The following is a 115,343-nucleotide window of genomic DNA, read 5'->3' on the forward strand; positions in this document are numbered from 1 at the left end:
TCAACTCCTGAACATTCTCCGAGAACGTGTTGTTATCGATGCCGTCGAGAATAAAGTTGTTTTGCAGGGAGTGGACGCCGTTCACGTTGAAGTCGCCTGTGCGTCCAGGAGCACTGCTCCCCGCCTGTTCTGTGTAACGGCTGATCTGCACTCCTGGAACTGCGCGCAACAGATCGTCCCAGTTCCGGAGATAAAGAGGTGTATTGGCGATGACATCCTGATCGACCAGAGTGCTGATGGACGCATCATCCGGGGATAGACTGCTGTTGTCTTCGCGAACCTCGATCACCTGGTTAACGGTTTGCAGCCGCAGCGTGAAGTCTCGTCTGGACTTCCCCCCTACATTCAACTCGACGCTATCAATAGCAGTGGCAAATCCGTTTTCTTCGACTGTGACGGTATAGCTGCCAATTGGCATATTCAGAAACGTGTAGTAGCCAGAGCGATCCGTGCTCATCTCCCGGAGATAGCCGGTAGCACGGTTCAACGTCTTCACGTGGATGTCCGCCATCGCCGCGCCCGACGTATCCGCAACATGACCACTCAATCCAGCGGTATTAACTTGAGCGAAGAGAATACTGAAGCTGCAACAGGAGAGTAGTATTCCAGGCAAAAGCAGATTGAGGGCGCGTCTCATACATTTCCTCATGGTGCTGCCTCTGTGTGAACAGAGGATGAGGAGATCGGGAATGAAGTTTCGCCGATGTCTTCCTTCGGCTACAGATGACCTCTCCGAAAGACTGAGCCTGAATGTAGTTTATTCAATCGAGCAGCGCAAAACACCTGAAAACATCAACACCATATAAATTTAGCCCTATAGAAAGCGCTAGCCCGAGGGACCTCGAGCTAGCGCTTTATTCTGAGACTTCCGAGTTCCAGGGCAATGTTTACTGCTTCATCCAGCCATGGCGGGTCATCCACGTTGCCAGCAGGCTGGGCCATGCATCAGGGCCAGGAAGGTTCTGCGCGAGGACAACTCCGTGCGGGCCGTGCTCGAACAGATGCATCTCCGCGGAGACATGGTGGTCGATGCAGGCCTGGTAGAAGGCGACGCTATTTTGTACGGCGACAACGCCGTCGTCCGTGGTAGAGAAGAGGAATGCGGGTGGGGTGTCGGCGGTAACGTGCAGTTCGTTCGAGAGCAAGGTCTCTAAATCAGGCGTGGCGTCTGGGCCGAGGAGGCTCTCGTGCGAGCCGTGATGCGTGACGCCGGGGCGCATCGAGATCACAGGATAAGCGAGGATGCCGAAGTCCGGGCGGGCGCTGATGCTGTCGATCGCGTCCTGTGGAGGAAGGAGCGTCCGCTGGGACTGCGTCATGACGTAGGAGGCGAGATGGCCACCGGCGGAGAAGCCCCAGACACCGATCTTTGTGTCTGCGATGCCGAACTCCTTCGCTTTGGATCGCACCAGGCGAACGGCGCGCAGGCCATCTAGCATCTCAGCGGGGTAGCGATAGGGGTCCACGCGATAGTGTAGAACGAAGGCGGCGATGCCGTGCGATTGAAGCCAGAGCGCGACGGGCTTGCCTTCAGGCGCAGCGAGGTAGTGATAGCCGCCGCCCGGGATGACGAGAACTCCCGTGGCGGTGGGATTGTCGGAGGGGAGATAGACGTCGATCGAAGGCTGATCTTCGGCAGTAGCTCCGTGCGAGAGAGGCGCGGATGTGGGCCACAGTGGGATGGTGCTTTGCTGAGCAGCAGCTGACGAGCCATGGAGAATACTCCATGAGAGCGCAAGGAGGAGGATTTTTGGGACGCGTGGACGTGCTGCCGACATCGATGTTTTCACCGCAACTGCCTTTCGCAAGGATTGCCTGGGGATGGACCGCTCGTTGACCATGTTGAGGCGTCAGCGAGTAACCAGAAGCAGCACGACACCGTGCTTCGGGATGATGGGGTTGATGATATCGCTGAACGGCAGATCGGCGTTGGCCCAGACATTGCGGATGTGTGCGCCGGGCGATATACCGAGCTCGCGCAGATTGACGCGCATCGTGTGAGCAAGCTCGCCGCGATTGAAGAGCGCAATGGCCGTGCGGCCGTGGGACATGGGCTTCGTCCAGAGCTCATAGGGGCCGAGCGCGGACACACGATCCCCCTGTTTGCCAAGGCTGTCCTGGTCGATTGCGATGGCGTCTTTGTTCTCAAGGATAGCGAGATGCTCGGGCTTCATGTGGCGAAGGTCGTTGCCGGCGAGCAGCGGAGCGGCAAGGATAGCCCAGAGGCTCATGTGGGTTCTGTACTCGTCAAGCGTCATTCCGCCGTTGCCGACCTCAAGCATGTCGGGATCGTTCCAGTGTCCGGGGCCTGCGTAGCGGGAGAGACCGGCCTGCGAGAAGCCGATGAGAGCCATGCGATCGTACTTATCGGAGATGTCGCCAGTCGTGCGCCAGAGGTTGCCGCCGACCTCCGGGCCCCACTCCCAGACGTTGCTCATGCCGTACTGGCAAAGGCTGAAGACGATGGGACGGCCAGCCGCAACCAGGGCATCATGCATCTTGCGGTACGCCTCCTGCTGCGCGGCAAAGGCAGCAGGCGCGGCCTGGTCACCGTTACCGGCCACGGTGAGCTTATCGCCAAAGCTGCAGAGGTCGTACTTGAGATAGTCGATGCCCCAGGCGGCGTATGTTTTCGCATCCTGCATCTCGTGGCCGTAACTGCCTTCGAACTTCGCACAGGTCTTGAGTCCTGGTGAGGAGTAGATGCCAAGCTTCAGGCCACGTGTGTGGACGTAGTCGGCGAGAGTCTTCATGTCGGGAAAGCGATCGTTGCTCTGGATAGTGCCATCGGGGCGGCGAGTTCCCTGCCAGCCGTCATCGATGTTGACGTAGACATAGCCGGCATCGCGCATGCCATTGGCAACCATAGCGTCAGCCGCGGCGCGCACATCGGCGTCTGTCACATGCTGAAAGAAATGATTCCAGCTGTTCCATCCCATCGGTGGCGTGGGCACGAGGCTGGACTGTGCGATGCCGACGTGAGCGCAGAGAAGCACGGATGCGAGAATGGCGAGACGTTTCACAAACAGACGAGGCATGGATTCATCTCCTGGGGCTAGAGCGATACGATGGCTTCGGCAGAGGCTCCGTCCGAAAAGACCGAGGGCGTGCGTACTCGGGAAAGATCGTTGGCCGATAGAACGATGTGACGCGAGGACGCGCCGGAGACATGGAGCATGGAGGCCGCCTGCTGAGTGACACGGGCTCCCTGGATGAAGGCGTCGGACGTGTTGCGCAACTCGATGGCGGCTTCTGTTGAGGATGGGGCGGACATGGTAAGTCCACAAAGTTCGAGATCGTGCACCTCATCACAGACGATGGCGGGACGCTCCTCTGGCAAGTCAGTTCTGAACTCAGTGTTCTTGATGCGGATCTCGCGTGCATGGCGTACGTAGACTCCGGAGGCGGGGAGCCGTCCGAACATGCGGGCTTCGGGGTAGCGTTCGGCGTATTCAGGAATCTCGGCGTGTGTCCAGGCAGCGCTGCCGTGTTCGGACATGCGGAAGCTGGAGTTCGCAATGACCACATCTTCGACAGGCATGTCGGGCAGGCCTGTGATGGAACTGGTGAGCAGCGCACCAGTTGCGTGGATCTGCTCAAAGCGAATGCCCCGAAGAAAGGATCCTTGCGCGGGCTTGCGGCGTCCGAGGCGCACGAATAGAGGCGTACGGGCGTTCTCCATCTGGATGTTGGAGATGAGGACACCACTCATGCTTCCGCCGTCAACGACCTCAAGCGCGATGCCCGACGTGGCACGTTCATTGAGCGGAGTAGTGGATTCGTTGTAGATCACCGAGTTGCTGAAGACGATGTTCTCGACGCGGCCGTGGGTTGAGGTACCAACCTTGAAGCCGTTGCAGCAAGTGGAGAGCACGCAGTTAGTAACGGTGATGTTCTTTGTCGGAAGCAGCTCGCCATAGGGGTTCTCGCTCTTGATGCAGATGGCGTCGTCCCCAGTAGCGATGTCGCAGTCGGAGACGAAGACGTTGCGACAGGCAGTGATATCCATGCCGTCGGTGTTAGGCGCGTAGATGGGGTTTCGGACGCGGATGCCGCGGATAAGAACGGTCTCACAGGCGACGGGGCGAAGGGTCCAGCCGGGAGCGTTCGTCAGGGTCACACCTTCGATGCGAACATTGCGGCAACGGGCCAACTCGATCATCGGCGACGGGCGGCGTGGCGTGGCGGGCTCGTAGTCCCAGGCGATGACGTCGCCCCAGAGATCTTCAGGGCGCGGAGTGGAACGGCCTTTGCGATGCCAGAAGGCGGAGCCACCTCCGTCGATGGTTCCGTGGCCGGTGATGGCGATGTCTTCAGCGTCAAGAGCGAAAAGAAGATGGTGGCCATTGGAATCACCTTCGACGGGAGGACCGGGTCTGTACTCGTAATCTTCCACGCGTGGGCTGCCACGGAGAATGGCTCCGGCCTCAAGGTGAAGAGTCACGTGGCTGCGAAGGACGAGGCCACCAGAGAGGAAGTCGCCGGGGGGAATCACGACCACACCTCCTCCAGCGGCAGCAGCCTGATCGACCGCTTTCTGCAGGGCGTTGGTGTTGAGGGTATGACCGTCACCACGGGCTCCGGTGTCGCGAGGATCGACGAACTTCTGAGCAAGTCCGGAGTACGCGAAGGCGCCAGCAGAGAGCTGGAGGAAATCGCGGCGTGGGATGGGGTTATTGAGTCGCATGAGATTGCCTTAGCCTCGAAATTCAATACCGTATCTGGTTTCCCTCACACCATTTCCGGTGCTGCGGATCGCAGCGTCAGCACGAGTTGGCGTGTGCCGAGGCGAGGGTGCTTTGCCTTGAGAACGACGGTGCCGGGACGCTGTTGCGCTCGGATCCAGACAGCTCCTGTGCCACCGACCAGCGAGAAGGGATTATCACCGATCAGATTGGCGGGCCCGTTGAGTTCGAACTGGATAGCATCGTTGGCGATGGGACGGATGCGGCCATACTCGTCGGTGACGCGCAGGACAACGCGTGTGCAGTCAGCACCGTCGGCGATAAGTTCCTGATCGTCACCAAGAAGCTCGAAGCGGCGATCGACGCCGCGTCCGGAGCATCTCTTCGAGATAACCTGTTTGCCCTGAATGAAACCGTCGATACGGAGATCGCCCCAATCGCGGATCGCCTTCTTATCGAGCAACACCGAGAAGGGCGCATAGCGCAGATGCGGGAACTGATCGCGGTCCGGGTTGGCTTCTGCCAACTGCTGGAAGCCTTTGCCGCTATCGAGGAAGAGCTTCACGTGATCGCAGTTGGAGCAGATGAGCGCTACGGTGAATCCCGTGTCCTCGTCGTTGCGTGCCCAATGGAATGCAGGCTCGAGCACGATCTCCTCTTCGGGGTCGCACTGGGACTTATAGAACCCCGCAGCGGGCTTGGGGAGACGGAAGATGTCGGAGACACCGTGATAGCAGATGCGATCTCCGCTGCCGAAGTTGAAGTGCGTGTTGTAGTCGAAGGCGCACCAGCCGATGCCTCCGGAGAATTTGGGATCGGACGCGATCTGGTCGTGAATTCTCGCATGCCGCAGGGTGTGCTCGCGCTGGCGCGCGGAGTTGTCGGTCGAACGAGTGGGAAAGGTGTGGCCGACAAACTCGGTGTTGAGATAGAGCGGCGCAACGGGCGCGTGCAGCGGATAACCGAAGTCGTTGTTCGTGTAGACGTCTTCGAGAAGCTCAGACTTCAGGTTGGAACGGATGCCGCCAGTCTGACGCGTTTTATCGAGAGCGCGTGCAGCAGCGTTGGTGCGCACGTAAAAGTCATGATCATCCTTCGACTCGTTAATACGTACTCCCCAGAGAATAATCGACGGATGGTTCCAGTCGCGGCGAATCATGCGAGGGACGTTGTCGACGGCTATATCCTGCCAGGCCTTGTCGCCGATGTGCTGCCAGCCGGTGATCTCCTCAAGCACCATGAGGCCGAGCTCATCGCAGGCATCGAGGAAGTGGCGGGATTGCGGGTAGTGCGAGGTCCGCACGATGTTGCACTTCAATTCATGGCGGAGGATATAAGCATCGCGCCGCTGCACTCGTGCGGGCATCGCCTGTCCGACAAAGGGAAACGTCTGGTGCCTATCAAGGCCTCGCAGCTTCACGATGTGGCCGTTCAGAGAAAAGCCTTCGGGTGTGAATCGCGCCTCGCGGAATCCGATTCGCCTCGTGTCCTCATCGAGGACGCTGCCGTCGTGAAGCAGACGCACGTGCACCTCGTAGAGCTTCGGTTTGCGTAGATCCCAGAGCTCGATTCCTGTGAGGTGTTCTAGGCGCAGAATCTGCGACGGTATCTTGGATTCGCGGACGCGTAGGGACAGAGGTGCGGACTGCTTGGCGAGGACCTTATCTCCATCACGAAGCTCTGTCTCGATCAGGAGACCGGACGATTCCTTCGTAGGCCTCTCAAAGAAGCACTCGACCTCGAGACTCGGTGAGGCGGAGAGTGGATCGATGGCACGGGCGACGAGGTTTTCGAGAAAGACATCGGGGACGATGCGTAGATTGACCTCACGATAGATGCCGCCGAAGGTCATGTAATCGACCTCGTAGCCGAAGGGAGGGATGTCCTTGCGTTCGGTGGAGTCAAGATGCACAGCGAGAACGTTGCCCGCGTCCCAGCGCAGATGAGGCGTGAGCTCGAAGGAGAAGGGTGTGTAGCCTCCCTTATATTCTCCGAGCGGATGGCCGTTGATCCAGACGGTGCTGGCGGTCATCGCACCCTCGAAGTCGACGAAGACGCGATGACCGCGCGCGCCAGCAGGCAGGCGGAAGTGGCGCCTGTAGGTTGAGATGAACTCGTACTCGGCATCGTCGAAGCTATGCCAGGGGAGCATCTTGTTGGTGTGGGGCAGAACGACGGTGGTGAACGCTTTGTCGTTGAAGCCAATCTCGGTATCGCCTGGAGCTGTCGCAGGATGGAAGAGCCAGCCGCGGTTCATGGGGATGTGGCGACGCGACGCGGCGTGGAGGCCGATCTGTGCGTGTGTTGCGGGACCGATCAGTGCTGCTCCAGCGGCGAGACCGGAGGACTTGAGGAAGTTTCTGCGATTCATCTTTGCTCCTGCATCGTGCGATCGAGCAAGCCCATCTCGAACGTCAGCGTGGCCCCGCGAAGGATATCGCGATGGCTGAAGCTCCAGCCCGTTTGCGCGTGGCCGTCGAGGTCGACCGACTTGACGTAGATACGGTCGGCTGAGTTGTTGTGGGCTGCGATCGTAAAGCGCTTTCCGTTTTCGAGATGGATCACAACGCGCGAAAAGAGAGGCGAGCCGATGCTGTAGCTCGGCGTCCCGGGGCACACCGGATAAAAGCCCATCGCACTGAGGACGTACCAGGCTGACATCTGGCCTGCGTCATCATTGCCCGGGAGGCCGTCCGGGCCGGAGCCGAACTGCGTATTCAGAAGCTCGCGAACGCGCTGCTGGGTCTTCCCGGGCGCGCCGGCGAAGTTGTAGAGATAGGCGATGGCATGGCCTGGTTCATTTCCCTGGTCGTACAGCTTCGCTGTGAAGAGGCCATCGAGCTTGGAGATAAAAGTCTCGCGGTCGCCCATTGCATGAATCAAACCATCAACATCCTGAGGCACAAAGAAGGTGTATTGCCAGGGGTTCGCTTCAGTGACGTACGTCGCAGGCTTGCCCGGATCGAATGGGGTGATCCAGGAGCCGTTTGCGTAACGCCCTCGTACGAACCTGGTTTCGAGATCGAAGACATTCTTCCAACTGTTCGAACGCTTCAGCAGGAGTGTGGCATCGTCGGTATGTCCGAGAGCGGTGGCGAACTGACCGGCCACATAATCGTCGTAGGCATATTCAAGGGTGCGGGATACCTGTTCGCGCTGATGGAATGCGTCGAGAACCTCGTCTTCGAGCGGGATGTAACCGTACCGCTGATACGAAGTCAGTGCGCGACGGCCCATTCCTTCGACGTACTGTTCGCGGGGTGGAGTGATGAACGCGTTCTGGCGGACAAGACGATAAGCTTCCGGAACGTCGAAGTTGCGAATGCCCTTTACGTAGGCGTCGTAGATCACCGCGACCGTGTGATCGCCAATCATCTCGGAGGTGTAGCTGTTCCAGGTGGGGAAGATGGGAAGAAAACCACCCTGCTGCCCCTTGTCGACGAGGCTCTGGACCATCTGTCCGTCACGCTGGGGATCGAGAATCGTGAGCAAGGGATGGAGCGCGCGGAAGGTGTCCCACAACGAGAAGTCGTCGTAATAATCGGTGCCCGCAGGCGCGTGATGCAGGCGGCCTTCACCGGCGAAGCCGTTGTAGGTTCCATCAGCGTCACTGACGATGCGGGGGGCCAGAGAAGCGTGAAATAGCGCGGTATAGAAGATCGTTCGTTGTGCTTCTGTTCCTCCCTCGACCTCGATGCGGCTGAGATACTGGCGCCAGGTTGCTTCTGCGCTGTTGCGGACGGCATCGAAGTTCGAGTCGGGCTCCTCAGCAGAGAGATTTCGCTCGGCCTCGGCAATACTTGTAAACGAGGTGCCGATGCGAACGATGACGCTCTGGGGCGTATTGTTCGCGAGGGTGACGTAGGCCCCGAGACGATTGCAGCCGGAGCTTTGCTGTTGCGCATGCTTCGTTACTGCCTCGCCGCACCAGGTGCCGAAGTCCTGGATCGGTTCCTGAAGCTTGATGACGAAGTAGCCACTAAAGCCCGCCGGCTTTCCGGCCCCCTGATAGATGCGAACGACAGGGTTGTATCCAACGATCTCGCCGGTTTTAGGGCGTACTTCGACGAAGCCCTGTCCGGGACGGACGTTGGGTTCGATGAGAATATTGCGGCGGCCTGTGCTGGGGAAGGTAATGCGCATCATGCCGGCGCGTGTGGTCCCGGCGAGTTCTACCTGCAGGTTGTAGTCATCCAGATGCACGGAGTAGTAGGCGGGCGACATCACTTCAGACGTGTGCTGGAAGCGTGAGGCGCGCTGCTCGGGGCTGACCTTCAGTTCGCCCACCGTAGGCATCACGGTTACGCTGCCGTAGTCCTGGGTGCAGCTTCCGCTCAACCAATGGCTGCCGCGAAATCCGGTGATCTTCGTGTCGTTGTAGTAGTAAGGGGCAACGCATTTTGCCTCGTTACTGCGCGTCTCGGGAGTCCAACCGGTCATGCCAAAAGGCACTCCGACGACCGGGTAGGTCTGTCCGTCATGGCTCGTCCCAATGCGGGGATCGACCATCTTGAACGGATCGGACGCATGCTCTGACGCCACACATGGAATAGCCGTGCCCGCAATCAGGCAGGCGACACCAGCGATGACTCTGAGCCCTCTACCGGCTACACCCTGGAATCTTCTTTTAACCTGCTTCATCAACCGGTACTCTATCCTCACTGTGCGCTCTGGCCTCCACTCCCATTCTTACGATAGAGGGCCAACCATTGCAGAGATCTTGCTGCCGCTACTGCGGAGACTCATAAAGCATATGACGGATGAGTATGGAGTCGATCCACACTCACCCGTCACTCGTTTAGAAGTTGAACTCGGCCCCAACCTGGATAACGCGAGATATACCAGCGGTTTGTGACTGATTGAACTGGCCGAAGCTCGCGGTATTGACAGGTGTAACGGTGCCGGTCACATTTGAGACCGTATTCGAGCTCAGCAACGAGTGATTCACGCCAAAGTACACGGGGTGATTGAATACGTTCGAAAAAGTACCGTTGATCTTGAGGTCATAGCGTGCTCCAAGCTTGAACCCCTTGGTAAACCGCATGTCGAATAAGGCCTCACGGGGGGAGCGTGCGTTCGAAAGCAGGCGCGGTGCGTTGCCCAGTTGTGGATTGTTGATTGAGCCCGGCACCGAAAACGCAGCGGGGTTGAGGTAAGGGGTGAAGTTAGAGTTGAGGGCGTTCTTCTTCCAGTTTTTGTTGAGAAGCGGAACCCCAGGGACGATGTTGGGCCGCAGTGTGTATCCGGTGGGCAACGCATTCGCAGTGCAGTACTTGTTTGTGCCGCTTGTCGTGCAACCGTTGACGCCGGAGGGCGTCACGGAGACGAAGTAGCCTACTGTGCCAAGAGCGATCGCGTTCGGCAGACCATCTGCGTAGGTTGCGATGCCCGCGGTGGAGATGTTGCCGATGAGATTATCCAGTAGATGATTGTGCAGGCTGAGCGTATGGCCTGCACCGATCGGCAGATCGTAGGTATAGCCGGCCTTGAGACGGCTTGCCTGATCAAAGCTCGCAACAGACCACTCTGCGTAGGGGTTGAGGGGGTTCTGTGGGAGGACGTAACCGAAACCGCCGCCATCAGCACCGGTATTGGTGTCGGGGATATTATCGAGCGTCTTGGACCAGGTGTAGTTGGCGAGCAAAGAGAGTCCCGCACCAAAGCGCTGATTCACACTCAGGTAGAGACCGTTGTACTCCATCGTTCCGCCTCTCGGATAGATCTCTGTGATCGACTGGTTGAAGAAGTTTTGATAAGGGTTGAGCAACTGCAGCCCCGACTCGGAGACCGCTGCCCCGTTCTGAGTAATCCCCCAGGGATTCGGGAACGTTGCGCCCAGGTTCTGATGGGTTTGAATGGCATTCACAACGGTGGACAGATTAGGAACGTTCAATGCATTTGCACTACCTGCGCTGCCGAACGCACCGATCAGATGGGTGCCTTTACCCCCGTTATACGAAGCCTGAAGAACAGTGCGAGAAGTGGGCTGGTACTGTACCGTAAGGTTCCAGGACTGCGTGTAGGGGACCTTGTTGCTCTGGTCGACATAGACCGGAGCCAAACCATTGGAGTAAAGGATAGGTCCACGGTTGCCGCCGAGCGCCGTGTAGGACGAGGTAAGCGGGCCGACCGGATTGGTGATGTAGTTGACGGTCGAGTTTGCTGTAATCCCGCCGCTCTGATTGCCGACGGACTGCGAGGCAACGTTGAAGTTGGGATCGGGCGTATTTTCGTAGCCGGTCAGGGGTAGACGTTGGAGTGTATACGCGGCACGAATAGAGGTTTTGGCAGTGGGAGAGTAGGCCAGGCCTATGCGAGGCTCGAAGCCTGTGTAGTTGATCGGCCACAATGTTTTTGGATTGCCGCAGGCTCCAGAGAAGCAGAACGCACTGGTCGTTACCAATCCATTCAGGTTGCCGGGAATATTCAGTCCGACGTAGGCCTGATTGTTGTACTTCTCCATTCGCGGTGTCTCGAGTTCGTAGCGCAGTCCAGCGTTGATTGTGAGGTTGGGGAGGACCCTCCAGTCGTCCTGGAAGTAGCCTGCGTAGTAGCGCCAGCGATAGTAGCCGGGAACCTCAAGGGGCGTGTTGGTGAAGCCGGAGATCGTCCCGAGAATGAATGTAGCGAGCGGAGCTCCACCCGTGGAACCGTTGTTGGTCTGGCCCGCCGAGAAGGCATAGCGGCCGCCGGTGGCGCCACCAAGATCGTACTGATCGGACTGCATCCAGCGGACCTCTCCTCCGAACTGGAACAGATGCAGTCCATGCGTCCAAGTCACGTCGTTACCAGCGATAAAGTTCTGGTCGACCTGAATGGCTGCATTCGAGAGGCCCATCTGCATCGTGTAGGACACGCCATTAGCGTTGAGATTGCCGAGGCTGGGAAAGCCATAGCCGAAGGATGCAGGAGTCAGACCGTAGGCCGCGGCGTAGTCCTTGGAGCGCGTGCTGGGAGGCGAGAGCCGCTGTTGATTGACCCGCATGAAGGAGTAGTGGAAGCTGTTGACGATATTGCTCGACAAGGTGTGCGTGTAGCCCAGGGCGACGTCATGTGTGGCCGCCGAGTCTGTGGGCACAATGGTCAGCGGATTGGATGGATCGACGGCGAAATACCGGGCTGCGCTGACCGGGATCACGGTGTAGCGAACAAAGAGTTGATCCGAGTTATTGAAATGCTGGTCGATGCGGATCGAATAGCGATTGTCCTTGTTCAAAACGCCGCGCTGGTAGGTTGCGTTGGTCCCATCGTTCTGGGGCGTCGCCTGGGAGTTATCGAACTTAACGTAGGGTCCGGGACTGTTGGGCGTCGGGAACTGGGAGAGTACGAACTGCGCGAATGGATTTTGCGCCAGTTGCGCCGAAACGTCATCGTTGGCGATGGCGCGGATCTGTGAGGGCTCGGACGGTCCGTTCGGGAAGCCATTCGCGTCTACCGTGGACTGATAGTTGATAGAGCCGATGCGAGGAGCCGCAAGCGCAGCGTTGTAGCCGGAGCTCTTCAGAATGCTCTGATTGAGAAGCGTCAGGGAGTTGTGAAGATGGCCTGCAAGCTCATCGGGAGTGGGAAAGATTCCGCGGAAGCCAAAGGCATTCTGCAGCCGGGCAGGCTCAACACCAACGTAGAAGAAGGTTTTGTCCTTGTGCGGATAGATTTTGGGAATCCAGACAGGACCGCCGACGTAAAAACCGTAGAAGTTTTCGTGCAGCGCGCTTCGAACCGTATTGCCGTCAGGGAAGGCGTTGAAGTAAGGATCAGTGTGGCTATAAGTAATCCCGCCATGATATTCGCTTGTTCCGGGCGTGCTGCTCTGAACGATGACACCGCCGCCCGTTCTGCCATATTTAGCTGAGAGTCCGGTGACGATCACCGTGGTCTCCTGCACCTCGCGGCCGGAGAGGTTCACGCCGGTACGCGCAAGACTGGGCTGCGTGACATCGGAACCGTCGACGACGATGGAACTGGTCCCCGGAGGGGCTGCACCGATCGTGATACCTGCTCCTGGGGTGACATAGCTGGTGTAGGCACCTGGGTTTTCGGTCGAGATGCCGCCAGGCTGCAAGGGGTCGCCAACGACGCCGGGAACCAGCAGCGAGGCCTCGAGCGAGCTGCGTTCGGGATAAGGAAGATTTTGAACGATCGCGTGATCTACCGTCGTGGTGACGTTCGATTCGGTCTTGGTAAGGAGATCGGCATCGGCGTTTACGGTGACAGTCTGGCTGACGGTGCCGTTGGGCAGTTTGATGTCGAGCGGTGTCGTGCCAACACCGGATACGCTCACCGATTGTGTGGTCACACGCTCAAAGCCGTCCTTCTGGACGGCAACGGTATAGAGCCCGGGATTCAGGGACTGAATCTGAAACAGACCGTCGTGGTTGCTGGTTGTCGTCTGCTTGACGCCAGTCGCCTCACTGACAACATCGATCTCGGCTCCGGAGACTACAGCTCCGGACTTGTCGTGTACAGAGCCGCCGATTGCCCCCTGTCCAGTCTGTGCCACGGCGCCAATCGCGGATGCCAGAACAGCGATTGCTGTAATGCGAAAAACCCAAGGGCAAGAGAACGCCAGCTCTGCGGCGGAACGGACACAAAGTCTCCGCAATGAATTCCGTTGTCCGCTCTCGTATTGTTTACTGAATTGCATGAAGCCTCCCCGGAAATAAACTCAGGTACTACAGCCGCCATGCTGAAGGGAAAACTCTATGATCGCTGGCTGACTGAATCGAAGAGCTTTTTATTTCTTTACAGAAAGGCATGTCAACGACATTGACGAGCTAAAGCCGAATCGTCTTTGCGTATCAACATGCGATACGGGTTTCTGCAAACGGGTTGTTCATTTCATAGGTGTATTCCGCATTTCTCTCCTATAAACAGGCATTATGAATTTTGGAGGACGCCACAGAAGGCCACTGCATAACTGCTCGATACATCTCACAAAGCGAGACGAAATGTGGCCCCCACGAGGGGCTGCGTCGTGCACTCAAATACGCTCCGGGGAGGATTTCATCCACGTATCATTGGGATACACCTTGTCGACGTTCTGCGGAGTGAGAAGCTCGTGCTGAACGAAGATAGCAGGCGCAACAGGCTTGTGTTTGAGCACGTCGAGCGCGAGCCGAACGATCCTCTCCCCGTAGGTTTCCGGGAAATAAGCGACCGAACAGATCAGACGGCTTGAGGATCGTCTCATCTCATCGCGCGCCGCTAAGCTGCCGTCCTGCCCTGCGATCGCACAGGAGCGCTCGAGGCCAGCCTCACGGAAGGCCTGAAGCGCTGCCAGCGCTGTGGAGTCATTGACTGCTCCGATGAGAGCGCGCTCCGGCTTTTTGCGGCGGATGTGGCGACGCACAATATCGAGCGTGGCCTCGAACTGGCCGCCCTTTGTGTCGTAGTGGTGCGTGGGGGTGTTGTGCCCGAAGCTGCTGACCTCGTTAATTCCATCGATGACACCAGTCAATCGCGCGTTGAGCAGAGGTCCGGCGGCGTCAACGCCAAGAAGGATGATCTGCTCCGGGCCGCTCTTCCAGTTCTTCGTCGCCCATTTCGCAAGGTGCCGGCCAGCCATGCGACCTGCCTTGTAGTTGTCTGCGCCGAAGTAGATTGCACCCGGATGCGGAATATCCAATGCGATAAAGGGAATACGCGCCTCGGAGAACTTCACGGCGATCTGTGCCGCGACACCGATGTTGATCTGGGAGTCGATCACGAGATCGACCTTTTCGGTTACGAAGGTGTCCGCGTTCTGTAGCGCGACGCGAGGACTGAGGCCATTGCTCAGCACCAGGAGATCGATGTTTGCGGCATTGGCAGCCACAACCAGACTGTCACTGACCGTCGCAGTGAAGGGGAGCAGGCTGCTCTGCGAGCCGTAACCGATGCGATAGCGCTTGGTGCGGGCAGGCTGGACACAGCACCGGTAGCCCTGCTTCCCTGCTCTCTCGAGCAGATGCGTTTCCACCAGCGTTTCGAGCAGGCGGAAGGTGGTCGCCTTATGGAGCCCGACCCTTGCGGCCACGACACGCAGATCCAACACCTCAGAGGTGGATTGAAAGGCATTGATGATGCTGACGGCCCGCACCACGGCCTGAATCGTGTATCCGCGTTTGACGCCGGTAACTTTGCGAGCGGTCTTCAATAGATCCTCCTTAGCAGTAACCTCTGCGTTTCACAATGCAAGACAGTTCCCTGCTGATTCAACTGCTGTTTCTTGCGATGCTTTTTGCGCTTTAGCATCGTGAAGCTGGTGGGACGGTCTGTTCGAGCTCTCGATGCGCGCACAGGAAAGCTACCGCAAAGTATGCATGATACGCAAAGAGCAGGCACGTCGGTGTACATGGCGATAAGCGCTCTTTTGGAAAGGCAAGAATGTTACTGGAGCAGACCTGGCGTTGGTTCGGCCCAGAGGACCGTGTCACATTGCGAGACGCGCGCGAGGCCGGCGCCGTCGGCATCGTCACAGCTTTGCATGAGATACCTGCAGGCGAGACATGGCCAGTCGAGGCGATCCAGAAGCGTCAAAATGTGGTTCGTGCGGCGGGACTCGAGTGGACGGTCGTCGAAAGCCTCGAGGTGACCGAACGGATCAAGATGCGCGCGCCGGGGTGGGAGCGGGACGTGGAGAGCTTTGCACAGTCGATTCGCAATCTTGCCACCTGCGGCATTCGGACGGTCGCTTACAACTGGATGCCCCTCTTCAGCTGGATGAGAACGCATCTGCATGAACCGGCACCGAAGGGTGGCTACACGACACGGTTTGATGCAGTGGCCTTTGCGGCCTTCGATCTCTGCATGTTGAAACGCGAGGGCGCGGAGGCGGAGTGGGGCGAGGTTGCGAGCCGCGCGGCCCACGACTACTTCAAGCGGCTCTCGTCAGCAGAGGCGGACACGTTATGCGAGACGATTCTGCATGGATTACCGGGCGGACATCGGCGGCTGACGATCGAGGAGACGGCGGAGATGCTGAAGGCCTATGCGGGTATCTCCGGAGAAGAACTTCGCGGTTCACTAGGGGAGTTTCTTGTGAGAGTGTGCCCGGTGGCGGAAGAATGCGGTGTGAGGCTGTGCATTCATCCGGATGATCCTCCGCGCCCGTTGCTGGGATTGCCGAGGATTGTAAGCACCGCGGGGGATCTGCGCTGGATTCTGAACCAGTATTCAGGAGACGCGAACTCACTTACCTTTTGCACAGGAGCGCTCGGCATTCGGGCCGACAACGATCTGCGCGCAATGGTGAGGGAGTTTGCTTCGAGGATCGAGTTTCTGCATCTTCGCTCCACCGAGCGGGAGCAGAACGCGGGAATGAAGATGGAGTCGTTCTTTGAGGCCGCACATCTTGAGGGTGACACCGACCTGATCGGCATCATGATCGAGGTGATCGGCGAGAAGCGGCGGCGCGAGTTGTCAGGCGATGCTCGCAGTCTGCCGTTTCGTGCCGATCATGGGCAGGAGTTGCTGAACGACTGTGAGCGTGGCGCGGCGCCGGGGTATCCGGCGGTGGGACGTTTGCGTGGCCTGGCGGAGTTGCGCGGGGCTTTTACGATGGCCGAACGATGGATGACGAAAGTTGAGCAGCATGCAGAATTCCCCCAATAAAAATGCGCTGATCTTCGGCGGAGCCTCGGGCATCGGAGGGGCTACGGCCCGAATCATGATCGAACAAGGGGCAAGGGTCACCATTGCGGATGTGCGGAGACCCTCCGGCTGGGCCGATGAAGCGGCGCAGTATGTCGACTGCGATGTGCGCGACCCGGAACAGGTAGGCAACGCGGTGAGGTGCGCTGCCGCGCAGGCACCGCTGGATTGGCTGGTCTACAGCACGGGGATTCAGCACTATGGATCGGTCGTGAGTACACCGGTCGAAGAGTACGACCTCGTGCAATCGATCAATTCACGCGGGGCTTTTCTGGCGTGCCGCGCGGCGATTCCGGAGATGCGCAACGGCGGAGCGATCGTGCTGGTCTCATCGGTGCAGGCATTGGCAACTCAGAAGGGGGTTGCAGCGTATGCGGCGAGCAAAGGGACGCTCGAGGCACTGATGCGGGCCATGGCGGTCGATCATGCGAAGGACAATATTCGCGTGAACTCTGTGCTGCCGGGAACAGTTGATACACCGATGGTGCGCTCGTCGGCAGCGCGATTTGGCGGAACAGACGGGCTCGAGCAGACTCTGCAGCAGTGGGGAGACAGTCATCCACTGGGGCGCGTGGCGCATGCCGAGGAGATTGCGAACCTGATTGCGTTTCTCCTGAGCGATAAGGCTTCGTTTATTACGGGGGCATCGTATCGAGTCGATGGCGGATTGCTGGCGCAGTTGGCTGTGCGGCTATAGGCGCAGTGGCGTGCTGAGCAAACCGCGCACGGATGTCTGCAGTGCGTAGAGAGAACCTTCTGTCTGGTTCGGTTGCGTTGCGTCTGCGGCGGAGGTAAACAGCAGCGTGCTGACATCGGTCGAAGCGAAGGCGCAGGTGGTGGGGTTGTTCAGCGGCGTTTCGAGGATGTCAGCGATCGAGCCGTCGGGGGCGATGCGGACGATGCAGGAACCACCATAACGGCAGTTCCAGAGATGACCTTCGGCGTCCATCGTGGAGCCGTCGGGAAGTCCGCGCGGAAAGCCGGCGAAGAAGACTTCGCGGCCCTCCAGATGACTGCTCACAGGATCAAAGGAGCCGCGATAGAGGCAGTTCGCGAGGGTATCGCCGAAGTACATCGTCTCACCGTTCGGCGACCAGGCCAGCGTGTTAGTGATGCCAAAGCCTGAGTGCCATTGCCTTGGCTCCGCACCGGGGATGAGCGAGTAGAGCGCACCACGCCACTCGGTTACGTCAGAGGTCGTACCGTCGTCCTGCACGTTGTTCTGCATCGTGCCGAACCAGAGCACGCCGGCAGGATCGACGCGGGCGTCGTTGCAGCGCACAGCGGGCCATTCAGGCAGACGAAAGAGAACGTCGATGATTCGGTGCGTGCGGGTGTGCCACACAACGATTGCTCCGCCGAGGATCAGGACGAGGACAGCATCGTAGGTGGTAAGCACGACAGCAGTAACGGGTTGGTCGAAGTGCCAGGTCTCGACTTCGCCAGTGCCAAGCGAGTAACAGTGAAGCAGGCCGCGATTAATGTCGGTCCAGAAGATAGCGTTCTGTTGTGGATGCCAGACGCAGCCCTCGCCGCAGACGTCCTGGGTAGAGGCGAGACAGCGAATGCCTGCAACGGTCATCGGGAACTCTCCATCAAAGATCAAAAGTTGAATAAGCCCCACTGGCTTGGGTTCAGGCGTGCTTCGCTGGGAACGTCGGCGGTCATGGCGTCAGTCTTATTGTGCCAATAGACGCGGGCCTCAGCACGCGTACCATCGCTGAGTACAAGGCCCACGTCGCCCCGATACTGCTTGCCATGAGAGGAATCAAGGCCGAGCAGAGACAACGGCACGGTGATTTGGTAGAAGCCACCGTTTGCAGTGAGCGCGACGCGATCGCTGACGTCCTCGACATCATCGAAGACGACTTCCCCGATGGGCGAAGCGAAGGAGACGTGGTTACCGGGCTTGTCCGTCTTCTGCCAATAGAGGACAGCGAGCAACTTGCCGTTACGCCGCGTGACGAAGAGACGCGCGTCCCCGCTGACAACCTGGCGACCGTCACTTGCGCCCTGGGCACGCATCATCAGGTCGAGGCCACCTCCCTGCGTGAAGGCAAAGGGAAACTCCGTTGCAGAGTTGCGAAGGAGATCGGGCTGATTGGTGCGGTAGGCGACGATCAGATTCTTACTATCGGTGCCGAGTTGAAAGGAGGAGTTCTTATCGATAACGGCCCAGTCTTTGGCAGGCCAGCGATCGGCTGAGGCTGTACTTGCCGGATCGATGTGATGAACGTCAACCGCGGCTTTCAGGGTTTCACGAGCGCGGGATTCCGACCGAAGCGGCTCGGTGCGGGAGAGGTCTTCTTGAGTTGCAATGATGTATCCGAGGTCGACACGCTTGATGGAGTCGAGGCCGTCGAGGCGCACGGTCGAGGTGTGCCACTTGCCGATGGAGAGGTAGACATTGCCATCGTCCTCACCAAACATGAAGGGCCAGAACTGCTCGGCGTCGAAGCTGAGGCCGGTGATCTCCATGCCGGGCTTTTGTTTGGGATAGGGCCAGAAGGGAGTGAGGCGCGTGTCGCCACCGAGCGTAGTGACCAGCAGGCCGTCGACGGTGTAGATATAGATCTCGCCCATGTAGGAGTAGCGCGCAACCATGTAGCCTGCCTGCCCTGCAGCAGGTCGCACGGGATAGCCGAGCATCCGCTTGGGATCCTCGAGATCGCCGGGACCGGCAGGCGGAACCGAAGAGGAACCGGTGGGCAGCGTCCAGCGCAGTTGACCGTCCTTATACCCGCTCATGCCGGCGAGAAACCAGCCGTCGGGGCTGAGTGCGACATCCCCCGTGGCAGGTGTATGTGAGAGGAGCTTCAAGCTGCTGAGGTCGTAGGAAGGGACACCTGCGGCGTCGGGCGAGGCTGCGGGCAGACGGTAAGGACCACCGCTGATGACGGAAAGATCAGGCTGGAAGACGACGCCGGGGGAGCCGGGAACGGTGGGGCGAAGGAACTGGATCTCGTCGGGCTGAACAGCGTGATCGTGATTGCGGTCGGTCCAGACGAAGAAGACGCCGCTGGGATCGCCTGGCGGAATCCGGCGATGAATCTCAGGCTGGTCGAGCGTCTCCCAGTGATGAGCGCCGGAACTAACCCAGCCTGCGCTGGCGATAGGGCGGCAGATACCGTCTTCGAGTATCCAGAGCGTAGTAACGGGACTCTGGTTGTACCAGTAGGTGTTGTAGGAGTCGGTAAAGTACTGGTGGCCGTCGCGATAGAAGGTCTGGGCAGGAGTGATGCCGCCGTGCGAACCGACCGGGATCATATCGTGCGGGAAGAAGATGGGCTTGGTCGTATAGCCGCCATAACTGATGATGTCGTTTAGCGGATCGGGGAAACGGTAGCGTACGGCAGTGAGGCGCGAGCTGCCAGTCGTGGGATCGACGCGGAATTCGAGCAGGCCCATGCTGCCGGGGTTGCCGATGGAAGGATAGTAGGCGCGATAGAGATCGTGCGGGTCCGCGAACCCACCGCCGCCATACTGCGTAGGGCCGTACCAGGCGTTGAGGAAGCGACCGGTTTTGGCATCCCATCGGCTGATGCGTTTGGGAAGGTAGTCCTCTTCAGCAACCCAGAGTGAGCCTCTAGAGTCGATGGTCATACCAAGGGGATGCGCCATGCGCTGCTCGTCGTAAGAGCCGAGTTGTGGACCGCCGGGATGGCCGATGATGCGCAGCGGCTTACCGGTGGTGGCCGAGAAAACCTTGACCTGGTGGCTCGAGCCCCAGTCCGTAACGTAGATCTCACCATCGGCCTCGATGATCTGTTTAGGCGACTCCAGCTGCGAGGCAGAGACGATGACCTGCGGGTTGGCGAGAGAAAGCGTGTGCCAATCATTGTGGAGGGTGAGTCGCGTGATGACACCTTCGGTTGCGACCAGCAGGTGGCCGTCGGGTTCGAAGGCAAGGGCTCCTAGGTGAGCGAGCTTGATCTTCGCGAAAGAGGCTTGTGCCTTGTGGCGAACATCAAAGGCGACGATCTCGCCAGCGGCAGGGTTCGAGAGCAGCAGCAGGCCATTGCAGGCGGCAAGACCCACAAGCTCGCGGAAGCCATCGTGGGTCTGGACACCGCCGACGACCTTCTCGAGCGGGGTGAGGCCGTCCTTCGTAATGATGAAAACCTGCAGCCCTCCGGGATCAGTCTTGCCGAAGTCGCGACTGGGATTGACAACGTAGACCGTATAGGCGATCTGGTCAGGGTTGCGGTCACCGCCGATGTCGCGAGCAAGAGCAATTCCACCGTTCCAGCCGCGGATCTTGATGCCGTCAAGCTTGCGTCCGTTCAGGTCCGTCCACATCAGAGCGTGACCGGCCTCGGCGGCCTCCGCTCCGAACAAGATCTCGGGCTCGGTGGAATGGGTGGGCCAGGGGCTGCCCTCGGGAAGAAAGAGCGCGGAGGCTGGAGGAGTGTGGTCGGCGAGCCACGCGCCGGTGCCGTCCGCGGTGGGCCAGGGAGGATTGCCGGGCGAATAGACGGAGTACTGGAGATGCGGAACGATGCGCTGATGGAAGAGGCCGCGAACGTGATATCGACCGGGGTGGGCAACTCCATCAAGTGAGCTTCCGTCCCAGGGGATTGTGTTGCGGCCCTGGTGAACGGGATAGTCGGCGACAAGATTTTTGATGCGATTGCCGTGCTCGTCCTCAACTACCAGAGTGAGAAGACCGTCCTGGCTGGCCTCGTAGGGAATGGTGATAGCGGCGGGAACCGACGGCTGCATCTGAGCTCGGAGAGCAGGCGTGAAAGACAGAAGGCTGATGCTTGCAAGAATTGCCAGGGTACGGTGCATACATCTCCAACGGGTTTTAAGACGGTTTGCTGTTGACAGCACACGTCGCAACAGCCGAAGGGAAACTATAGCCGGTGGAGAGGCGATGGCGAAATTCGCATCGCTGCGTTCGATTTCCGTTTCACGTTTGCCGCAGCGGAGATCGCCGGCATATGCGTTATGAGCGCTTGAACGCTCATCGATTCGCTTTGATCGAGTACAGAGATGGAGCTTACGTCTGGTGTAGTCGTCTCGTGCTGCGAGACGCAGGACTGCGCAGAGCGGCCTCCAGATCTACGAGCGTGAGCTTCCCTTTTGGGGTGAAGGATAAAACGGGAACGAGGTGGCCGCGCCACCTCGTTGGTTCCTTCATCCCACCTCCTGCGGCTAGAAGTTAATGCGTCCTCCGAACTGGAGTTCGCGGTTATCCGCAGAGGTACTAGTGATCTGACCGATGGTCGCCGTATTGCTGATGTTTGCCGCCGGCCCGCCAAAGTTCGCTCGATTCAGAACATCGAAAGCTTCAGCACGGAACTGGAAAGTCATCGCATGCGGCAGTGCAAAGTTCTTGAACACGCCAGCATCCCATTCTGAAAAACTAGGACCGAAGACCATGTTGCGTTGCGAGTTCCCATATCGATAGGTGAAGCTCGGTACTGCGGCGAATGCCCCAGGGTTGAACCACTGCTTCGGAGTCTTATGTCCAGGATATAGAACACCGCCAGTGTAGTCTGCCCGCCCGCTCGGCTGACCGGGTGAATTCGCAGGCGCGGTATACGTTACTGAAAACGGCGATCCGCTGGTGGCCTTCCACACACCAGTGAGCTGCCAGCCACCGATAGCCGCATCAAGCCACTTGGGGGAGTCGGAAACAAGCCATTTTCCGCGGCCAACCGGCAAATCATAGCTGTAGTTGAAGGTGAATGCGTTTCGCGCATAGTAATCCAAATTGCCATAGTCATAACGAATGTTCCGCCGGTCCGTGACCGTCTCCTCGTTTGCGCCATCGATACCTAGCGCTTTGCTCCACTGATATTCAGCATCGAAGGTCAGGTCCGCGAAGCGGCGACGGGCGGCCAGCTGTAGTTGGTTAAAATTTGAACTCTCTCCATATAAGTAATAGGTGATTGCCGAAAATGGCTGAAAAGGCACGGCGGCCTGGCCATTGGCCGGCTCCCCAGGGCCACCTAATGGTTGCGGAGTCGTCTGATTGATTGGAAAGGGAGTATGCAAATGACGCGCATCATTCCCAACATAGGTAGCGCGCAGAGCAACCTTCTTCCAGCCCTCTCCTTCGATAGAAAGATTCCACTCTGTATTGAAGGGCGTCTTTATCGTCCGCGAAACTCCATAACCGGCAGGGTTCGCAGTCACGCTGCTACTGGCCGCTGGAAAGGGTGAATCAAAGGTTAGAAATGGAGCATCTGAGGTGGCCGATGCTGGAGCATAGTTGGTTGTAAGGACAAAGGGAACCTGGTTGCCCATATTATTTACCAGATCAGAAAGGGAGAGATTGTCATAATAGACTCCAAAGCCAGCGTGAATCACCACCTCTCGGCCGGAGATTGGACGATACGCAAAACCAAGCCTGGGTTGGAAATTGGTATTTTGTAAATGAAGCCAATTGGCCATGGTGTAATCATTTTGAGCGCCATCTACCAGAATTCCCGGATATCTCGCGACGATCGAAGGATTTGGCGTTCCATGAACCAGAACCAGCTTCCCGAAGTCAGGATTGAAGGTGGCAATGCCGCCTCTGCGCTCTTGGAAAGGAAATAGTTTGTCATACCGAACTCCAAGCTCGAGCGTGAGCTTCGGAGTAATATTCCAGGTATCGCGGGCATAGAGCGCATAACTCTTGAATAGCGCATAGTACGTAAAATCATTACTGGAAGTACTATCGCTATTGATGTCTCCAAGAAGAAAATCTGCAAATGCATTTACGGGATTTGAATTCTGCCCCGAACCGCTGTGATAGCGGCCTGTGTATTGGCCACTAAACGTAAAGCTCCCGGTGTTGTACGTGGTTCCCGACTCTGCCTCCGCAAGAAACTGACCGCCGAACTGGAACGCATGCTTACCACGCACATAGCTTAGGTTGTCATTCACCTGGGTGGTGTGTTGATGACTGAAACTGCTCCCGGTGGAAAATATCTTCTGGAGGTTAGAGATATTTACAGTCGGAAGAAGACCGTACCCAGGATCGGTGGCCGGCAACCCGCTGACGAGTGTTGTCGGATCCAAGGTGTAATTCTGGTCGATACGAGGATCGGCACGTTTGTTCAGCCCCAGCACGAGCTCATTTACGAGTGAGTTGGAGATAGCCCGCGTATAGTTTCCGGCAAACTGATTGATGATGTTGCCCAGGACCGCATAGTTTCCAAACTTATCGGTACCGCCCACATCGTACGGCGCCGGCTGGCGTCGATTGTTATAGAAACGGAACATCAGATGGTCCTTCTTCGTCGCCTGATAGTCCAAGCGGATGGAGAACCTAGGATCGATCTCCAGAGTCGGACTTGCGTAGCTGAAGTTGTTACCGATCCCGGCCGGCGTCGGAACATTTGGTGTTGAGAAAAACGGAAGAAAGCGCTTCGCGACTGTGCTGATGCGAGAGAGCGGGATCTGATTATTGGGAAACGGCTGGCCGGTCGCCGGGTCATAAATGATTCCGGTCGAGCTTGTACCGGTGGCAGTCCCATTTGCGGAGAAATCAGCGAAGCCTGTAGCCCCGGTGCATCCTGCGGGAACAGTAGGAAGTGCCTGGCAATACCAGGCCAACGGGGGCATTGCATATCCTCGAACGACCGTAGTGAGACTGTGAATCCCCTCAAAGCTCGAGAAAAAGAACAGCCTATCGTGCAGGATGGGACCGCCGATTGTGCCCCCATATTCGTGCCTGTTGAACGCAGGGATACGAGAGCCCGGCGCGGTGAAGTAGTTACGCGCTTGGAAAAATCGATTCCGATTGAAGTAGAAGGCGCTTCCATGAAAGGCGTTACCGCCGGACTTGGTAACGATGATTACCTGTGCCGCACCGTTGCCATACTGGGCCGGCGAGTCGATACCGATTGTATTGAACTGAGCAATATCATCCAGTGAAGGGACCTGGTCTGACATGCGGGCACCCGCGATATCGTCATTTGAAATACCGTCAATGGTCTGATTCGCGCCGCCTTTGAAGCTGCTGCCGGATATCAACGCGTTAGAGTTGGGCCTTTGCACGCCAGGTGCAAGCCCCAGCAGTGAATAGGCGTTCTCACGCCCATTCAGCGGAGTCTGGTTGATCTGTTTCCCGTCTACGACACTGCCCACGTAAGTGGTGTCGGTCTCGATCAAAGGCGTCTCGGCAGTCACCTGGACGACCTCCGTTGTTTCACCGACGTTCAGGGAGAAGTCCTCGCGCAAGGTCTGCTGAATGTCGAGGTTTAGATGATTGATCGCCTTCGGCTGAAAGGTCTTGGCCGTAACGGTGAGGCTGTACACACCTGGCTGCACGGAGTTGAAGGCGTAATCACCGGTATCGTTTGTGTGTCCCGCCAAGGTGATACCGGTCGTTTCGCTCCGCAGAACAACCATCGCATCTGAGATAACGCTTCCGGCAGAATCTTGCACTCGTCCGACAAAACTGCCGCTGGTTGTTTGGGCGTTCAGTGTACCGATTCCTAAAACAAAGGCCGAAGCACAGAGAGCTGCCATTCTCCATCTGCGCGACACTGGATACCTCATTTTTGCTGGCTTGCCCATTTTCACTTCCTCCAAATATTTTCCAGACGAACGGTCGGCTACGAGGTACGTCCCGCCAGGAAGGGTGACGCCCCTGACGATGCCAAGAGATAGGCCCCCCTAAGGGCGAGCAGCAGGAGATAGAGAGTTTGTGAGAACACAGGCGCGGCTTCGGCGAAGCGTCTGAGGATCTTTATCGCTCTTTACATCCATTTATGGTTGCGATACCACTAGCGGGAGAATTCTATACCACGAATCTATAAGTTCGCCATATTTTGAAATTTTCTCGCTGATAACGCAACTTAATTTAAGAAAGAAGTATCCAAGGGGTCGTCTTCATCGTAGCTTCCTCGCCTTCCAGGACGCAAAGAATTCAGTAGCTAAACGACATCGTTACCATCAAAGAGCAAGCAAGCATCCGGATATTTCACACAAGCCATCTACCGGACGCACGGACCAAACATGCGCTCGCAGTGTCCCCGGTTTTGCGTCGAGGAACGACGTGTTACTTAAACTTCTCGCCGTTAACCAAGACGTCTTTGCGCCGGGAGGCAGGTGTAACAGTCAGGTGCACCAGTTTGCCGTGGTGCACCTCACCTTCAACTGTCGTGCGAAACGGAGCAGCGAGTTTAAACCGTGCATCCCAGTCTTTCGGCCATGCAGGCAACAACAGGATCTCTCGTCCGTTGTTTTGCAGCAGCATGGCCTGTAATCCCAGCTCACCATTTCCACCGTTATCCTCATCCGGATCGTAATCGTGCCCACGATCCCAGAATCCGGGAAACTTCATCCGCGGATCGACATTCTGAAGGTTGAAGCCCACCGACTTGCGAGCGTCATCGCTCCGGCCCAGCATTGCGGCTTCAACAGGGTCCTGAGACCAACACCCACGAAACCGCATCTTCCGTGCTTCAAACGTATCTTCTGCGATTCTCAGATCGGGTTGCCCAATGCCATAGAGACGAAACGGAAATACGGCATACAGCTCTGGGTTCTCGATATTTTTCCGTGGAGCGTCCTGTTTGCCTGTGTAAGGCAAGAAGACCTTCTTCCCGTCTATCTGTCAGGTGGGCAGATCCGGTAACGCTGCATAGAGCTTCTCCCATTGCGCACGTTGCACAACTGAACCAAGGCCACCGGGAAGCGCAAGCATGCGGGCTAATACAGCATGGAGTCCGGCGAGATCTTCCGAACTGGCGAGAGAACACACAGCCATTGAGTATGATTGTCGATACCAACTTTATATTTAGTGAGACAACCCAATGAGGCGAAGGACCTTTCTCCACGCATGCACGACCGTCGCAGCGTCATGCTGCGTACCGGCTTGGTTGAGGGCAGCCGAAGTTGACGGCTCACAACCACGGCCAACGCCTCAAGCTGCCGACCCAGCAGGCGCAGATTCAACTGTGACAAGGGACTATCACGGCTTCTTGCTTCAACCCCTTATTGTTGAAGGCTGTAAAGGTCTGGTGGTCATACCGCAGAAGCCATTGAAGGGCCGTCCATGGGTGTGGAGAACGATGTTCTGGGACGCCTTCCCCCGAGTAGATCTCGCGCTTCTCGAAGCGGGCTTTCATGTCGCTTTTATCGATGTAGGGAACACTTTTGGTGCTCCGGAACCGATGAAGCATTTTGATGTTTTCTATGCAATCATCACCAGGCAGTTCAACCTCGCTCCCAAACCAGCCCTGGAAGGACTCAGCCGTGGAGGTCTCTACGCGTACCGCTGGGCCTATGTAAATACAGACAAAGTCGGATGTATCTACGGAGACGCTCCTGTGTGCGATATGAAGAGCTGGCCGGGTGGCAAAGGAAAAGGGATAGGCAGCCCCAGCGACTGGAAACAGGCCATCGAGGCCTATCACTTCACCAGCGAGCAGGAGATGCTCGACTTCACCGGCAATCCTATCGATATCCTCGCACCCATTGCCGCAGCCCATATTCCAATCCTTCACGTCTGCGGAGACGCGGACCGAGGCGTTCCCATGGAAGAGAACACCGATATCGTCCGAAAGCATTACATGGCTCTAGGCGGCGACTTCGCCCTGATCGTAAAGCAAGGCTGCGACCATCATCCGCATGGACTGAAAGACCCGGCCCCCATCGTGAACTTCATCCTGGCGCATAGCTCCGAAGGAAGAGCAGCCAAGAAAGCCGCAAGCGCCGCGCCAAAGCCCGGCGCTGTGTTGCTGCTACCTCGTGGTAGCTGGTAGGTTGCCCGACCTGACCGAGCGCTCGAAAAGAACTACCGAAGATGTTCCTGCGAAGTATCCGCGTCCGGTCTACAACTTCCAGGAAATTGCTTTAGGGTTCCGATCGGTTCAGCGTGTCGAACAGCGGCGCTGCCGGAATCACGGATGGATTGTCGTTGACGACTGAGACCGACAGAATCCGGACCTTGTCATTGTTCGGCAGCGTAAGCATGTGAGCCCCTACAGGCAGATCCAGCGAGTACACGAAGAGATAGGAGTACTGGTACGGCTCGTTGAGCCCCTCCGCTGTGTGGTGGTGCGACGCGTACCAGCCCAGTGGAGCCTGCTTGATATAACCGGGCTTCAATCCGACATAGTCATCGGGATAGCGCCACGTGGGAGGCTTAGGCGTGTTCGTCGCATCGAGGGGATGCCATGCGGCGAGATTCGCGGAGACGGCCCAATCATGCTCTGGCGTGTCTTTCCAGAGGCGCGTGTCCCACTGTCCGACCCAACCGGTCCACGATTGAATGTTCAGCTCGGCAGCATGATTGCCAACACGGAAGAGCGCCTTCTGATCGTCCTCGGTGGAGGCTGCGGCGAGCAGATAGACGCGATTGAATCGGCCAGCCGGCAGTGCAAGCGTTTGGCCTTTCGCCGTGACGGCATTCGGCGTGCCGGTTTTGGCTGTGGCAAGCTTGAACCTGACCGGACCATAATCGATCTCAGCCGGAAGCATCTCGGCAGGCAGCGCATTTCCCTTGCCATCGATGCCGCCGTCTTCGATCTTCATATCGTCGTTGCTGGCAACGGCATGATCGTAGTGCAGCGCGACGGCCTCTTCCTGCGGGTGAGCAAGTCGAGCCTGCTGCGGTGCGAGCTTCAAAGCAAAAGTACGTGGCTGATACGGAGTGAAGGATGCCATCAAGTCTCCGTGGCTCACTTCAGCGGGCCCAATCGGTTCCTCCTGCGCATTGACTTCGCGAGCCGCCGCAACCGGCGCAGCAAAGGACACGCGCATATTCGGTGCAGACTTGCCGTTCAGCTCCACCATGCGGAGAATCAGCTCGTCGCTGTCCTCGGCCTTCTTGAAGGCCAGCACACGGATAGCAGGATCGCTGATGCGCACGAGCGAGAAACTCTTGCCGAGCGTGCCCGGATGTTTTGCTGTTGTAAACGAGATCAACGGATCGTTTACACGGTAGGCCTGCCACGCCGTCTCCTGTTGGCGGAAGTCGCCGGAGTGCCCTGCGACACCGAGTGCGATCTCGTGATGTCCCCAATCCTGATTCGTTTGGTCGCTGTAGTTGCCGGGATGGCCGTCAACCGTGGGCTTCGCTCCAGGAGAACGCAGTAGCGTTACGCGAATCGTCTGATCGCCGGGTTTGTCGGAGCCGTTCTTTACATCGGTCAGCAGCGTTACGCCAAAACTTCCACTTTTATCCATTAGATCGATCCAGCGGTGCGAGGCCAGCTCATACTGTTTCGGCTGCGAATTAGAGCGTTCGACAGTGCCGATGTCCCAGCTATAGGTGGCTTTGGGATTCGAGGCACTGAGCGAAAAAGTAGCCTTGAGGTTGGAGCCCGCGGTCTTCCAATCGATGGCATCGTGAAGATCGACGCGGTTACCGGCATCGCCCGCAGCGAGACTGACGGTTTGCACAAACCGGGAGCCTTCGGTCTGCCGCGTCACCTCAAGCGAGACGCGCGCCGGGCCATTCTCGCTGATGCGAATTTCCGCAGGTCCGCTGACAAAAGTACGCGGAGCAGCCTGCTCTTGCGCGAAGTCCATGTTCCACGCTGGATAGTTGCGAGGAACATCGGTGGAGATCGCCAGTTTGAGAGGAGCGGAGAGTAGTTCCCTGCCGAGCTTCTTGTCATAGAGGCTCGACACATCGCCATCCTCGTTGAGCAGCACTCGATAGCGCTGGTTTTCGAGCGAACGGTTGGATACGCGCAAGGCTTTGCTCTCTGCTGGCTGCGTGGCCGGGCGTACGTCGAAGACCGCATAACCGACGGAGGACATGGGCGCCAGGAAGACCACCTTGCCGTCTTCCCACTGCGCAGGCGTCTCCTGCCCATCCGGACCATAGACGTGTACTGCTTTTGGTGCGCCACCGGGAAAGACAACCGTCGCCTCAACCAGATCCTGGCGGGCAATGTTGAGCGGGTTGTAAACCACCACAGGCACACCCTGTGTGCGCGTATCGAGACCGGAGGCGACAGCAGAGCTTGCACTGGTGAGTACAGCGGCAAACTGATTGGCCGCGATCACATCATCGTTCCAGGCGTACTGATAGGCGCGCGGCGTCGAGGTTCCAGCGCCCGTATCGTGAAAGTGTCCGGCGAGTGCAAGCATCCATGCATCATTCAGCCGCTGCTGCGGATAGTCGCGAGCGCCAAGCCATTGCGCAGCGATCGAAGCCTTCTCCGCGGCGTCGGCAAGGTTCTCATCCTTGATGATCCAGCGCTTGTGATAAGCCTGCGAGGTGAGTGAACCGGCGGAGTGATCGGTCAGTTCCAGGTCGCCCTCGTAGTGCGGCATGTGCGCAGCCATCTCCGGCGTGATCGCATTGAACATCTGATCGGCAGAGGACTCGACCACGTGCACCGGGCCTTCTCCTACGCGCACCGTCACCGACTGTGCAGGGAAGGCCGGGGCACCGTTCAACTTCGGCAGGGACGGCAGGATCGTGTCTCTCTTCGTCACGATGGCTTCGAGCAGCTTGATGGTGGATTCCTGTGGCGCTCCACCGGTGTCTCCCGTACCCACGTAGCGATAGTCGGTGAATACGCCCGAGGCTTTGCCATCGAGAGCGATGCGCTTTTCCCAATCCGTATCGACAGCAACAAGACGGTGAAGCGCGCTGGCCTGTTCCGCGGTGAGCGCCGGTTTTTGCGCGCTGCTCAGAAGTGTCTGCTCCATGGACGTACCGGGAGCTTCACTCAGATCGGTGTAGATACTGCTGCCGTACGCGCCGGGATGCAGCGCCGCAATCACGCTCTTGCCGTCCGGTCCCACCCACACACCGACGTTGAAGGGTACGCCGTCCGGTGTCTGCTCCGGCGAATCAAGACCACCCGCCTTCGGACCCGCGGGCCAGCGCCCACCGATCTTCTGCGTCGAGAATCCAATGAGTCCGGCATGGGCAAGAATCGTTGGCAGCGAGGCAGGAAATCCGAAGCTGTCCGGCAGCATGAACTCGTTGCTGGCCTTGCCAAACTCATGACGAAAGTACGTATTGCCATACAGGATCTGGCGGAAGACTCCTTCGGCGCTGGGCAGGTTCACATCGCCCTCTTCCACGGAAGAGCCTGCGGGAAACCACTGTCCACGCGCGACGTATCCCTTGATACGGGCATAGTCGTTGGGGAAATACTCCTTCATCAGGCGATAGCGGTTCGCACCGGTCCAGTTAAAGACATAGTGCGGATACTTATCCATGTCATCGAAGTTCATCTGCATGGTCTTGGGCAGGAACTGGCTGATCGTCTGCGGAAACTCCCATCTCCATTGCGTATCCAGATGAGCGTAAGGGACGACGAAGAGTGTGGGAGTCTTTGTGATGTCCGGCCGCGTCATCGTCTGAGCATCGACGGCAGTTACCAGCACAAGCATCGCGGCAACGGACAGCAAAGGGCGCCGGATAATGGCGCAGGCGGTATGGAAGGTAATGCCCATTCTGAATCTCTCCCGAACAACTTATGTAAAACTGCAATGCTGAATCTGGATGCCGTCTTATCTCACGTCAAATAACATCTGGAAGCCGCAGTCCATGTGGAACTGGTTGTGGCAATGAAAGAACATCAACCCCTCCTGCTCGGGGGTCCAGTCAACTTCGATCCGCTGGCGAGCGCCGATGAGCACAACATCCTTCAGCAGGCCGCTGGTGACCTTTCCGTCAATGCGCGTCAGCTCAAAGGAGCTGCGATGCAGGTGAAGCGGATGCGCATCAGAGCTGGTGTTGTGGAAGGCGAACCGATAACGCATGTTTTTGTGCAAAGCCATGGGAGGATCCGACGAGCGATAGCTCTTGCCGTTGATCGTCCATCGCTCCATGCCATTCTCACCGGGAGGGATGCGCGCGATAACCATCGGCAGCGTTACATCGGCAGACGGTGACGGCCTCTGCAGACCAAACTGCGTGTAATCCCACAGAGCGACGGTGGCGCGTGCATTCGTCGCGACGTTACTGTAGCCCGCGTACTCGACCAAAACACCCAGACCTGAACCGCGCACGTCGTCATCGGTCGAGCCCAGAATCCATACGCCAGGACGGCTCATCTCGACGATGGCGTCGACGCGTTCGGCAGCGCCCAGATCCAACGAAGGAACTTTACGAGGCCGCGGCACCGGATTTCCATCCAGGGCGGTGACTAGAAATTCATGGCCCGGAAGAGCGATCTGAATATTTTCCGTCGCACTGGCGTTGAGGATGTGGAACAGAACGCGCTGCCCTTCTTTCACGCGAATCGGTTCGCCGTGACCAAGCGCCTTGCCGTTGATAGAGCCGATACGGTAGCCGACCTCGACCATGCTGGGACCCCAGTCCGTTTCACCGAACTCCTCCACCGCCGCGGGGTTGTCATCGTCATCCATATCCATGAAGAAGGGCTCCCACTCATGCGTGGAGAGAAAGATCTCCTGATCGTAGCGACCGGGATTCTCCTTCGGCTCGACGTAGACGAATCCGAACTGGCCGCTGTAGGTGCCCACGGTAAGATCGTCCATCGTCATCACGTGCGAATGCACCCATCGCGAACCGGCCGCGCGCGGCGTCATGCGATAACGAAGATGTCCATGTGGCGGCACAGACAGGCTGTTCTCCTCCATCGTTCCATCGAGGGCCGCGCTCAAAGGAAAGCCATGCCAGTGCACGTACTCCGTAATCTCAGTGTCGTTGAAGAGATCCACCGTGACAGAGACGCCTTCGCGCAAACGGATCAGCGGCCCCGGCACGCTGCCGTTGTATCCCGTGGTGAGGATCGTCTTTCCCGGAGCGATGTCGGCCTTCACCGGCCCAATGCGCAGGGTGACATCGGCGGGCATGTTGTGAGCTGCCCATGCGGGCACTGCAGCCAGTCCGGCGACAGTCGCCGCGGCTCCTGAGAGAAAGCCGCGACGTGTCAGACATCCATTATTTGGTGAGGGTTCGACGATACAGTTCACTTCCATCCGTGCCTATAAAAGAGATGGCCAGAGTCTTGCTATCGGCCTCAAGAACCGTGAAGCCGTTAACCTTTTGCCGGAAGATGGAGCGGTCGTAGGGATTCATCTCGTAGAGACCGGCGCCGCCGCCGCCGCTGACGAAGAAGTGAACCGTTCCCTCCGGCTTCAGCTCCTGCAGGTTGTGGTCGTGGCCGTTCAGATATACATCCACGTGATCCTTCTTGAGGATGGGCAGAAGCCGCGCGATCAGCTCTTTGTTGTCGCCGCGTGTCGCCGAATAGATGTGATAGTGGCCGAAGACTACCTTCCACTGCGCCGTGCTCTTGGTAAGTTCCTCATCGAGCCACTTCAACTCCGCTTCATCGACCGCCGGAGTATCGAAGGCGAAGAATTGTACGGAGCCCGCGGTGAACGTGTAATACGGTGCAGGCATATGCCAGTTCTGGCTCTTGGCGGAATACAGGATCTCCGCCGCCGGGCTGTCGGCCCCGCTCCAATCATGATTGCCGAGCACTGCGTAGAACGGGAGGTGCATGGGGCCGTAGAGCTGCTCCCACTGTGTCTGCCAGCGCGGATCGTCGGGGCTCGTCATGCCGCGTGGGTAGAAGTTGTCGCCGAGGGTCAAGCCGAAATCGAACGGATGGGCCTGGTGATACGCAACCATTGCCGCCGCAGTTTGCTTCTGCGCTGCTGAACCGGTTCCAAAGTCGCCGAATGCCAGCACACGAATCGGCTTGCTTGCCGGGGCCACGGAGAAGAGCGGCGGAGGCACACGCATGAACGCGGGAAAGGCGATGCCGTAGCGCGTCTGCTGCAGAAGCTTTTGCTCGTCCAACACCAGACCTGCGCTGTGGATATCACCGGCGGCTACAGCCGTTCCAAGTCTGGTGTTCAGCAGCCGGCTCAGGGAGTCGATGCGAACCGTCTTCAGCATCTCGACAGCGGCGAGGGAGACCGACACGTCAGGGTCCGACGAAGCATGGCTCTCCAGAGCGGATAGGTCCTGTCCCTCGTGCCAGTGCTTATCGAGAGCCTGGATGAGGTCGATGCGAAGCGTCGCGGAGGGATCTTTTGCCAGCCGGTCGAGCAGGAACGCGGACTCCGAGGGCATGTCGCCGAGAACGTGCAGCACAGTCGCGACAAGTTCGGCATCCGGCATCTTCTCGGCCTGCTGCTGAACCTCTTCCGGCTGCTTGACCTTCGCCCCTGCTTCAGCGCGGTAGTCAGCCGGGATGCGCGCCAGGATCGATTCGGACAAGGGCACAGCTGGAGGTTTGGACTGCACCTGTGCAGCTAACTGCAGTGGCATCAGAGAAGCCGCAAAGATCAATAGGAGAACAGGACGATGTGACGGCAATTGCAGCAAGATTGGTGCTCCTCCGGACAACGGCGTAAACACCTCGAACATAATGAAGGCTTGTTACTTAATGATAAATTTTCACAATACTGCCACAAATAACGTACTGAATCGTCAACATTCGGCGCTGTTCCATCAGGGATCTCAAGATACGCAGGGAAAAGAATATTCCTAAAATTCACAAAATATCCGTCATTCGCACTAAATCCAACTAACCTGAAAACCGCGGTCACGAGGACGCTCGGATAGAAAAAGACGAAAGGCTCCCCTTCTGATGTTAAAAATGAACACAATAATCTAAAAAGAGACTGCTTGACCAACCTGCAAGCCAGCGCTAATCGATCCGCTACCCTGCTTTTTGGATTCCCGACAAAAAGGCCTGCTGGACGTGGTTGAAGCTGCGCCCGCGCAGGGTGGCGGCGACGATGGTGCGCGTTGCGCGCGTGTCGCTGAGGCGCACGTAGCGGCAGCCAGCGTTCCGGTCTATGGCCATTTCAGGAACGAGCGAGATGCCGACGCCAGCGGCAACCATTCCAAAGAGGCTGCTGAACTGGCCGCTCTCAAATGCGATCCGCGGTGCGACACGGGCGCGAGTACAGGCGGCGATACTGAGGTCGCGGAAGCAGTGGCCGTCGCGCAACATCACGAAGGGCTCTCCGCGAAGGTCCTTGAGAGCCAGCGATTCGCTACCTGCGAGCAGGTGTTCTTTCGGCAGCACCGCGAAGAGTGGTTCTGTGCAAAGAGGAAATAGCTCCAGATCCTTGTGGCGCAGAGGAAGCGCAAGAATCGCAAGATCGATCGACAGGTTTCGCAGGCTTTCGAGCAGGATCGGCGTTGTCTCTTCCACGATACGCAGCTTGGCTTCAGGATGCTTTCTCGTAAAGTCCCTGGTGTAGTGCGGCATCAGGTAGGGCGCAATGGTCGGAATCACCCCTACGGAGACGCTGCCGCGAACGTCCGCGCACTTGTCGGTCACGCTGGATCGCGCCGTCTCCATCTGGGTCAGAATCGAGCGGGCATGAGGCAGAAAGGCGCGACCGGCCTCGGTAAGGCGGATACTGCGGCCCAGGCGGTCGAAGAGCTTTGAGCCCAGGTCTTCCTCAAGCTTGAGAACCTGCTGCGAGAGCGAGGGCTGGGCGACCTGACAGCGCTCGGCGGCACGGCTGAAACTGCCCGTTTCCGCGATGGCACAGACGTAACGCAGCTGGTGAATCTCCATAGTTTGTACCTATACTCCGGATGGTCATTATGTATTGGAGCTATCGATCTCCATAATGCTACATTCGTTGGGTCGAGACAAACGGAAACGTGGTCACGACGCACGGCACCGGCATGGCACATGTTTTGCCGGGGAGCTGGTGAGAATGACAATGGATGAGGAGTGTAGCTACTGGCGGCGGAGGTGGACCGCTGCACGTACACAACCGACAATCCATTAAAGATGCCATCAGGGCGAACACGCCCTGGTCGATACCTGGGTTCCAGGCCCAGTAGTTGGGCCCAACAGTTAGAGGGAGAAAATATATGTCAACTGAAGCGAAATGCCCGTTCAATCACACTGCCGGTGGAGGCACAACGAACCGTGATTGGTGGCCGAGCCAGTTAAATCTGAGGATCCTGCACCAGCACACCTCCCTGTCCGATCCCTTGGACAAGGACTTCAACTATGCCGAGGCGTTCAAGAGCCTCGATCTGGCAGCCGTAAAGAAAGACCTCCTCGCGGTGATGACAACCTCGCAGGACTGGTGGCCGGCAGACTTCGGCCACTACGGACCTTTTTTCATTCGCATGGCTTGGCACAGCGCCGGCACCTACCGCACCGGTGACGGTCGCGGCGGCGCAGGATCGGGCCAGCAGCGTTTCGCTCCTCTCAATAGCTGGCCCGACAACGTCAGCCTCGATAAGGCACGCCGCCTGATCTGGCCGGTCAAGCAGAAGTACGGCAACAAGATCTCATGGGCTGATCTGATTGTCCTCACCGGCAACGTCGCCCTGGAGTCGATGGGCTTCAAGACCTTCGGTTTCGCAGGCGGGCGCGCAGACGTATGGGAGCCGGACGAAGATATCTACTGGGGCACCGAGACCACCTGGCTGGGCGGCGATCATCGCTACGGCAAGGGCAAGCCCGCTGACGAGGGCGTGCTCGTGGCCGACGCGGCACTGCATGGCACCGAGAAGGATCGTACCGGCGCTGGCTCCAATGAGCGTAATCTCGAGAACCCGCTCGCTGCGGTGCAGATGGGCCTGATCTACGTGAACCCGGAAGGCCCGGATGGCAACCCGGACCCCATCGCCTCAGCCCACGATATCCGCGAGACCTTCGCGCGCATGGCCATGAACGACGAAGAGACCGTAGCGCTGATCGCTGGCGGCCACACCTTCGGCAAGACTCACGGCGCAGGCCCTTCGTCCCATGTGGGACCTGAGCCCGAAGCCGCAGGGCTTGAGGAGCAGGGCCTGGGCTGGAAGAGCAGCTTCGGCACCGGCAAGGGCGGCGATGCCATCACCAGCGGCCTGGAAGTCATCTGGACGACCAAGCCGACGACATGGAGCAACGAGTTCTTCGAACACCTGTTCGCCTATGAGTGGGAGCTGACCAAGAGCCCGGCTGGCGCACATCAGTGGAAGCCAAAGGGTGACGCAGGCGCCGGCACTGTGCCGGATCCGCATGACTCCACCAAGCGCCGTACGCCGTCCATGCTGACCACCGATCTTGCTCTGCGCTTCGATCCTGCTTATGAGAAGATCTCGCGGCGCTTCCTCGAGAATCCAGACCAGTTCGCCGACGCATTCGCTCGTGCGTGGTTCAAGCTGACGCACCGTGACATGGGTCCGCGTGAACGCTATCTCGGTCCAGAGGTTCCTGCCGAAGAGCTCATCTGGCAAGATCCCATCCCCACAGTCGATCACAAGCTGATCGATGCACAGGACATCGCGGCTCTCAAGAGCACGATCCTGGCTTCTGGTCTACCAGTTTCGCAACTGGTTTCGACCGCCTGGGCGTCGGCATCCACCTTCCGTGGTTCCGACAAGCGCGGCGGTGCGAACGGCGCGCGTCTCCGTCTGACTCCGCAGAAGGACTGGGCAGTGAATCAGCCGGATCAACTGGCGAAGACCCTGAAGACGCTCGAAGGTATCCAGAGCGACTTCAACGGCAAGCAGACCGGCGGCAAGAAGATCTCACTCGCCGACCTGATCGTCCTGGCCGGTGTCGCAGGTGTGGAGCAGGCAGCGAAAAATGCCGGTCACACTGTCACGGTTCCCTTTACACCGGGACGCGCGGATGCCTCTCAGGAGCAGACCGATGTGGAATCCTTCGCCGTGCTCGAACCGATCGCCGATGGCTTCCGCAACTATCTCAAGGGCAAGTACACCGTGCCGGCAGAGAAGCTGCTCATCGACAAGGCCCAACTGCTGACGTTGACCGCTCCTGAACTGACAGTGCTGATTGGTGGCCTGCGTGTTCTGAACGCCAACGTCGGACAGACAAAGCATGGCGTCTTCACCAAGCGGCCGGAGACTCTGACCAACGACTTCTTCCTCAACCTGCTCGATATGGGGACGGAGTGGAAGGCAGTCTCAGCCGCCCAGGATGTGTTTGAAGGGCGCGATCGTAAGACAGGGGAAGTCAAGTGGACCGGCACTCGTGTCGATCTTACCTTCGGTTCCAACGCCCAGCTTCGGGCCCTGTCTGAGGTCTACGGAAGTTCGGACGCGCAGGAGAAGTTCGTCCACGACTTCGTAGCGGCCTGGAACAAGGTGATGAATCTTGATCGTTTCAACCTTGCGTAAGCCTGCAAGGTAGGCCTTAGGCTTTTACACCACTCGACCCTCGACCTGACACCGGATTCGTCCGGACCAGGTCGAGGGTCGAGCCTTTTTTGAGTTCTGAACAGGTGCCCCACATACCGTCGTCATACGTAGCATCAGCATCGCAGCGCTCTCTCCTGAGTCTCAACTCATGGCAAGATGCAACAACTTGTCGAAGTTGTCCGGCGTGATCGCATTCGCTTTGATATTAGGAAGGTTCTCCAGGGCCAGATCCCTCAGGGTGTGACCGGGCGGCAACTGGAGAAACAGCTCGCAACCGAGCTCCTGCGCAACACTAGTAGCGTCATGCCAGCGCACTCCGTGGGCGATATTGTCGGCCAGATCTTTGGCTACGCCCTTCGCAGTGCGCACAGCCCGTGCATTCACATTTGCGATATAGATCACCTTCGGATCTTGAACCGAGATCGCCTCCAACTGCGCGTGGAGTGAGTCGGCGATGGGCTGCAAGAGCGGGCAGTGGGAGGGAACCGGCACATCCAGCAGCTCTGCCTTCCTCGCCCCTTGCAATAGGGCTTTCTCCAACACTGCTTTCATCGCTTCAACGGAACCGGCAATCACAATTTGCCTGGGAGCATTGATGTTCCCCACAAACACCGGATGCGCCGGAGTGCTCTCTGCGGCGACCAGCTTGATCACCTGCGCCTCGCTGAGCCCGACGATGGCCGCCAATCCATATCCCGTCGGGTACAGATGTTCCATCTGTTCAGCTCGCGAGCGCACCAGCCGTACTGCATCAGAGAGTTCAATCGCCTCAGACACGACGGCGGCTGAGAAAGCACCGATGGAAAGCCCCGCCACAGCGAGTGGACGCACACCGCTCCGCTGCAGGGCTCGCGCGGTAGAAACTCCTGCTGCAAAGATAGCCAGTTGAACGGAAACAGGAGAGCGCAAGGCATCCTTGGAATCCAAGCTCCGAACATCGTGCCCCAGAACCTCGCTTATCTCTGCCAGGGTTTCATCAACAACGGGATGCTGGACGAGATCATGAAGCATCTGCGGCCTTTGCGATCCCTGGCCTGGGAAGAGCAATCCTATATTCATTTCAAGCGACCTTCATCCGCTATGTCCCAAGGGTCTTCAACGAGTTGCTGCCCATCAGGCGTGCGAATCAGAATCTTCGCGGATCGGCGAAGGGCATACTCCTCAAGCGAAAACCCGCAATATGGAGTTTCGATGCGTACATCAACCTTCGCAGGCAAGGAACTCAAGGTATCCCATAGATCGCGAGCGATTGCATGATCTATCTTCTGCGGAGCGAAGAGCGCAAGATCGAGGTCACTGGCTTCCGTAATCACGTGATCGCCGGTAGCTAGTTCAAAACCAACGCTGCCGACTGGCCCCCAACTTAAATCAATGTCCGCCAGTTCCCTCTCAACGAGAGCGAGAGTCTTGAGTGCCGGAACCGACCTGCGAGAGTCATGGGCAAGGGAGACGCGCAGTTGGAGCGGTCGCTTGATCAGGGCCACATCTGCCATATCCACGAAACCGCCCCATCGTTGACTCCTGTCAGTCCCTCGAACTCCGACAGCCACCTTGCCAACCGGTGCGTTTACCCGCCGCACAACGACCCACGGACTGTGCTTCATCGCCGTCTGTACCCACGGGGGTTCGGCCATGCACGCGGGATGAACTCTTCCTGAGCTCAGAAGCAGAAGATCGTGTACTTGCGGTGCCTCATCGATTGCGCCTGCCATAAAACCTCAAAAGTACTTCGCCATCACCAGCATCCATACCGCTAGCGTAAGCCATCCCGCGCCATAGGAAGCAATCAATCCGGAACTGGCGGTCTCAGGTGTCGCATCAAAACTTTTCCCGAAGACCAAACCAAAGAAGCCACCTGGAATGGCGCTGATAATCGTGATGTCTCGAACATGATCGCGGCTCATATGGAAGAGAAGAGTCATACCGAGAGCAAAGAGCGGTTGGACCAAGAGAATGGCTACGGTTGTCCAAAGCACCGCCTTGTTGAAGCGAAACCGTTGCGCTGAAACAACCACACCCGTAAGAATGAGCGCGGAACCTGTTGCCGCACTTCCGAGAGTCATGAGGGTGCGGTTCGCGTAACTCGGCAGATGCACACCGAAGTAAGCGCCCACCAGCGCCAGGGCTGGAGCCCATACGACCGGTCGGGCGAGAGCCCGGACAAAACTACGCAGCACATTTCCAAGGCTGATCCCGGCTCCCTGCGACTGCTTATCTGCTTCAAGAAGCGCCACTGTCAGTGGGGAGATCGTAATAGCACCAACTGCAATGGAAAGCGCTGCCGTAACAGAGGACGCCGAACCATACGATGCGGCGAACAGAGGCAGCGCAACAGCGGCCGAGTTCGGAAATCCGATCGTAAGAGCCAGTACCGAAGCATCGGAGACCGACAGCTTAAGCGATTGCCGCGCCCATATATAACTCGCCGCATAGAGCGCGGTGAACACAAGCGTGATCATCAGAGCCGTTGGAATCTGTTGTTCCAGATCTGCTCTAGAGGTTCGAAGGATGGTTGAAAACAAGGCACAGGGGATCGCGAAGTTCATGACCAGCACGATCAGGTTGCGGACATTCACGTTATCCATGAGGCCTCGCCGGCCTGCCAGGTACCCCAACAGCAGGCCGACGAAGATTGGAACGAGTGCGTCGAGAAGAACAGTGGTCATTGCTGCCCCTTAGAGCAAATCTCTTGTTACTCGAATATCGCGGTTCGCTATACACCTACAGAAAATTTGCTCTAGGCGTTCTGCCACTGTGCTTCGAGCATGGCTCGGACCGCAATACTAGCCTTGCGCGTCTGCTTTGCAGCGTCGGACTCAAGACGATTACCGAGATCAGTCGATCCAGCTCGTGCATCCTGAATAGCTTCAACCAGTGCCTGCTTCACGGTTTCGATCTCAGACGCTGTGGGCTGCAGAGGATTCTCTACATGGAGCAGCTTGTAGAGCAGGCCTAGCTTGGCGTAGTCCTTGACGTCATACGACATCGGAGCAATCTCGTGTCCGAGCCGCTCGAGCTCTGCCACGGATCGTCTTGTGATTCTTGCTGCCGCCTCTTTGTGCATGGCGTGAATGACGATACCTGCATCGTCGAAGGCAAGAATACGGTTCGCTTGATAGCCATGGGTAAGAAAGCCACCGGAGAAGGCGTGCCCTGCGACCAGGCTGATGACAGGATGCCCAGCCATCCTCGCGGAGGCATAGGCATCTGCCGAGGTCGCTGCTGCCAGGAAGATTCCTGCTGTCTCTTCGCGACGGCCGTAGGCCTGGCTTTTAACATCGACGATCGCAATGATCGGACGCTTTTCGGCCTTCGGCTTATCGCGGTCTTCCGCGATCGCTTCACGCACTCGCGTGGCCAGCGTATAAGCCTCCTCCAAACCTACCTGCCCGTCCCGCACACAGGGGAACCGGCTCTCCGGATTCGGCACGACACAAAGAAACAAGCTGGTCTCGCTGCCCAATAGACTGTTCGAGACGAGTACAGAGCCCGGATCACCTGCCAGCGGCTCATTCTTTCCGGTCAGAGTCTGAAACCAGGCTCTTCCGCGCAATCCTACATGTTCGCTCATCGCGCACCTCCCGTGGTGTTGTTGCCATTCCATGTCTGACGCAGGCTTATCGGATCGATCTGTTTGGACGTGTCCAATGCAGCAATACGATCGCGATAGAGCTTGACCTGTTCGCTTCTATGCTCGGATGGCGGACCAGCCTGGACATATCCGCGAATCGTGGAAGCGATCTTGTCGGCATCGTCTTCAACGAGCGCATCTGCCTCTCCCATGCCGACTCGCTGTTCACCACCATGAATCGCCCAGATCAGAGCGCGGTCTGACGCATCGAACTCGTCGATGCCGGACTCTTGTTCGATGACCTCAGGGCCGTTGAGCCCAAGGCGAGCTTCTTTGGTCATAACGACATAGCTTGATACTCCAGCCGCCAGTGACATGCCGCCGAAACAGCCCACGGTACCGGCAACCACAGTGATCACCGGGGCGTGCTGACGCAAGGCGAGGATCGACGAGATCACTTCAGCGATAGCGGCGAGCCCAAGATTCGCTTCCTGCAGCCGCACACCACCGGTCTCAAGGAGAAGGACAGCAGCCGTCTTCTTCCCGGCCTCTGAGTCTTTCGTTGCAAGATCCAGAGCCGCTGTCATCTTGGCGCCGGACACTTCTCCGATGCTGCCTCCCTGGAAAGCTCCTTCGAGAGAGACGACAACTGCTGGCAGGCCACCAATCTTACCTTTGATTACGATGCAACCATCATCGGCCTGTGGAGTGACCCCCTGAATCGCCAACCACGGGGATTCGACTCGATCAAACGGGCCAACCAACTCCTTCGCAGTCCCCTCATCGAACAGGCTCTGGGCACGTGCCCTGCCGTCCAGCTCGATGAAGCTCTTGCGATTTACAAATGCGGGAAAGATCTCTGCTGTGCTCATTGCTCAATCACCTCCACTGCCTGTTCCAACCGCAGCAGCACGCTTCCTGGGGTTGCGCCTGCATCGTTGATCTGGATCTTTACGGCTCCATCGAACTTCGAGAAGAACCGGTCAAAGACCGCCTTCCACGAGTCCTGGAAGCCATTCACGCTGGTGGTAATCGAGACGTGTGCCCCATCACCGCCAGCCGGCTCCATGAGGACTTCCATATCTCCAGACCCCACTACGCCGACATAAGCCTTCTTCGTCATGCGACGTCTCGCCGCCGGATAATCGAATTCAATCTGTTCCATGTGATCCCTCCAAAAGACTAGTGTCCCTTTCCACGTCGTACAAACCTCGTTCTACTGCGTCCAGAAAGAGCGTGGCCGCAAGCAGATCCGCGCTTCCTCCCGGAGAGATGTTTCTGGCAAAAAGTTCGCGATCAAGGCGACGTAACGCCTCGTCTCCGGCAGCAGAGCCAGGGCCACCTGAGACAAGCACCTCTTTCGCCCCCCGTTTGACCGTCTGTAGGCCCTCGTCTCCGCCACGATAGAGGACACAGGTGTCTTCCAGACTAGCCATGATGGACAGGAGAGAGGAGAGCCTGCTATTTGTCTCCGACAATCCGCGCGCGCGAGCGCCACGCAGAGCAGGAAGACCTACCGTCACGACATGGGGAAAACCAGCATAAGCCTCTCCCCGAGCCCCTGTGGCTCCATACCGGCTCCGAACCAGGTCGCCGTGAGAGACCAGCTGAGGCCTGGCGGAGTCAGGGAGTTGAGCGAGGAACGCCGCGTCTTTCGCGACAACTCCAGAATGGAGACTGTCACTCTGTGCCGCTGCCGTGACCAGGAGCCCTAACACCCAGATAGCTCCCTTGTGCGCATTACTCCCTCCGGTCGCCCGCAACATTGCGGCTTCTGCTTCCCGGCCGATGGCGGCAACCTCCGCTCGTAAGAACCGATCCATTGGAGCCATGCACGATGCGGCAGCCATCGTCGCGAAGTACGGAGCAATAGCCCGCGCTGATCGCTGCATGATATCCAGCGACAGATCCGAATGCGCTCCAGATCCTCGCCGGTCAACCAAACCAGGCTTGGGGGTTAGCTCGGCTTCAGCAACCAGCGCCTGCCGGGCCAACTCCGGCAACTGATCCGCCTCAAGCAACGCCGGAATCATCTTCGTCATGGGAATCATGTTTGCCATTACCAGTTCCTGAACTTCGCGGGTGCTTGGTAGAGGCCGCCGGACCACGCGACCAGGTCTTCCATGCTTCGTGCTGCAAGCAGAGAACGGTTGGCCTGAAGGCGATGGACACCGATGTCTTCGGGATACGCTACGATTCCCTTGCGCCGCAGCTCAGCGGTCTCCTCAGGCTTTGCCTTCAGGCCGACCGGGCTTACACCCGCGACTGCTGCCAGTGCACGGCGGCGCTCTTCGATACCCTCTGTCTTGTACAGATAAGCAATGCCCTCTTCCGTCACCACATGGCTTACGTCATCCCCGTAGATCATGATCGGCGCGATGGGCATCCCTGCCTGCTTCCCGACCTCGACCGCATCCAGCGTTTCAACGAAGGCAGGAACACCGCCGCTGGCAAAGGTCTCAAGCGTCTGAACCACGAGCTTCCGTCCTCGTGCGGTCGGGCTAGGATCTGTTTTGAGGTCGAGCCATGCAAGACTTGAGTGCCTCCGTCCGTGGGGATCACTTCCCATGTTCGGTGCACCGCCGAAGCCTGCCAGACGTCCCGTCGTTACGGTGGAAGAGTTGGCATCGCCATCCATCTGCAGGGTGGCTCCGACGAAGGCATCCACGGCATACTGTCCTGCCAGTTGGCAGAGAACACGGTTAGAACGGAGGCTGCCGTCGCGTCCAGTGAAGAAGATGTCAGGACGAGCACGGATATATTCATCCATTCCCACTTCGCTACCGAAAGAGTGCACGCTCTCGACCCAACCGCTCTCGATGGCCGGAATCAACGTGGGATGCGGGTTGAGAGCCCAGTGTTTGCAGATCTTCCCGCGCAGCCCCAACGACTCCGCGTAGGTTGGGAGGAGAAGCTCGATGGCCGCTGTATCGAAGCCGATGCCATGGTTCAACGACAGAACCTGGTGCTTCTCGTAGATGCCACGGATGACCATCATGCCCGTCAGGATCTGGAGATCGTTGATGTGTCGCGGATCACGCGTGAACAAAGGCTCCACGGCAAACGGCTTATCCGCCTCAATCACAATATCGATCCAGGACGCCGGGATATCTACCCGGGGAAGTTTATCGACGATCTTGTTGACCTGCACGATCACAATCGCGTCGTGAAAGGCGGCCGCCTCAACGATAACCGGAGTATCTTCAGTATTCGGTCCCGTAAAGAGATTGCCTTCCTGGTCAGCCTGGTCGGCGCACACGAGAACCACATTCGGAACAAGGTCGACCAGCAGCCGCGCGTAGAGCTCGACATAGGTGTGAATCGCTCCAATTTCAAGCACTCCATCTTCGAGAAGCTGCGCCACACGAAGACTCTGGGGACCTGCGAATGCAAAGTCCACCTTCTTTGCGATCCCCAGTTCAAAGAGTGTGAGATGCTCGGGACGGCTGATACTGGAGATGATGAGATGGAGATCGTGAATCTTCTTCGCATCGACCTGTACCAGGGAGCGGGAGAGGAAGTCCGCCTGCTTCTGATTGTCTCCCTCCATCACGATGCGGTCGCCACTCACGATGACTGACTCCAGGGCCTCGATCGTCTTCTCTCGAGGCAGGACGGGGCCACTCATCCAGGCTTGCACGGCGCGCATACGCCGCGCCTTCTCGTCGCGCCGGGTCGTCCAGGACTTTCGTTGCTGCAGTATATGTTCGCTCATTCGGCTACTCCTTCTGCCTTTCACTTACGATTAGAGTCTTGTTTTCGTGATTAGGATAGTTGTATGTTTCTATGAGTGTGATGAATTTTGCTAATCAGGAGTGGTCATGGAAATCCGTCAGATTCGCGCGTTTTTGTCCGTTGCAGACACGCTCCACTTCGGCCGTAGCGCAAAGCTCCTTTACCTGAGCCAGCCCGCGCTCAGCCTGCAGATCAAGGCTCTGGAGGAAGAACTCAAAGTAACGCTCCTGGATCGGAACCGTCAGGGCACTTCCCTCACCGAGGCTGGACGAATCTTCCGAGAGAACTCTGCCATTGCCCTGGAACAGCTGGAAGCCGCGGGCCAAAAGGCCCAATGGACCGCTTCGGGCAGGCTCGGTCGGATCCGCATCGGGTTCATCTCCACGGCCGGACAAGAGATCGTGCCAACGCTCATACGACGTTTTCGCAAGCTCTATCCCGACGTCGAATTTTCTCTTCGGAATATCCTCACCAGCGATCAAGTCGGAATGATTCAAAATCGCACTCTGGACGTAGGGTTTCTGCGTTTGCCGATCGAAGAAGTAAGAGGAATCGAGGTGACTACCGTGCATCGGGAACCCCTCGTTGCCGTCCTGCCGTCGAATCATCGGCTTGCCTCCGGGAAAGAGATACGCCTGCGTGAGCTTCGAGGAGAGAAGTTCGTTATGTACGAACGGCACTTCGCCCCGGGATTCCATGACTTTCTGGCCGGCATACTCAACCGTGCCGGAGTGGTTCCGGATGTCTCCCAAACGGCGAGCGAAATGTCGACACTTGTCTCGCTAGTGGATTCCGGACTGGGTATTGCGGTTCTGCCTGCTTCTGCTGTGAAACAACGCATTGCGAAGATTGCCATCTGCTCGATCGCCGACAAAATTCCCCCGTCTGAAATCGGAATGATCTTTGCGAAACAAGCTAACGTTCCGGCCATCGAAAACTTCTGTGATCTTGCTAGAACTCTCTTCCACATCTAAGAGCAGTGTCCAGCGGGGTCAAGGAGAAGCGGGTTCGCCCAGTAGCCGGCCGCCCTAAGCGTTAATGGTTGCTATCTTCTTATCCCTTCTGCCGGCAATTGACTCAACCTGGACTGGTTCGAAGCATCTAGCGCGCGACAAATTCTCCAGCCAGATTTCTCATACTAGCTTGCCTGTTGCGGCAACCGATCTTCCCAGCGCTATCGCTCTCGAAAAATTCAGCAGGAATCGCCAAGTCATGGCGTTTTTTGCCAAGCAGAAGTTAAGAGGCTGTAAAAACGACGGATGGGATTACTCCCAGCCGTCGTTTATGTATATCGTCCTCTGGCAGCGGTCTTACGCGTGCGATAGCTCCAGAGGACGATTCTCCAGGGCCTGCTCGAAGGCACGTTCGATAGCTTCGGCAGCAACGTCAAGCCCACGGCGCTTCGCAATCACGTCTCTGAAATACTGCGCCTTCTCGTTATAACCGGGAGTGTGCAGAACTTTCTGAATCAACTCGTGAAGGCCGTCGATGGTGAGGTCGTCGAGCTGAAGAGCCTCGCCGACTCCGTGGTAGGCGAGGCGAATAGCTACGCCGAACTGGTCATAGCCGATGGGGATCGCCACCATCGGCACGCCCAGTGCGAGCGATTCAAGCGCCGTATTGAGACCAGCATGGGTAATGCAGAGCACTGAACGCTTGAGAAGTTCGAGCTGAGGGGCTTTGTCGACGACGATTACGTTGGACGGGATGGGACCGAGATCAGCGAGATCGATATTGCTCCCCTTAGAGAGAACGACCTGTATTTCAGGCATCCGTCCGACTGCGGGCAGAATGGTTTTATAGATGCTATCGAGGCCGTTGACAAGGGTCCCCAGGGAGGCATAGACCAGGGGCCTGCCATCCAGCTTCTCCCAGGGAAACGGGATGGGCTCGCGGCCTGCATCGTCGAAGAAGGGTCCGGCGTAGTGGAACTGCGGAGGCCAGGGAATGCCGGGCAAGTCGAACTCTTTGGGCGTTTGCGACACGACGGCTACCGCGTGCCTGGAGACCGTTGCAGCGGGATCGCTCCAGTCCAGCTTCAATCCGGCTCGCTCCGCGTATTCTTCCGCGAGAGGTTGCACAATACCGAAAAATGCGTTGTCGCTCTTTTTGAGGTCCTCGGTATTACGCACACGCGCCTCGGGTGTGTCCTCGTACCTCCCCGACACAACAGAAGGAAGCGTGGCACCGGAAAAGTCGATATTTAAGATGGCCCATACATGCGCATAGGGGATGCCCAGGCTCATGGGAACAACCTCGAGGTACATGTGGATCGTGTCGAACACCAGCGCCTCAACACCTGTTTCAGCGATTACGCGCGGCAGATGCTGCGATGCCAACTGGAACATGGCCCTTCCCGCCCCCTGAATGGTCCAGCGGGTCGTCTCCATGCCGTGGAGCTTTGCAGCCGGGGCGAGGATACCCGCGGATGATCCTGCAGGAAGTTCCTCTTCACAGTAGGAGACGAAATTCAGCCCAGCGGCGCGGGCGTAGGGGCCGACATCAGGAATTCCGATGAAGACGATCTCGTGTCCGCGGAACTGTAATTTGCGGGCTAGCGCGATCATCGGATTGAGGTGACCGGTGAGCGGCATACTAATAAAGCCAATTTTCATTTGTAAGACTCTCTCTCTTTGTGGTGTTTGCGCCCGGCAGAAGCAACTGCGGGTACGGCCCAGAGGGCGTCGGCGAACGTGTTTCCGCGCACTAAGAGAAACACGGAAGAGGGAGGCTTATTCCATTTTATTTCCGACCAGTCGGTATATTTTAGCTCTTACGAGAAGCCAGCCTGTCTCCAGGCTGGCGTGGTATTGCGAGGAAAGGACCAGATCATTACTTCATTGGGGAAGATCGAACAAAACGACAGGAGGACTCAGAAACACTTACCAGGGCAGTTCTTTCCCGAGGTGAATGAACTTTCCGTTGGGGCCGTCCTCACCGATCAAGGCAAGTTCGACGCTGGTCTTGGCTCCATCCACGATCTCCATCTGGGCGTGCTGCGTGCCCAATTCGGTCTTCACCCATCCCGGATGAGCTGAATTCACCTTGATGTTGGTGGACTTCAGCTCGGCAGCCAGGTGAACCGTGAATTGATTCAGCGCAGTCTTCGATGCGTTATAGGCGAAGGCCTTGAATGGCGAAATAGGGCTTCCCGGCATCGATTGCAGCGTAAGAGAGCCCACGATGCTCCCCAGATTTACGATTCGGCCTGCAGGGCTCTTCTTCAGTAGAGGAAGGAACTCGCGCGTGATGGCGACAACGGAGAAGAGGTTTGCATTGAAGACCGACTGCAGCTCTTCTTCTGTCGTCTCGATGGTATGGGCATTCAGCAGGCCCCCCTCACCTCCAACGCCGGCGTTGTTAACAAGGATGTCGAGTTTGCCGAACTTCTCGGCCACAAAGCTGGCAGCCGCCTTTCGGTCCGTATCCTTGGTGATATCCAGGCCTACGGGATAGGCTTCGATGTTCTCCGCCACCAGTTTATCCGCGGCCTCCTGCGCAGCCTGCGCCGTCCTGCCGCCGACAATGACCGCAATCCCCTTCTGCCCTAACTGGCGTGCCGTTTCAAGGCCAATTCCACGAGTTGCTCCAGTAACGAGTGCTACTTTCTTATCGCTAGGCATCTATCTGCCCTCCTGAGTGAATTGGATGGAGATCTCCTGAAGGTGATTCTTAAAATCGACCAGTCGGAAGTATTTACAAGAGAATACCATCCAGATTCTTCATAGTAACTTTCCCGTTGCGCTAAGAGATCTCCGCATCAGGATCGCTGCCGAAAAACATCAGGAATAGCCAAACCATGATGCTTTTCGCCAAGATTGCCGCCTCATCCGAGACTAGCTTCAGAATGGAACAGGATCGCGAGTGTCGATGTGGCGCGGGATGGGGCACGATTGCTCAGTCCGTATGGGCACAGGAGCGCACAGACGGCTCTCGAATCTGGGCGCATCCGAGAGAAAGATCATGCCAGCATTCAAGTTTGTTCGAAATGTAGTGACAACCGCGATCAGCGTTCCCGCTGTCAAGGCGCTGGCGAGAGACTAGGCTTTTCCGTAGGTCAGGGTATCTAGATACGCGTTCATATGTTTTCCAGCTCTTTCGAGGAAACCCGACTTCTTATCGAACCGGTCCAGGACCATGGCTCCTTCAAAGAGCGATATCAAGAGGGCTGCCACGTCTTCCGGTTCGACGCCTGCCCGGATCTCCTTACGGGCCTGTCCTTCCGCCACAGTGTTCTGAAGGTATAGACGCCATTGCTTGAGAGCATTCCGCGCTACCTTCTTGAGCGCCGGATTACCGTCATCGCTGTCGACAATGGTGTTAATCAAAGGACAGCCGCCTGAAAACTGGGGGAGCGATACCAGATGATCGACGTGTAGTTTCAGCTTTTCAATCGCATTCGCGACGGTATCCATCCTGGCGAGCCGGGCACTGCTTGTCTCCTTCCAGGCATATTCGAAGGCGGCAATGGCGAGGGCCTCTTTATTGGGGAAATGGCCGTACAGGCTACCTTTTTCCAGACCGACCGCCTCGACGATATCCTGCATGGAGCAGCCATCGAAGCCTTTTCGATTAAAAAGGGGTGCCGCTTTCACGATAATCCGGTTCCGCGTTTCTGTTCCTTTGCTCATATGTGATCTACTGTGCCTACTTCATCGTTTTGCATGCAACACTATAGTAGACGGTGAATGGACCTCAAACTGCGACGTAGCAACCACTCTCGCTCGTGGCAGCGCCTCATCCATCCATGGGTTCGAATTACCCATACCAGCACGGCCTCCTATACCTGAGCTTTTAGAGCGTACTGAAAAGAAGCGCAAAGAGTCTTGCTCGGCCCGCTCCAGTTAAGGCCGAACAACCCTAAAAGGCAGCCACCAATATGGATCACTCCATCAACATCCCAACCGTCTGGAATGGACTTGCCGAAGCCATGTATTTGAAGGATTCGCCGACGGCGAACGTCAGGCTATCCGAACTTGCCGCATTCTCATTTGGCAGATTGCAAAGCAGCGAAGGTCTCGCGGAAATTGCGCAACCGCTCGTTGGGGAGCACGGCTACATTGTTGTGCTGCAACTCAAGACGATACCTTTCATCGAACAATTCCTGGGCGGAAAGAGAGTGTCGAGTGGCTCTTATCCCGTTGGAGCGGTCAGTGCCATCGACCTGCAAAATGAACCTGCGTGCTTTCTCCCCAATCCCTTCGACGCGTTAGTGCTGTATGTCATGCAAGCGGCTCTGGATGAGATTGCCTATGACCATCAACTCCCCCGGGTGGAGCAGTTGACCTGGCCCCACGGAACAGTTGATCCCGTTGTCCACCATCTCGGGCAATCTCTCCTCTCTTCGCTCGATCACCCCACTCACACTTCGAAGATCTTTTTAGACCATGTTCTGCACGCCTTGAACTGCCATTTTGTATGTTCTTACAACACTGCTGCAAAATCGATCCCACCCCTTCGGGGTGGACTCGCGCCCTGGCAGATGCGAAGAGCCACCGAGTTGCTGGACACTCATATCGATGGGAACATTGCCCTTCGAGAGGTTGCGGAGGCCTGCGACTTATCCTTAGGCCATTTCGCACGAGCCTTCGCAAAGAGCTTTCGCAAGCCGCCTTATAGGTGGTTGATCGAACGGCGTGTAGAGAGGGCAAAGCATTTTATGATCCACTCGCAACTGTCACTAGCCAACATCGCTACTCTGTGTGGATTTGCGGATCAATCTGCGCTCACCCGCTCCTTCAAACGAATACAAGGGATGAGTCCGGGGATATGGCGAAGGAGAACCACTGGCGATAGCAGAGAGTCATACAATTCAAACAATGGCGATCACTTCTATATGTAATGAACTGGCTTGCCACCCGATCGTTCATTTACAGTCGTTCCAAGACTTTCTCCGGAGGTAAATCGATGCCTCATTCCCTGGGCCACCTAAGTTCCCCAAGAGCGATCTCGGCAACGCGCCGTGATTTTCTGCGCGGAACCATCGGCGCCCTCTCGCTGGCCTCGATGCCGCGTAGTTTGACCGCTCAGACATCCATATTACGGGCGACACAGAAGACGATCCTGGTGACCTTTGGGGGGGGAGCGCGCGACGAAGAGACCTTCGCCGAGGAAGGCCAGGAGAATATCCCGAACCTTCTGCGTACCCTGCTCCCACAGGGGACCTTCTTCAGCCAGGTCATCAATGCCGGCATTCTCGGCCACTACGTTGCGACGGCAAGCATCGTGACTGGAAGCTACGAGCGATTCGACAACTTCATCGCGCAGGCTCCGCCTAACCCGACACTCTTCGAGTACTACAGAAAAGGTCTGCGCCGCCCGGCGACCGATACGTGGGTCATCGCTCCTAGCAATGGCTTTCAGCGCATTGGCAGCAGCAGCCACAAAAACTTTGGGCCAGAGTATGGCGCCGGAGTGATTCTTCCCAAGCGACTGCTGGCAGCCGCACTGCACGACAACAAGGCGACGGACGGTGAGGCGCTCTCCCATCTGCTGCAGGACAGCTACGAGATGCCCGAGTACCAGCCACTGCAATCGGGGATGGACCGCGAACTGCATCTTGACATGCTGGAGTCGTCGCTGCGGCTCTCCGTGCAGGATTTCGTACAGAAGGCTCGCAGCCTCGACAGTGCCGATGAGCTCTCGATCTACATCACGCGACAACTCATGAAGCAGCAGGCTCCTTCCTTAATGATGCTGACACTGCACGATATGGACATCGCACACTCCGGCTCCTACTCGCTGTATGTGGATGCAATTCAACGGGCCGACCGCCTCTGTGCGGAGCTATGGAACATGGTGCAGACTGACCCCGAGTACAAGGACCGCACCACGCTTTACATCATGCCCGACTTTGGCCGCGATGCCGATAACGACCCCGCGGGTAACGGCTTCCAGCATCATCGAACGGGAGGTGCGATGGCCCGTACGACGTGGATGCTGGCGCTGGGACCGCATCTGCGCCAAAACACGATTGTGGACCATCCGATCGAGTCGATAGACCTGGTTCCTACCATCGGCAGCTATCTCGGCTTTGAAACAGCCTCCACCGGCAAAGTCATTCGGGAGCTTCTATGACACCGGATCAGCTTGTCGCCTCATCGTTTGACGGATACCCTGCCGCCGCACGCAGGTTCGCAGTGGAGCATCTTTCTCTGCTGCAGCGGCTTCCACTGGTGGTGTGTCCCTCCTTCCTACAGCAGATCCAGAACCTGGATACGAGCTTTCCAGCCGAGAAGGAATCGTTGCGGTGGCAATGCGACTCCCTGCAAAAGCTTGCGCCCGAGAGATACTCCGCGCTGGCCAGCCCTCTCGCGGCACTTTCAATCCCCCCGTCTCTTCAATCTTTGGACTGGGTACATTCGCCCGCAAGCTTTATTCCCGAACTTACCGCCTATCTATGGTCCAGCGGACAGATTAACCAGTTCCGGCTTGCGGCAAGCGCACTCTTTGCCTCCGTCCCCAGCCGCGAGGACACAACGCATCGGCTCGTGTTCGTGATGCTTGGGCAGGGCGCCCAGGTCGAGAGTGGAAAGGTTCTCCGGAAGCTGAGCAAACAAGGAGTCTTCTTTAGCTCTCTGAAGACCGATACGGCTTTTCAGGATATCCGCCGGGCTATAGAGTCGCACGCCTCCAAAGCCAGCGCCCCGTATGCGAATTGGTACGTGGATGGAAGCGTGATCTCTGATGAGATAGCGAACAAGCTTCCGAATACAACCGCAGTCAGCTATACGGGCCTGTCCAAACTTCGCGAACGAGTGCTGGAGAGGATGCAGGTAGCTCTTCCCAGCAGCAGCGGAGGAGCCGAACAGATACATACCCGGCTCATCGGCACGTCGTGGCGTGACGTAGGAGCCTCGGAGATCACCAGCGACCCCGTGCTCCAACGCTTCTACACGGAACTCTTCACAGAGAGCTCAGGCCCGCAGATCTTTAGTACAAGTTTTGTGCAGTGGGCCGGTCGCGAGCTCATTCGCAGAGCACAGCCGCAGACACTGCTGTTACGCTACACGCCACGCCAGAGCCACCGTGAGATGAGCGAGATGTTCGCCTCCGTGACACCCTCGTCCTTCGATCCACAGGGCTCCTTCCGCGATGCCGAGATGGGCGCCTACTACAACTGGATCGAGATGAATCGAATCGCTGCTCCTGGAAAACTTACGTTCATGGCATGGGTCGAGAACAAACCTTTCGCCGTGATCGTAGGAGCCGGTACGCCGGCAGGAACAATCTGCGCTACCCCCATGAGCATTACCGAAGCCCTGCAGAACTTTGGGTAAAGAACTTTGAAGAAAGAAAAAGGCTCCCCCGCGATGTTCCGCGAGGGAGCCTTTCCTTTACAGGGTTAGAAGGTGAGACGGCCCGCCACCTGGATGGAACGCGCATCCGTGATGATGCCCGAGAAGCGTGTGTTCGTGATCTGCTGGCTGGAACCACCCGAAAGACCGGTTCCAGGATTGCCGAACGAGGGAGTATTCAGGACGTTGAACCCATCCGCGCGAAGCTGGAACGCCGCGTTGTGGAAAGGCAGAGCGAACGTCTTGAACAGTGAGACGTCCACGCGATTGAAGCCAGGCCCAAAGAGTCCTACGCGGCCACGGGGGCCAGAGGGAATGAGACCAGCCTGAGCTGCATTGATGGTGTTGGTCGCCGAGGTTGCTCCTGAGGAAACGACCTCGGGCGGATTGACATAGGAGCAGGGGTTGAACCACTGCTGCAGCGTGCGTGTCTTGCTCGCGCATTGGAACTGAGCCTGCTGCGGGCTGGCCGAAGAACCGGCAGCCGTTGGGCTGTAGCCGTAAGGTGCGCCCGGAGTGAATGGATCGGCAATCTTGTAGGGATAGCTCGAACCCTGGTTGCTGGAGGTCAGGAAGACCGGGTTACCGCTCTGCGCCTGGAAGATAAGACTCGTCTTCCATCCGCCAACCACTTCATCGGCCAAACGGCTTTGGTTCAGGAACTGCTTACCTCGACCGAAGGGCAGATCGTATTGGCCATTCAGCGTGACGCGATTGTGAACGTCCTGAGTGCAATCGCCATAGTCATAACGAATACCCAGAAGATTGGGGTTGCGGTACCCGCCTGCGGCGCTCTGTCCAATAGGACCGAAGGCATCGTCAAGGCAGTGAGCCCAGGTGTAGCCCGCCAGGAAGTACAGTCCATGGCCGGCATGTTTTTCGAGCTTGGCCTGCATGGAGTCATATCGTCCAATGCCCTCGGACGTTACATCCACCACACTAAAGTCGTGGAACGGCTGATAGAGTTGGCTATTCGCACCGGCCGGCACATACCCCGGATAGGTGTTGGCGTCAAAGGTAGCGCGAAGGTGCTTGCTCTCATTCCCCTGATAGCCAATCGTGAACGTCAGCGTATCGGTGAAAGAGTGCTGCAGGGTCAGGTTATAGGCCGTGGTATAGGCGCTCTTGGCATTCTGATCCTGAGAGTAGATCGTTCCGATGCCTGACGCGTTGGCAAGAGCCGCAGGACTGCTTGCGGCATTGCCGAAGCCAGTTTCCAGGGTCTGTCCGTTCGTCGGGCAGGTAACGGCACCATTGAGGTTGTAGCACTGGTTAGGCGATGGAATGAAGCTGGCGTTGACGAAGAATGGAGCGTTGTACGCGAGGTTCACACCAAGACCGATATTCTCGAGACCGCCATAGAAGATACCCCCGCCTGCGCGGAGCACCGTCTTCGGATCGAGCAGATAGGAAAGACCGATGCGGGGAGCGAAGTTATACCTGCGAGGGTTCACAAGGTAGTCATTCGAGGTGTACTGGATCGCAATGTTGTTCGCCGCCAACGTATTGATCAATGTGGGCGAGAAAGGAAAGCTTTGCTGCGAGGACGGAACCAAGAGCGTACCCGTGCCCTGGTTCATCCCAGCATAGTTGCCGACGAAGTTCGCCTGCTCGTTATGTAGCTCGCGAATCGGCTGGGTGTATTCCCATCGAATGCCAAGATTGAGCGTGAACTTGGGAGTTACCTTCCAATCGTCCTGCACGAAGGCAGAGTAGTACCACCGCAGATCGGTAAAGGGAGCTACCGTGCTCAGACCTGAGTTATTCATATCGTCGAGCAGGTAGTCCGCAAGACCCGAACCGGTGTAGTGCGCGTTCAGATCAGCAGGGTTTTCGGTATAGGCTCCTGTGAAGTTCTGATAGCCGAGACCATTGGGAGGCTGCAAACCGTAGAAACGGATGTGCTGGAAGTTGATGCCGGTCTTCAGTGTGTGCCGACCAAGCTGCTTGTTTACGTTGTCGATGATCTGCAAGACGTTCTGCAGTTCGCTGGAAGGAAGGTAGCCGGCGGTGCCGATCTGGCTGGCTGCGTCGTTGCCACTGTGCGAGTCACCAAAGTTGGTTTGCGGTAAACCGCCCAGATTTGCGATCCCGGTCGGAATACCACCGAGGCCAAGCGATGAGGCGAAGTTGGTATTGGCTGCATCCGGTCCCAGGTAGGCAGCAAACAACCAGTTGTAACCTACTCGAAATTCGTTGGACAAAGTGGAGCTGAAGAAATGGGTCTCGGAGAACACGCCACTCTTGGAATAGTTCGATTCCTGACCGGTGCTGCCGAAGCCACCTCCATCAAGCTGGCCAAGAGGCGGTGCAATGTTCTTGGGACTGTTGGAATAGCTGTAGCGTCCGAACATCTGATCCTTGGACGAAAAGTTGTAGTCCAGTCGAACATCGTATTGTGTCGTGTTGCTACCGATCGCAGTGGCCGGTACCGTGTAGTTTTTGAACGTCTGGTGCGCTCCGCCCTGGTTGGGCAACGGATACAGGCTTAGAACCTTCAGCGCCGCAGCATCCAACTGTGCGGGGCAAATGACGTTCTGCGCTCCGTTGCAGGTCAGATACCGCGGAGTGGAGCCGGGAGTCGGCATAGTGCCGCCGATGGACGTTGTAGCATTGCCGCCCGGAAGAAACAGGTCGACCGCTCCAACGCCATTGGTGTTATTGGGATCCAGCAGTTCGCTAAAATCGCCAGTGCGTTCAAGGGCTGTAGGCACCGTATAGTTCGCCTGAGGAGGGTTATAGCTCGAGATGCGAGTCCCTTCCGCATCGGCAAAGACGAAGATCTTGTCCTTCCAGATCGGTCCGCCGAGGGTCGCGCCAAACTCGTTCAGATGATACGCCGTCTTGGAATTGGGAGCCGTAAAGTAATCCTGCGCGTTCATGCGATCGCTGCTGTAGTACTCCCAGAGGCTGCCGTGGATGGTGTTCGATCCGCTCTTGATGGAAGCATTGATGGCAGCGCCTGTGCCGCGACCCAGTTCGGCGCTATAGTCACTGCTCTCGACCTTGAACTCAGCGAGAGCGTCGGGCGGGGGACGTACGGCGTAAGTAGCGCCGTTCAGAAAGTCCTGCATGTTGGAGTTGTTATCCACGCCGTCAAGAACGAAGTTGTTCTGCGAAACGCGATTACCGTTGGAGGTGAAGTCGCCTGCACCGGCAACCTGCGTGAAGCCCTGGTTGGGAGCGGCAACACCGGTGGTGAGCTGCGCAGCGAACACATAGTTGCGTCCATCGAGCGGCAAGTCGTTGAGCACAGCAGCGGAGAATACCTGGCCGGTCGATGCTTCTTCCGTCTGCAGGTTGGTTTCCGCGTTCACCGTGACGGTGTCACTGACTGCGCCCGGTTTGAGCGTAATGTTCAGGCCGACCGTCTGGCTCACATCGACATGGATGTTGTCCTGCACCTGGGAGTTGAACCCCGGAGCGGCGACTGTGAGCTTATAGTTGCCGATCTTGACCGGAACGAAGTTGTAGGCACCTGACCTGTCGGACTCGCGAGTCAGCGTCAGGTTGTTGTCCTTGTTGATGAGTGTGACGGTCGCTCCAGGAATTACCGCCTTGTCCGCATCGCGGACGATTCCGGTGACAGACCCCTGATCGACCTGCGCTTGAACAGTTGTCGTGCCCCCAATTACCACGAGAGACGAAATAAAGAGGAGTGCTGATTTACAAAAGCGCATTCCCTGGGACCTCACAAGTAGATTTAGCTGGAACAGACGTATAACCAAGCTGGGCTAATTCGTCTTCCATCCCGAACTTTGTTGCGTATTAGAAACAACTACGGCAACTGCGCATACAAAGTCAATCGCGTTTCAGGCGATCTGATTGCTCAAAAAGCAACTGATTTTTCTCTATTCTGTTCAATTATTGGGGTATTAGTGCAAGAATAGCCGTAATGAAAAATTTTTCCCCTGCAAAAAAATATTTTCATAAGTTCCTCGCCATCACCCTTCTCCCCCTCCTTTCGGGTGCCGTGAGAGGCCAGGTCGCAACAGCCTCAGCAGCCCCCCTTACCGTGGGCACAAGCGGGTTTCTTCTCAAGGACAAACCCTTCCGTATCGTCTCGGGCGAGCTGGAGTACGCCCGAATCCCGCGACCGTACTGGCGCGACCGGCTGCGAAAAGCCCACGCCATGGGCCTCAATGCAATCACCATCTATGTTTTCTGGAACATCCATGAACCGACGCCGGAAGTCTACGACTTCTCCGGGCAGAACGACGTGGCGGAGTTTGTCCGTGAAGCGCAGCAAGAGGGCCTGTACGTCATCCTGCGGCCAGGGCCGTACGTTTGCGCGGAGTGGGATTTAGGCGGCTATCCCGCCTGGCTGCTGAAGGATCATGAGATGAAACTGCGTAGCCTGCAGCCGGAGTTCAAGGCAGCGGCAACACGCTGGATGCTTCGTCTGGGCCAGGAACTGACTCCCTTACAGGCAAGCCGAGGCGGCCCGATCCTCGCGGTGCAGGTCGAGAACGAGTACGGTTCCTTCGGCGACGATCACGAATACATGAAGTGGGTGCATGAGCTTGTGCTCCAGGCAGGCTTCGGAGGCTCCCTGCTCTATACCGGCGACGGAGCTGATGTGCTCAAACAGGGGACATTACCCAGCGTCTTCGCGGGCATTGATTTCGGCACAGGGGACGCAGCGCGCTCCATCAAACTGTATAAGGCGTTCCGGCCCCAAACACCTGTTTATGTCGCCGAATACTGGGACGGATGGTTCGACCACTGGGGCGAAAAGCACCAGCTTACGGATGCTGCCAAGCAAGAGACCGAGATCCGTTCCATGCTGGAGCAAGGGGACTCCATCAGCTTGTACATGGTGCATGGCGGCACGAGCTTCGGCTGGATGAACGGAGCCAACAACGATCACGATGGCTATCAGCCCGATGTCTCCAGCTACGATTACGACGCGCCTCTCGACGAGTCCGGCCGGCCTCGGCCCAAGTACTTTCGACTGCGCAACATCATCAACGAGATTACGAACCAGACGCCGATTCCGGTGCCAGACTCTCCTCCACTTATCACCGTTCCAGCGATCCATCTGGACGAGGCTCAGTCACTGTGGAACACACTGCCGAAGGCGATTGAGTCAGAGGCTCCGTTGTCCATGGAGGACGTAGACCAGAGCTATGGCTACATTCTCTACCGGACAAAGATCAATGGCTTGGGTACCGGTCAGCTTACCTTCAACGAGCTACACAGCTACGCAAGAATTTACGTGGATGGAAAGCTCGCAGGCGTGCTGGACCGCCGCCTTGGACAGAAGAGCCTTCCGCTACAGATAACCGGAACCCATCGCCTCGACATCCTCGTAGAGAACTCCGGGCGCATCAACTTCAAACCGATCATCCGCACCGAGCGCGCCGGCGCTCTCGGCCAGATCTCCTTCAAGGGTGCAGCGCTCAACCACTGGAGCATCTATCCCCTGCCCTTTGCTCCACCGCCGGAAAAGGGCTACAAGAAGAATGTTTGTACGGGCCCCTGCTTCTACCATGCGGAGTTCTCCACCCCGAACCCCGGGGACACATTCCTCAATACCGAGCAGCTCGTTAAGGGCGTGGTGTGGGTGAATGGACATCTCCTCGGCAGGTTCTGGGATATTGGACCGGCCGGCGCTTTGTACGTTCCGGGGGTGTGGCTCCATCAAGGGAAAAACGAGCTTACCGTGTTCGACCTCAACGGAGGGCGTAATCTGCAGATCGAAGGTCAGGACCACGCTACCTACTTTGAGCCAAAACCTGAATCCGTCACCCCGGTTAACACTGCTCCCAAACCCTAGCTAGACTTTCAGGCCAAGGCATACGCTACGAGGCGAGCTGGTGTGCTCGCGCTGGTGCTCAACCGCGGCAAGACAATATTCATTTTTTGACAGGAGCATTATGAATCGTTCGTGGACCAAGAAGGCTGTTAGTGGAAGCCTGGTGCGGGTTGCCAGTGCCTTGTTGTTGATCTCTGTTCCGTGCCCGGCGCTATTGGCGCAGAACGCGGTTGACCTCAAGCCGACCCCGCAGCAGACCGAGTGGCAGGATATGGAGTTTGGCGTCATCCTGCACTTCGACACGAACACCTTCCTCAACCAGGAGTGGGGCGACGGAACAGCGAGCCCGAAGGTCTTCAACCCAACAAACTTCAATCCCGACCAGTGGATGAAGGCCATCAAGGCTTCAGGTGCGAAGTATGTGGTGATGGTAGCCAAGCATCACGATGGTTTTGCTCTCTGGCCGACGGGACAAACCGACTACAGCATCAAGCAAAGCCCCTGGAAAGATGGAAAAGGAGACGTTGTGCGCGAGGTGGCAAACGCCGCACGGGCCAACGGTCTGAAGTTCGGCATCTACCTTTCGCCGTGGGATCGCCACGAGCCGAAGTACAAGGATCCGGCAGCGTACGACAAGTACTACAACGCGGAGCTTGAAGAGTTGGTTACGAACTATGGCGACCTGGCCGAGTTCTGGCTGGATGGTGCAGGCAGCACCGGCAGGACCTACAACTTCCCACGCATCATCGAGACCCTGCGCACCTATCAGCCGAACACGATCGTGTTTGCAGATACTTCTCTGTTTGAGTACGGTGATGCACGCTGGGCCGGCGATGAGTCAGGCAAGATCGAATATCAGAACTGGAACGTCATCGATCGTCACGGGTATCTTCGCTGGCGTCCCGTCGAAGTAGATACACCGTTGCGCAAGTTCCACTGGTTCTGGCACCCGAATGATGAAGCCTCGCTGAAGAGCGTGGACGAGTTGATCGACAGCTACGAAAACTCGGTCGGCCACGGCGGCCAGTGGATGCTGGGCGTTGCTCCCGACAATCGCGGCTTGCTGCCGGATGTCGATGTCGCCCGGCTCCGCGAGCTCGGCGCAACCATCACCTCGCGCTACGGCAATGGATTGCTTCATCCGCAGATGACCACGGATGCCAACGTAGCCAAGGCCCTCGACGACGACGCGTCTACCTTCTGGAGCGCACCGGCTGACTCGCATTCAGCGACACTTGAAGTGCAGTTGCCGCATGCCATGACGTTTGACCACGCACTCACCATGGAGTGGCTCGTTGAAGGTCAGCAGGTGCAGCAATACAGCATCGATGCCTTCGTCGATGGCACATGGAAGACGGTAGTTTCGAGCTATGCGATCGGGCACAAGAAGATCGATCACTTTGCCCCGGTAAAGGCACAGCGAGTGAGACTGCATATCCTGACCAGTGCCGGCGTTGCACGCATTCGGACCTTTCAGATTTACTCATTGGATGGCGCGAAGGTAGAAGCGGCAAGATAGATCGAAGTGGGGAGTGGTCCATGACACGGGCCACTCCGTTCTCTACCAATGAGCATTCGCTGGTAGACGCAAGGCAACTCGCGGAATCTGGAAAGTAGCGAACGATGAAGAAACAACGCAAATTGGGAATGGCCATTGGGCTCGTCTGGGTCTGCACCGCCTGCTTTGGGCAGGAGGTTTGTTCGAACAAACAAACCCCGCAGCAGATTGACGCCCGCATCGACGAGCTGATTGCGAAGATGACGGTGTCGGAACGTATTGCCCAGTTGCAGGATCGTGCGCCCGCCATAGAACGCCTTGGTCTGCCTTCGTACAACTGGTGGAACGAGGGACTTCACGGCCTGGCACGTGATGGCTATGCCACCGTATTTCCGCAGGCGATTGGGCTAGCCGCGACGTGGGATGCCCCTTTGCTGCACGAGGTGGGTGACGTCGTTTCGACGGAGGCACGTGCGAAGTTCTACAGCCATGGCGGAGAGAATACTCCTCGCTTTGGCGGACTTACCGTGTGGTCGCCCAATATCAACATCTTTCGCGATCCGCGCTGGGGCCGAGGGCAGGAGACCTACGGCGAAGATCCGTTCCTGACTGCAACGCTCGGAACACAGTTCGTGGAAGGCGTGCAGGGAAACGATCCGTTTTATTTGAAGGCAGATGCGACACCGAAACATTTTGCGGCGCATAGCGGGCCGGAGGAAGGCCGCGACAGCTTCAATGCCGTGGTCTCGCCGCACGATCTTGCCGACACATATCTACCCGCGTTCCATGCGCTTACAACCAACGCCCATGCGGCAGCGCTGATGTGCTCCTACAACGAGATCGACGGAACACCTTCCTGCGCCAGCGGCAACAATCTGCAGGACCTCGTTCGCGAGCGCTGGGGGTTCAAGGGTTATGTCGTCTCTGACTGCGACGCCGTTGGCAATATTGCCGGCTACCACCACTTCGCTACCGACAACGCCCATGGCGCAGCGGACGCGCTGAACGCAGGCGTAGATCTGGACTGCGGCAATACCTACGCCGCCCTGTCGAAGAGCCTCGATCAGAATCTGACAACGGAAGCGAAGCTGAACCAGGCGCTGCACCGCCTGCTGCTGGCGCGGGTACGGCTGGGAATGCTGGACCCGCTGTCGTGCTCACCCTATCGCGACATCGGAGCGGAAGAACTCGATTCGCCCGCACACCATACGCTTGCGCTGCGCGCGGCGGAGGAATCCATTGTGCTGCTGAAGAACGATGGAGTTCTTCCGCTACAGGCCTCAACACAGAAGGTATCGGTGATAGGTCCTACCGCCGACATGGTCAAAGTGCTGGAGGCCAACTACCACGGCACCGCTCTTCACCCCATCACTCCGCTGGACGGCTTTCGTTCCCGCTTTCACGATGTGAGCTACGCACAGGGCAGCCTGCTGGCGGAGGGTGTCTCTGCGCCGGTACCACGCAATGCGCTACGCGTTGCTGCGGCTCCAGGCTCCTCTGCCGGGCTCCAGGCTGAGTACTTCGATAAAGCCTCTTTGGAGGGCACGCCCGCATTCCAGAACACAGCGGAGAAGATCGACTTCGACTTGAATCGCGCGAGCTTTCTGCCTGCGCTCAAGTCCAAGCAGTACGCCGCCCGCTGGACGGGCTTTCTCGTTCCTCCGGCGGCAGGTTCCTATACGCTTCGGGTCAACATAGAGCGTTGCTGGGACTGCACCACGCACGATGGCTTCCGTCTGTTCGTAGACGACAAGCTTGTGCTGGAGAACCACGGAGCGAAAGGGGATGCCGACCACAAAACGTTCGACTTCGTCGACACCGCACCCCACGCGATTCGACTGGAGTACCTGCATACCGGTGAAGATGACGGCGTGGCGCTCGAATGGGAGCCTCCCGCAGCAGCACTACTGGATCAGGCCGTGCAAACCGCGGCAAAATCCGATGTCATCGTCGCGTTTGTTGGCCTCTCTCCCGATCTCGAGGGCGAAGCACTGCAGCTTCGGCTGAAAGGCTTCAACGGAGGCGATCGCACCAGCCTGGATCTGCCTGAGGCACAGCGCACACTCCTCAGCCGTCTCACCCAATTGCACAAGCCGGTCATCATCGTACTTACGTCAGGGTCGGGAGTGGCGCTCGGTCCAGAGGCAAAGGATGCAGCCGGAGTGCTCGAGGCCTGGTACCCAGGTGAAGCCGGTGGAGAAGCTCTTGCAGGCATACTGGCCGGCAACGTAAACCCGTCCGGTCGCCTGCCTGTAACCTTCTATCGTTCCGTGGATGACCTGCCAGCCTTCACGGACTACAGCATGGCACACCGCACCTATCGTTATTTCGACGGTCCAGTGCTGTTCCCTTTCGGCTATGGACTCAGCTACAGCCACTTTCAATATGGACAGCTACGGTTATCGACTCACATGCTCAAGACGTCCGAACCGCTGGTGGCAATGGTGACAGTACACAACGAGAGCCAGCGTGAGGGCACTGAGGTAGCGGAACTCTACTTGCAGCCGCCCCAGGCTTCCGGAGCTCCGCGACTCACACTTCAGGGGGTGCAGCGCGTTGCGTTGCGTCCGGGAGAAACACGTGAACTTACATTCAAGTTGGCGCCCGGCCAACTGAGTACAGTTGATACCTCTGGCGCAAGGACGGTCCGAGCGGGTGAGTACAAGCTTTTCGTGGGCGGAGTGCAGCCGGACTTGAACGTGAGCAAGGGCGTCGCGTTCAGGATCGAAGGAGCATCGCTCCCGCAGTAAGCCATCTGCCGATCGCGCTATCGCGATCGGCAGATATCAAACCTAGGCTTTTGGCGCTGCACTGAATATTTCGACAAGCCTGTCTGCAATGATCTTGTCTTCGCCTTCTTTCAACTGCCAGACGGCAAATCCAAACGTATTTGGATTCTTCGCTGCACGTTCAGCACGTTTCGGCTTTGCTGCTTTAGCGGTGGACTTATCCGAATTTGCGTCGGGGTTCCGTCCCCGCATGCCACCGGAATCAGCGCCCATGCTTCCAATTCCGACGGGCTGCGTAGCTGCCAGCTGAAGCATCACCTCGTGTCCCGTGATCGCAAGCTTCGAGGAGTCGATCATCCAGCTATAGCTTGGCGTGACATTTCCCAGTGCCTGCGGGTCGAACTCCCGAGGCTGGGCTTTGACACCGAACTTTGCTACCGCGTCAGAGATCACCTGCGCGCGCGCGTCATACATTCTCAACGTTGCGTCGTAGTCCTGATTGACGAATATCTCCAGTGCCTTCAGTAAGCCAAAGATAGTTTCCTTGCCGACCTTGCAGCACCGTCCAATACGGTCTTCCTGCGGACTCATATTCATCAGAGCCCAGTGAATTAACTCTTCTTTGCCTATCAGGATTCCGGATGCCTGAGGTCCGCAGATATCCTTGCCGCCGCTGAAGGTCACCATGTCGAAACCGATCGCTGGATACTCCCAAAGACGCGATACCGGCGGCACATCAGCCGAGGCATCGTTGAAGGTATAGATGCCGTGCTTCCTGGCGATCTCCACGGTCTCCGGCCCACTCACTTTGCCCTTATCGGAGAGGATGTTCGTGAAGTGGATGGCAAGTGTCCTGGGATTAATCGCGGCGATCATCTCCTCTCGCGTTTCGACCTCGATCAACTTTGCGCCAGTCTGGCGTATCTGATGGTCAAAAGCATACCGATGGCTCTTTTGAATGATGACCTCTGTCCGGGGAAAACCTGTTACATCAGGACAGGCCTTGAGGCGAGGCTCAAGATCCTCGGTCATCATTCCGGCATAGCCAACCACCATGGCAGCCGCCGCACCGCCGGTAACGAGACCTGTATATCCCACGGGTGACTTACAGAGCTTGGCAATAAATTTTCCAGCAGCAACTTCCAATTCATCAATCAAGACAAAGTGTTCATTGCCTCGGCGAATAAGCTCCATAACCTCGGGCTTCATCACGGAGCCACCGATTACGGTCACAGTACCCACGATATTGATGAGAGGCTTTACTCCAAGCTCGGCATAGATATCCCCGGTTGAACCTAGCCCTGTGGTGATCGGCACGATAGGATTGCCGTCAATCTTCGACAGGGAGTGTTCGTGTTCGCCCACAAGTAGCTCAGAACCTTTTGCCTCGCGTCCGGCAAATAAACTTCCGCTCGCTGCGCCCAACATAGAAAGAAAGGACCGACGACTCCAACCGAACTTCAAATTCATGCCAGGACTCCGTAGGATCAAGAAGTTTTCCGCAAAGATAGGATGTGGATACGGTAAGGTAAACCGTCCGGAACTGCCAGAGACAAATGACCTAAGCCTCTTCTAGGCCGAATGACCTAGAAGATCATCGCGATATTAGCTGCAAGCGTCTCGCTTCAGACCAGGCAAGACGTTCCTCTTCCGTCAACGGGATCGACAAAGCCCTCTCCTGCTTCCCTGAATCAAAAGAAGTCTGCAAAATAGCCATCCCAGCCAGAGCATCTTCCAGGGGAATCGGCATGGGTTTCAACTTTAGGATTGCGTCCCTTACCCCTGCATAAAAAAGACTTTGGTCTGCCGCAGGAACAGGAATCTCGACTCTCTTGCCTGTGGCTCCTTCATAGAGGACACCGGGATCAGGATCGTACCCAAAGCCCGGCGATCCGGGAAGAACGCCCTGGTTCAATTGCGCTTCCTGAGTATCGGCTCCATACTTTGCCCAGCTCGCGGTCGTCCCATGAATGATGGTTCGCGGACCACCACCGGAAGCGAGTAAGGAAGCGTGCAGGATGACTCGGAGACGATCATAGTTCAGTTGAACATGCGCCCAATCGTCCGTTTTACCGCCAGCACGCATCACTCCGAAGCTTGCATTGACGGAGTGTGGGAGCCCAAAGAGATAGACCGCCAGATCGATAAGGTGCGGACCAAGATCGAACCACAAACCTGCACCCGGCCCGGGGTCTTCTCGCCACCGCTGGCGGACGTTCGGTCGAAATCGATCCATGTGACATTCGAAGTGCGATATCTCTCCAAGCGCGCTGGACTCGATGATGGCCTTGCTCGCGAGGATCTCACTATCCCAACGCCGATTGTGGAAGGCAGTCAGCAACTGTCCCTGTTGACGCGCAAGACTCACCAGAGACCGGGCTTCATCGAGGTCTACCGTAAAGGGCTTGTCGATGACAACGCTTTTGCCGGCACGCAAGGCATCCGCAGCCAGGGGGTGATGGCTATCGTTCGGACTGGCGATCACCACGAGATCGACATCGGCGCGGCTAGCGACTTCGCTGGCGGCACAGACATGGACCCCGGGCAGATCCGCTAAGACAGCCTCCTTCCTGCTAGACCCAACGACAGTTAGCTCGAGCCCCGCTACCGAACGAATCAGTGGAGCGTGAAACACCCTGCCTGCGTAGCCATAGCCGATGAGGGCAACCCGAATTTTCTGCGTTTCGTTATTCATGCTTTGTGACATCTCCATTACCTATCATCGCGTCAGCTTAGGTTGTGGAGCAGTTAGTCTCAACTGCCCTCAAAATCGTAACAACATACAGGCAAAGAATTTTTCTTTAAAACATCTTCCTGGTGGAACTACATGGGCAACCAGAACGTATTGTTCGACGAGAAAGTGAGCGGCTTCACCTTTCGTCCAAATAAATTGTCATACACCTGGGACAAATGCCCTAAGCACTAGAGGCCTCATAGACCTGCTATCGGTTAGAGTGCAAGGGAGATACATATCAAGCCTTTAAAAGATTTGCGAATCGGGAGAATCAACATGGTTGTAGGCCGGCGCACGAGAGTCAGATGGTTTCTGAGTTTCTGGCTCTTCATTCTCAGTGGAGTCGCCTTCCTTGATCGCACGAATATCTCGATCGCGGGGCTTGAAATCAGCCGTGAATTTGGGCTTAGCAATCAGCGCCTCGGTTGGATCTTCTCTGCGTTTCTGATTGGTTATGCCGGCTTCCAGTTACCTGCAGGCTATCTGGCGGCGCGTTTCGGGCCGCGGCGCGTTCTCACCTTTGGAGTGTTCTGGTGGGGCATTGCAACGGCACTTACCGCGGTGATGCCTTCGGGGCTCCCGCATTCGCTCGCGCTCTTTATTGCTGTCAGGTTTGCGCTCGGTGCCGGCGAAGCTGTGATCTATCCTGCCGCCAATCAATTCGTCGCACGATGGATACCGCAGCAGGAACGAGGCTTCGTCAATGGACTTATCTTTGCCGGCGTAGGAGCAGGAAGCGGACTAACCCCACCACTGCTCACATGGATCATTGTCGAGCAAGGTTGGCGCGCCGCTTTCTGGTTCAGCGCCACCATCGGCTTTGCGGCAGGAGCGATCTGGTGGGTCTTTGCGCGCGATACACCCGAAGATCATCCCGGCGTTGCCAGGTCGGAACTGGTCGAGATCAGACAAGGGCTGCAATCAAATTCAGCCGACACCCTGGAGGGGCCGGTTTCACAAGGCACGGCCATCTCATGGAGAGCTATTTTCGCGCGAAAGGATCTCGCAGCCCTGATGGCCGGCTATTTCAGCTTTGGCTATATTGCCTGGGTCTTTTTCAGCTGGTTCTTTCTCTATATGGCGCAGGTACGAGGATTCGATCTAAAGGCCAGCGCCCGTTATGCCATGCTTCCCTTCCTTTGCATGACCGTGTTTAGCCTCGTTGGCGGCGCCCTGTCCGACTGGTTGACCCGTCTTTACGGGCTGCGCGTGGGACGATGCTATCTTGCAGCGTTTTCCTTGTTTTTGACGAGTGTATTCCTCGTACTTGGCTCGCAGGCGAGAAGCCCACAACTGGCTGGCATCATCCTTGCCGGTGGTGCCGGGGCCCTCTATCTTTCGCAAAGCACTTTCTGGTCTGTCTCGGTAGATATTGCCGGTCGCAGCTCAGGTGTTTTCTCGTCCATCGTGAATATGGGAGGACAGATAGGGGGTGCGCTCACGGCTTCTCTCACTCCATGGATTGCACAGCGTTTCGGCTGGACAACATCGTTTGCGGTAGCTGCCGCCTTTGCGATCATAGGTGGCCTTTGCTGGCTTGTCGTCCACCCAGAGAACGCACTGGAAGCATGAAATCGCGACAACGCAGTGTTTTGCGCTTGCAAGAGGTGGTCGAAGTGTGATGCTTTAGGAGCAGTGATACGTCAGCTCAAGTCAACCGTACTGGTATGGCTGTTCGCCATCAGCATTTCAATCAGCCCTTTGATTGGACAAGTTGTTCCTGCGCCAACGACACCCGCGTCCGTTTCGGCTTCCGATGTATCGTCCGGAGCTCAAACAGTGGAGGAGCCAGGAAATAAGCCGAGTGCCATGATTATGGGCTGGTCCTTCACAGGGGAAGAAACTCCCCAAACTACAGCCACCGACAAACCAGCCATCCTGGAACCGGGAAATCCCGGGTTTGTCGTTTTTTTCAATCCGCAGGGGCCAACCTCCCCGACGACGGAGTTTCGTTATCGGCTTATCGGCTACGACCCCGACTGGACCATGACCCGCGAACATATTGCGCACTATAGAAGGCTTTCACCGGGCAAGTACACCTTTGAGGTGCAATCGCGGCAAGGGGGTGGACAGTGGCATTCGCCTGGCGCCAGGCTCTCCGTTGTGCAGCACCCGTTCTTTTATCAAACCTGGTACTTCTACCTGCTTGTCATTCTTGGGCTTGTCATCCTGGTCGCACAGTTGCTTAGTCAACGCGATCAGCTTCTAAAAGGGCAAATGGGCATTGTTCTAGAGGAACGCAATCGTATCGCGAGCGATTGTCACGACACGCTGATGGCGGGCTTTGCAGCTATCTCCTGGCAGCTCGAGGCAACCGCCAAGTTGTTCCGGGACACGGACGAACCGGACACACCGGCAGCAAAGTCCTGTGAACTTGCGCGCAGTATGGTCGCTCATTGCCAGGCAGAAGCTCGACGGATCATCTGGGACCTTCGCGATTCAGAAGAGCTCACCAACATGCTCTCCCAGGCTCTATCGCGTGCCATCACCACCCATCGCCTCAAGGATTCCATCGAGACCACACTTGACGTCCAGGGAAACGAGATACCGATTGCTCCCGGCGCTGTCCATCACCTCGTCTGCATCGGGCAGGAGGCAGTAACAAATGCCATGCGTCATGCCAACGCATCCACCATCCAGATCACCCTGCGCTTTGAAAGCGACTCTCTCAGCTTGAGCATTCGAGATAACGGGCAAGGCTTCCACTCATCGAGCTCCACGATCCGCACAGGCCACTTTGGAATCCCGGTGATGGAAGAGAGAGCCAGAAAACTCGGTGGTGTACTCCGGCTACACAGCACAGAAGGTGTAGGAACAGAAGTAGCCGTCACCGTTGACTTTCAAACCATCAACCAGCCAATCCGGCAGCAGCACCATGTCGTGCCATGGATTGGAGTTTAGAATTTCAACCTATAAGTTTCTGGTAATTCGTTTTACAGGTGCTGAGGGAACAACGTAAATGAAGCAGATTCGTGTCCTCCTCGTTGAGGATCATTTTCTAGCTCGCATCGCTTTGCAGTCGGTTCTGGCCGGTCATTCCCAGATCCGCGTCATTGGGGAAGCCTCCGATGGAGAGCAAGGCATTGAACTTTACCGGGCCTTGAAGCCCGACGTCGTCGTCCTGGACCTGAGGCTTCCCCGCATCAGCGGCTTCGACGTGATAACGACGCTACGCAAAGCGCCACGGCCGGCGCGTATCGTGGTGCTCTCCAACTATCACGGGTCAGAGGATATCTATCGCGCCGTGCGGTCAGGTGCCATGGGTTACCTCACGAAAGATGCCAGCGGAGAGGAGCTGATCAACGCGATTCAGACCGTCGACCGGGATCTGCGCTATCTGCCTCGCTTAGCCCTGGATCGTCTTGCCGAACGCACGCCCGCTGTCGAGCTAACCCCTCGCGAGAGAGAGGTCCTGATCTGCATCACACAAGGCCGTTCCAACCGCGAGATCGCGGAGCAACTTCACATCGCTGAAAAAACTGTACGAATCCATGTGTCGTCAGTCCTCGACAAAATGGGGGCGCGTGATCGCACCCAGGCAACAATTTATGCGCTGCAACGCGGCTTGGTACACCTCGATTAGCCTATGGCCGTCTTATGGGTAGGTACGATCCCACTCCTGGCTGCCATGAACTTCATCCCCATTATCTTTACATCCATGTTTGGAGGGTTTCTGCATGTTGAAGCGTAAAAACACGATCGTCCTTGGGCTACTGCTATCAGGCCTGGCAATCACCACCTTTGTAACTGCGACCCTCTATGCGGATACACCCCTGAGCGCCGCCGACTATGACCACGATCCTGTTCGGCTGTTGCAGGCTTACCGGCACGTTGAAGCGGCCTCCGTGTCGGACGCGGAAGAGCAGTTACTCCACGAAAGACATTACATGTCGCACAAGATGCAGCCGATCTTTCCAACCAAGTTCGCCGGCGTAGCCCTGACCGTGTTACTCAAGAAGGAAGAGAACAAGGATCCAAAGGCACTTTCAGGAATGCTCTCTGCAATCGATAGCGGGGGCGCCGGGTCCGTCTATGTCATGAAGGTCGAAGATGGCGAGGATATCGCAGGCATGGGCGGCTTGATGGGTACAGCCATGTTTTCGCGCGAGTTTGCTGGAGCCGTGGTGGATGGCGGAGTGCGCGACCTGCCTCAATTGAAGAAAATCGGCTTCCCCGTTTATTCGACAGGTTCAGTTCCGTCAACTTCGGTATCTCATTACCGTTTTGGCGGAGTGAATGTACCGATTGAAGTAGGTGGGACCCTCGTCAATGCTGGAGACATTGTTGTCGCCGATCAGGATGGCGTCGTCATCGTGCCTCGCGCACACGCTACAGCAGTTCTTCTTCTCGCCCAAAAACTGGACGACAGCGAGCACAGCATGTATCCGTACATCGAGAAGTTTCACTCCATCGTTGAAGCGGTCCGGCAGTTCGGCAGGATTTAATACCAACCCCATATACGCCATTTGACCTAGTTCTATACCAAGCTTCTGACCGATGACAGCTTGAACAAAAGGTCTTCCAATAGGTGCAGCTAATTCGAACGATGAATTAGCTGTATCTATTTCCCGTGTATTTTTCTTTTTCAGACGCATTGCCCACTGTAGAGCCGGAGGGTTTTCTTGCCGATTTTGAAAGAGCCATCCACCGAACCGTTCTCTCGCCGTCGCTTCTTTGGCTGGACGAGCTCCCTAATCGCGTCTTTGGGTATTCCCTCTTTCGCGGAGTCCGCAAAGCTGACGCCCCCAGAGACCACAGGTGGCGAAGATTATTACGACAAACTCGGCGTCCCTAAGATCATTAACGCCGCTGGCACCTATACGACCCTGACCGCAGCCTGCATGCCCCCGGTGGTTCTGGCCGCAGTTCAAAAGGCAGCGCTTCACCCGGTTCGTCTCCATGATCTGCAGATCAATGCCGGTGAATACATTGCGAAGCGCCTCAGGTGCGAAGGCGCAGTTGTCACTTCCGGAGCATCAGGGGCCATCAGCCTGGCCACTGCAGCCTGCCTGCAATACGCGAACAAGATCGATCCTCTGGCCATGCCCCAGGCCATAAGCGGCTTGAAGAATCAAGTCATCGTTCAAGCTGCACATCGCTACGGCTACGACCATGCCATGTTCCTTTGTGGCGCCCGCGTCACAGAGGTCGTTACACTCGACGACTATAAGCGAGCCTGTGCCAGCGGCACAGCCATCATGACAAACTTCTTCAATGCTGCAGAGGAGGAAGTTGGCTTTGCCGGAACTGCCCAGATAGGCCGCGAAGAGTGGCTAAGGATTGCGCACGAATACAACATTCCCTGCCATCTCGATGCGGCCGCCGACATGCCACCTATTTCCAATTTATGGAAATATACCGGCATGGGTTTCGATCTCGTCTCTTTTTCTGGCGGAAAAGGTATGCGGGGCCCTCAGAACGCTGGTCTACTATTGGGCAAAAAACATCTCACGGACCTGGTGAACGAGAATAATAATCCGGCCGATGGCGTCGGCCGCGGCATGAAAGTAGCCAAGGAACAGATTGTGGGGATGGTCGCGGCAGTGGACTGGGTGCTGTCACACACCGAGGAATCCATGCAAGGCGATTACCAAAAGCGAGCCGACCTGATTGCTGCTGCCGTAAAAGACATCCCATCGGTCACTACCGAAATTGTAGTTCCCCGAATAGCAAACCACGTTCCGCATCTGTTGATACGGTTTGATCCCGTTATCACGCAGACAACAACCAGCGAAATTGTTCAGCATCTTCGCATGGGTAGCCCTTCCATTGAGCTCAACCCCAACACGGGTGGGAAGCCCAACCAGGGCATACCCTCAAGCGCTAACACTCTTGTCGTTGGAGTCTGGATGCTGCAGCCCGGGGAAGATAAGGTCGTGGGTCAGCGCTTGAAGGAAGCCTTCAATAAGCCAAAGAACCACGTTTGATTCTTCGCACTACCCTTGCGAGCCAACTTCGGCTCCTGACCCTGGAATGTTTTTGTAGAGAGGCTTTTATTGTGATACGACTGATCAAAAATACGGCTGCCTGTTGTGCTTTGATGATTTCGATGGCTCTTCCTGCGCAGGAAGTCCCTAAGATCAAACCAATCCCTCCCAACCCTCTTCCTTACGATCTTCTATTGAGGCATGGGCACCTTCTTGACGATCGAAACCATATCGACGGCCTGCGCGATATCGCCATAAAGGACGGTAAGGTTGCTGCGGTTGCCGCTCATCTTGATCCGTCCAAGGCGCTCAAAACCATCGACGTAAAAGGCTTATACGTTACGCCAGGACTGATTGACCTCCACACTCATGTGTTTACCGGAACGGGAGAGCGCGGCTCCTATGCGGGAGACCTTTCCGTCTATCCGGATGGCTTTACGTTTCGCAATGGCGTCACAACGATCGTCGATGCCGGAAGCTCCGGTTGGAAGAACTTTGACGACTTCAAAGCCAAGATTATCGATCGCTCGAAGACTCGTGTCCTCGCGGAGCTCAACATCGTCGGTTCAGGCATGCGTGGGCCGCTCTTCGAAAACAACATTGACGACATGGACGGGCAACTAACGGGCGAGAAGGCAAAGCAGTTTCCCGGCGTCATCGTGGGCATCAAAAGCGCACATTTCACGGGGCCCGAGTGGAAGCCTTACGATCAGGCCGTCATCGCCGGCAACATAGCGAACCTCCCCGTCATGATCGACTACGGCGTCCGCCGGATTGAACGGCCTCTTATTGAACTAGTCTCAACGCATCTGCGGCCTGGCGACATCTATACGCATTGTTTCTCCGGCCTTCGCGGAGAGCAGAATCCTGTTACCGGTCTGGCTTCAGAGTCTCTACTCGTCATGCGCAAGCGCGGAATCTATTGCGACGTAGGTCATGGAGGTGGGTCATTTTCCTGGACTGTGGCCGCGCCTATCGTTCGCTCCGGCTATCTGCCTGACTCTATTTCGACCGATCTGCATGTTGACTCTATGAATAGCAGCATGAAAGACATCTTGAATGTAGCCGACAAGTTCCTGGCGCTCGGCGAAACGATCCCACAAGTGATAGCTCAGATGACTTCGCATCCGGCCCATGAGATCGAACAGGAGCAGCTCGGAAATCTCTCGGTCGGCTCCGTGGCCGACGTTGCAGTCCTGTCTGTCGAAAGAGGGAACTTTGGCTTTGTCGATATGTATGACACCAAAATGATGGGTACTCGGCGGCTCGTATGCGAACTAACGGTGCGAAACGGCAAAATCGTCTATGACCTGAACGGCATTTCCTCAGACATGTGGAATGCAACGAAACATTCATCAGACGAGCGTCTGGCGGGGCATTGGACAAGCTTCAACGAGAGGCCCTTTGGAGCATCGCGAGGTCAGCGTTTCCCGCAATCGACGCCTGTTGGTCAACCTATTCCGGCCCCAGCGAAGTAAACCCTGAAAAGGCCTAATATCAAGTCAGGTGTTTGCGTTTCGGGAGCTACCACCCGCAGTTGATCTAAGACTTCCGATAAAAGGAGCGCCATGAAGAAAGCTCGTTTCGTGATTGCCATGGCGCTTTCTGCTTCCATGCTCGCTTCTCAACCTGTGCCGGTTACTGTTGGATGGTCGACCCTGAAGACCTTGAACTCGGCGCAGCAGAGCTCTCCAGCACGAGCACTCGACAATCAGCTGGTTTCCATCCCAGGCTTCATGGTGCCATTAGAAGACGACGCCGACCAGGTGACCGAGTTCCTCCTTGTACCGTTCGCAGGCGCATGTATCCACGTTCCTCCTCCGCCCCCGAATCAAATGGTCTACGTAAAACTGCAGCACAATCAAAAAGCGAAGATGTCATTCGCGGAACCGATCATGGTCACGGGACATCTGCATGTCGCTACGGTGGACAGCCCCTACGGAGATGTCTCCTTCAGCATGGACGGCGACGCTGTGCGTCCTTACGAGCAGTAATGCAGCCAAGTGGAGCACTCCAGGCCTATGACCTACGACGATGCGATCCAACTCCGAGACGTCAGGTTCTCTTACAAACCGGATTCACTCACTCTCGGTATCGATGAACTCACAATCGCGTCGGGGCGCCGCGTCTTTCTGCACGGCCCATCCGGAAGCGGTAAGACGACACTACTGTCTATTATTTCAGGAGTGCTGACGCCCCAAAGTGGCTCAGTCCACATCGTTGGGCAGGACTTGAAGAAGCTTTCGGCTTCCGGTCGCGATACGCTGCGTGGCTCTCGCATCGGATACATCTTTCAAGGCTTCAACCTTATCCCTTATCTGACCGTCGCAGAAAATATCGCCCTGCCCTGCCAGCTTCATCCGATCCGACGCAATCGCATCAGCGCCGCCACGGTGAACAGCGAAGTTGCACGACTGGCTAGACGGCTTGAGATCCATACACATCTTGACGCTCCCGTGACCGAGCTCTCCACAGGCCAACAACAGAGGGTCGCTATCGCCCGTGCCATTATCGGGTCGCCGGAGCTGGTCATCGCCGACGAACCCACTTCGTCGTTGGACACAGACCGGCGTGAAGCGTTTCTCGATTTGCTGAACGAAGTGATCACCGACGCTATTCGCCAGGACAACTCGAAGACCACACTTCTTTTTGTCTCGCATGATCGATCCCTCGCCAATCACTTCGATGAGTCGATATCGCTCGAAGAGATTGCGACAACACATCGTCCGGAGAGCAAACATGATCTTGCTTAGGCTGGCTCTCAAGTCGCTCCGCGCTCGCACCCTCACAACGACGCTTACCGTGTTCTCCATCGCCCTGTCGGTCATGCTGCTTGTCGGTGTCGATCGCCTGCGCGATGCAGCCCAAGCCGGCTTCTCTGGCACCTTGTCCCATACCGACCTGATCGCCGGTGCTCGTGGGGGAGATCTTCCTCTACTTCTCTCCAGCGTCTTTCATATTGGGAATGCTGCAAATAGTGTCTCGTGGGATACCTACCAGCATTTCGCACATCACCCGGCCGTAGCGTGGACAATCCCAATATCGATGGGAGACTCCTTTCACGGCTATCGTGTTGTAGCCACAGACGACAACTTTTATAAGCACTATCAATACCACCGCACGAAATCACTTGAACTAGCGCAGGGCCATACTCCAGAGGCGCTCTTCGACCTCGCCATAGGCTCAGAGGTTGCGAGGCGTCTCAACCTTCATCTTGGGCAGCAGATCACGCTGGCACACGGCATAGAAGAGAAGTCAGTTCTCAATCACGCGAACACCCCCTTTACGATTGTGGGCATCCTGGCGTCTACATCTACTCCTGTCGACCAGGCTCTCTACATCACGTTACTCGGCGACGAAGCCATGCACTTCGGCTGGACCGACGGCACACCACCTGCGATCGGTGAGGCCGTCCCCAAGCTCGACCCCTCCAAGCTCAAGGTCGATGAGGTTACAAGTTTCCTTATCGGCACGAAGTCTCGCATCAGCACACTTTATCTGCAACGCGAGATCAATACGTTCAAGCCAGAACCACTCACGGCCATTATTCCAGCCTATACATTGCAGCAACTCTGGAGCCTGCTCGATTACGCTGACACCGCGCTCTCGCTGGTTTCGGTTGCTGTTCTCATCGTAGGTCTCCTGGCTATGCTGATCGCACTCTACACCGCGTTGAATGAGCGGCGGCGAGAGATTGCAATTCTGCGGGCCGTTGGTGTCCACGCACGACAGATCTTCCTTCTTTTTCTGCTTGAATCCATGCTGATTGCCGCTGCCGGAACAGCCCTGGGCATAGGAGCCGTCTACGCGATGCTCTTTCTGCTTCGCGGAGCGATTGAAAGCCATACAGGCCTCCCGATCGCCCTCGTCGGCCTTTCGCTTCGGGTCGAGATCTATGCGATAGGCACGATCGTCCTGGCAGCGCTTCTGGGCTTGATTCCCGCCGCTCGCGCCTATCGCAACTCACTCGTAGATGGCCTGAACGCTCGCTAAAAAGCTGTGCCTCCTGAGAGGCACAGCTCGATGCTTTGCACTTCTAAGCAGCTAGATATAAGCGATCAGGTCGATCTCAACGAGAGATCCTCCCGGGATGCCTCCGGCGGGCGCGACAGTCGTACGCACGGGCGGCACCTTCCCCCAGCGTCCTGCGTAAACGGTGTTCATCTTGGCCCAGTCGTTGATGTCATTGAGGTAGACATTAACCTTCAGCACCTTTTCCATAGAAGAACCCGCACCGATCAGGTTCTTCTCCAGTTCATCGAGAACATGCTTTGTATGCTCCTCGATTGTCCCGGTGAAATGTGCACCTACACCGGCCAGAAATAACAGGTTGCCATACGAAACGGCCCCTGAAAATAGTGGCGGAGCGGCAGCCGGATCGACATTCTTGTTTGCCGGATAGGACTTCTTCTCAAGCTTGCCGGTGGTTTGCGCTTCAGCCGGGGCCATTGCGATGACTCCTCCAGCGGCAACGGCGGCTACCTTAGCGGCGTTCTTCAGTAGACCTCTACGTGATGGACCTGACATCATATTCTCCTTCTGGAAAGACTATGGGTTGGTGAAAGCCTTCGGAAGCAATCAGGCCTTCGTTGAAGGAACTGCTCGTTCAATACTATCTTCTGATTACTCGAAGGACTTGAGATCTAAACGCAACAAACTACGTGCAGAGCTTTAACTTAAGTAGATTGAGGAAAACGGACTGCCGAGAAGTTTCTCTCGACAGCCACAGGTTAATACAACAGAGGGAGGGAGCTAGAAGATGATCTTTCCAGCCAGCTGAATAACCCGGGCACCGGTAAGCTCGCCAGGAATCGTCTGCACGGTCGTGATGGTTCCCGCAGTGCCCGCGCTAACGGCAGTACCGCTTTGCGAAGCTGCATTCAAGGTCGAGTTAGGATTTGATCCGCTGGGATGGTTGAAGATGTTCGCGGCCTCGGCACGGAACTGGAACTTGGCGCGATTCCAGATAGGAAAGTTCTTGAAGATGGACAAGTTCGCATAGGAGAAGCCCGGCCCATACAGCGAGTTACGAGCTACGTTGCCAAAAGCATAGTTGTAGCTCGCCACAGCTCCCGTTCCCGTCAAGGTCTGGGGAGCCACGGGCAAAACGTAAGCGGACACATCGAAGCAAGGCTTGTTGGTTGCGGCAAGATACTTATAGGCGGTCTTGAGACTGCAATTGGAGCTCGGAGCGTGAGCCCAACTCGGACGAGTTGTACCCTGATCGAAGCCTGCGGTGTTGTAGCCCATAGACACGGTGTAGGGCATACCTGTCTGCAGGTTGATGATCGTATTCACCTGCCATCCTCCAACGCCTTCGCGAAGCAGAAGGTTCGAGCCACGAAGAGAAGGAAGCTCGTAGGTCAACACACCGACGAACCGATGCCTGATATCCCAGTTGGAGTTGCCGTAGTCTGCGGCAACGTTGAACGGCTGCGTAACGGTACCACCGCCGTTAGAATCAGAGGAGATATCGAGAGCGTGCGACCAGGTGTAGCTCGCTTGCCCTGAAAGACCGTGATAGGACCTCTGGCGAAGAATAAGGCTAAGGCCGTCATAGTGCGCCCAGGCAAAGTTCCTCAGATCTCGAATGGAACCAAACAGCTGGTTAGGACGCACCAGGCAATTTGCCTGTCCGCAGGAACCCTGGGGCGAATTAAGATTGACCTTCGTTGGTTGAGAGAATGTGTTGCTGGAATTCAACTGGTTCGGGAGGTTGTCATACCAGCTCGTGTCCAGGTCCAACGAATGAGAACCGATATATTGTGCCTCGGCCGCGGCACCCTTCCATAGTTCCTGTCCAAGCGAAAGATTCCACTGATAGCTTCGCTGCGTCTTGTTAGCCGGATCGTAGGTGACCGCGCTGCCATAGGTGCAGGTAGGGCTGCAAGTACCCGTCACAGGGTTCTTCGCCTGCCCTGGAGTGGGGTTAGTAAAAGAAAACGGATTGGCAGCCGTTCCTGACGCAGCGAAGTATTGAAAGTTAGCGCCGAAGGGATAGTTATTGCTTGTCAACAAGGTAAAGCTATTAAGTTGGTTGGCGTTATAGTAGGCGCCTACACCGCCACGCAGAACCGTCTTGGGCAGGGCGCGAAAGGCAAAACCGACTCGTGGTCCCCAATTGTCGTGCGTTGGGCTGCCGAGCTTCAATCCTGGAACCGGCACCCAAGTAGCGGCGGTAGTGGCATTCGAAGCCGGAAGTAATGCTGTCTGATCGGCATTCATAGTGCGCGAGAAGCCATTGAGACTGTAGGGCACCGTCGGCAGATCATAGCGCAGCCCATAATTCAGCGTTAATTGCGAGTTGGCTTGCCAATTATCTAAGACGAAAAAACCGTCCCTATACTCTGCTACTGATCCCTTGGGGCTCGTAACCGGAGTCTGATCTTTTGCGGGAAGGCCGAGAACGAAATCAGCACGGGCATCGCCGGTCACCGTACCATCGAAGGTGAAGAGGCCAAGCGCTTCATTCGCGGCAATACGTCCGGTTTCCAGCTTCCGGATCTCGAGCCCCGCAATGATATTGTGCCTTCCATGCGAGTAGCTAATCTGATCATAGCCATCAAGATTACGGTCATCCTGGAACCAGTTTGTGCCGTTGTTGCCAATGTTCATTCCGGTGGCGGAGCTTACCGTAACATTAGGAATACCGGGCATATTTTGGGTGGTATCATAATTGAAACCCGGAATACCCAGATCGGTGCCGGCTGTCTTCAGCCCGTTCACATACCAGTAGTTCAACGAATCCGTCGTGAACTGATTTAATCCGACATGAAAATCGTTGACGAGATTGGGTGTGATGATATGTGTATAACCAATAGCGTAGTTGCGACTATTAGCCGGTCCATAGCCTCCGGACACTGGCACCTCATTGCCGTTGGCATAGGTAAGATCCTGCCAATGAAAGCGGAAGAACAGTTTTACTTTCTCGCCAATATTTTCATCCACACGTTCGAGTGTTTGTGCAATGAAAAGGTTGTTGCTGTAATTGACGCTCGCAAGATTGTTATTTATACCACCTATATTAGGAAGCGGCACATAGGCTTCATACTTCTTTGCTATGGCCGCAGCACCGGTAGCCAACTCGCTGGCGGGAATCATGTTGTTAGCGTAAGGCTTACCAGTCTGTGGATCCGTGAGGCATATGCCACCCGGGAGGCCTGTTGCTGGGTCTATGCAACTTACTCCCTTCAACGTCCCGAGAGCGGAAAAATCGCCTTTCTCCATATCACTTGTCAGCACAGTCGCCGTGCCCGTAGACTGCGCTTTTTGATTCAGCTTCTCATAGGCACCGAAGAAGAAGGTCTTATTTCTGCCGTTGTACAATTTTGGAACAAGAACAGGACCGCCCAATGTAAAGCCCCATTGGTTATAGTTCAGCGGAGCTTTGGGGGTCGCAGCCGACGTCGATGTCGCTTTAGTGTCGGTGAAGTTCCTTGCGTCCAGTACCGTGTTCTTTACATAGTCATAGACCACGCCGTGGAAGTCATTCGTCCCGGCCTTGCTCAACAGGTTCACATGCACGCCGAGATACGCGCCGTACTGCGCCGAGTAGTTACCGCTTTGCATCTGTACTTCTGAGATCATGTCCGTTCCAGGGCGAGCGGGCGTTACGTTGCCCAGGTTATTCATGACCGAGACACCGTCAAGCGTTATCTCATTCTGCGTCTCGCGCTGGCCTGCTCCAATGAAATCAACTCCTGGAGGGTTTCCGGAGTAGTTTGTCTTTGACCCGACGGTTACGTTAGACGCCAATGCAGCGACTTCCAGAGCATTGTGGCCCTGGACTGGAAGATCTTCGACCTGCTTGGTCTCAAATGTTTCACCGAGGCTCGCGTCATCTGTTGCCAGGGGAGGCGTACTTGCCGTGACCGTTACCGTATCGCTGGCAGCACCCACCATCAGGTTAAAGTTGGTACGAACCGCTAAATCAACCTGTACAAGAACGCCAACCGTATTCACCTTCATGAATCCAGGCTGCTCAACCGTGATGTCATAGACGCCAGGTTGAATGAAGGTAATTGCGTAATAACCTTCATTGTTGGTGACGGCTTCCGACCTGACCTTGGTGTTTTCTTCGACCGCAACCACCTTCGTTCCGGCTACGGCGCTTCCGCTGGGGTCCAGCACAGTTCCAACGAGGGAAGTATTATTTGCAACCTGGCTCCAAAGGAACAAGGGGCTCAACAGCAATACGAGACAGCAACAAAATGCCTTCTTCATGGTGGGCTCCTAAGTTGATCCTGGCAAGCCAGGTTACTTCGCTGTGATATTCGTCTACCGCTTCATGTCCAACATGAACCGCCCTCGGTGCAACGCCAATCGTCATTTCTAGAGTGTTGCCATTGGATTACAGTTCCATGTAACTGTCATGGGTCAGTTGCCAGTGCTGCGGCTAGGCTAATTGCCCTACCTGGGCTTGAATTTGAGCAAACAGGCTATAAACACAAGACAAATCTTGATTAAGCGATCTCCATTTTCACGATGTGCAGTGGCTGTTCGACTGCTCAATTTCCTCGAAGACGCAAGCAAACTTGAGGCCCCATAGCCTGAACTGATGAATGGCATCAGGAAATATTATGAGGAGCCCTTAGGTCAAACGTCCTACGCATTGCGTACTTACCCGTTGACAGCACTGCGCATGCAATCGCATAGTGTCAGTAATCAGGTAGCAGCCATGACTCCACAGAGCATTCGGTGATCCGTTGGGATGAGTTGTTTCGTCTTCGCAGGTCGTTCCGATTCTCATTCAGCATTTGCGATTTCGCCGGAGCACCATGTCGAGTATTGTTGACCGCCAGGATTCACGATTCGCGGTAGCTCATCGTGGACACAACGCACGTTTCCCCTCAATAGCTGCTGAGGCTACCGGTCGCGTTGAATATTGTGAGAGCGTTGAAGACGCCGCAAACGCACTTCAGCAGGTGATCAATGCGGGCTTACGGCCAACTGTAAGGTCTTCGGGGCACTGCTATGAAGATTTCATCGCAAACAATCCGAATGGTGCGATCCTCGACGTCAGCTTGCTCAATCAAGTGACATCAGGCCGGAGCGGAGCGGCGCCTTATAGCATCCAACCGGGCGCTATGCTGGGCAATATCTATCAGGAGCTTTATAAACGTTCCAATGTAGTTCTGCCGGGCGGGAGTTGTTTTACCGTCAGCGCGGGTGGTCATATTAGTGGGGGTGGCTACGGAATCCTGTCTCGCCTCTATGGCATTACCGTGGATTGGATCTCGTCCGTCGATATCCTCACAGTCGATGCGGCTGGCAAAGTAGTTCCACTCCACGCCGACTCCCATCATCATCCAGAGCTGTTTCGCGCACTTCGCGGAGGACAGGGCTCTAACTTCGGGCTCATCACGGGCTTTACATTCAACCAACTCCCACCTGCCCCGTCTGAGATCATGCAGGCGGCAGTTTCGTTTGATTGGGAAACAATGACTCCGGAGAGGTTTGTGAAGATTCTCACGACCTATGGAAAGTATTGGGAAGAAAATGATCAGAACAAAGAGACCTGGGGGCTTTTCGGCTACATGGGTATCACCAGCCGTTCATCAGGTCGTTTCGGCATAAGTACGGTCTTCACCAATCCCGATGGGACTGTAAAGGATGTCTCCGTTCTTGCGGATTTCCTCGACCGTTTTGAAACCTGCAAACCGATTGCCGATGCTCCTCTCGGCTATGCAGCGCATCGGTTACTGGGCCAGGAGATGGATCATCGCTTCAATATGCCTTCTGTCTGCTATGGGGAACATCCCATGGTCAGGAGTTCCTGGATCTCTGCGGCGAGCGAGGGAAGCGGAAACAGTATGAGCAGAGGCGTGCGTGCTAAATACAAATCTGCTTACATGAAGAAGGCTTTCACTGAGGAAGAGGCACTAGCACTCTATCGAATGCTCTCCGACGACAGATCGCGTGGCCTCGTAGTCGCGGTCGATTCGTACGGCGGGGCCACAAACAATCCAGCGCGCGCTCGTGACACTGCGATTCCACAGCGTACATCGGTCATGAAGCTGCAATATCAAACTTACTGGCAGGATGAGAAAGAGGATAGCTTTAGGCTCGCGGGCATCCGGGACACATTCACGGCGGCCTACTCAACGTCAGTTGCCGATCCAAAGCATATCGGAACCCCCTTCCCTAATGATCACTACGATGGCTGCTACATCAACTATCCCGACGTCGATATGATCGAGCACCCCTATTGGCCACAGCTTTACTACGGCACCGGCGACCTCTATCCATTGCTGCAGCGGGTTAAGAAGGACTACGACCCCCATAATGTCTTTCACCACACGATGTCCGTCCGCGCCGATGTCTAAGGTGGCGAAACGCAGTATCCTCGTCCGCTCAAGACGAGAGCAGAGTGAGAGAGGCATCTGTCATGACACGAAGAACCTTTGTCCAATTTCTTGCGACCTTGTCTGCGGCACAAGGTCTTGGAGTTCTCCAAGGCTCGGCATCTTGTTCCGCGCGATCAACCAAGTTTAGATATGTTGCCGCCGAAGAGAACGCCATCTATGTTTTTCGCTCAAACACCCGGAACGACTGGAGTATCGTCCAGGTTGCATCATCTCCCTCTCCTGCCTCGATCCTGCTAGCACCTGATCAAAGAACACTGTATGTTGCCAATGCAGTAGACAATTTTGAGCACCGTCCCTCGGGCTCAGTTCAAATCTTCTCCATTGACAGCAGGTCGGGAAAGCTCACTTGCTTGCAACGGCAGTCACTCGCACTTTTCACGACAAGACCCAGCCAACTTGCCATATCTCCAAACGGAAGGAACCTCGCCGTAGCTGCTGCCTGCGGAACCGTAAATCTTCTGCCTATCCACAAGGACGGTACAGTGGGCCACGTCACAGCCTGCGTGAAACGGCTATCGATCAACAACATCCCTTCGCGCGATCGACCCACTTATCGGCACGATCTACAATTTCTGGATAACGACACGATCCTCGCAGCCGAACCCGACTCACACCGCACTATCGCGCTCTCGGTCTCAAGGGATGGGTCGCTCTCATTTAACACCTATCAGCCGATCTCGCTCGTCAGGAATGAAGATGATTCCATGACTTTCGATTGATCAAAGATTCCTGAACATTGCCACGTCAGCAGATGACAACAGAAGTGGCGAAAATCAATTGACACAGGAAATCGATTGGAAGGAGAAGATCGAATACGTCGAGCTGATGGTGAATTTCGTTGGATGCTGCATCTGAAATAACTGAGCGCAATGCGGATGGAACGATCATTCTGGTGATTTGATCCATTGACGGAGGTTCGCCCGGGTGTTGTCCGTCGCACCAGAGGCCAGCGTCGCCCAGCTCGTGCGGTGTATGAAGTCGGGGCCGAAGCCTCCAGTCGCACTTTTGACTTCTGACTTTGTAAACACGAGCTTATCGGCATTCCTGTGTTTTTCAGGGCGATTGTTCTACCCTAGTTATGGAGTTATCGAACGGCCATTCGGAATCGACGCGTTGAAGGATCAGATCGCGGCGGGAGCTTTCATGTGGGTATTCGGATCTTTGGTGTTCCTCGTTCCAGCCATCTACCTGACCACCCGATTCTTGGCGAACGGTCGTCTCATAAGTGAGAAGACAGGACTAGAGAGGACACGTGCGCTGGCTCAGTAAATTATTTGAATTCGTCGGCAAGTTGGGCTTGTTTAGCCTGCGGGTTGTAGGCGATTCCCTCAGGCCTCCGTTCGAATTTGCCCAGTTTTTCCGTCAGGTCGCAGAGGCGGGAAACAAATCACTCATCCTCATCGTCGTGTCCGGTTTTGCCCTGGGAGCCGTCATGACTCTCCACACAAGAAGCACCCTGGTGATGTTTGGCGCCACGGCGATGATACCAGCCGTACAGGCAGTAGCCTTCTTCGTCGAAATTGGGCCGCTGGTCGCGGGACTGCTGCTTGCAGGTAGAGTCGGCTCAGGAATCGGAGCGGTCCTTGCAAACATGAGAGCGACTGAGCAGATCGACGCTATCGAATCGCTATCGATTGACTCGTTCAAATTCCTCGTGGTGCCTCGAGTCCTGGCCTGTGTGGTCGTTCTTCCCATCCTGACACTTTTCATGGATTTCGCAGGCCTGCTCGGGGGCTTCCTCTCAGAAGGACTCACCTCGCACATAGGGCCGACACTCTACGTTAATCGCGCCTTTGACTATATCCAGTGGTCAAACTTCATTGCGCCGACCCTCAAAACTACCGTATTCGGTTTCATCATCGGCTCCGTCTCTTCCTACTTTGGCTATACGACGGACAAGGGAGCGAAGGGCGTCGGCGAAGCTGCTACCAACAGTGTTGTTCTGTCGTCCCTGTTGATCATCGTTGCGGACGTATTGCTCATCAAGTGCATCTTCTTCCTCTTCCCGGACACTGCCATATGAGCGAGACCCAAAACATCGCGGTGGAGTTTAAGCGCGTGATGAAGTCGTTCGGTACAAAACGCGTACTGAATGACGTCTCTTTTCACATCGGCCAAGGTCAGGCCCTGTGTCTACTCGGTCGCAGCGGTACCGGTAAGAGTGTCACTCTCAAACTGATTATGGCTCTTATGCAACCGGACTCGGGAGAGGTCTGGGTCGATCAGGAGAACGTAGTTGGGTTGGACGAGCAGGGGCTGTCTCACGTCCGCAGAAAGATGGGCTACCTGTTTCAGGATGCAGCACTCTTCGATTCCCTAACCCTTTATGAAAACCTTGCACTGCCTCTCCACAGACTAACCAAGAAGCCCAAGCCCGAGATTCAGGACGTGGTCCACCGTACTCTCACCGATGTCGGCCTGGGAGCGGATGGTGCGAAATATCCATCGGCACTCTCTGGGGGGATGAAGAAGAGAGCCGGCCTTGCCAGAGCCTTGGTCCTTGAACCAAAGATTCTGCTGGCAGATGAACCGAGCAGCGGGCTGGATCGTATCACCGCCTCTGAGATCGATGAACTCCTCATGCGTTGCAAGACCGAACGCGGAACGGCTCTGATCATCGTGACGCATGATGTGCACGGTGCCCGCAGAATAGCTGACCGGGTCGCCGTGCTCGATCAAGGAAACCTTGTCGCCTTTGGGTCGGTTGACGAAGTGAGCCAGAGCGAAAACGAAGTCGCTCGCAAACTTATTACGGAGTGAAGCAATGTCAAGACGATATCTTGCTGTAGGAATCTTCATCATTGCCGGCGCAACCTTGTTCGCTCTTGGGATCTTCCTTATTGGGAATCGTCATGAAGCTTTTTCGCGCCACGTGCTGTTATATACGGAGTTTGCCGATCTCGATGGCATAGCCAAGGGTTCGAAGGTGCAAGTAGCGGGCATGGATGCCGGCCAAGTGACGAAGATCGACATTCCTAACTCCCCGAGTGGTCATTTTCGCGTCCAGATGAAGGTCAACGAATCGCTTCACGGCCTGGTTCGGACCGACTCCGTCGTCACGGTCGATACAGAGGGCGTGGTGGGCGATACTTTTCTGACAATTCATTCTGGATCCCCGGTTGCGGCGATCGCGCAATCGGATTCGGTGCTGCAAAGCAAGTCTCCCGTAAGCATCTCCGACCTGCTGACTCATGGTCTCGGGGTCATGAATGATGCGGATGCAACGATAAAGCAGGTAGGAGGCAAGCTGGGCGTTACGCTGGACAGCGCCAATGGCGCAGTGGGTAACGCAAACGACCTGCTCGTAGGCCTTAAACAGGGTCGCGGGCCAGCCGGGATGCTTCTCCGGGATGAGAAGATGGCAGGTCAGATCCGAGAGAGCATGTCGAACGTGCAGGCGACAACTTCGAACCTCAACCAGGCTTCGGGCCGTGTCAACAGCCTCGTTGCAGACGTTCAGCAGCGGCAACTACCGCAGAAGCTTGATGACACGATGACGGAAATTCATTCCGCTTCCACTCGGGCTGATGCGAGCATTCAACAGGTCCAGCAAAGCCTGACCCAGGCCCTTGGCCCCGATGCAAACGGTGTCACGGCGGGCCAAAACATCAGCGAAGCTCTGACTAATGTCAACGCTGCGACAGGCAACATGGCCGAAGATACCGAGGCACTCAAACACAACTTCTTCTTCAAAGGCTTCTTCAATCATCGTGGATATTACACACTGAGCAGTCTTTCCCCTCAGGAATACAGGCGCAGTAAGCTCTTCGGAAATAGCCAGAGCCCGCGCACCTGGCTGCAGGCCGACGCATTGTTTCAGCATGGGCCACATGGTACGGAGGAATTGAGCGTAGACGGAAAACGTGCGATCGACGCTGCTGTTACCTCACTGGGAGACGCGATCTTCACGCACCCTATTGTGATCGAGGGATATTCTGATGCCGCAGCGTCAGCCGATGCTCTTTCCTGGTCCTACGCTCGCGCACAGATCGTTCGAAACTACCTCGAGGCACGCTACCCCTTCACCACAAAGAATGTAGGCGTGATGCCCTTGAGCTCAACTCCGCCACCGGGACTGGGGCATGATCATTGGTCCGGTGTATGCATCCTGATCGCCGAGAAGAAATAGGCGGTTCGGCTCCGCAATCACGAGCGTTCTACATCTGGAGAAGAGGAACAAGTTCGGGCCGAGCTGAATGCCAAACAGCCGGTAGGCAGGCTGGGGAAGCCCAGCGAGATTGCGGCTCTTGTTCGCTATCTTTGCGCTCCGGAAGCTGATTTCATGCACAGGACCGCATTGGCAATCGATAGCGGATGGACGGCGGCATAGGAATCGTAACGTTAGCCACCAATCTGGTTTGTCAGAGCGGTATCATCGTCTACTCTGCGTAGCTCAATCGCCATCTGATTTGGACCGCGTGTGCTCTAGTGAACAGCATCCCGCGAAGGGCGATCATACAAAGGAAGTGTGTGAAGCCGGATGCGCACGACGTCCTTGTTATCGCTCTTGAACCTTAGCCCACGATCCGTCTGATCTCCGTTCCAATTGCGTGAGCTCTGCCACGCGCCACCCACATATTGGCCCTGCTCCGCACTCAGGATCTCAAGTTGCTCGTTGCGCGGAGCCGCACTCGCCGCGGTCGTCGCAACGAAGGTAATGCTTGCATCGAATCCGGTGACGAGGAAGTCGAGCGGCCCGAGCTGCGCTACGATGACGCGTCCACTCGCATCCAGCGTGCCTGGTGGCACTTCACCATCGCGCTGCGGAAACCCATATGAGACCACGGCATCGACTCCGGCAAAATGGATGCGCGCCACCGGCTCGCCCTTTTGCTCCACAGCCGTCTGTACCTTGCCTTCGAGGTTCAGTTTCGCGATCTGCTCTTCAATTGGGCCGAGCAGTGCGAAGTTCTCCGAGAGAAAAGCGGGGATCTTTCGGTCACTGATCGTCCAATTCGTATAGTCAACTCCGAACGGCGAAAATCCAATAGCTCCATGACCCAGGGCGTAGAAGAAGTTCGGACCAAAATCGCGGCCCAGGTGTGTCTCCGGAATGAAGAGTGCATTGTCCGGCCTGGCATAGCTTGCAACGACCCGGTGGAACAGGGCACGATCGTCCGAGTAAAAATCCGGACCGAGCAGATCGATCGACGGCGCAGCAGCCTTCCAGATATCGATGTTTTCCTGCTGCGGTCCCCCGCTTGGGTATTCCTGGCCGGGGCTTGGGTGGTCGCGGTTCTCGAGCGCATGCACGGGATAGGTAATCCAGACATTGCAGTACATCGGTAACGCATACTCCGCTTTGCCAGCCGCTGCGACCTGATTGATGTAGTGTGCCGTCGCATACGCCGCGAAACGCTCATCCGCATCGGCGCCATATACCTGGGACCAGGTTCCAGACCCGGCGTGCAGAACCTGGGGCACACTCCCCGCGAACTCTTTGTTCGCCGCCGCTGAGAAGTCCCGCACCGAACCCACTGATCCCGACTCGTTTTCAACCTGCATCATGATGACGGTATGCTCGCTCCCATCGATTTCACGAAGATGATGCATCAGCGCGGCAAAGGCATGCCGGTCAGCTTCGAGAGTAGCTGCCGAATGAGGAGACATCACATCCAGCACCTTGCCGTAGGCGTTCAGCTCTCGCGGATACTTAGCGGGATTCGTCTTAACCCACTCCGGTACATAGTGCATCTGCCCGTTCTTCCAGGTGCCAAACCAAAGCAGGACGAGATGCAGATGATGTTCACGAGCGCCATGGACGAGAAGATCGACGTTTGAGAAATCAAACGTTTTCTCGTGCGCCTCCATCTGCTCCCAATAAACGGGTGCCTCGACCGTATTGACGTGCAGGTCCTCTAACGCAGGCCAGACATCCGGCAAGGTCGACGCCCAGGAGCTCGAATTATTGATCTGTGCACCAAGCATCAGGTAAGGCTTGCCGTCTACGACCAGAGCATAGTGCCCGTCCTGCCTCTGCAGGTGCGGCAACTGCGACTCAGCTCCGATGGGCGATTGAGCCTGTCCAGTCCCAACGATGAGAAGCGCCGCGAGGATCGCACAACTAGCTGACAAACGACTCATGAACAACCTCCTGATACCACCTCGGGAAAGATGCGCTCTTCACAAGGCAAGGTCTCTTTGCTAAAACCAATGGACCCATTGTGCCACTTCTTCCTGGCAATCGGAGCTATTACTCTGAATCGATGCAACTCTGCCGCAACAACGCCAGGGGCAACTGCTTGCCGTTAGACATTGTTGGCGCTGTCACCACCCGTTACATCGTAGGTTGCGCCTGAGACCATTCGCGCCGCATCAGACGCGAGAAACACGACGACGGGCGCCATCTCTGCCGGATCGATCCATGGCACACCCAGAATAGATTTGCTCTGCAGCACCTTCCGGGCCGCTTCTTCGTCGACGGCCTTGTCGCCGGTTGGCGTGCGTCCCGCCACCTGCAACGCTTGCGCATATCGTTCCTCGTGGCGTGTGAGCGGTGTATCGATGAGTCCTGGAACAAGGCAGTTCACCGTAATGCCATGCCGGCCCAGCTCCATCGCCGCAGACTTCATCAAGCCGATGATCCCCCACTTCGACGCCGAATAGGCCGAACCGTTCAATGTGCCGTGTCGTCCCTGAGTTGATGTCGTCATGATGATCCGGCCGTGGTTCTGCTGCACCATATACGGCGCAAAGGCACGGAGAGCGTTAGCAGTGCCCGTCAGATTGACGTCGATCTGGATGTGCCAATCAGCATTTTCCATCTCCAGCAACGGACGGAATGCCTGGATACCAGCGTTGGCAAACAAGATGTCAATGTGGCCAAACTCAGTGTTGATCTTCTCTGCGGCTATCCGCAGTGCGGGAAGATCGCGCTGGTCCAGCACAAAGCTCCTCCATTGGACACCTTCGCTCTTGACCATTTCACCAGTTTGATCAAGTTCGGCACGGCTGGCAGGTTCCACTCCCGAACGCGGATCGACAACAGCGCAGATGTCGATTCCAACCACATTCGCTCCACTACGCGCCAAGGCAACGGCTGCTGCGCGCCCAATCCCGCGTGCCGCCCCAGTTACTACGGCTACTCTCCCCTTGAGAATCTGTCCCCAAGGATCTGTCTTCGCCTGTGTCATCTGTCCCTCCATATTTCCTGTCAGTGAAACCGCGCTCAGCGCTGCTGAGCCAGCTAGAAAGAACCTGCGCGATACGATCGCCTTCGCTGTCTCTTGCTTTCCATTTGATTGCATGAACACCTCCCCTGTCTTTCATTAACAGTTTGGGCGAGCAGAGACTGCTTAGCTTTCTCGAATAGCCGGTAATTTTGGATTTTTCAGGTGTAGTTGTCACGCTATCCACAGGAGGTGACCTCGAAGTACTAACTACGATGGAGAAGCAGTGAGTGATGAGCGGAAGCGCCCCGGCGTCATACCGACCAGCTTGCGAAAGGTCGTAATGAACTGGCTCTGGCTGGAGAAGCCACATTGCATTGATATCTCGATGAGCGGCACATCGGCCTTCTTCAGAAGCTCCTGAGCGCAGGCGATGCGGCGATGGTTGACGTATTGATGCGGCGTAAATCCGGTAGACTCGCGAAATAGGACCGCGAAGTGTTGCGGGCTCAATCCGACGACGCCCGCAAGCGATTGAAGCGAAAGATCGCGTTCCAGATCAGCTTCGATATATTCTCGGACGCGTCGTTCGCGGGTGGGCCCTAAGCCTCCGGTCGCATAAGCCGCCTCGCCCTTCCGTACGGAGTAGGCGCGGAGTAGGCGTACGCAGAGAGTCATGACCGCTGCGCTCGCTACCGCAGCATTCAGATGTCCACCCTCTGATTCCAGATAAAGCGAACGAGCAAGTTCCTCGATCAACAGGTCTCGGACCAGATAGGTGGATTGAAGTTCTAGGGAATCCTGCTGCAAGATATCAGAGGCAAGACGCAACAGAAACTCTTCACGGATATAGATGTGAATCAACGCCGCTCGCCGCTGCCAGAGTGTCTTGTGCGGAACGCGCGCAGGAATCACGCTGACTGCGTTTCCGATAAATTCCTTGGTTTGGCGAAGCTTTCCCGTTGCACGCCACTCCGCGTGCATATGCGCTGGCTCAAGCCCCACAGTTACCTGCACGCAGTCGTGCACATGCTCCTGCCACGTACTGCGCGGCTGTTTCGCCGCGTAAACGCTAAAGCCTTCTCCATCAAACCAGAAGTGATCTTCGGGCAGCGGTTCATTCGCTCCCACCAGAATCATTCGTTCCTGCGATGGCTGTGTCACGCGTTCGATCGGCTCCTAACTCGCCGGATGATCTCAGTCTAAAGAATCCAAAAGTCCCGGAAGAACCAAAGATACAGGATCATTCGGCCAAAGCCACACTGTATCTGACGTTGGCCGAAGCGACCAACGACTGCACTTCGTGGTGAAAGGAGAAACACATGAATACCGCAATTTCCGCAAAGGTGATTCCAGCTACTGCTCTCACGCAGGATGCCGAGATCTTTGAGTACAGTAAAGCAGCCGATCCGATCTCTTCCGGGGCGACGCCACGCATCCCAGTCAGGACGTTCTCGAGTGAACTCTATGCTTCCGGCACAACACGTATGGTTCCACTCGATCTGAGCAAAGAATTGAAGACCCACTATTCTGCGACAGGCCCGAGTGTTCTGGCGAGCTTTGTTCGCATCGAGGCTGGCGAGTCGATCACCACTTCAGCCGATGCCACCAGCGAGTTCTTCTACGTTATCAAGGGCAACGGCCATACCGATACCGAGGAGGGCGCCATCGAATGGAACGAAGGCGCCATCTTCGTATTGCCTGGCATGGCTGCGGTACACCATGCTGATGCAGACACGGCCTTCTACATGGTTAACGATTCGCCGCTGCTCGCCTATCTTGGTGTAGAGAAGTCGAAAAGCCGTTTCAAGCCAACGCTGTACGCGCATGCCATAATCATGGCCGAGTTGGAGAGGGCCAAGAACGATCCAAACGCAGGCAAGCGCAGTCGCGTGAGCGTGCTGCTGGCAAACAAGAACTTCGACCAGACGTTAACCATCACGCATACTCTGTGGTCCATGTTCGGCATTGTGCCTCCCGGGACGCGGCAGCTTCCACACCGTCATCAATCCGTTGCACTTGATTTTGCGGTAGAAGCGAACTCCGGCGTATACACCCTGATCGGACCGGAACTGAATGCAGACGGCTCTATCAAAGACGCTATCCGCGTGGACTGGGTGAAGGGGGCCGCGTTCGTAACACCAGCCGGTTACTGGCATGAACATGTTAACGAGTCCAATGCGGATGCCTATGTGATGCCCATTCAGGATGCTGGTTTGCACTCCTATCTGCGCACCCTCGACATCCAGTTCTATCTCGAAGACTAATTCCGTTTCAGGTCTTCTGCTGCTGTGGGCCTATATCCAGGCCCACAGCATTTTATTCGTTCCATGAGGATCATCTGTTCCTTCGATTGTGTTCTTTCGCACCTACGGATTCAGTATTCCGCCTTCTCCCCCTTTGCAGGAACTGAGGTCGGAACACCTGGAGTACCGGCATAGGTGATGAGCAATACGGTGGGTTCGTCACCCGACTCACCGCGATGCACATCGTCTACTGACTCCCCTACCGCTTGCCCCTGATAAACGACCTGAGTCTTGCCGCTGGCTTTGTCGTGCAGCGTAAGAGAGCCCGAAAGCACGTAGACGACATTTGGAGATGGATGCGTGTGCCATGGCAGGGCCGTGTGTGGTGCGATGGTCAGCTTGATCGTAGTGAGTTGCGGCTGGCCGGTGGGATAGTGCTTGTAAGGCTTGCCGTTCCACGATTGGGTTGTCTGCAACAGGATTTCGCGGTGCCCGCTGGCAACACTATTCCCGGGGGTTTGAGCGAGTACGGCCGTTAGAGCTGCTCCGGTGACGACAGCGGCAATTCCAATGCTGCGGTGTTTACAAATCATGTCGGTCATCTTCTATAGCCTCGCTATTTTCCGGTGTAGGTGACGTGCCAGACAGAGCGGGAGCCATCGTCGGTAACGAACAAGCTACCGTCCTGGGCGATGGCGACGCCTACGGGACGTCCCCAGACCTGACCGTCTTTGGTGACGAAGCCGGTGAGGAAGTCTTCGTAGCTACCATCGGCGTGACCATTGTGCATCGGGACGCGGATGACCTCGTAGCCGGCGCGGTTGGCTCTGTTCCAGGAGCCGTGCTCTGCGGCAAAAGCGTCGCCGTCATATTGCTCAGGGAACTGCTCTTTCCGGTCGGGATAAAAGACCATCTCGAGCGAGGCCATGTGGGGCTGGACGAGAACATCCGGAGTAATCACCTTAGAGGTGAGATCGACGCGATTGCAGGTTTTAGCCTCATCCGCGGTAAGTGCGGCCGCCTGCGGATTGGGGCCAGTGCCATTGGCACAGGGTTCCGGGAGGCGCGGATCCTGATGATTGCCCATATAGTACCAGGGCCAGCCGTAGAAGCCGCCTTCCTTGATCGAGGTGACGTAGTCGGGGACCAGATGATTGCCCAGATTGTCGCGTTCGTTGGTAGAGCACCACAGTTGACCTGTATTGGGATTGATGGCTTCTCCGACGCAGTTGCGAATACCGGATGCATAGACCTTGATGAACTTTCCTTCGGGCGTGTATTCGAGTACATCAGCCCGATGGAACTCTTTTGGATGCGTGTCAGGATCATCGATATTTGAGCCTGAGCCCACGGAAACTAACATAGACTTGCCGTCTTTGGTGAAGACAACATCGCGAGTCCAATGACCTCCACCCATGAGCTGGGCATACCCAGGAATATTGGGAACGATCGTTTCAGTAGCACCCGTCGCGTGCAGATCTCCTGTGTGATAGGGGATTCGTTGAATGGTAGTGGCATTGCCGACGTAGATATACTTTGGATTCTTAGCGGGATAGAACGCAATGCCAAAGGGATGATCGAGGCCGGTAGCGAATCTTTCAATCTGCGCGGCTTTGCCGTCGGGGCCTACACCGCGAAGGATGAAGAGAGTGCCGGCGCCGGAGTCAGCGAGAAAGAGATCGCCATTGGGTGCCGTCCTGAGCAGGCGAGGCATCGTAAATGTGCCCCCACTCAACTGCATGTGCTCCTTGTTGTCTGCACGCTGCATGGGAGCGGCATCGCCTCCGGCGTAGAGCGTCACCTTGAAGCCTGGAGGAGCAATAGGCCAGGCTTCCTTTGGGCGAGGAATCAAATGCGGGGTATTGTTAATGGCCTCCTGAGGTTTGGGCACTGGCAGATCGGCGACTGTAATCTTACGACGGACGCCAGGCTGCTGTTGATTCCAGTCCGCGAAGGCGGCCTGACCAGTGATCGTCTGCTGAGCGTGGAGTCCAGACGGAAGAAGCGCGGTAAAAACAAGAGCGGCGAATGCGTGGAACTTTTCGAAGCGTGAACGTCTCATCCTTCTTATCTCCAGATATGTAATTTGGCGATAGTCGATCATGCAGTGGTTTAGCAAGCGCAGGTTTGGCAGTAGCATCAACCGCGTAGACTTGCGGGGGGATGGGTCACTGCGGACAACCGGGCATAAGCGCCCTGTGGCAGTTCAAGACCCGTAGCAGCAGTATTCTCCTCCAGGTGCTTGACCGAGGATGTTCCGGGAATAGGCAGGATCACTTTGGAGCGCTTGAGTAGCCAGGCCAGGGCGACCTGCAAAGGAGTCGCGTCAAGATCGTTTGCGACCTGCTTGATGGTGTCGTGTGCCTCCTTCGCTTGACCGAGTGGAGCCCAGGGAAGAAAAGCGATATTGTGCTGCTCGCAATAATCGACGATGAAGTCAGATTCCCGGTCGGCGAAGCTGTAGCGGTTCTGCACTGAGACAATCGGCACAATCCTGCGTGCCCTCTCCACGTGTTCACGAGTCACATTCGAGAGCGCGACATGGCGAATCTTACCCTGTTCGCGCAGGCCGGCGAGTGCTTCGATCGACGCCTCGAAGGACACAGCATTATCGGGAGCGTGCAGTTGATAGACGTCGATACGATCCAGCCGCAGACGTTTTAAACTTCCCTCGAGTGCTTCGGTGAGATGGCTCGGACTGGCATTGTGCGTCCATTGGCCGGGACCTGGGCGCTCCCATCCACCCTTGGTTGCGATCACCAATCCAACTGGATAAGGGTAGAGTGCTTCTGCGATCAATTCTTCGGAGGTGCCGGGGCCGTAGGAGTCGGCCGTATCGATCAGGTTCACGCCGAGGTCAATCGCACGCCGAAGCGTTGCAAGGGATGTAGCTTTGTCTGTGGGAGGTCCCCACACGCCCGCCCCTGTAATGCGCATCGCGCCGTAGCCCAGGCGGTTAACAGTAAGATCGCCACCGATGGTAAACGTGCCAGCAGCTGCGGCTGAAAGAATCTGTTCCTTATTCATAAGATTGTTCCTTTCGATTCAAAGTTTGGAATGTAAGACAAGCCAAATGCCTGCGCTCAGGCAGGCACTGGCGCATTCTGCTCAATCAGATTCTGAGCTTTGAGTTCTGCCCAGAACGGGGTCGGGATCTTAGTTTGCATGGAGGTGTAATCCGCAAGGATCTGCTGCTCACTGCTGGCGCCTACAACAAGGGCTGCAGCGACGTCCGGCGCAGCCGAGAATTGAAGCGCCGCAGTCCGAAGCTCGACTCCATGATTACTTGCAACCTCGCGAAGCCTCTTACGTTTTTCAAGAAACGCAGGCGGAATCTGATATGACTCTTTCCCATAGTTGTAACGCGGACTTCCCGAGATAAACCCGGCATTGAGTGATGACCCGATCACGAAAGACACCCCCTTCGCCTTGGCCGCTGGAAACACTTGATCCAACGCATTTTTATGGTCGATCAGAGAATACTGAGAGGCCAGAAGGCATACATCCGGATCTGCGACTTCAAGCAGTCGCATGATTGGTTCTGGAGTATTGACGCCGATTCCCCAGCCTTTGATTAATCCCTCTTCCCGCATTCGAGTAAGTTCAGGAAATGCACCCTTGCGGGCGATTTCGAACTGCTCTTGCCAGGATGTTGGAAGATATTTGTTATCCGAGGAGATGTCGTGGACGAAGGCTATGTCCAGGCTGTCAATTCCGAGCCTTTGCAGACTGTCTTCAATGGAACGTCGCACGCCAGACGCAGTGTAATCGTAGACCACATCATTCGGGGAGGGGGAGAAAGGAAAATACTCTCTATTCTTCGCGGTCTTCGATGCCTTGAGAAGCTTGCCGACCTTCGAGGAGAGGATGAATTCGCTTCGATTCTTGTTGTGAAGAAAGTTGCCGTATCGACGCTCGGCCAGACCTAGTCCGTACCACGGAGCCATGTCATAGTAGCGAATCCCGGCATTCCATGCGGCTTCAATGGTGGCATACGCATCTTTGTCGGTAATGACTTCAAACTCATTTCCGAGAGGAACCCCTCCTATACCGAACCTGAACGGTGGCTTGTAGTGCTCTTTGTTGCCGTTGCTGACAGCCTGCTCCATGCTGTTACTCCCATCATTCATATTTGGTGCACTTGCCGCGGAAGCTGCCCTGGGCAGAAGTGCTGTTGCCACTGCCATGGCTGATCCTTTGACGGTGACACTCAAGAAGTCTCTTCTCGTATTCATCAGCATTTCCTCTCTATAGGATTTGGATCGGTTGGCAACCAGAAATCGTCAGGCAAATTGACAACAATTGGCTCTGGCGTACTTCGCACAACCACCCATCGAAATGCATTGTTTTTCGATGGGTTAAGCTCCTGATGTGGCAACCAACTCGGCACATGCAGAAAATCGCCCGCCCTAACAGTGACCGAGTGTTCTCCAAAGTTGCCCCAGCGCACATAGGCCTCTCCTTCAAGCACGTAAACGACGGTGTCCTGTTCGCCGTGGTGGTGGATGCCGGTCTTCCCGGAAGGCTCGACCACAAATAGGCCTGCCCATATCGAGGAGACAATGCCTTGCATGGCCACAATGGCGGACATCCTCAGCGATCCTGACGTCTGCTGGGTTTCGGTGCTCAGTTCAGCGGGATGCACGACGCTGATCGTTGAATTCGATTCCGGGCCAGATCCCGTCCGAAGAGCAACTCCTCCCGGCACAGCAAGCGGGTCAGCTATCGGGCGAGTGAGCGAATCATTAGGTTGGTGCCCCATGTGATCTCCAGATGGTTCGTAATTGCTCGGCAAGCTACTGTACTGTACCGTACATTACAGTAAGATGCATTAGACGACAAATTAGACGCACAATTAATCCGAGGCGTCTGAAGAAAAGTTCGCGCAAATGCTGCTCCACGGAGAAACCGGCGAGTTGCAAAATGGCCTCACGCATTGTCTTGCTCGGGATCGTACTGGTATGAACTCTTACGCCTCCGTCGAGACCGCCGCGCAGATGCATTCAATGCACGAAGAGCCCTCGTATGTAGGAGGGCTCTTTTGCGTTTACCGTAATCTCACTAAACTTGCGAACAGGCCAGGGGGCGCAACACCAGGCTCGTCACATTGGATACCGTTGGTGGGTCTAAGTTAAACCTCGAATCGGCAGAGAGCTTCTTCCAATCGGGATCGGCGGAAAACTTTTCCCAATCTGTCTCAAGCGAAGTCATATCAGGAAAGCTGAGCATATAGGTAAGATTCGGCAGATTCGGTCCAACCAGTGTATCGGCGTAGAAAACTCCCGTAGCGCCGGCCTTAGCGAAGATGCCAAACTCGCCGCTATGAAACATCTCCACCTTCCGGACGTGATCCATGTTTGTCGGGGACTGATACTGGCGAAGGTGATAGATGCGTTTCCCTTTGGTTGCGGCGGAGGCTGGTGGAGTGACCTTGGGATATCCCGGGAACGCCCGCAGAAGAGAACTCTCTATCCGAATATAGGGCGGCGTGGCGGCGGGAGCATCCCAGAACTGCGCTGCCGCCTTCATAAAGACATCGTCCTTCGCCAACTCGAGATCAGCTGTAACCAAGGTTTCCAACTTCGAACTTGGCATCAGCAGGTAATAGGACGGGCTATCTGGTCCGAAATAAACAGAGAATGCACCAACTGGCCCAATGCCGAGCCGGTTCAATGCAGGAATTAAAGCATCGGCAAAAAAATCATTGGTGAGCTTTACTCCCGGTCCATTTGCTAAATGGTATCGGCGCAACTCCATGTACTCCGGCGCAGATTTGTCCGCAGCAGTGGCTGTCTGAGCCAGTAAATCACCAGCAGCAGCGAGCGAGAGGGCTGAAGCAGCAAGAGAGCTAGAAAGAAAATTGCGACGATCCATGAAGTCTCCTTGAGATTAGATAACGTTAGGTCCAAACAATTTGCGGTGACCACTTGCAACGTTCTTCGCCTGGCCCTGAGCAAGGATGATCGTCAGAGAGAGAGAGAGAGTCCAGCGACAATGGTGGTATTGCGTTCTCCATAGGCTTAGCTATTACTTTTCAGTTTCCGTACTGTACAGTACGTTACAATATACAAACAAGTTACAACAACCCTATAGGGCTAACAAGCCAGAGTGGCGTGAAGCAATAGGCCGCGTAAAATGCTGCTGGTACAGGGGATTCAAGCTGGAGATTGCATTCGATATCTTTGGAAATGCATTCACGACTTGAGATGAGGAGAGATGAATGCCTAATAAGCGGTCGCGAGGAGAGGTTCGAAACAGCAAGCTCCAAAAAGTCGCAGCAGACCTGTTTCTAAAGCACGGCTATGAGGGTGTCACCATCGACAAGATTGTCGAGTTGGCTGGCGGGTCGAAAAGTACGGTTTACACCGAATTCGGTGGGAAGTGTGGACTGTTCATCAGCAGTATCGAAAACTTGTGCCGCGAGGCGAATGAACCGCTCACAAAGATTGACTATGCAGGATTGAACCTTGAAGCGAGTCTGAAAAAACTCTCTATTCAGATTCTGCACCTCATCACCGCGAAACGGTCCGTGGAGCTTCATCGTCTGGCTATCGGCGAGGCGGTGAACTGTCCTGAAGTAGGCGAGGCATGGTACACACATGGTCCAGCCAGAACGGCTTCGTTTATACGCGCTCTGTTGGAAAGTCGTCGCGAAGAGCTACGAAAAACAACGATTCCAATTGACCGGATGGCGGTGCTCCTTCACGACTCATTGACGGGAGACACCCTCTACCGTCTGTTGGCAGGAGTCGGTAGTCCTAAAAGCGATGCCGAGCTCGAGCGGTTGGCCTGCACTGCAGTCGACGCCATTCTCGGGAACCTTTGCAGCGATCCATCAAGAAAATAGCGATTCCCGAGGTTTGACGCCATCCACTTGCAGAACCGTGTGGTTCCCCTGACGCGTAATCAGTTCTGGAGGTCAAGAGATGAAGTCCGTGAAGTGAGTCGTCGTCCTGGGAGGCAGGAACGTTTCTGAGGAGCGTAGCTGCTGATTCGTGAGTAGCAGATCAGCAATGATCAGTTGCAGAGCTTCGGATCTTTGCCGCCAGAATGCGGTATCCGCTTCAGGCTCTGGAATGGATGCGAACTCGTGGGAGATGACTTCCCTGCCGTGGGCTGCCAATTCAGTCGTGGCGCCCGTCGATACGGAGGCCGCTATGGAGGGGGCAGAGGTGCGCTTCAGAAGGTGATCAACTGAAACATAACCCGCACTCATCGCTACGATGAGGAGGGCGCCGATGATCGCCTGTGGGGCCAGCGAGGGCACTCCGGTCCATCTCGAAGCTGCACCGATAACGAATGCGACAATGAACGCGATCAGGATTTTCATCTTCTTCTCCTTGAAACACTACGTTTCGTTCAGAAAGTCTTTTCTATCCTCAGTACGAGCTTGTTTCCTTCGGGACGATTCTTTACGCCAAGCTCGTGATAACCATTTGCATAGAAGAACCATTTACCCGAGTTCCAGACCATGCCTGGACCGATCGCTCCTACTTGTTCCGGAGAGTTCCGAAGCGGGACGCCATTGACACGGCCATCCGTAATCTGCCGGAGGTAATAGGCGTTTGGGCCGATCCAAAGGTGTTTGCCAAAGTTGTACGCAGTGGTGGCGTTGAAGTGGACCACCTTTCCTGCCTGTGTCGATTGAGCACCTGTTGCGATTGGCGGGCTATCGTTCGTCGAGTTCCAGAGATAGTGGACTCGCCAACTGGTCTCGATACGCTTGAGGGGGAATGCGGTAACCGCATAATACGGATGAACAGTGAATGCATTCGCGCCGATATTTACAGCAGAAGATCGGGTGTAAGCACCCACGGGTAGATCGAAATCGAAGACGACTCGTTGGTCGATAGGGACCTTGCCGATCTTTCGCTCACTCCATTGAAGGATGAATGGAGACACCGTAAGCGCTCCCCACCCACCGGATTGTCCCGCACTGCCGGCGTTGACGTGCGCGGCAGCCGCCACTACTTCCGTGCCGTACCAACCGCCCAGAATCCTCTTATGAGCTAGCCACGCGATGTGAGTCAGTTCGCTGATGCTATTAGTAGCGCCGGCTCCTGCAATCGGCCTCCCGTAGCCGTCTACAACCGTTCCTTCATGGGCACCATCTCCAATCTCTTCAATGACCACGCCGGGGCCTGCGATACCGTCGAGAAAACTGGTATCGCCCAGGTTCACCGCCGGCTCCGCAACGTGCGTCTGCGCGACGAGCGAAACCGAAGAGATGAAGGCCAGGAAAAGGACGTATTGGAGCGGCTTGAGCATGGTCCTTTCCTATGCACAAACCAGGCGGCGACCCAGAATCTCTTCACGAAGTCTGTCGAGCGAGCGCAGCATAAAAGTCAGCCCCTGCTCGTCCTGATACACATCCTCAGCGAGCTTCGCGTGAACGCCACCGACGACGACCTCTGGCCCCATCACGAGGTGCGCATGCATGGAGATCAGCGTCTCCCGCAGCTGGTACTGAGCCCGGACGCCGCCCGTAAACGCCTTGGACGAACTGATGATCGAGACGGGCTTGTCCTTGAAACATGACTCGAAGACCGGCCGGGAGGCCCAGTCGAGTGCATTCTTCACAACACCTGGCATGCCGTGGTTATATTCAGGTGTTGCGATGAGGACCCCGTCGCTTGCCGCAATGATCTTCCTGAACGAGGCAACCGAAGGTACCTCAGGACTCCGATCCAGATCCTCGTTATAAAGTGGAATGTCTTCCAAAGTCACCACCTGAATGTCGATGGCAGGCGCGGCTTTTACAGCCAGTATCTTCAGCAGCGACGTGCTGAAAGACGCTCTGCGGAGGCTCCCTGAAATGCCAACGACTCGAACTGTTTCTCCCGTGCGGTCCATGTTTTTCTCCTCGTCTGTGGCCGCGTCTAGCGTCCACATTCACGAGGCTAGGCCCCTCTTTTTCATGTGTCCAACGAAAGATTCGCATAATATATATCTTCAATGGTGATGAATAGAAGGAGGTCCTATGGAGATACGACACCTGCAGCACTTCATCGCTTTGGCGGAAGAGGGTAAGTTTACGGCTGCCGCGCAACGCATGAACATCGTTCAATCAGGACTGTCCATGTCCATCAAAGAGCTCGAACAGGAACTTGGAAGTCAACTCGTCACGCGCACGACTCGCAAAGTCTCGTTGACTGCGGCTGGGGAACTATTCCTTGAACATGCGCGTGGTTGTCTCGCTTTGCTGAATGATGGCGTTCAGTCCGTTCGGTCTCAGGATGGTGTCGTCAGAGGCCGCCTGCATCTCGGCATCCTGCAAAGCCTGACGCCGTACGTGCAACTCGCCACCTTGCTGCAACGATTTCATTCGTCGTACCCAGAGGTCGAATTCGCAGTTCGAGCTCTTTCTACAGAGGCTGTGCCTGCTTTGGTGCGCTCAGGATATGTAGATCTGAGCTTCCAGGCAATCCTCGGCAAAGAGCGATGGCCCGGAGTTCAGGTCATCCCCTATGCACAAGACTCGCTCGTTGCGATCTGCTCCAGCAAGCATCCGTTAACCAGAAAGAGTAGTGTGCAACTCGAAGTGCTCAGCCATGAGAGCTTCGTGGATCTCACACCCGAGAGGGCTCTGCGGAAGCTGGTTGATCAGATTTTCACCCAGCACCACTTACCGCGATCGAGCGTATATCAGGTGAGCGATATTGAGACGCAACTCTATTTCGTGGCTCACGGTCTTGGCGTCGCAATCGTGCCGTCCGCTCTGGCTCGTTCCTCCACCGCATCCCATGATCTTCATACGCTGCGGATATTGAGTCAGGCTCCAAAGCTCGCTAAATGGCGAATCGCGATTTTGACACGGCCAAGGCGGAACGACATTCCTGGAAAGACAACGGTTGAACTCTTTCTGGAAACACTTGCTGAACTTTCAAGGAAGACGAAGATCACTGGCGAAACATAGGAGGCTGCCAGCTGGATTGGGAAAATACGAAATCGTCGTGCTCCTACTTTTGTAGGATTCGCATAATGGCATGACTGGTGTAACGTGGACGCCGAAGGCAGGAAGGATACCAGGAGCTTATGAAGCTGATCTCACGGCGTCGATTTGTGCAGGTTGGAGCTGCAGTGATGTGCACGCGTTTGACTTGGGCACAACCAGCGCAGTTACTGCCGGCAGGGTTCCCGATTGGGTTGCAGCTTTACAGTGTAGGCGACGATCTACAGAAGGACGTTCCCGGAACACTGCGGCAAATCAGGGCGCTCGGGTATGAGCGGGTAGAAACAGCAGGATTTGCTGGGCTGACGGCCAAGGCGTTTCGTACCCAGCTCGATCAGGCACAGCTGGTGTGTCCGAGCACTCACCTGCCGGTGGGCAGCTCCGAACTCGGTCCACTCTTCGAGGATGCACACGTCGTCGGTGCACGATATGTAGTGAGCTCGGCGCTGTTTTCTAAGAGCGGAGATCAGACATTCGATGACTACCGCACAATGGCGGACCGGCTCAATGATCTGGGACGCAAGGCAAAGGCCGCGGGGCTTCAGTATGCGTACCACAACCACAACTTTGAGTTCCGCAAGTTAGACGGCGACAGGATTGGGTACGACGTGTTGCTGAAGCATACGGACCCGGAGCTGGTAGCTTTTGAGCTGGATTGCGGCTGGATCGTGGCCGCCGGGTTCAGCCCAATCGAGTATTTCAGCCAATATTCTGGACGCTATCGGATGCTGCACATAAAGGATTTCGTTGCGACCAAGGGGCCGAGCACATCGCTCGCAAAGGAGGAGCGGCCTCAGGGTGCGGAACTGGGACGTGGACATATCCACTACAAGCCGATCCTTCTTGCGGCCGCCAACGCAGGCATCCACGACTACTATGTGGAACAGGAGCCGCCGTTCCTCGATATGCCCGCTCTTGCGGCTATAAAAGTTGATTATCAGTATCTGCGTACCCTATAGAATCGCAGGCTGCGGAGGGATGAATGAATCGTAGAGAGTTTGGAAAGATGAGTGCGGGAGCAGCTCTGGCGTCAGCGTGGCCTATGACTGCGCAAGGCCCTGGCGCGGCAAACAAAGTGCGATTCTCCTTCATGCTGTGGGCACTTGAGAAGCAGGCGCCCTTCGACCAATGCCTGGAATGGGTGGCCGAAGCAGGTTATCAAGGAGTGGAACTTGTGGGTGAGTTCCAGAGTTGGTCGTCCACCGAGAGAGAAACCATCATGGCGAGGATGCGCCGCCTGGGAATGGTCTTTGACGCGATGAGCGGCGTGAAGGCAGGATTAGCGGAGCCAGAGCAGACAGAGGCGTTTCGGACGCAGTTCACCGAACAGATGAGGGCAGCGAAGGAACTGGAGTGTCCGAAGATCATTCTGCTCTCGGGCAAACGGGTAGAGGGTCTGCGCGCCGGTATGCAGCGGCAGACATCCATCGATAATCTTAAGTGGGCAGCCGAGAGAGCGGCAAAAGAGCAGATCGACATTGTGATTGAACCGATCGATCTGCTGGAAAATCCGACCATCTATCTGGCATCTGTGACGGATGGCTTCGAGATGGTGCGGGCAATCGATAGTCCGAATGTGAAGGTTTTATACGACTTCTATCATGAGCAGCGGAGCTTCGGGAACCTGATCGAAAAACTTGAAAAGAATATCGAATGGGTAGGCCTGGTGCATGTGGCAGATGTGCCGGGACGGCATGAGCCGGGCACGGGCGAGATCGACTACGAGTCGATCTATCGCAAACTGGCGGAGCTCAACTACAGCCATTGGATTGCGATGGAGTACTACCCGACCGAAGAGCCGGTAGCCTCCCTGAAGAAATCACGGATAGAGGCGCAGCGGGCTCTGAAGCAGTAGTCACACAGAAGGATCTTCTCGGGACGCTGGGTATGGTGAGTTGTTGATTCGTCGAAGAATGATGGCCTGTTGAGCACATTAGACTAATTTGCACAACTCAATCCTCTTCTCGAATGGCTACTGATGACACTCCCTAATTCGTCTCAATGCTGATCTGTGCGGAAGCAAGCGACGGCGAAGATGCAGAAAGCATAATCTGTCCAGGACGTCCGTTCGATTGGACGAGAACGAGAGCCAGGCCATTGAAGGCGCGTCGACTGCTCGCTTTATAAGGCTCATGACTGTCGGGCTGGCCATTGTCGACGCCGAGAATGCGACCAGGGCCCGTAAGCGAGAAGGTGATGGCATCATCGGCAGTAGGAACGATGCGGCCCTGTGCATCCTGCACGGCGACGGTGATATGAGCCACATCATCCGGCGTAATGCGGAGACGTTGCCGATCATTCATAAGCGCCAGCTTCGCAGGGGCTCCGGTAGTGTGAACCTCGACAGCTTCGATAGCCTTGCCATCCTTAATGCCCTTCGCTGTGAGGGTTCCGGGCGTATAGGGCACATCCCATGTGAGGTGCAGGTCGGAGGTAGTCTGAAGAACATCGGCGCCTGGCTGGTAATTGCCATAACGTCCGACCATGCCGGGTCGAGGGAAGCTATAGCCTTTTACGCCGAGGCTTTCGCCGTTCAGAAAGAGCTCGACGGTTTCGCAGTTTGTGAAACACGTGACGGGTATCACCTTACCCTCTTTGCCAGGCCAGTTCCAGTGGGGCTGTAGGTGCAAAACCGGTTGCTTCGTCCAGAGGCTTTGATAGAAATAGAAGCTGTCTTTTAGAAAGCCACAAGTATCGAGTGCGCCGCTCACGGCGAGTTTGTTTGGCCACTTCGCCTCACCGAGATAGTCGATACCCACCCAAAGAAAGTCGCCGCTCACGTAGTCATAGGTCTGCACGAACTTTTGCTGTTGCTCGACCTGGATGAGATTATTCGTTGGCCGTTCCAGGATGTCGTCGATCGGCTGCTCGGTAAAGTAGACGCCGCGTGCGCCGCGCAGTGCAGAACTCTCGGTGCCGATAAAACGGCGCTGCGGATAAGCCTGCCTGTCGATGCTGTAATACTTCTCGCGACGGTCGCGCCAGCGGTCCACATAGTTGTATCCGACGACATCGAGCTTATCCAAAAAGTCCGGAGGCGCGACCTTAGGCTCGGCGGCAATCTGGTCACAACCGACGGTGATGGGCCGCGTGGAATCCTTGCTGTGGATGATCTCAATGAGACGCTGGAGGGTAGCAGGGCCGTCAGGAGCAGTCTGGTCGGGAACCTCATTGCCTGCGCTCCAAATCACGATGGAGGGATGGTTACGGTCGCGCTCCATCATGGCGGTGAGGTCGCGCTCCGACCACTCATCGAAGTATCGATGGTATCCATAGGTCGACGTCTGCCCTTTCGCGTGCCGCCACTCGTCGAACGCCTCGGCCATCACCAGAAATCCCATGCGGTCGAGCATGTCGAGCAACTCCGGTGCGGGTGGGTTATGACTGAGCCGGATGGCGTTGCATCCCATCTGCTGAAGCAGCTCAAGGCGGCGCTCCCATAGACGCTCGGGTACTGCTGTGCCGACCGCGCCGCCGTCACCGTGAATGCAAACGCCGTTCATCTTGACGTGCTCGCCATTGAGCAGGAAGCCGCGATCGACGTCGAAAGCAATCTGCCGGATGCCGAAGTTGGCAGAGTCCTGATCGATTTGCGCGCCGCGAGAGCGCACGGTGCAGCGGGCGCGATAGAGGTGCGGCGTCGTTGTGGACCACAGCGCGGGAGAGGCCACGGTAAGCGTCTGGGCCAGCGTTGTCTCGGCATCCTTGCCGAGGGTGTGCGGCGTTGTGGTCTGCTGGACAGTCTCGCCGGTCGGCGAAAGAATCTCGGTCGTCAGTTCGAGGTCGGCATCACGGACGCTACGGTTGCGCAGACGAGTCGCGACCTCGATCGTGGCGCTCTCCCGCGTGATGGACGGCGTGCGGACATAGATACCGTTCTCGACGATATGGATTGGATCGGTAATCCGAAGCCACGTGTGACGGTAGATACCGGACCCAGAGTACCAGCGGCAGTTGGTCTGGGGAGAGTTGTCGACCCGCACTGCGAGATAGTTGGGCTTGTCCGGTGGCGCAAGATGGGGCGTGAGGTCGTAAGAGAAGCCGATGAAGCCATAGGGACGCATGCCCAGTGAGATACCGTTGATCCACACTTCGCTGCGCTGATAGACCCCGTCAAACTGAAGAGCAATGCGCCTGCCGTGCACCGAGGAAGGCACGGTAAAGTCCTTGCGGTACCAGCCGATGCCGGTAGGCAGGTAGGCTCCATTTCCCTTGGCGGGAGCGTTCTCGTCGAAGCTGCCCTCGATGCTCCAGTCATGGGGAAGATCGAGACTGCGCCAGGCCACGTCGTGAAATCCGGGTGCCTGTGCGCCTGCGGCGTCGCCGAGCAGAAAACGCCATCCGCGGTCGAAATTGGCGCGGCGTTCGGGCAGCGCTTCAGGATTCGTGCCGGAAGAGACGTCGAGCCGAAGGGCGGAAGCGGCTCCGGCCATCGCTGCATCACTGAGAAAATCTCGGCGGGTGATAGGGGACATCGTGGGGCCTTTCTATGGTTCTCTTATGGCAGAGAAGCTTATCGTGAAACTCAGTCGCCGCGAATCCGCCAAAAGGTGGATTCGTATCGATGTAGCGAGCGAGTAGGCTTGATGCGCATTCAAGAAGCATTCTTAAGACGAGGCAACAGCATGACGACGTGGCGAGCGATCTGGCTCGGATTCTTAACGGCTGCGGGACTTCAGGTCGCGGCTATCAACGCGACTCACGTTGGAGCGCAGAGTCCGCAGCAGAGTCAAGCAGGTATGTCTCCCTTTACGATGGAGCTTCGGCGCGGCGCATTGGCGCATTCACCGGTGGACGTCTCGTATCTGCTGGATGCGCCGGCGGGCAAACACGGCTTCGTGCAGGTGAAGGACGGCCACCTGGCGACCGGCGACGGAAAACGCATCCGCTTCTGGGGCGTCAACATCACCGATTGGAGCAAGGGCTCGCGGCAGATTCCGGCGAAGCAGGACGCGGCCTTTCTGGCGTCGACGCTGGCGCGATTCGGCGTGAACAGCGTGCGCTTCCAGTTCCTCGATCTCGAAGTTCCACGGGGACTCATCGCGAAGCAGGGCGACAGCACCCGCATGCTCGACGCCGATGCGCTCGACCGCGAGGATTACTTTATCGCGGAGCTCGAAAAGCGCGGTATCTATATCGATTTCAACTTGCTGGTGGGTAGACCCTTCCACGCTGGCGACGGCGTGAAGAACCCGGAGCTGCTGCGGGAGGGATCGAAGGGAACGTCGCTCTATGACGCGCGGATGATCGAGTTGCAGAAGGAATACGCGCGGCAGCTGCTGACACATCTCAATCCCTATACAAAGCTCCGGTACACAGACGATCCGGCGGTCGCAATCGTCGAAATCAACAATGAAAATGCGATCAATGTAGGGTTCCACGCGCCAGCGCCCTTTTATCAGGATGAGCTGACCGGTCTCTACAATCAGTGGCTGGCGAAGCACCGCACCGCGGAACAGAGCGCGAAACTCCGGGAGATCACGAATGTCGGAGCAGAGGCCCCGGTGCCTCTGCTAAGTAGCAAGACATTGGTAGCGGAGGCACCTCCGGAACAGTTCTACGCCGAGGCCGAATTCTACAACGACCTGCAGCACGACTACTTTTTGGACATGGAGCGATACCTGAAGCAGACGTTGGGATCGCACTCGCTGGTGATCGCGACGGCGGATCACAGCCACTCCAACAGCGGTTACCCTATCCTGCTCGCGACCCAGGACATGGACATCATCGACGGGCATACCTACTGGCAGCATCCCGAGTATTACGTAAAGAAACTCCCGATGGTGAACGATCCATTCAACTCGACGGTAGTAGAGCTGTCGCGATCCGCGATTGCGGGAAAGCCTTATACGGTAAGCGAGGTCAACAATCCGTTCCCCAACGACTACGCGGGCGAGGGTATCCCCATTCTTGCGGCCTACGCGGGGCTGCAGGATTGGGACGCGATCTTCTGGTACAGCTTCGAACCGAAGAGCAATCCGGCATGGAAGCCTCATGTGGGCGACGCCTTTGATATCTCGCTGGACCCTGTAAAGATGCCGGAGCTGGCAGCGGGGGCACTCCTGTTTCTGCGTGGCGATGTCGAGAAAGCGCGCAGCATCAGCGAACGGACGTATTCGCAAAAGCAGGTCTTCGATAGCATGCTGATCCCTTCGACGGAACGGCCATACTATACGGAGGGCTTTCCGCTGGCTCTGCCGCTAGAGCAAGAGGTACGGATCGGCTCACTGACCGGACCTCCGACCAAGCCATTCGAGACGTCGGAAGCAACAGACCCTATCGTCTCCGATACACGGCAGCTCGCATGGTATGTGGGACCTCAGCATACGAACGGGTTGGTGACGGTGGATACGCCGAAGAGCCAGGCACTGATCGGCTTCGTAACGGCACAGGGCAAAAGCGTGCACAACATGAGCGCCGAGGTAAGCAACAGCTTCTGCACTCTTCTGCTGAGCGCGATGGATGAGCAGCCGATTGCGACGAGCACGAAGCTGCTGCTGGTGGCAGGAGGTCCCGTAGAAAACACGGGACAACAGTGGAACACGGCGGGGACCGATGTGACCTCCTTTGGAGGGCCACCGAGTCTTGTAGAGCCTGTAAAGGGGACGATTACTCTGAGCGGCCTCGAAGGCGCGCACGCACTATGGGTGCAGCCGATCGACGGCGCAGGCCAGCCGCTGGGTAAGCCCACCGCGGCCGCAAACATCGGCGGGACGTGGAAGGTTCCGCTAGGGACAGTCACGACCACATGGTATGAAATTAGGGTGGAGCGCTAGATGACACGATCATTCACATTGCGTCTGTTGACGAGCGTTGTAGTTGGCATGGTAAGCCTCGCCGCGTGCGCCCAATATCCCGGTGCCCATGAAGTAATTAAGTTGTGGCCCAAAGGCGCACCTGGGTTACAGGCCGACGCAAGGCCCGAGACCGTGCGGATCTCGCCGGAGGGCGACCACGTCATCACCCATGTAGCTGAGCCTTCGCTCACGCTCTATCTACCGTCGCCACAGACTGCTACAGGTGCGGCCGTAATCATAGCGCCGGGAGGCGGCCACAGCGAGCTCTGGATCGACCATGAGGGCTTCCGTGTCGCGGAATTTCTGAGCGAGCATGGGGTTGCAGCCTTTGTTCTAAAATACCGGCTGGCGCGAGAGAAGGGATCTTCCTACACCGTCGAAGGGACGGAGTTGGAAGATATGCAGCGTGCGATTCGCGTCGTACGGAGCCGCAGCGGCGATTGGAAGATCGATCCGGCGCGCATCGGTGTGATGGGATTTTCAGCAGGCGGCGAGCTGGCGGAACTCGCCAGCACTCGCTATGATGCCGGACACCCCGACGCGGAAGATCTCGTGGAGCATGTGAGCTCGAAGCCGGACTTTCAGGCGTTACTCTATCCCGCAATCCCGAAGGAGCCACGGCTGACGGCTCAGACGCCGAAGGCCTTCCTCGCCTGTGGAGCCATGGATCGAGTGGACATCTCGCAGGGGCTGGCGGAGTTCTATCTGGCTTTGGCGCGGCTGCACGTGTCGGCGGAGCTGCATATCTATGCGGGCATCGGGCACGGGTTCGGGATTCGCAAGACCAACACCAGGCCGGTCGCCGACTGGCCGGAGCTTTTTCTCGAATGGATGGGCGTGCAAGGTCTTTTGAAGTAATAGGGTAATAGCAGCCGACAAATCGATGAGCGGCTCACACTCACAGGAACCAATCGCTCACTCCTACTTTCGACGGATTCGCATTTCCCTTTCGAGGCGTAGCGTGGCTTTTGATCAGTAGTATGGACTTCACCCTCCCTCGCGATCGAAGAGGGGCGGCTAAGGTATCTACCGCATTACTTTTGAACTTGTGTGTATCTAGATACATTTCAAGCAAATTTTTAGGATGACCAACCTTATGGACAGACGAGTTTTCCTCCAACGGACGGGCACACTGCTGGCAGCCTCGACGCTGCCAGGCATTTCAGCTTTCGCCGAAGAGAAGCCCACAGCGGGCGGGCGATTGGTTCTCCCCATCAACCGTGGCTGGCGATATCACCCCAGCAAAGTCGCTGGAGCCGATGCCCCGGAGTTCGATGACTCTGTCTTCGAAGAAGTGGTGATTCCGCACACGAACATCAGCCTTCCCTGGCACAGCTTCAACGATAAAGACTACGAGTTCATCTCAACCTATCGGCGCCGCTTCAGAACGCCGCCCGACACTCAGGGCAAACGCATCTTCGTGGACTTCGAAGGTGTCATGACCGCCTCGACGGTGTGGATCAACGGCGTCCCGCTCGGCGAATACAAAGGCGGCTTCACTCCGTTCTCCTTCGAGTTGACGCCACACCTGCGCAAGGACCGGGAAAATGTCCTGACCGTGCAGGTGGATTCAACAGAGCGAAGCGATATCCCGCCGTTCGGCTACGAGATCGACTACATGACCTTCGGCGGCATCTACCGCGAGGTCTCCCTGCGCGTAGTTCCCGCTCTTTATCTCGACAATATCTTTGCGCACCCGAAAGATGTGCTGAGTGGCAAGCCGGCGCTCGACGTGGACTGCTTCCTCGCCGGCATCGCCCCTCACGGAGATCTCGTGCTCGAAGCAGAACTACTGGACGGAGAACGTACGCTCGCAAAGGCGAGCCGATCCTTCAGAGTGTCGTCTGCAAGCGATCCTGACGTTGCGGATGATCCGGCCACGAGCGCTCCCGTCTACTTGAGCACGGAGACCGTAAACGATCCCGGAAAGCAGACGATCTCGTTCAAGGAGATCGATGGAGTGAAGCTTTGGGATCTCGCAAGCCCGAATCTCTATACAGTCCGTGTGCGTCTCTTGCGTGCTGGAGTTGTCATCGATGAAGACACTCGCCGGATCGGCTTCCGCGAGGCGATCTTCACCGATCACGGTTTCTCACTAAACGGAAAGATCGTTAAGCTGCGCGGCCTCGACCGCCACCAGACCTTTCCCTTCGCCGGTCAGGCGATGCCCGCCCGGGTTCAGCGCCAGGATGCGATGATCCTTCGCCACAAACTACACTGCAACATCGTGCGAACCTCTCATTATCCTCAGTCGCGACACTTCCTGGATTGCTGTGATGAGATCGGCCTGCTTGTGCTCGAAGAGATTCCAGGCTGGCAGCACATCGGCCCCGAGCCGTGGAAGCTCCTCGCCATCGACAACGTCGGACGCATGGTGCGGCGCGACTGGAACCATCCGGCCATCATTCTCTGGGGCGTGCGCATCAACGAGTCTCCAGACGACCACAGCTTCTATACCCGTACCAATGCACTCGCGCACGCACTCGATACGACGCGACAGACAGGCGGCATCCGCAACTTCAAGGAGTCGGAGCTTCTGGAAGATGTCTTCACGATCAATGACTTCGGCTTTCCACTAAGAAAGCCGAACCATCCCCGCTATCTCAACACCGAATTCGTCGGCCATACATTCCCGACCAAAACAACGGACGACGATGAACGACAGCGCGAACACACGCTGCGCCATGCTCGCATCCATAATCAACTCGCCTCCGATCCGCAATACGCGGGCGGCATCGGTTGGTGCGCCTTCGACTACAACACCCACGCAAACTTCGGCGCGGGCGACCGCATCTGCTATCACGGCGTTACGGACATCTTCCGCGAGCCCAAGCCCGCCGCTGGCTTCTACAAATCACAGTGCGATCCATCAGAAGAGATCGTCCTCGAGCCCGCCTTCCACTGGGCCAACAGCGACGAATCGACCTCCTTCACCGAGGCCCTCGTCTGTTCGAACTGCGACCACCTGAAGTTTTACCAACGCAGCAACAGCCTGGCAGACAACCCATGGGAGTTGATCGCTGAACTCGATCCAGACCGTGCGAATTTTCAATATCTGAAGTACCCGCCATTCGTTCTCGACCGGACGAAATTGCAGAAGCCTCACCGGCATGTCTGGGGTGATCTAAGAATCGATGGATATCTGCAGGGCAAGCAGGTCGCCTCAAAAACCATGTCCGGTCTGGGCGTCGACCAGAAGTTCTCTCTACTCCCAGACGATATGGCGCTCCATGCCGACGGAGCCGACACCACGCGAGTTGTCCTGCGGGTCACGGACGAGTTCGGAGCCATACGAACCTATGCCAACGATCCCATCGTCTTCAAACTCGAAGGTCCTGCAAGCCTGATCGGAGACAACCCCTTCGGTCTGATCGGAGGAACCGGCGCGATTTGGATTCGCGCGAAGACACAGGCAGGCAGCGTGCGACTGACCGCGACACATCCTCGGCTTGGCTCCCAAACGATTGAGTTCCATCTCACCGCTGTTCCAGCAGAACTGGTCTAGGAGACCTGCATGACCAAGGTCAAGATACGTGCTGACAGAAAGACGTATTGGCGTAACGTGGGTTCTCTGCTCGCGGTGTTCCCTCTCCTGCTCGCGGGAGCGGCATTCGCCCAGCAGGCGCCTGCCATCACGGGCATCTCGCATGTAACGTTCTATGCCGAAGACATCCCGCATTCGCGTCAGTTCTACGCTGATCTGCTCGGCTGGCAGCCTGTGCCTGCGACTGGATCAGGGCCTGGCCTCCGCTTCTATGCGAACCACGCGCAATATGTTGAGCTGGTGCCACCCCCAGTACCGGGACAGGCGCACAGGCTTGATCTTGTAGCCTTCGCAACCAACGACGCAGAGGGTCTGCGGCGGCTTCTTGCACGCAAAGGTGAAGAGGTCCCTCTTTCAGTGACGGTCGGGCGGGATGGGAGCCGCAGCTTCAGAGTGCATGACCCCGAAGGCAACCTTGTCGAATTCACGCAGCAGGAACGACGCGTTCTGCCGCCATCGACCGCCGCACTCGCGCGCCGCCTGAGCACACACATCATCCACGCGGGCTACGTCGTACACGACCGCGCCGCGCTCGACCGCTTCTATAAAGACGAGCTCGGATTTCACCTGTACTGGCAGGGGGGCGCCAAGGCGGGAGATGTGGACTGGGTTATGATGCAGGTGCCCAACGGCACCGATTGGATCGAGTACATGCTCAACCTGCCTGTCGATCCTCCCCACGCGCAGCTTGGCAACGCAGACCATATCGCCCCCGGCGTGGTGAGCGTAGCGGAGTTGCAGAAGCGGCTGGAACAGCGTGGCTGGAAACCTGCCGCAGGTAAAAACCCGCAGGTGCTGGGAGTCGACGGCAAGCTGCAGCTCGACCTCATTGATCCTGATGACACGCGGATCGAGTTTATGGAGTTCGCACCCGTCAAGGCGCCCTGCTGCTCGCCTTACACAGGCAAGCAACCAGCTCCCTCGGATGCATGGTAAGCGAAGTTTCAACTCGGAGGAAAGATGAAGCGATACATCGTTGCACTATTGGTGGCGTCTCTGCTCTCGCCTGCACTTGTTGTCGCACAGACCAGCCCGGATGCCTCCCAGACCGCTAAAGCGTCGAGCAACTTCGACGTGATTGCCGATCAGGCGCTTGCGGCCATGAAGGCGAAGGCGCAGACGATGGGTATCGGCGGAGTTGCCGTGGTGGCGTACTTCGAGGGTGACACGATCCAGGCATGGAGCTCGAAGATGATCGTGGTAGGCCGGTACAAGGACCTTCCGACAGCAACCGACAAAGGTACAAATCTGCTGGGCATCGCCTATGCCAAGGCCTCCGAGATGGCCGATACCCTCAAAGACAGCGGGAGCGGAATCAGGCCACCCATGACCGGAGAGTTCGGCTGGAATGGCGGTGTCATCGCACGCGGTAAAACGGGTTATGTCATCGCTGCTTTCAGCGGGGGCAAATCCGACGACGATGTGGCAATCTCGCGTGAGGGTTTGTCGAAGCTCAAAGCAAAACTTTAGTGGGGTTCATGAGCGTCCATACGTCTCCTGCAACTGAAAGCCGGAACGATCTCTGACAACCCTTCCGAACTCGCATCGCCAAGATCGGTTGCCACGGCACCGTTGGAGCATCGCGTGTCTCCTTGGTTTTGGAGTTCTCGTCAACTACTTTGACCGGGTAAATCTTTCGGTCTCCCACGCTGCGCTTTACGCCACCTTTGGTATTTCAAACATCACCTTCGGCTATCTCTCCGGAGCCTACAACTGGACGTACGCGATGTGCCAGTTGCCAATCGGAGTTCTTCTCGATCGCTTTGGAGTGCGGCGTGTAGGACGCATCAGCACGCTGCTTTGGAGCATAGCCTCCTTCGGTGCGGCAGTGACACCGAGCATCCCAGGATTCTTCGCCGCGCGACTGCTTCTCGGTGTGGGCGAATCACCAACCTTCCCGGCGAATGCCAAGGCCATCGGCCTTTGGTTTCCCTCCAAAGAGAGAAGCTTTGCCACCTCCATCTTCGATGCCTCCGCCAAGCTCGCATCAGCTGTCGGTGTGCCTCTTATTGGTGTACTTCTGCTGAAGTTTGGCTGGCGATGGAGCTTCGCCGCCACCGGCATGGTCAGCCTGGTTTATTTCGCGCTGTTCTCAAAGGTCTATCGCGATCCCAACGACGAACCCGCGCTGACCGAGAGAGAGCGGCGATACATCGCGGAAGACTTGCAAATCAATTCTGCGCACGAGCCAGAGCCATCGGGAGCATCGCTGGGATATCTGATTCGACAGCGCAAGGTGCTGGGGATGGCGATCGGTTTCGGAGCCTATAACTATGTTTTCTACCTCTTACTCACCTGGCTGCCCAGCTATCTCTCCGCGGCTCTGCATATCGATCTGCTGCATTCCTTTCTTTACACCAGCGTGCCCTGGCTATTCGCTACATTTACCGATCTGATGGCGGGCCTGGTGTCGGATGCACTCATCCAGCGTGGATGGGACGCGAGCCGCGTACGCAAGACAGTTCTCGTCTGCGGTACCACCTTCGGGCTTGGCATTCTCGGCGCGGCTCACGCACATACAGCCGTTCGTGCGCTGATCTGGATCAGCATCTCCATCGGCGGACTGGCCGCAGCCTCACCGATCGGCTGGTCGATCCCATCGATGATCGCGCCGCGCGGCAGTGTTGGAACTGTAGGCGGCATCATCAATCTATCGAATCAGCTCTCCGGAATCGCCGCTCCGATCATCACAGGCTATGTTGTTGCCGAAACAAAATCTTATTCATGGGCATTTGGCATCTCTGCGATTTATCTGCTCCTGGGCATCGGCAGCTATCTCTTCTTGCTCGGCAAGATCGAACAGATCGCGCCAGAGCCTGTTTTTTGAAGCAAGGTAGAGCAATTCTCGTAAAAGGGAGAAGGTAGGTTGCCGTTGCTCCTGCCCTTTGCTCTTTGTTCTTGCCTTTCTGGTTGTCATTCCGAGCGCAGCGAGCGAACCTGCTGTCTCCCGTTTTTTGCTCATGCTCCCAAAAACGCAAGCAAGAGCCGAAAATCTAGCGTTCGCTGCCCCACAACATTTGCGACGACATAGACGAAGAACGGGAGACAGCAGGTTCGCTCGCTGCGCTCGGAATGACAACTAGAAAGCAAAAACTGTTTCGTTGCACGATATCGCGCAATCGATGGCATGCGTTAGGTCAGCAAAATAAGCAACTCAATCAACATCCGGCCTGGATGGCGGTTGCACACTGGCACGAGTCGACCCCGTAGAAATTCCGCCATCCACAAGAAGCGTCTGTCCTGTCACGTAACGGCTCGCCTCGGAGGCGAGAAAAACAATAGCTCCATCCAGATCGTGCGGCTCTCCCGGGCGCTTCAATGGAATGCGATCGATCAGGTAATCGACCCACTCCTTGTTCTCATACAGCACCTTGTTCTGTGCGGTCTGAAACCAGCCGGGAGCCAGGCAATTTACCGTGATGCCATATCGTCCCCAGTCATCGGCCAGGCTCATCGTAAGCTGTCGAATGCCACCGCGGCTCGCCCCATAGGGCGCCAGCCCCGCATAACCGAACACGCTTGTCACCGAGCCGATATTGACGATCCGCCCATAGCCGTGCGGCACCATCTGTTTCGCAATCTGCTGCGCAACAAAAAAACTTCCGCGCAGATTGGTCTCCAGAATCAGATTCCAATCATCCCAGGTAACCTCCAACGCGGGCTTCCGCACATTGCATCCCGCATTGTTGACGAGGATATGAACCTGTCCCAGCGCCTCCACTGAAGCAGCCATCG

83 protein-coding genes and 1 pseudogene (2 of these 84 cut by a window edge) are annotated in these 115,343 nt (G+C 56.6%); 38 read left to right on the forward strand and 46 right to left on the reverse strand.

All coding sequences use genetic code 11. The features are described from left to right. The 8 genes from ACIX8_RS16940 to ACIX8_RS16975 all read right to left on the reverse strand — a co-directional run. Nucleotides 1-637, reverse strand: partial view of a TonB-dependent receptor gene (locus tag ACIX8_RS16940; protein WP_014266598.1) — the 5' portion only. It extends 2,657 nt beyond the left edge of the window; only the first 637 of its 3,294 coding nucleotides appear in the window; the start codon lies at nucleotides 635-637; its stop codon lies off the left edge, out of view. A 250-nt stretch (nucleotides 638-887) separates the two neighbouring features. Next, nucleotides 888-1,778 carry an alpha/beta hydrolase gene (locus tag ACIX8_RS16945; RefSeq protein WP_044176950.1) on the reverse strand — a complete coding sequence of 297 codons (891 nt, stop codon included), beginning with the start codon at nucleotides 1,776-1,778 and terminating at the stop codon, nucleotides 888-890. Between the two features lie 72 nt (nucleotides 1,779-1,850). Beyond that, nucleotides 1,851-3,038 carry a glycoside hydrolase family 27 protein gene (locus ACIX8_RS16950; RefSeq protein WP_014266600.1) on the reverse strand — a complete coding sequence of 396 codons (1,188 nt, stop codon included), beginning with the start codon at nucleotides 3,036-3,038 and terminating at the stop codon, nucleotides 1,851-1,853. A 17-nt stretch (nucleotides 3,039-3,055) separates the two neighbouring features. Continuing rightward, nucleotides 3,056-4,687, reverse strand: a complete 1,632-nt coding sequence (locus ACIX8_RS16955; protein WP_014266601.1) for a glycoside hydrolase family 28 protein — start codon at nucleotides 4,685-4,687, stop codon at nucleotides 3,056-3,058. 44 nt (nucleotides 4,688-4,731) lie between these two features. Continuing rightward, on the reverse strand, nucleotides 4,732-7,056 hold the full coding sequence (locus tag ACIX8_RS16960; protein ID WP_014266602.1) for a glycoside hydrolase family 2 TIM barrel-domain containing protein: 2,325 nt from the start codon (nucleotides 7,054-7,056) through the stop codon (nucleotides 4,732-4,734). Continuing rightward, complete coding sequence (locus ACIX8_RS16965) at nucleotides 7,053-9,326, reverse strand: GH92 family glycosyl hydrolase (RefSeq protein WP_150110644.1); 2,274 nt, start codon at nucleotides 9,324-9,326, stop codon at nucleotides 7,053-7,055. The genes ACIX8_RS16960 and ACIX8_RS16965 overlap by 4 nt, the downstream gene beginning before the upstream one ends. Nucleotides 9,327-9,483: 157 nt before the next feature. Further along, the gene (locus ACIX8_RS16970; RefSeq protein ID WP_044176952.1) at nucleotides 9,484-13,185 is read right to left on the reverse strand and encodes a carboxypeptidase regulatory-like domain-containing protein; all 3,702 of its coding nucleotides are present in this window, start codon (nucleotides 13,183-13,185) and stop codon (nucleotides 9,484-9,486) included. Between the two features lie 480 nt (nucleotides 13,186-13,665). Continuing rightward, nucleotides 13,666-14,820 (reverse strand): substrate-binding domain-containing protein, encoded by a 1,155-nt coding sequence (locus tag ACIX8_RS16975; protein ID WP_014266605.1) that lies wholly within the window; start codon nucleotides 14,818-14,820, stop codon nucleotides 13,666-13,668. Between the two features lie 230 nt (nucleotides 14,821-15,050). Here ACIX8_RS16975 and uxuA point away from each other — a divergent pair, with 230 nt between their 5' ends. Further along, nucleotides 15,051-16,277, forward strand: a complete 1,227-nt coding sequence (uxuA, locus tag ACIX8_RS16980) for a mannonate dehydratase (protein ID WP_014266606.1) — start codon at nucleotides 15,051-15,053, stop codon at nucleotides 16,275-16,277. Then, nucleotides 16,258-17,013 carry an SDR family NAD(P)-dependent oxidoreductase gene (locus ACIX8_RS16985; RefSeq protein WP_014266607.1) on the forward strand — a complete coding sequence of 252 codons (756 nt, stop codon included), beginning with the start codon at nucleotides 16,258-16,260 and terminating at the stop codon, nucleotides 17,011-17,013. The genes uxuA and ACIX8_RS16985 overlap by 20 nt, the downstream gene beginning before the upstream one ends. Here the strand turns inward: ACIX8_RS16985 and ACIX8_RS16990 are convergent. The 4 genes from ACIX8_RS16990 to ACIX8_RS17005 all read right to left on the reverse strand — a co-directional run bounded on the left by ACIX8_RS16990 (nucleotide 17,008) and on the right by ACIX8_RS17005 (nucleotide 25,851). After that, nucleotides 17,008-17,898: an SMP-30/gluconolactonase/LRE family protein gene (locus ACIX8_RS16990; RefSeq protein ID WP_014266608.1), complete on the reverse strand. Its 891-nt coding sequence runs from the start codon at nucleotides 17,896-17,898 to the stop codon at nucleotides 17,008-17,010. The two genes, ACIX8_RS16985 and ACIX8_RS16990, sit on opposite strands and share 6 nt — an antisense overlap. 20 nt (nucleotides 17,899-17,918) lie before the next feature. After that, on the reverse strand, nucleotides 17,919-21,107 hold the full coding sequence (locus ACIX8_RS16995; RefSeq protein ID WP_014266609.1) for an NHL repeat-containing protein: 3,189 nt from the start codon (nucleotides 21,105-21,107) through the stop codon (nucleotides 17,919-17,921). 366 nt (nucleotides 21,108-21,473) lie between these two features. After that, nucleotides 21,474-24,785 carry a TonB-dependent receptor gene (locus ACIX8_RS17000; protein ID WP_044176955.1) on the reverse strand — a complete coding sequence of 1,104 codons (3,312 nt, stop codon included), beginning with the start codon at nucleotides 24,783-24,785 and terminating at the stop codon, nucleotides 21,474-21,476. 532 nt (nucleotides 24,786-25,317) lie between these two features. Then, the gene (locus ACIX8_RS17005; protein WP_044176957.1) at nucleotides 25,318-25,851 is read right to left on the reverse strand and encodes a hypothetical protein; all 534 of its coding nucleotides are present in this window, start codon (nucleotides 25,849-25,851) and stop codon (nucleotides 25,318-25,320) included. 481 nt (nucleotides 25,852-26,332) lie between these two features. Here ACIX8_RS17005 and ACIX8_RS17010 point away from each other — a divergent pair, with 481 nt between their 5' ends. Further along, entirely contained in the window at nucleotides 26,333-27,025 is a 693-nt protein-coding gene (locus ACIX8_RS17010; protein ID WP_052310640.1) for an alpha/beta hydrolase, read from the forward strand. 91 nt (nucleotides 27,026-27,116) lie between these two features. Here ACIX8_RS17010 and ACIX8_RS17015 read toward each other — a convergent pair whose 3' ends face one another. The 4 genes from ACIX8_RS17015 to ACIX8_RS17030 form a co-directional block, all read right to left on the reverse strand. After that, entirely contained in the window at nucleotides 27,117-30,686 is a 3,570-nt protein-coding gene (locus tag ACIX8_RS17015; RefSeq protein ID WP_014266613.1) for an alpha-mannosidase, read from the reverse strand. Nucleotides 30,687-30,743: 57 nt separating this feature from the next. Then, nucleotides 30,744-32,174 carry a multicopper oxidase family protein gene (locus ACIX8_RS17020; RefSeq protein ID WP_223295363.1) on the reverse strand — a complete coding sequence of 477 codons (1,431 nt, stop codon included), beginning with the start codon at nucleotides 32,172-32,174 and terminating at the stop codon, nucleotides 30,744-30,746. Continuing rightward, a complete protein-coding gene (locus tag ACIX8_RS24730; protein WP_190273684.1) occupies nucleotides 32,143-33,432 on the reverse strand; it encodes a metallophosphoesterase in 1,290 nt (429 codons plus the stop codon). Before ACIX8_RS24730 ends, ACIX8_RS17020 begins: the two co-directional genes overlap by 32 nt. Nucleotides 33,433-33,877: 445 nt before the next feature. Beyond that, nucleotides 33,878-34,750 carry a LysR family transcriptional regulator gene (locus tag ACIX8_RS17030; RefSeq protein ID WP_014266616.1) on the reverse strand — a complete coding sequence of 291 codons (873 nt, stop codon included), beginning with the start codon at nucleotides 34,748-34,750 and terminating at the stop codon, nucleotides 33,878-33,880. Nucleotides 34,751-35,055: 305 nt separating this feature from the next. On the opposite strand from ACIX8_RS17030, the gene katG reads away from it, so the two are divergent. Next, nucleotides 35,056-37,323 carry a catalase/peroxidase HPI gene (katG, locus tag ACIX8_RS17035; RefSeq protein ID WP_014266617.1) on the forward strand — a complete coding sequence of 756 codons (2,268 nt, stop codon included), beginning with the start codon at nucleotides 35,056-35,058 and terminating at the stop codon, nucleotides 37,321-37,323. 162 nt (nucleotides 37,324-37,485) lie between these two features. Here katG and mdcH read toward each other — a convergent pair whose 3' ends face one another. The 8 genes from mdcH to mdcA all read right to left on the reverse strand — a co-directional run bounded on the left by mdcH (nucleotide 37,486) and on the right by mdcA (nucleotide 44,630). After that, the gene (mdcH, locus tag ACIX8_RS17040) at nucleotides 37,486-38,403 is read right to left on the reverse strand and encodes a malonate decarboxylase subunit epsilon (protein ID WP_014266618.1); all 918 of its coding nucleotides are present in this window, start codon (nucleotides 38,401-38,403) and stop codon (nucleotides 37,486-37,488) included. Continuing rightward, complete coding sequence (locus ACIX8_RS17045) at nucleotides 38,400-39,056, reverse strand: malonate decarboxylase holo-ACP synthase (RefSeq protein ID WP_014266619.1); 657 nt, start codon at nucleotides 39,054-39,056, stop codon at nucleotides 38,400-38,402. Before ACIX8_RS17045 ends, mdcH begins: the two co-directional genes overlap by 4 nt. 6 nt (nucleotides 39,057-39,062) lie before the next feature. Continuing rightward, a complete protein-coding gene (locus ACIX8_RS17050) occupies nucleotides 39,063-40,010 on the reverse strand; it encodes an AEC family transporter (protein ID WP_014266620.1) in 948 nt (315 codons plus the stop codon). 71 nt (nucleotides 40,011-40,081) lie between these two features. Continuing rightward, entirely contained in the window at nucleotides 40,082-40,915 is an 834-nt protein-coding gene (gene mdcE, locus ACIX8_RS17055) for a biotin-independent malonate decarboxylase subunit gamma (RefSeq protein ID WP_014266621.1), read from the reverse strand. After that, on the reverse strand, nucleotides 40,912-41,787 hold the full coding sequence (locus tag ACIX8_RS17060) for a biotin-independent malonate decarboxylase subunit beta (RefSeq protein WP_014266622.1): 876 nt from the start codon (nucleotides 41,785-41,787) through the stop codon (nucleotides 40,912-40,914). The genes mdcE and ACIX8_RS17060 overlap by 4 nt, the downstream gene beginning before the upstream one ends. Next, nucleotides 41,784-42,080, reverse strand: coding sequence for a malonate decarboxylase subunit delta (locus ACIX8_RS17065; protein WP_014266623.1), 297 nt, complete (start codon nucleotides 42,078-42,080; stop codon nucleotides 41,784-41,786). Before ACIX8_RS17065 ends, ACIX8_RS17060 begins: the two co-directional genes overlap by 4 nt. After that, nucleotides 42,067-42,975, reverse strand: coding sequence for a triphosphoribosyl-dephospho-CoA synthase (locus tag ACIX8_RS17070; protein WP_014266624.1), 909 nt, complete (start codon nucleotides 42,973-42,975; stop codon nucleotides 42,067-42,069). The genes ACIX8_RS17065 and ACIX8_RS17070 overlap by 14 nt, the downstream gene beginning before the upstream one ends. Beyond that, nucleotides 42,975-44,630 carry a malonate decarboxylase subunit alpha gene (mdcA, locus tag ACIX8_RS17075; RefSeq protein ID WP_014266625.1) on the reverse strand — a complete coding sequence of 552 codons (1,656 nt, stop codon included), beginning with the start codon at nucleotides 44,628-44,630 and terminating at the stop codon, nucleotides 42,975-42,977. The genes ACIX8_RS17070 and mdcA overlap by 1 nt, the downstream gene beginning before the upstream one ends. A 106-nt stretch (nucleotides 44,631-44,736) precedes the next feature. Here mdcA and ACIX8_RS17080 point away from each other — a divergent pair, with 106 nt between their 5' ends. Further along, a complete protein-coding gene (locus ACIX8_RS17080) occupies nucleotides 44,737-45,624 on the forward strand; it encodes a LysR family transcriptional regulator (RefSeq protein ID WP_014266626.1) in 888 nt (295 codons plus the stop codon). Nucleotides 45,625-45,960: 336 nt separating this feature from the next. On the opposite strand, the gene ACIX8_RS17085 is transcribed toward ACIX8_RS17080, so the two are convergent. From ACIX8_RS17085 to ACIX8_RS17095, 3 genes are all read right to left on the reverse strand, one after another. Beyond that, nucleotides 45,961-47,265, reverse strand: a complete 1,305-nt coding sequence (locus ACIX8_RS17085) for a glycosyltransferase (protein ID WP_014266627.1) — start codon at nucleotides 47,263-47,265, stop codon at nucleotides 45,961-45,963. Nucleotides 47,266-47,532: 267 nt separating this feature from the next. Beyond that, nucleotides 47,533-48,273 carry an SDR family oxidoreductase gene (locus ACIX8_RS17090; RefSeq protein WP_014266628.1) on the reverse strand — a complete coding sequence of 247 codons (741 nt, stop codon included), beginning with the start codon at nucleotides 48,271-48,273 and terminating at the stop codon, nucleotides 47,533-47,535. A 417-nt stretch (nucleotides 48,274-48,690) separates the two neighbouring features. Further along, on the reverse strand, nucleotides 48,691-49,281 hold the full coding sequence (locus tag ACIX8_RS17095) for a TetR/AcrR family transcriptional regulator (RefSeq protein ID WP_014266629.1): 591 nt from the start codon (nucleotides 49,279-49,281) through the stop codon (nucleotides 48,691-48,693). 248 nt (nucleotides 49,282-49,529) lie between these two features. Between ACIX8_RS17095 and ACIX8_RS17100 the strand changes: the two genes are divergently transcribed. The 3 genes from ACIX8_RS17100 (at nucleotide 49,530) to ACIX8_RS17110 (ending at nucleotide 52,929) form a co-directional block, all read left to right on the forward strand. Further along, complete coding sequence (locus ACIX8_RS17100) at nucleotides 49,530-50,492, forward strand: helix-turn-helix domain-containing protein (protein ID WP_014266630.1); 963 nt, start codon at nucleotides 49,530-49,532, stop codon at nucleotides 50,490-50,492. Between the two features lie 65 nt (nucleotides 50,493-50,557). Next, the gene (locus tag ACIX8_RS17105) at nucleotides 50,558-51,727 is read left to right on the forward strand and encodes a hypothetical protein (RefSeq protein ID WP_014266631.1); all 1,170 of its coding nucleotides are present in this window, start codon (nucleotides 50,558-50,560) and stop codon (nucleotides 51,725-51,727) included. Next, nucleotides 51,724-52,929 (forward strand): hypothetical protein, encoded by a 1,206-nt coding sequence (locus tag ACIX8_RS17110; protein ID WP_014266632.1) that lies wholly within the window; start codon nucleotides 51,724-51,726, stop codon nucleotides 52,927-52,929. The genes ACIX8_RS17105 and ACIX8_RS17110 overlap by 4 nt, the downstream gene beginning before the upstream one ends. A gap of 65 nt (nucleotides 52,930-52,994) precedes the next feature. On the opposite strand, the gene ACIX8_RS17115 is transcribed toward ACIX8_RS17110, so the two are convergent. After that, on the reverse strand, nucleotides 52,995-56,627 hold the full coding sequence (locus ACIX8_RS17115; RefSeq protein ID WP_014266633.1) for a carboxypeptidase regulatory-like domain-containing protein: 3,633 nt from the start codon (nucleotides 56,625-56,627) through the stop codon (nucleotides 52,995-52,997). A 215-nt stretch (nucleotides 56,628-56,842) separates the two neighbouring features. Between ACIX8_RS17115 and ACIX8_RS17120 the strand changes: the two genes are divergently transcribed. The 3 genes from ACIX8_RS17120 to ACIX8_RS17130 all read left to right on the forward strand — a co-directional run bounded on the left by ACIX8_RS17120 (nucleotide 56,843) and on the right by ACIX8_RS17130 (nucleotide 62,953). Continuing rightward, complete coding sequence (locus ACIX8_RS17120) at nucleotides 56,843-58,726, forward strand: glycoside hydrolase family 35 protein (RefSeq protein WP_014266634.1); 1,884 nt, start codon at nucleotides 56,843-56,845, stop codon at nucleotides 58,724-58,726. A gap of 100 nt (nucleotides 58,727-58,826) precedes the next feature. Continuing rightward, a complete protein-coding gene (locus ACIX8_RS17125) occupies nucleotides 58,827-60,224 on the forward strand; it encodes an alpha-L-fucosidase (RefSeq protein WP_014266635.1) in 1,398 nt (465 codons plus the stop codon). Between the two features lie 104 nt (nucleotides 60,225-60,328). Continuing rightward, nucleotides 60,329-62,953, forward strand: coding sequence for a glycoside hydrolase family 3 C-terminal domain-containing protein (locus ACIX8_RS17130; protein ID WP_014266636.1), 2,625 nt, complete (start codon nucleotides 60,329-60,331; stop codon nucleotides 62,951-62,953). 42 nt (nucleotides 62,954-62,995) lie between these two features. Here ACIX8_RS17130 and ACIX8_RS17135 read toward each other — a convergent pair whose 3' ends face one another. Together ACIX8_RS17135 and ACIX8_RS17140 are read right to left on the reverse strand one after the other, a co-directional pair. Then, a complete protein-coding gene (locus ACIX8_RS17135) occupies nucleotides 62,996-64,402 on the reverse strand; it encodes an aminotransferase class V-fold PLP-dependent enzyme (protein ID WP_014266637.1) in 1,407 nt (468 codons plus the stop codon). Nucleotides 64,403-64,526: 124 nt separating this feature from the next. Continuing rightward, nucleotides 64,527-65,627, reverse strand: a complete 1,101-nt coding sequence (locus ACIX8_RS17140; RefSeq protein WP_014266638.1) for an oxidoreductase — start codon at nucleotides 65,625-65,627, stop codon at nucleotides 64,527-64,529. Between the two features lie 315 nt (nucleotides 65,628-65,942). Between ACIX8_RS17140 and ACIX8_RS17145 the strand changes: the two genes are divergently transcribed. The 9 genes from ACIX8_RS17145 (at nucleotide 65,943) to ACIX8_RS17185 (ending at nucleotide 75,586) form a co-directional block, all read left to right on the forward strand. Then, complete coding sequence (locus ACIX8_RS17145) at nucleotides 65,943-67,238, forward strand: MFS transporter (RefSeq protein WP_014266640.1); 1,296 nt, start codon at nucleotides 65,943-65,945, stop codon at nucleotides 67,236-67,238. 63 nt (nucleotides 67,239-67,301) lie between these two features. Further along, nucleotides 67,302-68,567 carry an ATP-binding protein gene (locus ACIX8_RS17150; RefSeq protein WP_223295365.1) on the forward strand — a complete coding sequence of 422 codons (1,266 nt, stop codon included), beginning with the start codon at nucleotides 67,302-67,304 and terminating at the stop codon, nucleotides 68,565-68,567. A 58-nt stretch (nucleotides 68,568-68,625) separates the two neighbouring features. After that, nucleotides 68,626-69,249 carry a response regulator gene (locus ACIX8_RS17155; protein ID WP_014266642.1) on the forward strand — a complete coding sequence of 208 codons (624 nt, stop codon included), beginning with the start codon at nucleotides 68,626-68,628 and terminating at the stop codon, nucleotides 69,247-69,249. A 94-nt stretch (nucleotides 69,250-69,343) separates the two neighbouring features. Then, the gene (locus tag ACIX8_RS17160; protein WP_014266643.1) at nucleotides 69,344-70,111 is read left to right on the forward strand and encodes an RraA family protein; all 768 of its coding nucleotides are present in this window, start codon (nucleotides 69,344-69,346) and stop codon (nucleotides 70,109-70,111) included. 177 nt (nucleotides 70,112-70,288) lie between these two features. Continuing rightward, the gene (locus ACIX8_RS17165) at nucleotides 70,289-71,593 is read left to right on the forward strand and encodes a selenocysteine synthase (RefSeq protein WP_014266644.1); all 1,305 of its coding nucleotides are present in this window, start codon (nucleotides 70,289-70,291) and stop codon (nucleotides 71,591-71,593) included. Nucleotides 71,594-71,715: 122 nt separating this feature from the next. Further along, entirely contained in the window at nucleotides 71,716-73,071 is a 1,356-nt protein-coding gene (locus tag ACIX8_RS17170; RefSeq protein ID WP_044178957.1) for an amidohydrolase/deacetylase family metallohydrolase, read from the forward strand. A gap of 90 nt (nucleotides 73,072-73,161) precedes the next feature. Next, nucleotides 73,162-73,587 (forward strand): DUF3299 domain-containing protein, encoded by a 426-nt coding sequence (locus ACIX8_RS17175; protein WP_014266646.1) that lies wholly within the window; start codon nucleotides 73,162-73,164, stop codon nucleotides 73,585-73,587. A gap of 27 nt (nucleotides 73,588-73,614) precedes the next feature. Beyond that, nucleotides 73,615-74,346, forward strand: a complete 732-nt coding sequence (locus tag ACIX8_RS17180; RefSeq protein WP_014266647.1) for an ABC transporter ATP-binding protein — start codon at nucleotides 73,615-73,617, stop codon at nucleotides 74,344-74,346. Then, nucleotides 74,333-75,586 (forward strand): ABC transporter permease, encoded by a 1,254-nt coding sequence (locus tag ACIX8_RS17185; protein WP_014266648.1) that lies wholly within the window; start codon nucleotides 74,333-74,335, stop codon nucleotides 75,584-75,586. The genes ACIX8_RS17180 and ACIX8_RS17185 overlap by 14 nt, the downstream gene beginning before the upstream one ends. Nucleotides 75,587-75,637: 51 nt before the next feature. On the opposite strand, the gene ACIX8_RS17190 is transcribed toward ACIX8_RS17185, so the two are convergent. Together ACIX8_RS17190 and ACIX8_RS17195 are read right to left on the reverse strand one after the other, a co-directional pair. Then, nucleotides 75,638-76,123, reverse strand: coding sequence for a RidA family protein (locus ACIX8_RS17190; RefSeq protein WP_223295366.1), 486 nt, complete (start codon nucleotides 76,121-76,123; stop codon nucleotides 75,638-75,640). Between the two features lie 222 nt (nucleotides 76,124-76,345). Continuing rightward, entirely contained in the window at nucleotides 76,346-79,816 is a 3,471-nt protein-coding gene (locus ACIX8_RS17195; protein WP_014266650.1) for a TonB-dependent receptor, read from the reverse strand. A gap of 554 nt (nucleotides 79,817-80,370) precedes the next feature. On the opposite strand from ACIX8_RS17195, the gene ACIX8_RS17200 reads away from it, so the two are divergent. The 7 genes and pseudogenes from ACIX8_RS17200 to ACIX8_RS26605 form a co-directional block, all read left to right on the forward strand. After that, nucleotides 80,371-81,918: an FAD-dependent oxidoreductase gene (locus ACIX8_RS17200; RefSeq protein WP_014266651.1), complete on the forward strand. Its 1,548-nt coding sequence runs from the start codon at nucleotides 80,371-80,373 to the stop codon at nucleotides 81,916-81,918. A 62-nt stretch (nucleotides 81,919-81,980) separates the two neighbouring features. Further along, nucleotides 81,981-82,679, forward strand: a complete 699-nt coding sequence (locus tag ACIX8_RS17205; protein WP_014266652.1) for a lactonase family protein — start codon at nucleotides 81,981-81,983, stop codon at nucleotides 82,677-82,679. A gap of 253 nt (nucleotides 82,680-82,932) precedes the next feature. Then, the gene (locus ACIX8_RS17210; protein ID WP_150110909.1) at nucleotides 82,933-83,229 is read left to right on the forward strand and encodes a cytochrome c oxidase assembly protein; all 297 of its coding nucleotides are present in this window, start codon (nucleotides 82,933-82,935) and stop codon (nucleotides 83,227-83,229) included. Next, the gene (locus tag ACIX8_RS17215) at nucleotides 83,213-83,983 is read left to right on the forward strand and encodes an MlaE family ABC transporter permease (protein ID WP_014266654.1); all 771 of its coding nucleotides are present in this window, start codon (nucleotides 83,213-83,215) and stop codon (nucleotides 83,981-83,983) included. Before ACIX8_RS17210 ends, ACIX8_RS17215 begins: the two co-directional genes overlap by 17 nt. Beyond that, complete coding sequence (locus tag ACIX8_RS17220; protein ID WP_014266655.1) at nucleotides 83,980-84,720, forward strand: ABC transporter ATP-binding protein; 741 nt, start codon at nucleotides 83,980-83,982, stop codon at nucleotides 84,718-84,720. The genes ACIX8_RS17215 and ACIX8_RS17220 overlap by 4 nt, the downstream gene beginning before the upstream one ends. A gap of 4 nt (nucleotides 84,721-84,724) precedes the next feature. Next, nucleotides 84,725-86,089 (forward strand): MlaD family protein, encoded by a 1,365-nt coding sequence (locus tag ACIX8_RS17225; RefSeq protein WP_014266656.1) that lies wholly within the window; start codon nucleotides 84,725-84,727, stop codon nucleotides 86,087-86,089. A gap of 48 nt (nucleotides 86,090-86,137) precedes the next feature. Beyond that, nucleotides 86,138-86,290, forward strand: a pseudogene (locus tag ACIX8_RS26605) (SDR family oxidoreductase); the annotation flags it as partial. Between the two features lie 95 nt (nucleotides 86,291-86,385). Here ACIX8_RS26605 and ACIX8_RS17230 read toward each other — a convergent pair. The 3 genes from ACIX8_RS17230 to ACIX8_RS24735 all read right to left on the reverse strand — a co-directional run bounded on the left by ACIX8_RS17230 (nucleotide 86,386) and on the right by ACIX8_RS24735 (nucleotide 90,233). After that, nucleotides 86,386-88,044, reverse strand: coding sequence for a DUF5597 domain-containing protein (locus ACIX8_RS17230; protein ID WP_014266657.1), 1,659 nt, complete (start codon nucleotides 88,042-88,044; stop codon nucleotides 86,386-86,388). A 164-nt stretch (nucleotides 88,045-88,208) separates the two neighbouring features. After that, nucleotides 88,209-89,207: an SDR family NAD(P)-dependent oxidoreductase gene (locus tag ACIX8_RS17235; protein ID WP_014266658.1), complete on the reverse strand. Its 999-nt coding sequence runs from the start codon at nucleotides 89,205-89,207 to the stop codon at nucleotides 88,209-88,211. A 132-nt stretch (nucleotides 89,208-89,339) separates the two neighbouring features. Next, complete coding sequence (locus ACIX8_RS24735; RefSeq protein ID WP_150110645.1) at nucleotides 89,340-90,233, reverse strand: helix-turn-helix transcriptional regulator; 894 nt, start codon at nucleotides 90,231-90,233, stop codon at nucleotides 89,340-89,342. 158 nt (nucleotides 90,234-90,391) lie between these two features. On the opposite strand from ACIX8_RS24735, the gene ACIX8_RS17245 reads away from it, so the two are divergent. Beyond that, entirely contained in the window at nucleotides 90,392-91,336 is a 945-nt protein-coding gene (locus ACIX8_RS17245) for a cupin domain-containing protein (protein WP_014266660.1), read from the forward strand. Nucleotides 91,337-91,446: 110 nt separating this feature from the next. Here ACIX8_RS17245 and ACIX8_RS17250 read toward each other — a convergent pair whose 3' ends face one another. The 6 genes from ACIX8_RS17250 to ACIX8_RS17275 form a co-directional block, all read right to left on the reverse strand. Next, nucleotides 91,447-91,908 (reverse strand): cupin domain-containing protein, encoded by a 462-nt coding sequence (locus ACIX8_RS17250; RefSeq protein ID WP_044178969.1) that lies wholly within the window; start codon nucleotides 91,906-91,908, stop codon nucleotides 91,447-91,449. A 23-nt stretch (nucleotides 91,909-91,931) separates the two neighbouring features. Then, on the reverse strand, nucleotides 91,932-93,377 hold the full coding sequence (locus ACIX8_RS17255; RefSeq protein ID WP_044176962.1) for a PQQ-dependent sugar dehydrogenase: 1,446 nt from the start codon (nucleotides 93,375-93,377) through the stop codon (nucleotides 91,932-91,934). 77 nt (nucleotides 93,378-93,454) lie between these two features. Then, nucleotides 93,455-94,342, reverse strand: coding sequence for an aldo/keto reductase (locus ACIX8_RS17260; RefSeq protein WP_014266663.1), 888 nt, complete (start codon nucleotides 94,340-94,342; stop codon nucleotides 93,455-93,457). 56 nt (nucleotides 94,343-94,398) lie between these two features. Next, on the reverse strand, nucleotides 94,399-95,550 hold the full coding sequence (locus ACIX8_RS17265; protein ID WP_014266664.1) for an aldo/keto reductase: 1,152 nt from the start codon (nucleotides 95,548-95,550) through the stop codon (nucleotides 94,399-94,401). Then, complete coding sequence (locus ACIX8_RS17270; protein ID WP_014266665.1) at nucleotides 95,550-96,077, reverse strand: cupin domain-containing protein; 528 nt, start codon at nucleotides 96,075-96,077, stop codon at nucleotides 95,550-95,552. Before ACIX8_RS17270 ends, ACIX8_RS17265 begins: the two co-directional genes overlap by 1 nt. Nucleotides 96,078-96,376: 299 nt before the next feature. Continuing rightward, a complete protein-coding gene (locus ACIX8_RS17275; protein ID WP_014266666.1) occupies nucleotides 96,377-97,189 on the reverse strand; it encodes an NIPSNAP family protein in 813 nt (270 codons plus the stop codon). Nucleotides 97,190-97,535: 346 nt separating this feature from the next. Here ACIX8_RS17275 and ACIX8_RS17280 point away from each other — a divergent pair, with 346 nt between their 5' ends. Beyond that, a complete protein-coding gene (locus ACIX8_RS17280; protein ID WP_014266667.1) occupies nucleotides 97,536-98,162 on the forward strand; it encodes a TetR/AcrR family transcriptional regulator in 627 nt (208 codons plus the stop codon). Nucleotides 98,163-98,234: 72 nt separating this feature from the next. Here the strand turns inward: ACIX8_RS17280 and ACIX8_RS17285 are convergent, their stop codons facing one another. From ACIX8_RS17285 to ACIX8_RS17295, 3 genes are read right to left on the reverse strand one after another with little or no spacing between them, the layout of a single operon-like run. Next, on the reverse strand, nucleotides 98,235-98,645 hold the full coding sequence (locus ACIX8_RS17285) for a DUF1427 family protein (RefSeq protein ID WP_014266668.1): 411 nt from the start codon (nucleotides 98,643-98,645) through the stop codon (nucleotides 98,235-98,237). A gap of 29 nt (nucleotides 98,646-98,674) precedes the next feature. Continuing rightward, entirely contained in the window at nucleotides 98,675-99,583 is a 909-nt protein-coding gene (locus ACIX8_RS17290) for a SphA family protein (protein ID WP_014266669.1), read from the reverse strand. Between the two features lie 9 nt (nucleotides 99,584-99,592). Further along, the gene (locus tag ACIX8_RS17295) at nucleotides 99,593-100,168 is read right to left on the reverse strand and encodes an NADPH-dependent FMN reductase (RefSeq protein WP_014266670.1); all 576 of its coding nucleotides are present in this window, start codon (nucleotides 100,166-100,168) and stop codon (nucleotides 99,593-99,595) included. Between the two features lie 127 nt (nucleotides 100,169-100,295). On the opposite strand from ACIX8_RS17295, the gene ACIX8_RS17300 reads away from it, so the two are divergent. The 3 genes from ACIX8_RS17300 to ACIX8_RS17310 all read left to right on the forward strand — a co-directional run bounded on the left by ACIX8_RS17300 (nucleotide 100,296) and on the right by ACIX8_RS17310 (nucleotide 103,122). Further along, nucleotides 100,296-101,231, forward strand: a complete 936-nt coding sequence (locus ACIX8_RS17300; protein ID WP_014266671.1) for a LysR family transcriptional regulator — start codon at nucleotides 100,296-100,298, stop codon at nucleotides 101,229-101,231. A gap of 119 nt (nucleotides 101,232-101,350) precedes the next feature. Next, nucleotides 101,351-102,226: a sugar phosphate isomerase/epimerase family protein gene (locus tag ACIX8_RS17305; RefSeq protein WP_052310643.1), complete on the forward strand. Its 876-nt coding sequence runs from the start codon at nucleotides 101,351-101,353 to the stop codon at nucleotides 102,224-102,226. A 23-nt stretch (nucleotides 102,227-102,249) separates the two neighbouring features. Continuing rightward, nucleotides 102,250-103,122, forward strand: coding sequence for a TIM barrel protein (locus tag ACIX8_RS17310; RefSeq protein ID WP_014266673.1), 873 nt, complete (start codon nucleotides 102,250-102,252; stop codon nucleotides 103,120-103,122). A 133-nt stretch (nucleotides 103,123-103,255) separates the two neighbouring features. Here ACIX8_RS17310 and ACIX8_RS17315 read toward each other — a convergent pair whose 3' ends face one another. Further along, nucleotides 103,256-105,742, reverse strand: a complete 2,487-nt coding sequence (locus tag ACIX8_RS17315) for a glycoside hydrolase family 2 TIM barrel-domain containing protein (RefSeq protein ID WP_014266674.1) — start codon at nucleotides 105,740-105,742, stop codon at nucleotides 103,256-103,258. A 150-nt stretch (nucleotides 105,743-105,892) separates the two neighbouring features. Here ACIX8_RS17315 and ACIX8_RS17320 point away from each other — a divergent pair, with 150 nt between their 5' ends. The 6 genes from ACIX8_RS17320 (at nucleotide 105,893) to ACIX8_RS17345 (ending at nucleotide 114,435) form a co-directional block, all read left to right on the forward strand. Continuing rightward, nucleotides 105,893-108,043, forward strand: a complete 2,151-nt coding sequence (locus ACIX8_RS17320; protein ID WP_014266675.1) for a hypothetical protein — start codon at nucleotides 105,893-105,895, stop codon at nucleotides 108,041-108,043. Beyond that, nucleotides 108,044-108,922: an alpha/beta hydrolase gene (locus ACIX8_RS17325; protein WP_014266676.1), complete on the forward strand. Its 879-nt coding sequence runs from the start codon at nucleotides 108,044-108,046 to the stop codon at nucleotides 108,920-108,922. 238 nt (nucleotides 108,923-109,160) lie between these two features. Beyond that, nucleotides 109,161-111,569, forward strand: a complete 2,409-nt coding sequence (locus tag ACIX8_RS17330; RefSeq protein WP_014266677.1) for a glycoside hydrolase family 2 protein — start codon at nucleotides 109,161-109,163, stop codon at nucleotides 111,567-111,569. A 9-nt stretch (nucleotides 111,570-111,578) separates the two neighbouring features. Next, nucleotides 111,579-112,544: a VOC family protein gene (locus ACIX8_RS17335; protein WP_014266678.1), complete on the forward strand. Its 966-nt coding sequence runs from the start codon at nucleotides 111,579-111,581 to the stop codon at nucleotides 112,542-112,544. Nucleotides 112,545-112,568: 24 nt separating this feature from the next. Then, complete coding sequence (locus ACIX8_RS17340; RefSeq protein WP_014266679.1) at nucleotides 112,569-113,078, forward strand: hypothetical protein; 510 nt, start codon at nucleotides 112,569-112,571, stop codon at nucleotides 113,076-113,078. Nucleotides 113,079-113,166: 88 nt separating this feature from the next. Next, a complete protein-coding gene (locus ACIX8_RS17345) occupies nucleotides 113,167-114,435 on the forward strand; it encodes an MFS transporter (RefSeq protein WP_014266680.1) in 1,269 nt (422 codons plus the stop codon). Between the two features lie 327 nt (nucleotides 114,436-114,762). Here the strand turns inward: ACIX8_RS17345 and ACIX8_RS17350 are convergent, their stop codons facing one another. Then, nucleotides 114,763-115,343, reverse strand: the 3' portion of a protein-coding gene (locus tag ACIX8_RS17350; protein WP_014266681.1) for an SDR family NAD(P)-dependent oxidoreductase. It continues 226 nt past the right edge of the window; the window shows 581 of its 807 coding nt (coding positions 227-807); the start codon falls outside the window, past its right edge; it ends in the stop codon at nucleotides 114,763-114,765.

This window comes from Granulicella mallensis MP5ACTX8 (genome assembly GCF_000178955.2).
Taxonomy (GTDB): domain Bacteria; phylum Acidobacteriota; class Terriglobia; order Terriglobales; family Acidobacteriaceae; genus Granulicella; species Granulicella mallensis.

Coding starts and splice junctions, on each gene's coding strand:
- ACIX8_RS16945 (WP_044176950.1), bottom strand. CDS start 1,778: ATGTCGGCAGCACGTCCACGCGTCCCAAAAATCCTCCTCCTTGCGCTC.
- ACIX8_RS16950 (WP_014266600.1), bottom strand. CDS start 3,038: ATGCCTCGTCTGTTTGTGAAACGTCTCGCCATTCTCGCATCCGTGCTT.
- ACIX8_RS16955 (WP_014266601.1), bottom strand. CDS start 4,687: ATGCGACTCAATAACCCCATCCCACGCCGCGATTTCCTCCAGCTCTCT.
- ACIX8_RS16960 (WP_014266602.1), bottom strand. CDS start 7,056: ATGAATCGCAGAAACTTCCTCAAGTCCTCCGGTCTCGCCGCTGGAGCA.
- ACIX8_RS16965 (WP_150110644.1), bottom strand. CDS start 9,326: ATGAAGCAGGTTAAAAGAAGATTCCAGGGTGTAGCCGGTAGAGGGCTC.
- uxuA (WP_014266606.1), top strand. CDS start 15,051: ATGTTACTGGAGCAGACCTGGCGTTGGTTCGGCCCAGAGGACCGTGTC.
- ACIX8_RS16985 (WP_014266607.1), top strand. CDS start 16,258: ATGCAGAATTCCCCCAATAAAAATGCGCTGATCTTCGGCGGAGCCTCG.
- ACIX8_RS16990 (WP_014266608.1), bottom strand. CDS start 17,898: ATGACCGTTGCAGGCATTCGCTGTCTCGCCTCTACCCAGGACGTCTGC.
- ACIX8_RS16995 (WP_014266609.1), bottom strand. CDS start 21,107: ATGCACCGTACCCTGGCAATTCTTGCAAGCATCAGCCTTCTGTCTTTC.
- ACIX8_RS17000 (WP_044176955.1), bottom strand. CDS start 24,785: ATGGCAGCTCTCTGTGCTTCGGCCTTTGTTTTAGGAATCGGTACACTG.
- ACIX8_RS17010 (WP_052310640.1), top strand. CDS start 26,333: ATGTTCTGGGACGCCTTCCCCCGAGTAGATCTCGCGCTTCTCGAAGCG.
- ACIX8_RS17015 (WP_014266613.1), bottom strand. CDS start 30,686: ATGGGCATTACCTTCCATACCGCCTGCGCCATTATCCGGCGCCCTTTG.
- ACIX8_RS17030 (WP_014266616.1), bottom strand. CDS start 34,750: ATGGAGATTCACCAGCTGCGTTACGTCTGTGCCATCGCGGAAACGGGC.
- katG (WP_014266617.1), top strand. CDS start 35,056: ATGTCAACTGAAGCGAAATGCCCGTTCAATCACACTGCCGGTGGAGGC.
- mdcH (WP_014266618.1), bottom strand. CDS start 38,403: ATGAATATAGGATTGCTCTTCCCAGGCCAGGGATCGCAAAGGCCGCAG.
- ACIX8_RS17045 (WP_014266619.1), bottom strand. CDS start 39,056: ATGGCAGGCGCAATCGATGAGGCACCGCAAGTACACGATCTTCTGCTT.
- ACIX8_RS17050 (WP_014266620.1), bottom strand. CDS start 40,010: ATGACCACTGTTCTTCTCGACGCACTCGTTCCAATCTTCGTCGGCCTG.
- mdcE (WP_014266621.1), bottom strand. CDS start 40,915: ATGAGCGAACATGTAGGATTGCGCGGAAGAGCCTGGTTTCAGACTCTG.
- ACIX8_RS17060 (WP_014266622.1), bottom strand. CDS start 41,787: ATGAGCACAGCAGAGATCTTTCCCGCATTTGTAAATCGCAAGAGCTTC.
- ACIX8_RS17065 (WP_014266623.1), bottom strand. CDS start 42,080: ATGGAACAGATTGAATTCGATTATCCGGCGGCGAGACGTCGCATGACG.
- ACIX8_RS17070 (WP_014266624.1), bottom strand. CDS start 42,975: ATGGCAAACATGATTCCCATGACGAAGATGATTCCGGCGTTGCTTGAG.
- mdcA (WP_014266625.1), bottom strand. CDS start 44,630: ATGAGCGAACATATACTGCAGCAACGAAAGTCCTGGACGACCCGGCGC.
- ACIX8_RS17080 (WP_014266626.1), top strand. CDS start 44,737: ATGGAAATCCGTCAGATTCGCGCGTTTTTGTCCGTTGCAGACACGCTC.
- ACIX8_RS17085 (WP_014266627.1), bottom strand. CDS start 47,265: ATGAAAATTGGCTTTATTAGTATGCCGCTCACCGGTCACCTCAATCCG.
- ACIX8_RS17090 (WP_014266628.1), bottom strand. CDS start 48,273: ATGCCTAGCGATAAGAAAGTAGCACTCGTTACTGGAGCAACTCGTGGA.
- ACIX8_RS17095 (WP_014266629.1), bottom strand. CDS start 49,281: ATGAGCAAAGGAACAGAAACGCGGAACCGGATTATCGTGAAAGCGGCA.
- ACIX8_RS17100 (WP_014266630.1), top strand. CDS start 49,530: ATGGATCACTCCATCAACATCCCAACCGTCTGGAATGGACTTGCCGAA.
- ACIX8_RS17105 (WP_014266631.1), top strand. CDS start 50,558: ATGCCTCATTCCCTGGGCCACCTAAGTTCCCCAAGAGCGATCTCGGCA.
- ACIX8_RS17110 (WP_014266632.1), top strand. CDS start 51,724: ATGACACCGGATCAGCTTGTCGCCTCATCGTTTGACGGATACCCTGCC.
- ACIX8_RS17115 (WP_014266633.1), bottom strand. CDS start 56,627: ATGCGCTTTTGTAAATCAGCACTCCTCTTTATTTCGTCTCTCGTGGTA.
- ACIX8_RS17120 (WP_014266634.1), top strand. CDS start 56,843: ATGAAAAATTTTTCCCCTGCAAAAAAATATTTTCATAAGTTCCTCGCC.
- ACIX8_RS17125 (WP_014266635.1), top strand. CDS start 58,827: ATGAATCGTTCGTGGACCAAGAAGGCTGTTAGTGGAAGCCTGGTGCGG.
- ACIX8_RS17130 (WP_014266636.1), top strand. CDS start 60,329: ATGAAGAAACAACGCAAATTGGGAATGGCCATTGGGCTCGTCTGGGTC.
- ACIX8_RS17135 (WP_014266637.1), bottom strand. CDS start 64,402: ATGAATTTGAAGTTCGGTTGGAGTCGTCGGTCCTTTCTTTCTATGTTG.
- ACIX8_RS17140 (WP_014266638.1), bottom strand. CDS start 65,627: ATGAATAACGAAACGCAGAAAATTCGGGTTGCCCTCATCGGCTATGGC.
- ACIX8_RS17145 (WP_014266640.1), top strand. CDS start 65,943: ATGGTTGTAGGCCGGCGCACGAGAGTCAGATGGTTTCTGAGTTTCTGG.
- ACIX8_RS17155 (WP_014266642.1), top strand. CDS start 68,626: ATGAAGCAGATTCGTGTCCTCCTCGTTGAGGATCATTTTCTAGCTCGC.
- ACIX8_RS17160 (WP_014266643.1), top strand. CDS start 69,344: ATGTTGAAGCGTAAAAACACGATCGTCCTTGGGCTACTGCTATCAGGC.
- ACIX8_RS17170 (WP_044178957.1), top strand. CDS start 71,716: ATGGCTCTTCCTGCGCAGGAAGTCCCTAAGATCAAACCAATCCCTCCC.
- ACIX8_RS17175 (WP_014266646.1), top strand. CDS start 73,162: ATGAAGAAAGCTCGTTTCGTGATTGCCATGGCGCTTTCTGCTTCCATG.
- ACIX8_RS17180 (WP_014266647.1), top strand. CDS start 73,615: ATGACCTACGACGATGCGATCCAACTCCGAGACGTCAGGTTCTCTTAC.
- ACIX8_RS17185 (WP_014266648.1), top strand. CDS start 74,333: ATGATCTTGCTTAGGCTGGCTCTCAAGTCGCTCCGCGCTCGCACCCTC.
- ACIX8_RS17190 (WP_223295366.1), bottom strand. CDS start 76,123: ATGATGTCAGGTCCATCACGTAGAGGTCTACTGAAGAACGCCGCTAAG.
- ACIX8_RS17195 (WP_014266650.1), bottom strand. CDS start 79,816: ATGAAGAAGGCATTTTGTTGCTGTCTCGTATTGCTGTTGAGCCCCTTG.
- ACIX8_RS17200 (WP_014266651.1), top strand. CDS start 80,371: ATGTCGAGTATTGTTGACCGCCAGGATTCACGATTCGCGGTAGCTCAT.
- ACIX8_RS17205 (WP_014266652.1), top strand. CDS start 81,981: ATGACACGAAGAACCTTTGTCCAATTTCTTGCGACCTTGTCTGCGGCA.
- ACIX8_RS17210 (WP_150110909.1), top strand. CDS start 82,933: ATGAAGTCGGGGCCGAAGCCTCCAGTCGCACTTTTGACTTCTGACTTT.
- ACIX8_RS17220 (WP_014266655.1), top strand. CDS start 83,980: ATGAGCGAGACCCAAAACATCGCGGTGGAGTTTAAGCGCGTGATGAAG.
- ACIX8_RS17225 (WP_014266656.1), top strand. CDS start 84,725: ATGTCAAGACGATATCTTGCTGTAGGAATCTTCATCATTGCCGGCGCA.
- ACIX8_RS17230 (WP_014266657.1), bottom strand. CDS start 88,044: ATGAGTCGTTTGTCAGCTAGTTGTGCGATCCTCGCGGCGCTTCTCATC.
- ACIX8_RS17235 (WP_014266658.1), bottom strand. CDS start 89,207: ATGCAATCAAATGGAAAGCAAGAGACAGCGAAGGCGATCGTATCGCGC.
- ACIX8_RS17245 (WP_014266660.1), top strand. CDS start 90,392: ATGAATACCGCAATTTCCGCAAAGGTGATTCCAGCTACTGCTCTCACG.
- ACIX8_RS17250 (WP_044178969.1), bottom strand. CDS start 91,908: ATGATTTGTAAACACCGCAGCATTGGAATTGCCGCTGTCGTCACCGGA.
- ACIX8_RS17255 (WP_044176962.1), bottom strand. CDS start 93,377: ATGAGACGTTCACGCTTCGAAAAGTTCCACGCATTCGCCGCTCTTGTT.
- ACIX8_RS17260 (WP_014266663.1), bottom strand. CDS start 94,342: ATGAATAAGGAACAGATTCTTTCAGCCGCAGCTGCTGGCACGTTTACC.
- ACIX8_RS17265 (WP_014266664.1), bottom strand. CDS start 95,550: ATGAATACGAGAAGAGACTTCTTGAGTGTCACCGTCAAAGGATCAGCC.
- ACIX8_RS17270 (WP_014266665.1), bottom strand. CDS start 96,077: ATGGGGCACCAACCTAATGATTCGCTCACTCGCCCGATAGCTGACCCG.
- ACIX8_RS17275 (WP_014266666.1), bottom strand. CDS start 97,189: ATGGATCGTCGCAATTTTCTTTCTAGCTCTCTTGCTGCTTCAGCCCTC.
- ACIX8_RS17280 (WP_014266667.1), top strand. CDS start 97,536: ATGCCTAATAAGCGGTCGCGAGGAGAGGTTCGAAACAGCAAGCTCCAA.
- ACIX8_RS17285 (WP_014266668.1), bottom strand. CDS start 98,645: ATGAAAATCCTGATCGCGTTCATTGTCGCATTCGTTATCGGTGCAGCT.
- ACIX8_RS17290 (WP_014266669.1), bottom strand. CDS start 99,583: ATGCTCAAGCCGCTCCAATACGTCCTTTTCCTGGCCTTCATCTCTTCG.
- ACIX8_RS17295 (WP_014266670.1), bottom strand. CDS start 100,168: ATGGACCGCACGGGAGAAACAGTTCGAGTCGTTGGCATTTCAGGGAGC.
- ACIX8_RS17300 (WP_014266671.1), top strand. CDS start 100,296: ATGGAGATACGACACCTGCAGCACTTCATCGCTTTGGCGGAAGAGGGT.
- ACIX8_RS17305 (WP_052310643.1), top strand. CDS start 101,351: ATGAAGCTGATCTCACGGCGTCGATTTGTGCAGGTTGGAGCTGCAGTG.
- ACIX8_RS17310 (WP_014266673.1), top strand. CDS start 102,250: ATGAATCGTAGAGAGTTTGGAAAGATGAGTGCGGGAGCAGCTCTGGCG.
- ACIX8_RS17315 (WP_014266674.1), bottom strand. CDS start 105,742: ATGTCCCCTATCACCCGCCGAGATTTTCTCAGTGATGCAGCGATGGCC.
- ACIX8_RS17320 (WP_014266675.1), top strand. CDS start 105,893: ATGACGACGTGGCGAGCGATCTGGCTCGGATTCTTAACGGCTGCGGGA.
- ACIX8_RS17325 (WP_014266676.1), top strand. CDS start 108,044: ATGACACGATCATTCACATTGCGTCTGTTGACGAGCGTTGTAGTTGGC.
- ACIX8_RS17330 (WP_014266677.1), top strand. CDS start 109,161: ATGGACAGACGAGTTTTCCTCCAACGGACGGGCACACTGCTGGCAGCC.
- ACIX8_RS17335 (WP_014266678.1), top strand. CDS start 111,579: ATGACCAAGGTCAAGATACGTGCTGACAGAAAGACGTATTGGCGTAAC.
- ACIX8_RS17340 (WP_014266679.1), top strand. CDS start 112,569: ATGAAGCGATACATCGTTGCACTATTGGTGGCGTCTCTGCTCTCGCCT.